The organism is Streptomyces sp. Je 1-79, from assembly GCF_025195125.1.
Classification (GTDB): domain Bacteria; phylum Actinomycetota; class Actinomycetes; order Streptomycetales; family Streptomycetaceae; genus Streptomyces.
The window spans coordinates 1-113,303 of sequence record NZ_JAMGSL010000016.1 but is presented as its reverse complement, the minus strand read 5'-3'; the positions used below and the strand labels follow the sequence as shown (position 1 = coordinate 113,303).

101 protein-coding genes, 6 pseudogenes and 2 riboswitches (1 of these 109 running past the window's edge) are annotated in these 113,303 nt (G+C 71.8%); of the genes and pseudogenes, 68 read left to right on the top strand and 39 right to left on the bottom strand.

All coding sequences use genetic code 11. The features are described 5' to 3' along the window. Positions 1–851, top strand: partial view of a serine/threonine-protein kinase gene (locus tag M5362_RS28715; protein ID WP_260230716.1) — the 3' portion only. The gene continues 154 nt to the left of window position 1, outside the view; only the last 851 of its 1,005 coding nucleotides appear in the window; the start codon falls outside the window, past its left edge; it ends in the stop codon at positions 849–851. A gap of 30 nt (positions 852–881) precedes the next feature. Here the strand turns inward: M5362_RS28715 and M5362_RS28710 are convergent, their stop codons facing one another. Continuing rightward, complete coding sequence (locus M5362_RS28710) at positions 882–2,222, bottom strand: streptophobe family protein (protein WP_374214541.1); 1,341 nt, start codon at positions 2,220–2,222, stop codon at positions 882–884. Between the two features lie 251 nt (positions 2,223–2,473). Between M5362_RS28710 and M5362_RS28705 the strand changes: the two genes are divergently transcribed. Next, positions 2,474–3,880, top strand: a complete 1,407-nt coding sequence (locus M5362_RS28705) for a DUF6777 domain-containing protein (protein WP_374214540.1) — start codon at positions 2,474–2,476, stop codon at positions 3,878–3,880. A 92-nt stretch (positions 3,881–3,972) separates the two neighbouring features. Beyond that, on the top strand, positions 3,973–4,512 hold the full coding sequence (locus tag M5362_RS28700; protein ID WP_261366570.1) for an FBP domain-containing protein: 540 nt from the start codon (positions 3,973–3,975) through the stop codon (positions 4,510–4,512). A 73-nt stretch (positions 4,513–4,585) separates the two neighbouring features. Here the strand turns inward: M5362_RS28700 and M5362_RS28695 are convergent, their stop codons facing one another. Then, a complete protein-coding gene (locus M5362_RS28695; protein WP_260230713.1) occupies positions 4,586–5,791 on the bottom strand; it encodes an acyl-CoA dehydrogenase family protein in 1,206 nt (401 codons plus the stop codon). A 132-nt stretch (positions 5,792–5,923) separates the two neighbouring features. Between M5362_RS28695 and M5362_RS28690 the strand changes: the two genes are divergently transcribed. From M5362_RS28690 to M5362_RS28665, 6 genes are all read left to right on the top strand, one after another. After that, positions 5,924–7,102 carry a CaiB/BaiF CoA-transferase family protein gene (locus M5362_RS28690; RefSeq protein ID WP_260230712.1) on the top strand — a complete coding sequence of 393 codons (1,179 nt, stop codon included), beginning with the start codon at positions 5,924–5,926 and terminating at the stop codon, positions 7,100–7,102. Between the two features lie 78 nt (positions 7,103–7,180). After that, positions 7,181–7,846: a GntR family transcriptional regulator gene (locus M5362_RS28685; RefSeq protein WP_260230710.1), complete on the top strand. Its 666-nt coding sequence runs from the start codon at positions 7,181–7,183 to the stop codon at positions 7,844–7,846. A gap of 89 nt (positions 7,847–7,935) precedes the next feature. Next, positions 7,936–8,499, top strand: coding sequence for a 3'-5' exonuclease (locus M5362_RS28680; protein ID WP_260230709.1), 564 nt, complete (start codon positions 7,936–7,938; stop codon positions 8,497–8,499). Between the two features lie 109 nt (positions 8,500–8,608). After that, on the top strand, positions 8,609–9,838 hold the full coding sequence (locus M5362_RS28675) for a glycoside hydrolase family 64 protein (RefSeq protein WP_260230708.1): 1,230 nt from the start codon (positions 8,609–8,611) through the stop codon (positions 9,836–9,838). A 117-nt stretch (positions 9,839–9,955) separates the two neighbouring features. Beyond that, a complete protein-coding gene (locus tag M5362_RS28670; protein ID WP_260230707.1) occupies positions 9,956–10,567 on the top strand; it encodes a CBS domain-containing protein in 612 nt (203 codons plus the stop codon). Positions 10,568–10,976: 409 nt separating this feature from the next. Further along, positions 10,977–12,737: an FAD-binding dehydrogenase gene (locus M5362_RS28665; RefSeq protein ID WP_260230705.1), complete on the top strand. Its 1,761-nt coding sequence runs from the start codon at positions 10,977–10,979 to the stop codon at positions 12,735–12,737. Positions 12,738–12,950: 213 nt separating this feature from the next. On the opposite strand, the gene M5362_RS28660 is transcribed toward M5362_RS28665, so the two are convergent. The 3 genes from M5362_RS28660 to M5362_RS28650 all read right to left on the bottom strand — a co-directional run bounded on the left by M5362_RS28660 (position 12,951) and on the right by M5362_RS28650 (position 14,248). Further along, positions 12,951–13,250, bottom strand: a complete 300-nt coding sequence (locus M5362_RS28660) for a DUF1876 domain-containing protein (protein WP_260230704.1) — start codon at positions 13,248–13,250, stop codon at positions 12,951–12,953. Positions 13,251–13,379: 129 nt separating this feature from the next. Further along, positions 13,380–13,838, bottom strand: coding sequence for a MaoC family dehydratase (locus tag M5362_RS28655; protein WP_260230703.1), 459 nt, complete (start codon positions 13,836–13,838; stop codon positions 13,380–13,382). Between the two features lie 203 nt (positions 13,839–14,041). Beyond that, the gene (locus M5362_RS28650; RefSeq protein ID WP_260230778.1) at positions 14,042–14,248 is read right to left on the bottom strand and encodes a hypothetical protein; all 207 of its coding nucleotides are present in this window, start codon (positions 14,246–14,248) and stop codon (positions 14,042–14,044) included. A gap of 120 nt (positions 14,249–14,368) precedes the next feature. Here M5362_RS28650 and M5362_RS28645 point away from each other — a divergent pair, with 120 nt between their 5' ends. The 3 genes from M5362_RS28645 (at position 14,369) to M5362_RS28635 (ending at position 15,531) form a co-directional block, all read left to right on the top strand. Continuing rightward, the gene (locus M5362_RS28645) at positions 14,369–14,947 is read left to right on the top strand and encodes a DUF5994 family protein (protein ID WP_260230702.1); all 579 of its coding nucleotides are present in this window, start codon (positions 14,369–14,371) and stop codon (positions 14,945–14,947) included. 4 nt (positions 14,948–14,951) lie between these two features. Further along, on the top strand, positions 14,952–15,161 hold the full coding sequence (locus M5362_RS28640) for a hypothetical protein (RefSeq protein WP_260230701.1): 210 nt from the start codon (positions 14,952–14,954) through the stop codon (positions 15,159–15,161). 103 nt (positions 15,162–15,264) lie between these two features. Then, entirely contained in the window at positions 15,265–15,531 is a 267-nt protein-coding gene (locus M5362_RS28635; RefSeq protein WP_260230700.1) for a hypothetical protein, read from the top strand. Between the two features lie 49 nt (positions 15,532–15,580). On the opposite strand, the gene M5362_RS28630 is transcribed toward M5362_RS28635, so the two are convergent. Next, on the bottom strand, positions 15,581–16,849 hold the full coding sequence (locus M5362_RS28630) for an ATP-binding protein (protein WP_260230699.1): 1,269 nt from the start codon (positions 16,847–16,849) through the stop codon (positions 15,581–15,583). A gap of 198 nt (positions 16,850–17,047) precedes the next feature. Here M5362_RS28630 and M5362_RS28625 point away from each other — a divergent pair, with 198 nt between their 5' ends. The 4 genes from M5362_RS28625 (at position 17,048) to meaB (ending at position 23,492) form a co-directional block, all read left to right on the top strand. Continuing rightward, a complete protein-coding gene (locus M5362_RS28625; protein ID WP_260230698.1) occupies positions 17,048–18,385 on the top strand; it encodes a nicotinate phosphoribosyltransferase in 1,338 nt (445 codons plus the stop codon). Between the two features lie 135 nt (positions 18,386–18,520). Then, on the top strand, positions 18,521–20,329 hold the full coding sequence (locus M5362_RS28620; RefSeq protein ID WP_260230697.1) for a methylmalonyl-CoA mutase subunit beta: 1,809 nt from the start codon (positions 18,521–18,523) through the stop codon (positions 20,327–20,329). Next, positions 20,329–22,503 (top strand): methylmalonyl-CoA mutase, encoded by a 2,175-nt coding sequence (gene scpA, locus M5362_RS28615; protein ID WP_260230696.1) that lies wholly within the window; start codon positions 20,329–20,331, stop codon positions 22,501–22,503. Before M5362_RS28620 ends, scpA begins: the two co-directional genes overlap by 1 nt. Continuing rightward, positions 22,500–23,492, top strand: coding sequence for a methylmalonyl Co-A mutase-associated GTPase MeaB (meaB, locus tag M5362_RS28610; RefSeq protein WP_260230695.1), 993 nt, complete (start codon positions 22,500–22,502; stop codon positions 23,490–23,492). The genes scpA and meaB overlap by 4 nt, the downstream gene beginning before the upstream one ends. Positions 23,493–23,588: 96 nt before the next feature. On the opposite strand, the gene M5362_RS28605 is transcribed toward meaB, so the two are convergent. Beyond that, on the bottom strand, positions 23,589–25,292 hold the full coding sequence (locus M5362_RS28605) for an Ig-like domain-containing protein (protein ID WP_260230694.1): 1,704 nt from the start codon (positions 25,290–25,292) through the stop codon (positions 23,589–23,591). 491 nt (positions 25,293–25,783) lie between these two features. On the opposite strand from M5362_RS28605, the gene M5362_RS28600 reads away from it, so the two are divergent. Then, positions 25,784–26,602 carry a hypothetical protein gene (locus M5362_RS28600; RefSeq protein WP_260230693.1) on the top strand — a complete coding sequence of 273 codons (819 nt, stop codon included), beginning with the start codon at positions 25,784–25,786 and terminating at the stop codon, positions 26,600–26,602. A gap of 123 nt (positions 26,603–26,725) precedes the next feature. Here M5362_RS28600 and M5362_RS28595 read toward each other — a convergent pair whose 3' ends face one another. Further along, positions 26,726–27,145 (bottom strand): molybdopterin-binding protein, encoded by a 420-nt coding sequence (locus tag M5362_RS28595; protein WP_260230692.1) that lies wholly within the window; start codon positions 27,143–27,145, stop codon positions 26,726–26,728. Positions 27,146–27,481: 336 nt separating this feature from the next. Here M5362_RS28595 and M5362_RS28590 point away from each other — a divergent pair, with 336 nt between their 5' ends. From M5362_RS28590 to M5362_RS28580, 3 genes are all read left to right on the top strand, one after another. Next, positions 27,482–27,952, top strand: coding sequence for a DUF5709 domain-containing protein (locus M5362_RS28590; protein ID WP_260230691.1), 471 nt, complete (start codon positions 27,482–27,484; stop codon positions 27,950–27,952). Between the two features lie 79 nt (positions 27,953–28,031). After that, positions 28,032–28,205 carry a hypothetical protein gene (locus tag M5362_RS28585; protein ID WP_260230690.1) on the top strand — a complete coding sequence of 58 codons (174 nt, stop codon included), beginning with the start codon at positions 28,032–28,034 and terminating at the stop codon, positions 28,203–28,205. Between the two features lie 155 nt (positions 28,206–28,360). Continuing rightward, positions 28,361–28,534, top strand: coding sequence for a CsbD family protein (locus M5362_RS28580; protein ID WP_260230689.1), 174 nt, complete (start codon positions 28,361–28,363; stop codon positions 28,532–28,534). Between the two features lie 61 nt (positions 28,535–28,595). Here the strand turns inward: M5362_RS28580 and M5362_RS28575 are convergent, their stop codons facing one another. Next, the gene (locus M5362_RS28575) at positions 28,596–29,675 is read right to left on the bottom strand and encodes an SRPBCC family protein (RefSeq protein ID WP_260230688.1); all 1,080 of its coding nucleotides are present in this window, start codon (positions 29,673–29,675) and stop codon (positions 28,596–28,598) included. Between the two features lie 3 nt (positions 29,676–29,678). After that, the gene (locus M5362_RS28570; protein WP_260230687.1) at positions 29,679–30,746 is read right to left on the bottom strand and encodes a histone protein; all 1,068 of its coding nucleotides are present in this window, start codon (positions 30,744–30,746) and stop codon (positions 29,679–29,681) included. 199 nt (positions 30,747–30,945) lie between these two features. Here M5362_RS28570 and M5362_RS28565 point away from each other — a divergent pair, with 199 nt between their 5' ends. The 9 genes from M5362_RS28565 (at position 30,946) to M5362_RS28525 (ending at position 35,322) form a co-directional block, all read left to right on the top strand. Next, positions 30,946–31,317, top strand: coding sequence for a gas vesicle protein (locus M5362_RS28565; RefSeq protein WP_260230686.1), 372 nt, complete (start codon positions 30,946–30,948; stop codon positions 31,315–31,317). A 27-nt stretch (positions 31,318–31,344) separates the two neighbouring features. Continuing rightward, on the top strand, positions 31,345–31,812 hold the full coding sequence (locus M5362_RS28560) for a gas vesicle structural protein GvpA (RefSeq protein WP_260230685.1): 468 nt from the start codon (positions 31,345–31,347) through the stop codon (positions 31,810–31,812). A 3-nt stretch (positions 31,813–31,815) separates the two neighbouring features. Then, positions 31,816–32,532 carry a GvpL/GvpF family gas vesicle protein gene (locus M5362_RS28555; protein ID WP_260230684.1) on the top strand — a complete coding sequence of 239 codons (717 nt, stop codon included), beginning with the start codon at positions 31,816–31,818 and terminating at the stop codon, positions 32,530–32,532. A gap of 54 nt (positions 32,533–32,586) precedes the next feature. Then, complete coding sequence (locus tag M5362_RS28550) at positions 32,587–32,835, top strand: gas vesicle protein GvpG (RefSeq protein WP_260230683.1); 249 nt, start codon at positions 32,587–32,589, stop codon at positions 32,833–32,835. A 21-nt stretch (positions 32,836–32,856) separates the two neighbouring features. Then, positions 32,857–33,366, top strand: coding sequence for a gas vesicle protein (locus tag M5362_RS28545; RefSeq protein ID WP_374214539.1), 510 nt, complete (start codon positions 32,857–32,859; stop codon positions 33,364–33,366). Beyond that, positions 33,363–34,247 carry a GvpL/GvpF family gas vesicle protein gene (locus M5362_RS28540; RefSeq protein WP_260230682.1) on the top strand — a complete coding sequence of 295 codons (885 nt, stop codon included), beginning with the start codon at positions 33,363–33,365 and terminating at the stop codon, positions 34,245–34,247. Before M5362_RS28545 ends, M5362_RS28540 begins: the two co-directional genes overlap by 4 nt. Further along, a complete protein-coding gene (locus M5362_RS28535) occupies positions 34,244–34,459 on the top strand; it encodes a gas vesicle protein (protein ID WP_260230681.1) in 216 nt (71 codons plus the stop codon). The genes M5362_RS28540 and M5362_RS28535 overlap by 4 nt, the downstream gene beginning before the upstream one ends. Positions 34,460–34,659: 200 nt before the next feature. Continuing rightward, positions 34,660–35,019, top strand: coding sequence for a gas vesicle protein K (locus tag M5362_RS28530; RefSeq protein WP_260230770.1), 360 nt, complete (start codon positions 34,660–34,662; stop codon positions 35,017–35,019). A gap of 60 nt (positions 35,020–35,079) precedes the next feature. Beyond that, entirely contained in the window at positions 35,080–35,322 is a 243-nt protein-coding gene (locus M5362_RS28525) for a DUF6480 family protein (protein ID WP_260230680.1), read from the top strand. 149 nt (positions 35,323–35,471) lie between these two features. Here M5362_RS28525 and M5362_RS28520 read toward each other — a convergent pair whose 3' ends face one another. Both M5362_RS28520 and M5362_RS28515 read right to left on the bottom strand, forming a co-directional pair. Next, entirely contained in the window at positions 35,472–37,283 is a 1,812-nt protein-coding gene (locus M5362_RS28520) for a thiamine pyrophosphate-requiring protein (RefSeq protein WP_374214543.1), read from the bottom strand. Between the two features lie 117 nt (positions 37,284–37,400). Beyond that, on the bottom strand, positions 37,401–38,357 hold the full coding sequence (locus tag M5362_RS28515) for a TIGR03557 family F420-dependent LLM class oxidoreductase (RefSeq protein ID WP_260230678.1): 957 nt from the start codon (positions 38,355–38,357) through the stop codon (positions 37,401–37,403). A 263-nt stretch (positions 38,358–38,620) separates the two neighbouring features. Continuing rightward, a riboswitch (cobalamin riboswitch) is annotated at positions 38,621–38,776 on the top strand. Between the two features lie 183 nt (positions 38,777–38,959). Between M5362_RS28515 and metE the strand changes: the two genes are divergently transcribed. Continuing rightward, entirely contained in the window at positions 38,960–41,284 is a 2,325-nt protein-coding gene (gene metE / locus M5362_RS28510) for a 5-methyltetrahydropteroyltriglutamate--homocysteine S-methyltransferase (protein ID WP_260230677.1), read from the top strand. Positions 41,285–41,407: 123 nt separating this feature from the next. Here metE and M5362_RS28505 read toward each other — a convergent pair whose 3' ends face one another. Both M5362_RS28505 and M5362_RS28500 read right to left on the bottom strand, forming a co-directional pair. Further along, positions 41,408–42,190, bottom strand: a complete 783-nt coding sequence (locus tag M5362_RS28505) for an enoyl-CoA hydratase (RefSeq protein ID WP_260230676.1) — start codon at positions 42,188–42,190, stop codon at positions 41,408–41,410. After that, positions 42,190–42,776, bottom strand: a pseudogene (locus tag M5362_RS28500) (NAD-binding protein); the annotation flags it as partial. The gene M5362_RS28505 and the pseudogene M5362_RS28500, both read right to left, overlap by 1 nt. On the opposite strand from M5362_RS28500, the gene M5362_RS28495 reads away from it, so the two are divergent. Then, positions 42,774–43,247 carry a diadenosine tetraphosphate hydrolase gene (locus tag M5362_RS28495; protein ID WP_260230675.1) on the top strand — a complete coding sequence of 158 codons (474 nt, stop codon included), beginning with the start codon at positions 42,774–42,776 and terminating at the stop codon, positions 43,245–43,247. The pseudogene M5362_RS28500 and the gene M5362_RS28495 overlap by 3 nt on opposite strands. 323 nt (positions 43,248–43,570) lie before the next feature. Beyond that, positions 43,571–44,626 (top strand): hypothetical protein, encoded by a 1,056-nt coding sequence (locus M5362_RS28490; RefSeq protein WP_260230674.1) that lies wholly within the window; start codon positions 43,571–43,573, stop codon positions 44,624–44,626. 137 nt (positions 44,627–44,763) lie between these two features. Here the strand turns inward: M5362_RS28490 and M5362_RS28485 are convergent, their stop codons facing one another. From M5362_RS28485 to M5362_RS28465, 5 genes are read right to left on the bottom strand one after another with little or no spacing between them, the layout of a single operon-like run. Beyond that, positions 44,764–46,185, bottom strand: a complete 1,422-nt coding sequence (locus M5362_RS28485; RefSeq protein WP_260230673.1) for a cytochrome P450 — start codon at positions 46,183–46,185, stop codon at positions 44,764–44,766. Further along, positions 46,182–46,805 carry an ATP/GTP-binding protein gene (locus M5362_RS28480; RefSeq protein ID WP_260230672.1) on the bottom strand — a complete coding sequence of 208 codons (624 nt, stop codon included), beginning with the start codon at positions 46,803–46,805 and terminating at the stop codon, positions 46,182–46,184. The genes M5362_RS28485 and M5362_RS28480 overlap by 4 nt, the downstream gene beginning before the upstream one ends. Continuing rightward, a complete protein-coding gene (locus tag M5362_RS28475; RefSeq protein ID WP_260230671.1) occupies positions 46,786–47,142 on the bottom strand; it encodes a DUF742 domain-containing protein in 357 nt (118 codons plus the stop codon). The genes M5362_RS28480 and M5362_RS28475 overlap by 20 nt, the downstream gene beginning before the upstream one ends. Continuing rightward, a complete protein-coding gene (locus tag M5362_RS28470) occupies positions 47,139–47,528 on the bottom strand; it encodes a roadblock/LC7 domain-containing protein (protein ID WP_260230769.1) in 390 nt (129 codons plus the stop codon). The genes M5362_RS28475 and M5362_RS28470 overlap by 4 nt, the downstream gene beginning before the upstream one ends. Before the next feature lie 20 nt (positions 47,529–47,548). Further along, entirely contained in the window at positions 47,549–48,964 is a 1,416-nt protein-coding gene (locus M5362_RS28465; RefSeq protein WP_260230670.1) for an ATP-binding protein, read from the bottom strand. A 1,065-nt stretch (positions 48,965–50,029) separates the two neighbouring features. On the opposite strand from M5362_RS28465, the gene M5362_RS28460 reads away from it, so the two are divergent. Continuing rightward, positions 50,030–51,805: a sodium:proton antiporter gene (locus M5362_RS28460; RefSeq protein ID WP_260230669.1), complete on the top strand. Its 1,776-nt coding sequence runs from the start codon at positions 50,030–50,032 to the stop codon at positions 51,803–51,805. Positions 51,806–51,833: 28 nt separating this feature from the next. Here M5362_RS28460 and M5362_RS28455 read toward each other — a convergent pair whose 3' ends face one another. Further along, the gene (locus M5362_RS28455; RefSeq protein WP_260230668.1) at positions 51,834–53,672 is read right to left on the bottom strand and encodes a glycoside hydrolase family 15 protein; all 1,839 of its coding nucleotides are present in this window, start codon (positions 53,670–53,672) and stop codon (positions 51,834–51,836) included. Between the two features lie 246 nt (positions 53,673–53,918). Between M5362_RS28455 and M5362_RS28450 the strand changes: the two genes are divergently transcribed. The 3 genes and pseudogenes from M5362_RS28450 to M5362_RS28440 all read left to right on the top strand — a co-directional run. Further along, positions 53,919–55,205: a DUF2254 domain-containing protein gene (locus M5362_RS28450; RefSeq protein ID WP_260230667.1), complete on the top strand. Its 1,287-nt coding sequence runs from the start codon at positions 53,919–53,921 to the stop codon at positions 55,203–55,205. Positions 55,206–55,440: 235 nt separating this feature from the next. Further along, positions 55,441–56,586, top strand: a complete 1,146-nt coding sequence (locus M5362_RS28445; protein WP_260230666.1) for an SMI1/KNR4 family protein — start codon at positions 55,441–55,443, stop codon at positions 56,584–56,586. A gap of 130 nt (positions 56,587–56,716) precedes the next feature. Next, a pseudogene (locus tag M5362_RS28440) lies at positions 56,717–56,886 on the top strand (IS5/IS1182 family transposase); the annotation flags it as partial. Here the strand turns inward: M5362_RS28440 and M5362_RS28435 are convergent. Next, a pseudogene (locus M5362_RS28435) lies at positions 56,887–57,108 on the bottom strand (transposase family protein); the annotation flags it as partial. A 319-nt stretch (positions 57,109–57,427) separates the two neighbouring features. Between M5362_RS28435 and M5362_RS28430 the strand changes: the two are divergent. Both M5362_RS28430 and M5362_RS28425 read left to right on the top strand, forming a co-directional pair. Then, positions 57,428–58,039 (top strand): hypothetical protein, encoded by a 612-nt coding sequence (locus M5362_RS28430; RefSeq protein WP_260230665.1) that lies wholly within the window; start codon positions 57,428–57,430, stop codon positions 58,037–58,039. Between the two features lie 552 nt (positions 58,040–58,591). After that, entirely contained in the window at positions 58,592–60,280 is a 1,689-nt protein-coding gene (locus tag M5362_RS28425; RefSeq protein ID WP_260230663.1) for a hypothetical protein, read from the top strand. Between the two features lie 84 nt (positions 60,281–60,364). On the opposite strand, the gene M5362_RS28420 is transcribed toward M5362_RS28425, so the two are convergent. The 6 genes and pseudogenes from M5362_RS28420 to M5362_RS28395 form a co-directional block, all read right to left on the bottom strand. Then, on the bottom strand, positions 60,365–61,027 hold the full coding sequence (locus M5362_RS28420; protein ID WP_260230662.1) for a class F sortase: 663 nt from the start codon (positions 61,025–61,027) through the stop codon (positions 60,365–60,367). A 55-nt stretch (positions 61,028–61,082) separates the two neighbouring features. Further along, a complete protein-coding gene (locus tag M5362_RS28415; protein WP_260230661.1) occupies positions 61,083–61,802 on the bottom strand; it encodes a hypothetical protein in 720 nt (239 codons plus the stop codon). A 398-nt stretch (positions 61,803–62,200) separates the two neighbouring features. Further along, positions 62,201–62,392 carry a DHHA1 domain-containing protein gene (locus M5362_RS28410; protein WP_260230660.1) on the bottom strand — a complete coding sequence of 64 codons (192 nt, stop codon included), beginning with the start codon at positions 62,390–62,392 and terminating at the stop codon, positions 62,201–62,203. A 157-nt stretch (positions 62,393–62,549) separates the two neighbouring features. Next, positions 62,550–63,118: pseudogene (locus tag M5362_RS28405) on the bottom strand (tRNA (adenosine(37)-N6)-threonylcarbamoyltransferase complex transferase subunit TsaD); the annotation flags it as partial. Positions 63,119–63,225: 107 nt separating this feature from the next. Next, positions 63,226–64,374, bottom strand: coding sequence for an MFS transporter (locus M5362_RS28400; RefSeq protein ID WP_260230768.1), 1,149 nt, complete (start codon positions 64,372–64,374; stop codon positions 63,226–63,228). A 29-nt stretch (positions 64,375–64,403) separates the two neighbouring features. Continuing rightward, entirely contained in the window at positions 64,404–64,607 is a 204-nt protein-coding gene (locus M5362_RS28395; RefSeq protein ID WP_260230659.1) for a Chromate resistance protein ChrB, read from the bottom strand. An 814-nt stretch (positions 64,608–65,421) separates the two neighbouring features. On the opposite strand from M5362_RS28395, the pseudogene M5362_RS28390 reads away from it, so the two are divergent. The 4 genes and pseudogenes from M5362_RS28390 to M5362_RS28380 all read left to right on the top strand — a co-directional run bounded on the left by M5362_RS28390 (position 65,422) and on the right by M5362_RS28380 (position 69,371). Continuing rightward, positions 65,422–67,351, top strand: a pseudogene (locus M5362_RS28390) (HAD-IC family P-type ATPase). Between the two features lie 262 nt (positions 67,352–67,613). Further along, the gene (locus M5362_RS28385; protein WP_260230658.1) at positions 67,614–68,423 is read left to right on the top strand and encodes an SDR family NAD(P)-dependent oxidoreductase; all 810 of its coding nucleotides are present in this window, start codon (positions 67,614–67,616) and stop codon (positions 68,421–68,423) included. A gap of 9 nt (positions 68,424–68,432) precedes the next feature. Continuing rightward, positions 68,433–68,510, top strand: coding sequence for a 50S ribosomal protein bL37 (locus M5362_RS33355; RefSeq protein WP_374206355.1), 78 nt, complete (start codon positions 68,433–68,435; stop codon positions 68,508–68,510). Between the two features lie 81 nt (positions 68,511–68,591). Continuing rightward, positions 68,592–69,371, top strand: a complete 780-nt coding sequence (locus tag M5362_RS28380; protein ID WP_260230657.1) for a GNAT family N-acetyltransferase — start codon at positions 68,592–68,594, stop codon at positions 69,369–69,371. Between the two features lie 53 nt (positions 69,372–69,424). Here M5362_RS28380 and M5362_RS28375 read toward each other — a convergent pair whose 3' ends face one another. Continuing rightward, on the bottom strand, positions 69,425–71,263 hold the full coding sequence (locus M5362_RS28375) for an APC family permease (protein WP_260230656.1): 1,839 nt from the start codon (positions 71,261–71,263) through the stop codon (positions 69,425–69,427). Between the two features lie 232 nt (positions 71,264–71,495). On the opposite strand from M5362_RS28375, the gene M5362_RS28370 reads away from it, so the two are divergent. Then, complete coding sequence (locus tag M5362_RS28370) at positions 71,496–71,678, top strand: hypothetical protein (RefSeq protein WP_260230655.1); 183 nt, start codon at positions 71,496–71,498, stop codon at positions 71,676–71,678. Between the two features lie 157 nt (positions 71,679–71,835). Further along, on the top strand, positions 71,836–73,791 hold the full coding sequence (locus tag M5362_RS28365) for an amino acid transporter (RefSeq protein WP_260230654.1): 1,956 nt from the start codon (positions 71,836–71,838) through the stop codon (positions 73,789–73,791). Between the two features lie 52 nt (positions 73,792–73,843). Here M5362_RS28365 and M5362_RS28360 read toward each other — a convergent pair whose 3' ends face one another. Then, positions 73,844–74,266 (bottom strand): MarR family winged helix-turn-helix transcriptional regulator, encoded by a 423-nt coding sequence (locus M5362_RS28360; RefSeq protein WP_260230653.1) that lies wholly within the window; start codon positions 74,264–74,266, stop codon positions 73,844–73,846. A 161-nt stretch (positions 74,267–74,427) separates the two neighbouring features. On the opposite strand from M5362_RS28360, the gene eno reads away from it, so the two are divergent. Beyond that, positions 74,428–75,735, top strand: coding sequence for a phosphopyruvate hydratase (eno, locus tag M5362_RS28355; protein ID WP_260230652.1), 1,308 nt, complete (start codon positions 74,428–74,430; stop codon positions 75,733–75,735). 90 nt (positions 75,736–75,825) lie between these two features. Here eno and M5362_RS28350 read toward each other — a convergent pair whose 3' ends face one another. Further along, the gene (locus M5362_RS28350) at positions 75,826–76,218 is read right to left on the bottom strand and encodes a gamma-glutamylcyclotransferase family protein (RefSeq protein ID WP_260230651.1); all 393 of its coding nucleotides are present in this window, start codon (positions 76,216–76,218) and stop codon (positions 75,826–75,828) included. A gap of 186 nt (positions 76,219–76,404) precedes the next feature. On the opposite strand from M5362_RS28350, the gene M5362_RS28345 reads away from it, so the two are divergent. The 12 genes and pseudogenes from M5362_RS28345 to M5362_RS28290 all read left to right on the top strand — a co-directional run bounded on the left by M5362_RS28345 (position 76,405) and on the right by M5362_RS28290 (position 85,885). After that, complete coding sequence (locus M5362_RS28345) at positions 76,405–76,695, top strand: YcaO-like family protein (RefSeq protein WP_260230650.1); 291 nt, start codon at positions 76,405–76,407, stop codon at positions 76,693–76,695. 42 nt (positions 76,696–76,737) lie between these two features. Beyond that, a pseudogene (locus M5362_RS28340) lies at positions 76,738–77,400 on the top strand (LLM class flavin-dependent oxidoreductase). Between the two features lie 19 nt (positions 77,401–77,419). Continuing rightward, positions 77,420–77,968, top strand: coding sequence for an MATE family efflux transporter (locus M5362_RS28335; RefSeq protein WP_260230649.1), 549 nt, complete (start codon positions 77,420–77,422; stop codon positions 77,966–77,968). Positions 77,969–78,074: 106 nt separating this feature from the next. Beyond that, positions 78,075–79,067, top strand: coding sequence for a dihydroxyacetone kinase subunit DhaK (dhaK, locus tag M5362_RS28330; RefSeq protein ID WP_260230648.1), 993 nt, complete (start codon positions 78,075–78,077; stop codon positions 79,065–79,067). A gap of 7 nt (positions 79,068–79,074) precedes the next feature. Further along, on the top strand, positions 79,075–79,689 hold the full coding sequence (gene dhaL / locus M5362_RS28325) for a dihydroxyacetone kinase subunit DhaL (RefSeq protein ID WP_374214538.1): 615 nt from the start codon (positions 79,075–79,077) through the stop codon (positions 79,687–79,689). Next, on the top strand, positions 79,686–80,090 hold the full coding sequence (locus tag M5362_RS28320; protein ID WP_260230646.1) for a PTS-dependent dihydroxyacetone kinase phosphotransferase subunit DhaM: 405 nt from the start codon (positions 79,686–79,688) through the stop codon (positions 80,088–80,090). The genes dhaL and M5362_RS28320 overlap by 4 nt, the downstream gene beginning before the upstream one ends. Positions 80,091–80,224: 134 nt before the next feature. Then, positions 80,225–80,449: riboswitch (cobalamin riboswitch) on the top strand. A 27-nt stretch (positions 80,450–80,476) separates the two neighbouring features. Continuing rightward, positions 80,477–81,175 (top strand): energy-coupling factor ABC transporter permease, encoded by a 699-nt coding sequence (locus M5362_RS28315; RefSeq protein WP_260230645.1) that lies wholly within the window; start codon positions 80,477–80,479, stop codon positions 81,173–81,175. Beyond that, positions 81,175–81,516, top strand: a complete 342-nt coding sequence (locus tag M5362_RS28310) for an energy-coupling factor ABC transporter substrate-binding protein (RefSeq protein ID WP_260230644.1) — start codon at positions 81,175–81,177, stop codon at positions 81,514–81,516. The genes M5362_RS28315 and M5362_RS28310 overlap by 1 nt, the downstream gene beginning before the upstream one ends. A gap of 4 nt (positions 81,517–81,520) precedes the next feature. Then, the gene (gene cbiQ, locus M5362_RS28305) at positions 81,521–82,270 is read left to right on the top strand and encodes a cobalt ECF transporter T component CbiQ (RefSeq protein WP_260230643.1); all 750 of its coding nucleotides are present in this window, start codon (positions 81,521–81,523) and stop codon (positions 82,268–82,270) included. Next, on the top strand, positions 82,267–83,106 hold the full coding sequence (locus tag M5362_RS28300; protein ID WP_260230642.1) for an ATP-binding cassette domain-containing protein: 840 nt from the start codon (positions 82,267–82,269) through the stop codon (positions 83,104–83,106). Before cbiQ ends, M5362_RS28300 begins: the two co-directional genes overlap by 4 nt. A 191-nt stretch (positions 83,107–83,297) precedes the next feature. After that, positions 83,298–85,319, top strand: a complete 2,022-nt coding sequence (locus M5362_RS28295) for an NADPH-dependent 2,4-dienoyl-CoA reductase (protein ID WP_260230641.1) — start codon at positions 83,298–83,300, stop codon at positions 85,317–85,319. Between the two features lie 32 nt (positions 85,320–85,351). Then, positions 85,352–85,885, top strand: coding sequence for a PadR family transcriptional regulator (locus M5362_RS28290; RefSeq protein WP_260230640.1), 534 nt, complete (start codon positions 85,352–85,354; stop codon positions 85,883–85,885). A 47-nt stretch (positions 85,886–85,932) separates the two neighbouring features. On the opposite strand, the gene M5362_RS28285 is transcribed toward M5362_RS28290, so the two are convergent. Then, positions 85,933–87,825, bottom strand: a complete 1,893-nt coding sequence (locus M5362_RS28285; protein ID WP_260230639.1) for a heavy metal translocating P-type ATPase — start codon at positions 87,823–87,825, stop codon at positions 85,933–85,935. Between the two features lie 121 nt (positions 87,826–87,946). On the opposite strand from M5362_RS28285, the gene M5362_RS28280 reads away from it, so the two are divergent. After that, entirely contained in the window at positions 87,947–88,324 is a 378-nt protein-coding gene (locus tag M5362_RS28280) for a metalloregulator ArsR/SmtB family transcription factor (RefSeq protein WP_260230638.1), read from the top strand. A gap of 29 nt (positions 88,325–88,353) precedes the next feature. Then, complete coding sequence (locus M5362_RS28275; RefSeq protein ID WP_260230637.1) at positions 88,354–89,742, top strand: NAD(P)/FAD-dependent oxidoreductase; 1,389 nt, start codon at positions 88,354–88,356, stop codon at positions 89,740–89,742. Between the two features lie 55 nt (positions 89,743–89,797). Here the strand turns inward: M5362_RS28275 and M5362_RS28270 are convergent, their stop codons facing one another. After that, entirely contained in the window at positions 89,798–91,138 is a 1,341-nt protein-coding gene (locus M5362_RS28270; RefSeq protein ID WP_260230636.1) for a DUF2252 domain-containing protein, read from the bottom strand. Between the two features lie 198 nt (positions 91,139–91,336). On the opposite strand from M5362_RS28270, the gene M5362_RS28265 reads away from it, so the two are divergent. Next, positions 91,337–92,089 carry a GntR family transcriptional regulator gene (locus tag M5362_RS28265; protein WP_260230635.1) on the top strand — a complete coding sequence of 251 codons (753 nt, stop codon included), beginning with the start codon at positions 91,337–91,339 and terminating at the stop codon, positions 92,087–92,089. Positions 92,090–92,184: 95 nt separating this feature from the next. Here the strand turns inward: M5362_RS28265 and M5362_RS28260 are convergent, their stop codons facing one another. Together M5362_RS28260 and M5362_RS28255 are read right to left on the bottom strand one after the other, a co-directional pair. Next, complete coding sequence (locus tag M5362_RS28260; RefSeq protein WP_260230634.1) at positions 92,185–93,714, bottom strand: amino acid permease; 1,530 nt, start codon at positions 93,712–93,714, stop codon at positions 92,185–92,187. Positions 93,715–93,789: 75 nt separating this feature from the next. After that, positions 93,790–94,764 carry a hypothetical protein gene (locus M5362_RS28255; protein WP_260230767.1) on the bottom strand — a complete coding sequence of 325 codons (975 nt, stop codon included), beginning with the start codon at positions 94,762–94,764 and terminating at the stop codon, positions 93,790–93,792. A gap of 296 nt (positions 94,765–95,060) precedes the next feature. On the opposite strand from M5362_RS28255, the gene M5362_RS28250 reads away from it, so the two are divergent. The 6 genes from M5362_RS28250 (at position 95,061) to M5362_RS28225 (ending at position 100,868) form a co-directional block, all read left to right on the top strand. After that, entirely contained in the window at positions 95,061–96,512 is a 1,452-nt protein-coding gene (locus M5362_RS28250; protein ID WP_260230633.1) for an FGGY family carbohydrate kinase, read from the top strand. Next, positions 96,509–97,969 carry an FAD-dependent oxidoreductase gene (locus tag M5362_RS28245; RefSeq protein ID WP_260230632.1) on the top strand — a complete coding sequence of 487 codons (1,461 nt, stop codon included), beginning with the start codon at positions 96,509–96,511 and terminating at the stop codon, positions 97,967–97,969. Before M5362_RS28250 ends, M5362_RS28245 begins: the two co-directional genes overlap by 4 nt. Then, entirely contained in the window at positions 97,954–99,192 is a 1,239-nt protein-coding gene (locus tag M5362_RS28240) for an NAD(P)/FAD-dependent oxidoreductase (RefSeq protein WP_260230631.1), read from the top strand. Before M5362_RS28245 ends, M5362_RS28240 begins: the two co-directional genes overlap by 16 nt. 133 nt (positions 99,193–99,325) lie before the next feature. Further along, complete coding sequence (locus tag M5362_RS28235) at positions 99,326–100,060, top strand: D-Ala-D-Ala carboxypeptidase family metallohydrolase (RefSeq protein WP_260230630.1); 735 nt, start codon at positions 99,326–99,328, stop codon at positions 100,058–100,060. Positions 100,061–100,083: 23 nt separating this feature from the next. Then, a complete protein-coding gene (locus M5362_RS28230) occupies positions 100,084–100,560 on the top strand; it encodes an NUDIX domain-containing protein (protein ID WP_260230629.1) in 477 nt (158 codons plus the stop codon). A gap of 62 nt (positions 100,561–100,622) precedes the next feature. After that, the gene (locus M5362_RS28225; RefSeq protein ID WP_260230628.1) at positions 100,623–100,868 is read left to right on the top strand and encodes a hypothetical protein; all 246 of its coding nucleotides are present in this window, start codon (positions 100,623–100,625) and stop codon (positions 100,866–100,868) included. A 4-nt stretch (positions 100,869–100,872) separates the two neighbouring features. Here the strand turns inward: M5362_RS28225 and M5362_RS28220 are convergent, their stop codons facing one another. Together M5362_RS28220 and M5362_RS28215 are read right to left on the bottom strand one after the other, a co-directional pair. Further along, complete coding sequence (locus M5362_RS28220) at positions 100,873–102,150, bottom strand: cytochrome P450 (RefSeq protein ID WP_260230627.1); 1,278 nt, start codon at positions 102,148–102,150, stop codon at positions 100,873–100,875. Between the two features lie 85 nt (positions 102,151–102,235). Beyond that, entirely contained in the window at positions 102,236–104,134 is a 1,899-nt protein-coding gene (locus tag M5362_RS28215; protein ID WP_260230766.1) for an NAD-binding protein, read from the bottom strand. Positions 104,135–104,711: 577 nt separating this feature from the next. Here M5362_RS28215 and M5362_RS28210 point away from each other — a divergent pair. Next, entirely contained in the window at positions 104,712–106,088 is a 1,377-nt protein-coding gene (locus M5362_RS28210) for a serine hydrolase (RefSeq protein ID WP_260230626.1), read from the top strand. A gap of 86 nt (positions 106,089–106,174) precedes the next feature. Here M5362_RS28210 and ligA read toward each other — a convergent pair whose 3' ends face one another. Both ligA and M5362_RS28200 read right to left on the bottom strand, forming a co-directional pair. After that, the gene (gene ligA / locus M5362_RS28205) at positions 106,175–108,292 is read right to left on the bottom strand and encodes an NAD-dependent DNA ligase LigA (protein ID WP_260230625.1); all 2,118 of its coding nucleotides are present in this window, start codon (positions 108,290–108,292) and stop codon (positions 106,175–106,177) included. A gap of 42 nt (positions 108,293–108,334) precedes the next feature. After that, positions 108,335–108,661, bottom strand: coding sequence for a DUF3040 domain-containing protein (locus tag M5362_RS28200; RefSeq protein WP_260230624.1), 327 nt, complete (start codon positions 108,659–108,661; stop codon positions 108,335–108,337). Positions 108,662–108,816: 155 nt separating this feature from the next. On the opposite strand from M5362_RS28200, the gene M5362_RS28195 reads away from it, so the two are divergent. Beyond that, on the top strand, positions 108,817–111,090 hold the full coding sequence (locus M5362_RS28195; RefSeq protein ID WP_260230623.1) for a PP2C family protein-serine/threonine phosphatase: 2,274 nt from the start codon (positions 108,817–108,819) through the stop codon (positions 111,088–111,090). A 110-nt stretch (positions 111,091–111,200) separates the two neighbouring features. Here M5362_RS28195 and M5362_RS28190 read toward each other — a convergent pair. Then, on the bottom strand, positions 111,201–113,303 hold a 2,103-nt coding region (locus M5362_RS28190), incomplete at its 5' end, for an ATP-binding protein (RefSeq protein ID WP_260230622.1).

The following is a 113,303-nucleotide window of genomic DNA, read 5'->3' as shown; positions in this document are numbered from 1 at the left end:
TGGCGCTGAAGCTGCTGGCGCCCGAACTGGCCCGTAACGACACCTTCCGCAAGCGGTTCGCACACGAGTCGCGGGTGGCGGCCGCGATCGACCACCCACACATCGTGCCCGTCTTCGAGGCCGGCGAGACCGAGGGGGTCCTGTACATCGCGATGCGCTACGTCGCCGGGCAGGATCTGCGGGCGCTCCTCGACCGCGAGGGCCCGCTGCCGCCCGTGAAGGCGGGAAGGATCGCCGTACAGGTGGCGTCCGCGCTGGACGCGGCACACGCCCACGACCTGGTGCACCGTGACGTGAAGCCGGGCAACATCCTGGTCGCCGAGGGTACCGACCGCGACCACCCGGAACACGTGTACCTCACGGACTTCGGGCTGACGAAGAAATCCCTCTCCCTGACCGGCCTGACGACGGTCGGGCAGTTCGTGGGAACGCTCGACTACGTGGCGCCCGAACAGATCTCCGGGAAGCCGGTGGACGGCCGCTGCGACGTGTACAGCCTGGCGTGCGTGGTCTACGAGACGCTCACCGGAATGCCGCCGTTCCGCCGCGACGACGACATGGCGCTGCTCTGGGCCCACCAGTACGATCCGCCGCCGCCACCGTCCACGGAGCGGCCGGAGCTGCCGGAGGCGGCGGACGAGGTACTGGCGAAGGCGCTGGCGAAGGTTCCGGAGGAGCGGTACGGAACGTGTCTGGAGTTCGTCGCCGCGCTTCGGGCGGCCCTGGAGGAGGGCGGTCCGGGCCCGGGCCGGCATGAGGGCCCGGACGGACCGGAGCCGCCGACTCCGCCGCCCCCACCGCCGTCCTGGGCAGGCCCGGTGTTCCGGGAACCGCCCGGCTCCTGGGCCTAGGCAGGCCTTGAGCGCTCCCAGGCCCTGGTCTCAGGCCTTGGGTCGTTGCTCCCCTGCGGGGTCCTCAAGAGGGGCGTCCACCTCGCCTCGGCGGCGGACGCGGGAGGCCAGCAGCGCGCCGAGGAAACCCGCGACGAGCCCCCAGAGCAGGGCGAAGCCGGCCGTCTTCCAGATGTGGGGCCGCAGCACCACCCGGCCGCCCAGGGACTCGAGATCGCCGATGCCGAGGATGGAGAGCCCGAAGCGCGCCTCGACGAGCGTGACGGGGGTGACGACCAGCATGGTCAGGGCGAAGGCGATGCCCAGGTGGAGGGCGTGCTGCCAGAGCCGCGTACGGGCCGGGGACCGGACGGCGGCCACGAACGCCACGGCCAGGACCAGAACGGCCGCCACCGGCAGCAGCCACCAGGCCCGGGAGTCGTAGTCGGCCAGGGAGGACAGGTCGACGGTGGAGAGGCCCGCGGTGTCGGTGCGCAGCACAGCGTCGAGGATCGGGGGCATCGGCAGGCCGAAGGGCCCTTCGACCGTGCCCTCCCAGGACCCTCCGATACCGACGCCGAGGGCGAGCCAGCTGACGTTGGGCAGGCCGAGCAGGATCACGGCGAAGGTCTCGGTCGCATGGCCCCTGGTCGCGGCCACGACGATCCCGATGACCAGGCCGAGGAGAACGTACGCCAGGAGCAGGAGCAACATCGCGGAGGCGACCGGCCGTACGGCCTCGTGGTAGCGGACGAGCCGCGGCGGGAGCGGGGTCCCGCGCGAGACCAGCAGGGCCATCAGGAGGACCCCGAGGATCCACAGGAGCCCGAAGAAGAGGGTGGGGCCCAGTTCGGTGCGGAAGCCGACGGTGGGGTCGGCCGCTTCGAGGAGTTCGCCGAAGAGGTCGGACATGACGTCCTGGCTCTCGCCGCCGCCGATCGAGACGGGAAAGTCGTGGCGGGCGAGGGCGGAGAGGCAGGCGAGCCCGGCCAGCCAGAGCAGGACGGTGCGCCCCGCGCGGGCGAGGAGGTCGCGGGTCCGGGCGACGGCGTGGTGGCGGAGTGGGAGCAGGAAGCAGAAGCCGGTGACCAATGCGCCCACCAGGGTGACGGTGAGGGGCATGGCGGTGAGTTCGGCGTTGGTGCCCGCGAGCGCGCCGGCGTCGCCGGAGAGGTCGATCTGGCCGCCCGCGGCCATGACGACGACCGCGGCGACGACGTTCACGAAGCCGCCGGGCAGGTCGGCGGCGCCCGCGGCCCAGAGGCCGAGCGCGGCGACGACCGCCATCGCGACGAACCCGGCGAGGACGGCGGCCAGTGCCTCGCCCCAGTGGCGGGCGAGGTGCGGGGCGTCGTGCGCCGGGCCTGAGTTGGTGGGGAGCCGACTGCTCACGTTCTCCACGCTAGTACCGGTCAATGACCTCCGCAGTACCGATGCGCGCCGTCCGCAGTACCGATGCGCGCCGTCCGCAGCCACAGGTGGGCGCCCTGTGCAGCCACCGATTGCGCGTCGTCCGCAGCGGCGATGGGCGCCGTGCGCAGCCACAGGTGGGCCGCCACCGCGGCACCCATGGGCGTCGTCCGCTTGCGGGCGGGGCCGGTTCCGCGCACACAATGGGCCCGGAACGGAAGAAAGGGAAAAACGTGACTTCCCACCCGCCGTCCGACCGTCCGTCGGTTCCCCCCGCAGGTCCCCCTTCGGGCCCTCTCTCGGGCCCGAGCACCACTCCTGGGGCCGCCGGTCCCCCACCGCCCCCCGGCCCGCCGCACGGCGGTTCGGGGGGCGGCTCGGGCGGTTCCGGCGGCGGAGCCGGTGGCGGGGGCGGTGGCGGGGGCGCCCCGGCCGGCGGTCGAGCCGGTGACGACGGAGGCGGCGGTGGCCCCTGGTGGCGTTCCGTCCCCAAGGTCGCGTCGATCACCGCCATTCTGGTCGCGGCCATCGCCCTGGTGGTCGTCCTCACCCGTCCGGGTGGCGGTGGCGAAGACACCGGCTCGGGCGGTGGCGAGGTGTTCCTGCAGAACGCCTCCGCCACCGGCCCCGACCCCTTCACCAAGTCGACGGCCCGCGCCACCGACGCCTCGCAGTCCCCCACCCCGCTGCCCAGCGCGACCGGGTCCGCGGACGCCAACGCCACCCGCAGCGTGTCGGGTTCGGCGGCGGGCCTGTACGGCGGTACGCAGAACGTGGCGAGCTGTGACATCGAGCAGCAGGTCAGCTATCTGGCCGAGCAGCCGGCCAAGAACGCGGCCTTCGCCTCGGTCCTCGACATCTCGGCCAACGAAGTGCCGGGATATCTGCGCTCCCTGACCCCGCTCCAGCTCCGGGTCGACACCCGGGTGACCAACCACGGGTTCCGGGGCGGTTCCGCGACCTCGTACCAGGCGGTGCTCCAGGCGGGTACGGCCGTGCTCGTCGACGACCGGGGCGTACCCCGGGTGCGCTGCGCCTGCGGCAATCCGCTGACCCCGCCGGTCGCCCAGAAGGCACCGAAGACGACGGGCACCCGGTGGCCCGGCTATCAGCCCTCCCAGGTCGTCGTCGTGACGCCGTCGGTGACGGTGGTGAACGTCTTCGTCGTGTACGACCCCGAGAAGGACGGCTGGTTCGCCCGCGAGCCGGGCGACGCGGGAGACAAGGACAAGCCGACGTCACCGCCGACGGCCCCTCCGTCGCCCTCCGTCTCCGACTCGGGGACCGGTTCGCCCACTTCGGAGTCCCCGTCGGACTCGCCGTCGGGCCCGTCGGACTCCCCGCCCTCGTCCCCGCCGGCTCCCGAGTCACCCGCTTCGCCGAATCAGCCGGATTCCCCGAACCCGCCCGATTCCCCGGCTCCGCCGTCGGACCCGGCGACGGAGGGCCCGGCCACGGGCGGAACATCGGAGGGCGGGACGCCCTCCGACGGCACGACGGACCAGTCGGCCTCGGTGGAGAGCCCGCGGACGGAGGACGGTTCGGAGTCCTCCCCCGGGTCACCCCCGCAGCCCGGGCCGGGCGCCTCTCCGATCATGGCGGCGCACGTGCACGCAGCTGAAGCCCAGCCGGTCGCCTGACGCGATCACCCCGGTGTGGACCCCGTTTCCGGCCCCGGCCGGGACGGGGTCCACGGCGCTCCGGGGCCGCGCTCGGCCCGCCGGAAATCCGGATGCCCGGCCCGTACGATGCGTGTACGGTCCACCGAGTGGAACCTCTCACCGACCGACAGATCCGCTCGTCCTTCGTGAACTGTACGAAGGGCGAGGCAAGCAGACTCAAGCTTCCGCTTGACTACGCGGAACTCCCCTGGCAGGACCTCGACTTCCTCGGCTGGATCGACCCCGGCGCGCCGCTGCGCGCCCACCTCGTGGTGCCCCGTGAGGACGGTCCGCTCGGCATCAGCCTGCGGGTGCCCGCCACGGGCCGCACCAGCGCGGTCAAGTCCAGCCTGTGCCAGGTCTGCCTGACGGGGCACGCCTCGTCAGGGGTGACCCTGCTCGCGGCGCCGCTGGCCGGCAGCCGCGGACGCGAGGGCAACACGGTCGGCATCTACATCTGCGCCGACCTGGCCTGTTCCCTGTACATCCGCGGCAAGCGCCAGCCCAAGCTGCGGGCCGGCCGTCACGAGGAGTCGCTGACGCTCGACGAGCGGATCGAGCGGACGACGGCCAACCTGGACGCGTTCCTCGCCAAGGTGACGGCCGGCTAGGGGGTGTCGTGTGGATCCCGCCGCGAGCCCGGCATGATCCACAAGCCACCCCCTGGGGCCGGCGCCGTGCGGGTCAGCGGAAGGCCTGCTCGCCGGTGAGCGCCTTGCCGATGACCAGGGAGTGGACCTCGCTGGTGCCCTCGTAGGTGAGGACCGACTCCAGGTTGTTGGCGTGGCGCATCACCGGGTACTCCAGGGTGATGCCGTTCGCCCCGAGGATCGTGCGGCACTCGCGGGCGATGGCGATGGCCTCCCGTACGTTGTTCAGCTTGCCCACGCTGACCTGCTCGGGCGTGAGGCGGCCGGCGTCCTTGAGGCGTCCCAGGTGGAGGGCGAGCAGCATGCCCTTGCCGAGCTCCAGGGACATGTCCGCGAGCTTCTGCTGGGTCAGCTGGTAGGAGGCGAGGGACCGTTCGAAGACGATACGGTCACCGGCGTACGCGATCGCGGTCTCCAGGCAGTCGCGGGCGGCGCCGAGGGCGCCGAACACGATCCCGAACCGCGCCTCGTTGAGACAGCCGAGCGGGCCGGACAGTCCGCGCGCCTCCGGCAGCATCGCGTCGGCCGGCAGCCGTACGTCCTCCAGGACGAGTTCGCTGGTCACGCTCGCCCGCAGCGACAGCTTCTGCTTGATCTCCGGGGCGCTGAAGCCGGGGGTGCCGGCGGGCACCAGGAAGCCGCGGACGCCTTCGTCGGTCCGGGCCCAGACGACGGCCACGTCGGCGACCGAGCCGTTGGTGATCCACATCTTGGTGCCGTTGAGCACCCAGTCCTCGCCGTCCCGCCTGGCGCGCGTGCGCATGGCGCCGGGATCGGATCCCGCGTCCGGCTCGGTGAGCCCGAAGCAGCCGATGTACTCGCCGGCCGCCATCCCGGGCAGCCACTGCTGCTTCTGCTCCTCCGAGCCGTACTTCCAGATCGCGTACATGGCGAGGGATCCCTGCACGGAGACCAGGCTGCGCAGGCCGGAGTCGACGGCCTCGAGTTCCAGGCAGGCCAGCCCGTACGCGACGGCGTCGGTGCCCGCGCAGCCGTAACCCTCCAGGTGCATGCCGAGGACGCCGATGCCGCCGAGCTGCCGGGCGAGTTCCCGGGCGGGGACGGCTCCCCGCTCGAACCATTCGGCGACGTGGGGGCGGAGTTCCTTGTCCGCCATGGCGCGCACGGTCCGGCGGATCTCCCGCTCCTCGTCGGTGAGGAGGCCGTCGATCGCCAGCAGATCGAAGGGGTGGACGGGAGTCGACTTCGACGCGTTCGACGACTGCGGCGACGGCTTCACGGACGGCCTCCAGGCTCGTGCGGTACTCGGCGTACCGCAGCGTAGCCGGAGATCGGATTTTGGATCCAGTATTGAATATCGGATCTCCGATGCGTACGTTCCAGCTGGATCCGATCGTCGGCGGAGGAGGGCGTGGTGCACGCAGATCAGCAGGTGACGACCGGACCCGGAGCCCTGTCCGGGATCGTGGTGGCCGACTTCGGACGCGTCCTCGCCGGGCCGTACATGACGATGCTCCTGGCCGACCTGGGCGCCGACGTCATCAAGATCGAGCGGCCGGGATCCGGTGACGACACCCGGGCCTGGGGTCCCCCGTTCGCCGACGGCCAGGCCACGTACTTCCTCGGGGTGAACCGGAACAAGCGTTCCGTCGCCCTGGACCTGACCGATCCGACCGACCTGGCCGCGGCCCGGGCGATCGTCGACCGCGCCGATGTCCTCGTGGAGAACTTCCGGCCGGGCACGATGGAGAAGCTCGGTCTCGGCTACGACGACGTACGCGCGTCCAACCCCGGCCTCGTCTACTGCTCGGTCACCGGCTTCGGCACGGCCGAGGGCGCCCACCTGCCCGGGTACGACCTCCTCGTCCAGGCGATGGGCGGGCTGATGAGCGTGACCGGTGAACCGGGCGGCCAGGGGACGAAGGCGGGCGTCGCGCTCGTCGACGTCATCACCGGCCTCCACGCGGGCCTGGGTGTCCTCGCCGCTCTGCGGCACCGGGAGCGGACCGGGGAGGGTCAGCGGGTCGAGGTCTCCCTGCTCACCTCGCTCCTGTCCGCCCTGACCAATCAGTCGGCCGCCCACCTCGCCGCCGGGGTCGTTCCCCGGGCGATGGGCAATCGGCATCCGAGCATCGCCCCGTACGAGGTGTTCGAGGCGCAGGACCGCCCCCTGGTCCTCGCCGTGGGGAACGATCGTCAGTTCCGTGCGCTCTGTGTACGTCTGGGGCTCCCCGGCCTCGCCGACGACGCCCGCTTCGCCACCAACAGCGCCCGTGTCGCCCACCGCGAGGAGCTGGTCGCGGCGCTGGCCGGTCCGCTCGCCGGACGGACCGCCGACCGCTGGTTCGAGGAGCTGACGGCCGCCGGGGTGCCCTGCGGCCCGATCAACGATCTCGCCGCCGCCTTCGGCCTGGCCGACCGGCTCGGCCTCGCACCCCACGTACCGGACGACGCCGCCGGCCCGGGCCAGGTCGTCAACCCGATCACACTCGGCGTCACCCCGCCCTCCTATCGCGCCGCTCCCCCGCGCCTCGGGGAGCACACGACCTCCCTGCTCACCGAGCTGGGACGGGCGCCCGGCGCTCCGTAGGAAGATATGCGGATCAGGACGGAAATCCGGATCCGCGCGAGTGCGGGCCGGCCAGGAACGACGGAAGGGGCACAGGCGATGAGCAGCGCGGTGCAGAAGCGGCGTCCGCCGACCGCCCAGCAGTTCGTCCTCGAGGAGCTGCGGCGCGCGATCACCACCGGGGAGTTGCGGCCCGGCGGGCAGATCCGCCAGGACGCGCTCGCCGCCCGGCTCGACGTCAGTCGCGTGCCGCTGCGTGAGGCACTGAAGATCCTGGAGGGCGAGGGGCTCGTCGTCCACCACATCCACCGGGGCTATTTCGTCGCGGAACTGTCCCTCGCGGACCTGGAGGAGATCTACCGGATCCGCGGGCTCCTGGAGACCGAGGCGGTCCGCATGGGGATCCGCCGGGGCGAGGACGGGATACTCGCCTCGCTGGAGAAGATCCAGCGGGAGGTGGAACGGGCCGCCGACGCGGGGGACGTGACGGCGATGGCCGCCGCCAACCGCCGTTTCCACTTCGCCCTGATCGAGGCGTCAGGGATGCCCCGCCTGGTCCGGCTCGTCACCACCCTGTGGGACGCCACCGACGCCTACCGCTCGCTGTACTACACGGACGAGCCGAACCGGGAGCTGGCCGTGCGCGAGCACCGGGCGGTCATCTCGGCGGTGCGCAACGGTGACGAGGAGGCGGCGGTGCGGTGGCTCGACGAGCACCGGGCCCACGCGGTGGCGGCCCTGCGGGAGATCCTGGACCTGGAGTAGCCGCACGGCCGGGCGCCACCCGTCCGCTCACCCCGGTCGCACGGAAATCCGGATGCCCGCCGAGGTACCGCCCCTCTAGCCTCGTGACCATGAACCACAGACGCCTGGTCAACATCGTCGATGTCGAGGCCACCTGCTGGGAGCGGGACGGGGAGCGACCGCCGGGTGCCGTGAGCGAGATCATCGAGATCGGTCTCACCGTCGTCGACCTGGAGGCGGGCGAACGCACGGGCCGCCACCGCATCCTGGTCAGGCCCGCCCGCTCCACGGTCAGCGCCTTCTGCACCGAGCTGACCGGCCTCACACAGGCGGAGGTCGACACCGGACTGGACTTCGCCGCGGCCTGCCGACTGCTCGCCTCCGCGTACGCGAGTGGTGCCCGTCCATGGGCCAGTTGGGGCGACTACGACCGCAAGCAGTTCACTCACCAGTGCCGGGTGAGCCGGGTGGAATACCCCTTCGGCCACCGGCACACCAACGCCAAGGCCGTCTTCACCGAGGCGAACGGCCTGCCCAAACGCCCGGGCATGGCCCGTGCGTTGCAGATCGCGGGGCTGCGCCTGGAGGGCCGCCACCACCGGGGCGAGGACGACGCCTGGAACATCGCCGCGCTGGTCCTGAAGTTGAACGACCGCGGCGCCTGGCCCTCGTAGCATCCCGGACGTCCGAAGCATTGACAGGGTCATCACATCCTCACCATCCTGAGAGCGCTCTCAGAGCGCTCTCAGCGCCCTCGAATCCCCCACCCCGAGGAGCCCCCACGTGCCAACCCACCGCCGTCGCCGCAGGCTCACCCTGCTCGCGCCCGTCACCGCCGCCGCCCTCGTCGGCACCGCCGTCACCCTCGTCGGCCCCTCCCCCACGGTCGAGGCCGCCACCGCCCGGGCCGCCGCCGTGCCGGCCACCATTCCGCTCACCTTCAAGAACAACTCCGGTCGAGGCGAGCAGATCTACGTCTACAACCTCGGCACCGAACTCTCCACCGGCCGCCAGGGCTGGGCGGACGCGAACGGCACCTTCCACCCCTGGCCCGCCGGCGGTTCGGTCCCCGTCCCGGCACCCGACGCCGCCATCGCCGGCCCCGCCCAGGGGCAGTCCATGACGATCCGGCTGCCGAAGTTCTCCGGGCGGATCTACTTCAGCTACGGCCAGAAGCTCGTCTTCAAGCTGGCGACCGGCGGCCTCGTGCAGCCCGCCGTCCAGAACCCGAGCGACCCCAACCGGAACATCCTCTTCAACTGGTCCGAGTACACGCTCAACGACTCGGGCCTCTGGATCAACAGCACCCAGGTCGACATGGTCTCGGCGCCGTACGCGGTCGGCGTCAAGCGACCCGACGGGAGCGTCGCCACCACGGGCCGGCTCAAGCCCGGGGGCTACCGCGGCTTCCTCGACGCCCTGCGCGGCCAGCCCGGCGGCTGGGCGAACCTCATCCAGACCCGGTCCGACGGCACCGTCCTGCGCGCCCTCGCGCCCGGTCACGGCATCGAGGCAGGCGCGCTGCCGGCGACCGCGATGAACGACTACATCAACCGCGTCTGGACGAAGTACGCCTCGTCGACGCTGACCGTGACGCCCTTCTCGAACCAGCCGTCGGTGAAGTACTACGGCCGCGTCTCCGGCGACGTCATGAACTTCACCAACGGCAGCGGCGCCGTCGTCACGTCCTTCCAGAAGCCCGACTCCGACAGCGTCTTCGGCTGCTACAAGCGCCTCGACGCGCCGAACGACCAGGTGCGGGGGCCCATCTCCCGTACGCTCTGCGCCGGTTACAACCGGTCCACCCTCCTCACCAACCCCAACCAGCCGGACTCCTCCTCGGCCGGCTTCTACCAGGACGCGGTGACCAACCACTACTCGCGGAAGATCCACGCGCAGATGGCGGACGGCAAGGCCTACGGCTTCGCGTTCGACGACGTCGGCGCCCACGAGTCCCTGGTGCACGACGGGAATCCGCAGGCGGCGTACGTCACGCTCGACCCGTTCGACTAGGACGCCGGCCGCACCTCCCCCCTCCGTCTCTTCAGCTCCTGGTGCACCAGCGACCCCTGGGCCCCCTCCGCGTGAGGGATCATGGACACAGGAGCGGAGAAGGGACGGAACGGGACGATGCGGAACCGTAGTGTCGCCGACCTGATGACGCCGACCGCGGTGGCCGTGCAGCCGGGGACGTCGTTCAAGGAGATCGCGCGGTTGCTCGACGAGTACGGCATCACCGCCGTACCGGTGGTCGACGAGGCCAACCGGCCGATCGGCGTGGTGTCCGAGGCGGACCTGCTGCGCCGCCACGGCACCAAGGACGGCCCCAGCACCGCCGGAGCGATGATGTCCAGCCCGGTGGTGGTGGCCCGTCCGTCCTGGACGGCGGTGGAGGCGGCACGGCTGATGGAGCGGCACCGCGTGAAGCGGCTGCCGGTGGTGGACGCGGGCGGTCAGCTCATCGGGGTGCTCAGCCGCAGCGATCTGCTGCAGCTGTTCCTGCGCCGCGACCGCGCGATCCAGGAGGAGATCCTGGAGGACGTGGTCATCCGCATCCTCGGGCTCTCCCCGGCCTCGGTCCACGTCGACGTCGACGAGGGCCGGGTGACGCTCAGCGGGACGCTGGAACGGCGGAACCTCGCACCGGCCTTCGTACGGCTCTGCGAGAGCGTCGACGGCGTCGTGGAGGTCGTGGACCGGCTGTCGTACGACGACGACGGCGAAGCGGAGGACGCCGGGTAGGGCCCGGGGCGCGGTCCGGTGGACGAAGGTCCGGCGTGATGCATCCGGACGGCGCCCGAGGAGCGAAGGGCGGTACGGAGCTCCCACCTCCTGCACGTCGGCGGAGGTGGGAGCTCGCCCTGCGGGCCGCCCCGGCAATGCACCGGACGTGGCGTCACATCGCCCTGGAACGCCTGTGGTTGAGGAGGTTCGGCGCGTCCTCCGGGCTGTCGTGGACCGGGTGGTGCAGGAGTCTGGTAGCCGGACAGCCGTTGGGCTACCGTCGGTAATACCGGTCGGTAATGTCATGCCTTCCGGCCTTCGCCGTTCACACCCCCCACCCACGCCCCCGGGATGAAAGGCATCCATGGTGAATTCCGGAGACACGTCCGCGGCACGTCACGGGGACTCCAGCGAGGAAGCGTCCGGCATGTCGCGCCGCCGGGCCCTCACCGTCACCGGCGGGGCGCTCGCCGGGGCCACCCTGGCCGGCCACGCGTTCCCGGCCTTCGCCGCGGAGTCGTACCACGCCGACGCGATCGTCGTCGGGCACGGTCTCGCCGGTCTGGTCGCGACCGCCGAGCTCGCCGCCGCGGGCCGCAAGGTGCTGCTCCTGGACCAGGAGCCGGAGGCGAGCCTGGGCGGGCAGGCGTTCTGGTCCTTCGGCGGACTCTTCTTCGCCGACTCCCACGAACAGCGCCTCATGGGCATCAAGGACTCGCACGAACTGGCCTGGCAGGACTGGCTCGGCACGGCCGGCTTCGACCGCGGTGTCGACGACCCGGCGGGCCAGGACCACTGGGCGTACAAGTGGGCCGAGGCGTACGTGGATTTCGCGTCCGGGGAGAAGCGGTCCTGGCTCGGCGGTCTCGGCATGCAGTGGTTCCCGATCGTCGGCTGGGCGGAGCGCGGCGGCGGTCTCGCCGACGGTCACGGCAACTCGGTGCCACGTTTCCACGTCACCTGGGGCACGGGCCCGGCGGTCGTCGAGCCGTTCGAGAAGAAGGTGCGGGGCGCCGTCGCCGACAAGAAGGTGACCTTCAGGTTCCGCCACCGCGTGGACGAGCTGGTCACGACGGCCGGGGCCGTCACCGGTGTCCGCGGGGCGATCCTGGAGCCGAGCGGCGCGGCCCGCGGCACGCCCAGCTCGCGCACGGTCGTGGGCGAGTTCGAGCTCCGCGCCCCTGTCGTGGTCGTCACCTCGGGCGGCATCGGCGCCAACCACGATCTGGTCCGCCGGAACTGGCCCGCGAGGCTCGGCACCCCGCCGGCCTCCATGGTCACCGGCGTGCCCGCGCACGTGGACGGTCGCATGCTCGCCATCACGGAGCGGGCGGGCGGCCGCATCGTCAACCCCGACCGCATGTGGCACTACACCGAAGGGCTCCGCAACTACGCCCCGATCTGGCCCGGTCACGGCATCCGCATCCTGCCGGGCCCGTCGTCGATGTGGTTCGACGCGAAGGGCCGGCGCTTCGGCAGCCCGGACATCCCCGGCTACGACACCCTGCACACCCTGAAGTCGATCAGGGAGTCCGGCTACGACTACTCCTGGTTCGTGACCACGCAGAAGATCCTCGCCAAGGAGTTCGCGCTCTCCGGCTCCGAGCAGAACCCGGACCTCACCAACAAGGACGTCTGGAAACTGCTCTCGCGGATCTGGCAGAGCCCGGAGCCGATCGAGAAGTTCAAGAAGAACGGCGCCGACTTCGTGGTCGCCACCGCCCTGCCCGACCTCGTCGCCGGTATGAACAGGCTGACCGGGGAGAACCTGATCGACCTGGCCGACCTCAAGCGGCAGATCGAGGCACGGGACCGCGAGATCGACAACCCCTACACCAAGGACGTGCAGGTCATGGGCATCCGTAACGCCCTCGCCTATGCCGGGGATTCCATCAGCCGCACGGCGTCCGCACATCGGATATTGGATCCATCAGCCGGTCCGCTGATCGCCGTACGGCTCAACATCCTCACCCGCAAGACCCTGGGCGGTCTCCAGACCGACCTCTCGGGCCGCGTCCTGGACGCCTCCGGCGCCCCGGTGCCCGGCCTGTACGCGGCCGGAGAGGTCGCCGGCTTCGGCGGCGGCGGAGTGCACGGCTACCGGTCTCTGGAGGGCACGTTCCTCGGTGGCTGCATCTTCTCCGGCCGAGAGGCGGGACGCGCGGCCGCGGCGGCCACCGCGGTCTGACACGACACGGATCCAGGCACCGATCCCGGCGCCGATCCAGCCGGCAGATCGCCGATCCCGGCGCCGATCCAGCCGGCAGATCGCCGATCCCGGCGCCGCAGATCACAGATCCCGGCGCTGGGCTCTCATGGAAAGCGCTTTCGGGAGCCTTGTGACGGGAGCGCCGGGCCCGTCGGCGGGATGCCGGCGGGCCCGGTGCGCGAGGCGGTCACATCACTGGACCGCCTCCGGCCACCCGTAGCCGGGGCCGGTGTGCTGGGGCACCGTCCCCGCGCCCACCGCCTCCATGTCCCGGTTGGCCTCGCGCATCAACTGGCCTGCCAGGTCCCTCATGGCCCGGCTGGCGGCGAGTTCGTCGCCGATCGCCGGAACGTCCACGTCCGTCGGGTTGCACCGTGCGCTCCCGTGGCCGGTGAGGGTCGACGTGCCGGTGTTGAGATGCGCCTCGGCCTTGGTCCTGCCGTCCTCTTCGACCAGTTCCAGGCCGACCGTCCACTCAAGAGTCCGTGTCATGGTCTGCCTCCTCGCACCGTCGGGACGCGCAGGGCCACCGCACGTCCCTTGCTACTCCCATGGTCCGTCCACGCGCGCGTGAGCGCGCGGCGGCGGGGACGACGAGAGGGCGGACTCCGCACGCGCCGGTCAGGCGTAGTGGCGGTAGACGGCCTGGGCGACGCAGGCCGGCTTGTCGCCGCCGTCGACCTCGACGGTGAACGTCAGCGGCATCTGGACGCCGTTGCCCTTGACCTCCTCCACCGTGCCGACGACACCGTGGAGGCGGATCTTCGCGCCGACGGGGACGGGACTGGGGAACCGGACCTTCTCCAGGCCGTAGTTGACGCTCATCCTGGTGCCGGTGATGGTGAGCAGCTGCCCGAAGAGCGGGATGACGAGGGAGAGGGTGAGGTAGCCGTGGGCGATGGGGCCGCCGAAGGGACCGTCCTTCGCCTTCTCCGGGTCGGTGTGGATCCACTGGTGGTCGTCGGTGGCGTCGGCGAAGGTGTTCACCCGGTCCTGGGCGATCTCGATCCATTCGGTGCGGCCGAGGTCGGCTCCGCTGAGGGACTTGAGTCCGTCGAGGCCGTTGGCGGTGGTGGGCATGGAGGTTCCTTTCGATGGCGTGAGCAACGTTGAGCGCGGCCCATGAACGGACGCCGCGTGGGCCTCTGTTACGGGCGGGGACGATCGGTGCGACCAGGCGCATACGTGTCCCGTACGACGGGCTTGACGATCTTCCCGGAGGCCGTGCGGGGCAGCGCTTCGGTCACGACGAGGGACTACGTCTCCACCGTGGAAGAGCCCGCCTACTGGACGCAGGAGCGCGCAAGCCGCGTCGCCAGAGCCGTCGTGGACGCCCTCATGGACGCCTGAGGCGAGGCGCCCTTGGTGACGATCATGTCCGCGACCAGAGCGGCGAGTCTGCGCAGCAGTCGTCGGTCGTCGTCGTCGACGCTGTCCAGGGTGACGGCCATCGCCCCGATCTGGTCACTGAGAAGCGTCCGTCCGGCCACCGGGCGGAGTAGGCTGAAGGTACCGGGAGTAACCCGAACACCCGCTCCCACGCGGACGTCGTTTCCGGCGATCAAGACACTGGGCCGCCCTGCAGGGCGGCCCGGAGACGGGTCCGCATCATGACCACGACCGTCGAACGCGGTGTGGCACGGGCGCTCGTTCGTCCCCTCCCGACGCGCTTCTCCCTGACTCCGAAGACCACCCTCGCCGGCCAGTTGGACGGTGCCTGGTGGCCGTACTCGCGCGACCTCGCAGCCGAACTTCCTCCCCTGGTCGACGCCATGGAGAGCCACACAGGACGCATCACCCGCGTCATGGTGAACCCCACACGCTGGCCCGTCGTCCCGCACAAGGTTCCCGTCACCGGGCACACCACACACGTGGGCTGGTTCACCGAACAGGATCCCGACAAGGTGATCCTGCTCTCCTACACCGTCGGCCGCTGCGACCTGCTGGTGATCCCGCCCGACACCGAACCCGCCACAGCCGCCCGGCTCATGACCGCCGCCACCGTCCCCGGCAGCGTCCTCACCGCCGGTGTCCTGATGTCCGACGAGGCCGCGACCGGCCGCCGTACGGAGGACGTCCGAAGCAGCGAGGACGCCTGGGAGACCGACGGTGGAGCCGCGCCGCCACCCGTACGGCACCCGGTCGTCGGAGCACGGATGATCCCCCTGCCGGGACGCATGGGGAGATGACGTCATGGAGACCCTGATCGCCCTCGTGGCAGGCGCCCTCCTGATCGTGCTCGGTACGCGCCTGATCCACCGGCTCAACGGCCAGCACGACGCACGCATCGCGGCCTACCACTTCAGCGCCCCCTACCCGTCCACCGCCCGTCCACCGGGCCACAGCCCCCGCAGTTCGTCGGGGCAGGCCCCCAGCCGCGGGCGTACGGGCACCTGGCCCTGACCTCGGACCACTCCTCCGGCCGAAGGCCGCGGGTGGGGCACCCGACACCCGGGACAACCCACCCGCCGGCCTCTCGCCTTCCCCACCGAAGGGACCACGCACCTTGTACGCCGTCGAGAACGAGACCCTGCCCCCGGCCGGGCACGCCGAGATCCGTATCGTCGCCGCCACCCCCGAAGTCGCGCGCGCGGTCGCCGAAGCGATCCGCCGCTCCTTCGCCGGAACGGAACAGCGCAGCTACCCGGTCCCCGAAGGCGGCACCCGGCTCCACCTCACCGTCGACACCGAATCCGCCGCGGAACCCGTCCGCTCCTGGCTCACCACCAGCAGACCTTCCCTGCGCACCGCCGCCCACGTCGACGAGGTCTGAACAGCGGTCGACGAAGTCTGAACAGCATCGGACCCGGACCGGCCCGTCGTCAGATGCGGGCGAACTCCTCGGTCTGGTGGGCGAACTCCCGGCTCATGGCGGAGCTGACCGTGGGCCTGGTGCCGCTGATGGTGCCCAGGTAGTCCTCGGTCGTGGGGCGGGTCCGGGTTCCCGTGTCGACGGTGCGCTCGAACTGGACCTGGGAGACGGTACGCGCCACATGGGCGATGTCGGCGGGCGTGAACCCCTCGCTGGCGGAGGCCAGCGCCGCGCTGTCGGCCTCCGCACCCGCGCGGGCCAGGTAGCTCTCCCACAGGGCGGTCCTCGCGCGGTGGTCGGGAGGACCGATCGGCAGCACGTAGTCGAAACGGCCGTGCCGCAGGAACGCGGAGTCGAGGGTGGTCACGTCGTTCGTGGCGCAGACGAGCAGCCGCCCGTCCTGGCCGCGGAACCGGACGATCGCCTTGAGCAGTTCGTTGACGACACCGACCGCGGTCGCGTCCGCACCGCTCCGTGCCCCCGCGATCTCCTCGACCTCGTCGATGAAGACCAGGACGTGGTCGAGCCCGGCGATCTCGTCGAATCGTCGGTTCAGCCCGCTCGCCAGCCCGTACTCGGCGGCCAGGCGGGCGGGGAACAGTTCGAGGAACGGCCATCCCAGGCGACTGGCGATCGCGTGCGCGAACGTGCTCTTCCCCGTCCCGGGCGGACCGAACAGCATCACCGCCCGCGGCAGCTCCACTCCGTGCTGCGCGGCCAGTTCCGGCTGGGCCAGCGGCAGGACCAGACGTCGCTCGATGAGCTGCTTCTCCCTCTGCATGCCCGCGACCCGCCGCCACAGTCCGCCGGGCGGCAGTTCCGCTCCCAGCGAGGAGAGCATGCCGACCTCCTGCGGAGTCACCGGCCCGCGCTTCTCGAAGAAGACCAGGCCCGAGCGGGCGTCGAAGCCGCAGTTGTGCAGGGCGGCCGCGCCCGTCCCGCCCTCGGGCAGGACCGCGTGCACCGACCGGACCCCACCGGCGAAGAGCCGGTGCTCCAGGGCCGTGACCAGGTCGCTGCCCAGGCCCTGGTGCCGCCAGGCAGGCGCCAGGCAGAGGCGCAGGATCCACGCCCTGTCGCCCTCCACCCTGCTCACCGCGGCGCCGACCGCCACCTCGTCCGCCGTCGCCACCACGGCCGGGTGAAGGGCCTGGAGGGCCGCCACGGCCTCCGAGAGAGGGAAGAGAGGCGGTTCCTCGCTCGTACCGCTCTCCGCATCGAGTCGGATCACCGCTTCGAGATCGTCCTGGGTGTAGTCCCTGACACGCCAACCCGTCATGATCAGCTCCGCGTGTTCGGCCGTACTCCCATCATCGGCCGAGGTGCGCCGGACGCGCGCGGCAGTGGCCACGCGATCGGTCCTGCGCCACCGACGAGTCTGTCGAAGCAGCAGTGGCGGCTGGTCGGCGTCCACCGCCGCCGGCGCGAAGGCGAGCGCCCTCGTGCGGGGCGCCGGCCGGCCGCGCATGCTCGAAGCATGCAGGTGACCACCACCGACCTGTACGAGGTCACGACGGCGCTCTCGTACCTGCGGGAGGACATGCGGGCGCCGGCCACGTTCAGCCTCTTCGTCCGCGACCTCCCGCCGGGCCGCGGCTTCCTCGTCGCCGCCGGGCTCGAACCGGCCCTCGACCACCTCGCCCGCTTCCGGATCGGCCGGGCCGACGTGCGGGAGTTCGCGGAGGCCCTGGGGTGGCCCGTCGAGGCGCTCGAACCGCTGCACGGCCTGTCCTTCGACGGCCAGGTCCGCGCCGTGCCGGAGGGGCGGCTCGTCTTCGCCGGCGAGCCTCTCCTGGAGGTCACCGCGCCGCTGCCGCAGGCGCAGCTGGTGGAGACATACCTGCTGTCCCTGCTCGGCCATCAGACGACGGTCGCCTCCAAGGCCGCGCGGTGCGTGCTCGCGGCCGGTGGACGGCCCCTGGTGGACTTCTCGCTGCGCGGGAGCCACGGGCCCGAGGCCGGGGTACGGGCGGCGCGGCTCTGCGCGCTCGTCGGCTTCGCCGGTACGAGCAACGTGGCCGCCGCCATCCGGTACGACATCCCGGCCTCGGGCACCATGTCCCACGCGTACGTCCAGGCCTTCCCGACCGAGGAGGACGCCTTCCGGGCGTTCGCCCGCCGCCACCCCGGGCCGGTCACCTTCGTCGTCGACACGTACGACACGGACCGCGGGGTCGCGACGTCGGCGCGGGTCCTGGGCGAACTGGCGCGCGGCCCGGGGTGCGCCGTCCGGCTCGACAGCGGCGACCTGGGCGTCCTCGCCCACCGGGCCCGCGCCACGCTGGACGCGGCGGGGCTGCGGGACGTCGGGATCATCGCGAGCGGCGGTCTCGACGAGTACGCCGTGGCCGCGCTCGTACGGGACGGGGCGCCGATCGACGTCTTCGCCGTCGGGACGCGGGTCGGCGTGGCGGCGGACGCACCGTATCTGGACGCGGCGTACAAGCTGGTCGAGTACGACGGGACGCCGGTGATGAAGCTGTCGCCGGGGAAGGCGACGGCGCCGGGACCGAAGCAGGTGTTCCGGGGGCCGGGTCTGCGGGATGTCGTCGGTCTGGCGAACGAGGAGCCGCCGGAGGGCATGGAGCCGTTGCTGCGTACGGTGATGCGCGGCGGGCTGCGGACGGAGCCGCCGGACACCCTGGCCGCCGCGCGGGCCCGCTTCGAGGCCGACCTCGCGCTGCTCCCCGAGCCGGCGCGGCGGATCGAGGGCCCGGTGGCGCCCGTCCCGGCCGTCTCCACCCGTCTGTCGGTGCTGACGACGATCGTCCGGCACCGGATCGGGTCGCGCTCGGGGCCCACCGGGGAGGGGTGACGAACCGGCCGTGCTCCGCGCGCTCGGCGAACGGCGTGTCGTTCCGTAGAACGGATTCGGCCCCGGCTGCAAGGAGGGCAAGGTCACAGCCGTGTGGGCTGCTGCTCCTTTGTTCGTCTGACCTAACATCCGAGCATGACAGTCCTTCCCGACGACGGGCTTACCCTCGCCGCCGAATTCCCCGACGCGACCCGTGAGCAGTGGCAGCGCCTTGTGTCAGGCGTGCTGAGCAAGTCGGGCAAGGATGTCGAGGGCACGGCCGCCGAGGACGCCCTCACCACGACGCTGGAGGACGGACTGCGCGTCCGTCCCCTGTACGCGGCCGGCGACTCCGTCTCCGATCCCGGCCTTCCCGGCTTCGCCCCCTTCGTGCGGGCCGGACGCCCCGAGGGGAACACCCTCGGCGGCTGGGACGTACGGCAGCGCCACACGACCGCCGAGGCCGGGGCGGTGCTGTCGGACCTGGAGAACGGTGTCACCTCGCTCTGGCTGGTCGTCGGCGAGGGTGGCATCCCCGTGTCGTCACTCGGTCAGGTCCTCGACGGCGTGTACCTCGACCTCGCGCCCGTCGTCCTCGACGCGGGACACGAGGTCGAGGGCGCGGCGCGGGAGTTGCTGCGGCTGTACGGGGAGCGCGGCGTCGCGAAGGAGGCGGCGCGCGGCAGCCTGGGAGCCGATCCGCTCGGCTTCGAGGCCCGTACGGGCCGCTCGTTCGACTTCGCGCCCGTGGCCGGGCTCGCGCGGCGGTGTGCCGAGGAGTACCCGGGCCTGCGGGCGCTGACCGTCGACGCGCTGCCGTACCACGAGGCCGGTGGTTCGGCCGCGCAGGAGCTGGGCGCCTCGCTGGCGACGGGCGTCGCGTATCTGCGGCAGCTCACCGAGGCGGGGCTCACCGTCGAACAGGCCTGCGGGCAGATCGAGTTCCGGTACGCGGCCACGGCCGACCAGTTCCTCACGATCGCCAAGCTGCGGGCCGCGCGCAGGCTGTGGGCCCGGGTGGCCGAGGTGTGCGGGGCGGCCGGTGCGGGCGCGCAGACGCAGCACGCGGTGACCTCGCCGGTGATGATGACCCGTCGTGACCCCTGGGTGAACATGCTGCGCGCGACCGTCGCCACGCTGGCCGCCGGTGTGGGTGGCGCCGACTCTGTCACCGTGCTGCCGTTCGACCACGCGCTCGGTCTGCCGGACGCGTTCGCGCGCCGCATCGCCCGCAACACCTCGACGATCCTCATCGAGGAGTCGCACCTGTCCCGGGTGATCGACCCTGCGGGCGGATCCTGGTACGTGGAGCGCCTGACGGACGAACTGGCCCAGGCGGGCTGGGAGTTCTTCCAGACGATCGAGCGGACCGGCGGCCAGGCGGAGGCCCTGCGCTCGGGCCGGCTCGGTCAGGACCTGGCCAACACGTGGGAGGCGCGCAGCGCGAAGCTGGCCAAGCGACGCGAACCCATCACGGGCGTCAGCGAGTTCCCGAACCTCACCGAGAAGCCCGTCGTGCGCGAGCCGGTGCCCGAGCGGCCGGCCGGGGGTCTGCCGCGCGTACGCCGCGACGACGCGTTCGAGACGCTGCGGGCCCGCTCCGACGCCCATCTCGCCGCGACCGGCGCCCGGCCCCGGATCTTCCTGGCCACCCTCGGCCCGGCAGCCGCGCACACCGCGCGGGCCACGTTCGCCGCCAACCTCTTCCAGGCGGGCGGCATCGAGTCCGTCACCGAGGGCACCTTCGAGGAGAGCGGGGCGGGCGAGGCCTGCCTCTGCTCCAGCGACGCGCTCTACGAGGAGCAGGCCGAGGCCCGGGCCGAGGAGCTCAGGTCCGCGGGCGCCGCGCAGGTGTTCCTCGCCGGGCGGCCCGGGCAGTACGCGGGTGTCGACACCTATGTCTTCGCCGGCTGTGACGCGGTCGCCGTGCTCACCGCCACCCTTGACCGGATGGGAGTGTCCTGATGTCCGTCCCCGACTTCTCCGGGATCGAGCTGGGCTCCCCGCCCGCCGACGGCAGCGCCGACGAATGGCGTACGGCCGTCAAGAAGGCGGCCGGCGGTGACGACCTGCTCTGGGAGACCCCGGAGGGCATCGCGGTCAAGCCGCTGTACACCGGGCAGGACCTGGAGGGCCTGGACTTCCTGGAGACCTACCCGGGCATGGCGCCGTACCTGCGCGGCCCGTACCCGACGATGTACGTCAACCAGCCCTGGACGATCCGTCAGTACGCGGGCTTCTCCACCGCCGAGGAGTCCAACGCGTTCTACCGGCGCAACCTGGCGGCCGGTCAGAAGGGTCTCTCGGTCGCCTTCGACCTGCCGACCCACCGCGGCTACGACAGCGACCACCCGCGCGTGACCGGCGACGTCGGCATGGCGGGCGTGGCGATCGACTCGATCTACGACATGCGGCAGCTCTTCGACGGCATCCCGCTGGACAAGATGACCGTGTCGATGACGATGAACGGCGCCGTGCTGCCGGTGCTCGCGCTGTACATCGTGGCCGCCGAGGAACAGGGCGTACCCCCCGAGAAGTTGGCCGGGACCATCCAGAACGACATCCTCAAGGAGTTCATGGTCCGCAACACGTACATCTATCCGCCGAAGCCGTCGATGCGGATCATCTCCGACATCTTCGCCTTCACCTCGCAGCGGATGCCGCGCTACAACTCGATCTCCATCTCGGGCTATCACATCCAGGAAGCCGGTGCCACGGCCGACCTGGAGCTGGCCTACACGCTCGCCGACGGTGTGGAGTACATCCGGGCCGGGCGCGAGGCCGGCCTCGACGTGGACGCGTTCGCGCCCCGGCTGTCCTTCTTCTGGGCGATCGGCATGAACTTCTTCATGGAGATCGCCAAGATGCGCGCGGCCCGGCTGCTGTGGGCCAAGCTGGTCAAGCAGTTCGACCCGCAGAACGCCAAGTCCCTTTCCCTGCGCACCCATTCGCAGACCTCGGGCTGGTCGCTCACCGCTCAGGACGTCTTCAACAACGTGACGCGTACGTGCGTGGAGGCGATGGCGGCCACCCAGGGCCACACCCAGTCGCTGCACACGAACGCCCTGGACGAGGCGCTCGCCCTGCCCACCGACTTCTCGGCGCGGATCGCCCGCAACACGCAGCTGCTCATCCAGCAGGAGTCGGGCACCACGCGGGTGATCGACCCCTGGGGCGGCAGCGCCTACGTGGAGAAGCTGACGTACGACCTGGCGCGCCGTGCCTGGGGGCACATCCAGGAGGTCGAGGCGGCCGGCGGTATGGCGCAGGCCATCGACGCGGGCATCCCCAAGCTGCGCATCGAGGAGGCCTCGGCACGCACACAGGCCCGCATCGACTCGGGGCGCCAGCCGGTGATCGGTGTCAACAAGTACCGGGTGGAGACCGACGAGCAGATCGACGTGCTCAAGGTCGACAACTCCTCCGTGCGCGCCCAGCAGATCGCGAAGCTGCGGCGGCTGCGCGAGGAGCGGGACGAGACGGCGTGCCGGGACGCGCTCGACGCGCTCACCCGAGCGGCGGGCGGCGAAGGCAACCTGCTGGAGCTCGCGGTGCGCGCGGCCCGCGCCAAGGCGACGGTCGGTGAGATCTCGGACGCCCTGGAGAAGGTGTACGGGCGGCACGCGAGCCAGATCCGTACGATCTCCGGCGTGTACCGCAACGAAGCCGGCGAGTCCCCGTCCGTAGAGCGCACCCGCACCCTCGTGGACGCCTTCGCCGAGGCCGAGGGCCGTCGTCCCCGCATCCTGGTCGCCAAGATGGGCCAGGACGGCCACGACCGCGGCCAGAAGGTGATCGCCACCGCCTTCGCCGACCTCGGCTTCGACGTGGACGTCGGCCCGCTGTTCCAGACGCCCGCCGAGGTCGCGCGCCAGGCCGTCGAGGCGGACGTGCACATCGTGGGGGTGTCGTCGCTGGCGGCCGGGCATCTCACCCTCGTACCGGCGCTGAGGGAGGAACTCGCGGCGGAGGGCCGCGAGGACATCATGATCGTCGTCGGCGGTGTCATCCCGCCGCAGGACGTGCCGACCCTCCTGGAGATGGGCGCCGCGGCCGTCTTCCCGCCCGGGACGGTGATCCCGGACGCGGCGTACGACCTGGTGAAGCGGCTCGCGGACGGTCTCGGGCACCAGCTGTGATCGACCTCGACGCGTATGTGAAGGGTGTACTCGACGGGAAGCGGGCGATCGTGGCCCGTGCCATCACGCTCGTCGAGTCCACCCGCCCCCAGCACCGGTCGCTCGCGCAGCAGTTGCTGACCGAGCTGCTGCCGCACAGCGGGAGGGCACGGCGCATCGGGATCAGCGGCGTGCCGGGGGTCGGGAAGTCGACGTTCATCGACGCGTTCGGGACCATGCTGACCGGCCTCGGCCACCGGGTCGCGGTGCTCGCCGTCGACCCGTCGTCGAGCCGGACGGGCGGCTCGATCCTGGGCGACAAGACGCGGATGGAGCGTCTCGCGGTGGACCCGGCGGCCTTCGTACGGCCGTCGCCGACGGCCGGGACGCTCGGCGGGGTCGCGAAGGCGACACGTGAGTCGATCATCGTGATGGAGGCCGCGGGGTACGACGCGGTCCTCGTCGAGACCGTCGGGGTGGGCCAGTCCGAGACCGCCGTGGCCAACATGGTCGACTCCTTCCTGCTGCTCACGCTCGCGCGGACGGGGGACCAGCTGCAGGGCATCAAGAAGGGTGTCCTGGAGCTGGCGGACGTCGTCGCCGTCAACAAGGCGGACGGACCGCACGAGCGCGACGCGCGCGCGGCGGCCCGGGAGCTGTCGGGCGCGCTGCGGCTCATGCACGGCGCGGACGCCGCCTGGACCCCGCCCGTCCTGCACTGCAGCGCCCGTGAGTCGACCGGTCTCGACACCGTCTGGGACCGCCTCGAACAGCACCGCAAGCTGCTCGACTCGACCGGCCGCCTGGCGGCGCGCCGCCGCGACCAGCAGGTCGACTGGACCTGGACCATGGTCCGGGAGGAGCTGCTGGGCCGCCTGCACGCGCACCCCGCGGTACGCGCCCTGACTCCCTCTCTCGAACAGCAGGTCAGGGACGGTGAGTTGACGGCCACGGTGGCGGCGGAACGCCTTCTCGGGGCCTTCGAGCAGCCGGGCGGAACGGGCCCGTGAGGTACGTGAGGTACGTGGCGTAGCAGAGGGGCCGACGCGGGCCGGGGAGTACGTCCCCGGCCCGCGTCGGCGTTCACCGCGCCCGGCCCGTCTTCGTCAGCGGCACTGGCCGAAGCGGGGGCCGTGCACGGTGGTGGCCGTCACGTCGGGGGCAGGGGTGTTGCCCTCGCACCGCAAGGGGCCGGTGACGGTGGTGCCGCTGACCGTGGAGCCGCCCGTGTTGGACGCCAGGGTGACCGGACCGGTGACCGACGCGCCGTCGCACAGGACGACCGGGCCGGTGGTCCCGCGCACGGTGAGCGGGCCGATGACACGCACGGCGCACAGCGACAGGGCGAGCCCGCCGTCGGCGGAGAACGGTCCGGTGACGACGGCGTCCGACGCCGCCAGTGCGCCACCGGGGTCGATCCGCACGGGGCCGGTCTGCCGGGCCCCCGCCGCGAGACAGAGTGACTCGCCCGCACGCACCGTCAGCGGCCCCACGTGGCGGCCGGTGAGGCACGGACGGCTGAACCCGACGGTGACGGCGACCGGTTCAGGACCGCTGCTCGCGCTGTGCAGCGGGTCGCCCTCGTATCGGGCGCTGATCGCGTGGCCGCCGGGTCGCAGGGCTGCCGTGCGCAGCACTGCCCTCCCGTCGGCCAGGGGGACGGTTGCGAGGAGTGTGTCGCCGTCGAGGAAGACGACGTCACCGGCCGGGGTGGAGCCGGAAGGGGACGTGACAGCGGCGGTGACGGTCGTGGAGTGCCCGTACAGCGGGGTGGTGGTGTCCGCGGCGAGGGCGAGGACGGGGTCGTACCGCCAGGTGAGGGCGGCCCGGCCGTTGCCCCGGTTGACCCCGGGGGTCAGGCTCGCTCCGGTGGCGGTGGGGCCCGCGTGTCCGCTGCCGCCGCCTCCTCCGGCGCCCGGCAGGTTGTCGGGGTTGCCGCCCCCGGAACCGCCGCCGCCTCCGAACCAGCCGCCTCCCCCGCCTCCGCCGCCGTTGCCGCCGCGTCCACCGTTGCCGCCGGCGCCGCCGCTGCCCGGATTGGGGAGGCCGGTGTTGGGGTCGGTGTCACCGCCGGGGGCACCGGGGCCGCCCAGAAGGGAGTTGGGGCTTCCGGTGCCGTGAGCGGTCTGGGTCGCACCGCCGCCGGCGATTCCGGATCCCTCCGGTCCGGCTGCCTGGCCGCCGCGCTCGCCCGACGGACCGCCGCCGTCGCCGCCGTGCAGCTGGGGACCGCCGTTTCCGGCGCCGCCGCCCCCGCCGGCGACCAGGATCCGCTCGGCCGGGCCGAACGCTCCGGTCCGGAGGTCGGAGGCCCCGCCGCCGGAGCCCCCTCCTCCGTGCGCACCGCCGCCGCCCGAGCCGTGGCCGTACCCTCCGGGCCGGGCGTACTCCCCCCGTCGGGAGCTGCCGGGTATGCCGGCGGCGCCCACGGTGAGCCGGAGGAGCTGGCCGGGGGTCACGGCAAGGGTGGCCCGGGTGTGGCCGCCGAGGCCGCCGGAGGCACCGGTGGCGACCGGGTTGGGGGTGACGTAACCGGCGGCGCTGCCGCCTTCGGCGCCGTACAGGTCCACGGTCACGGAGCTGACGCCGGCCGGGACGGTGAACGTGTCGGTGCCGGGCGCGGTCCAGGCGCATCCGGCTCCGGAACCGGTGGCGGGAGCGCCTGCCGCGCCGCAGACGGGTGCGGCGGCGGGAGCCTCGGCGGCCGTCGCGGTGGGCGTCGTGGTGAGTGGGTGGAGGGTGCCGGCGGCGAGCACGGCTGCGCCGGCGAGGGCCAGCACGGCGGTCCGCGCGGGGCGGGATGTGTTCATGTGTCAGTTCTTCTGCCGAGTCGGGGGGAATGGGGCCGTACGGAATGCCGTACGCGACCGGAGGCGCCTGCGGGTTCGGTGGCGCGTACGGGTTCGGTGGCGCGTACGGGGTCAGATGCCGTCGTCGGCTCAGAGTGCCCATGTGTCGGTGTAGGTGTTCGGGGAGCTGCCGCCTCCGGTGTGGGCGTCGGCGGTCCAGTGCGCGGCCGTGGTCGTACCGTCGCCGACGGGGCTGCCGCCCGAGGTGCTGGGGTAGCTGCCGTTGAGGTGGTCGCCGACCGAGCCGGGGCCGGTGAAGGCGGTGGTCGTGAGGCTGCCGCCGCTGATCGCCGCGCCGCCGCTGACCAGCGGTGCCGTCGTTCTCGCCGCAGCCGGCGGTCGCGGTCTGTCCGCTGGTGGCGGCGGTGGGGCCGCTCACCGATGCGTGCCGGACGGTGACCGTGACCCCGCCGACGTCGATGCCGCCGCCGCTGCAGACGGCGTAGGCGTAGGTGGTGTTGTTGCTGTTGCCGCCCCCGCCGTTCCAGCCGACGGCGGACCAGGAATCGGGGTCGGTCTCGCCGTTGGCGGCGGCCTTCTGCCCGACGGCGTGCGCGGAGTCGTTGAACGTGGGGAACGACGCGATGGGCTTGAGGCTGCCGACGCTCGCGGGGGTGATGCGGGCGCCGCCGCCGAGCAGTCGGGTGTTCGCGGGGCAGGTGGCGGTGACGAGGCCGACCGTACCGCTGCCGGTGGGCCCGGCGAGCTTGTTCATCACCACCTGGGTGTGGTCGACGAGACCGCTGCTGAAGCACATGGCGTACGGGGTGCTGGAGAAGGAGGCGTTGACCGCTCCTCCGCTGCCACCGATGCCGAGCCAGTGGGTGACATCGGTACCGACGACGCCGGTGGAGCCGAGGTACTCGGTGGTGCCGTCGGGGCTGGGCACGGTGCCGTTGATCTTGTTGCCGTTGGAGGAGGTGCCGGTGCCGATCGTCTGGCTGACACCGCCGCCGGAGATCAGACCGCTGGAGCATCCTGCGTCGGTGGTGATCTCGGCGAACGTGGACGCGGGGCCGGCGGTGGCCCCCGGAGTGCGGACGGTGACACCGACGGAATTGGCGTACGCGGCGAACGGGACGGTCACGGCGAGGGCCGCTCCTGCCGCGAGGGCGCCGGCTCTGACCATGAGTCGTGGGCGGCAGAGGAATGCAGAAGGCATGGGATCCATCTCCTGGGATCTCCGCAGGGATGCAGCCCAGTGCGGTGGGCGACAGCTGCGTACCGTAGCAGTCATCGTTATCCGCACCTACGAGGTGTTTGAGGAGTGAGACCTGCCATATGCCAAGCCTTCGCGCAGGCTTCCCTGACATATGAGAGATACCGGAGTCACCGGGCACAGCGATGCCCCGCACGCGACGCGCTTGCGGGGCATCGGCCGGCCACGGAACCGGTCAGGCGCCGGCGAGGGAGATCTCGGTGGACTTGATCAGCGCGACGACCGAGGTACCGGCGTTCAGGCCGAGGTCCTCGACGGCGTCCTTGGTGATCGCGGCAGTCAGCTCGCCGCCTTCGACGGAGACCTTCACCGAACTCATGGCGCCGCCCGTCGACACCTCGGTGACGGTGCCCGTGATCTGGTTGCGGATGGAGATGCCGGAGACCCCGGCGGTCGCGAGCGCGACCTCGGTGGACTTCACCAGCGCCTTGACCGCCGCCCCCTCGGCCAGGCCCAGGTCCCTGACGGCGTCGGCGGTGATCGCGGCGGTGATGTCCTGGCCACCGGCCAGGCGCACCTTCACCGACGCCATGGCCTCACCGGTGGTGACGGCCGTGACGGTGCCGGGGAACTGGTTACGGATGGACAGGGTCATGGAAACACGCCTCACCAGCACGGAAACGGAACAGGAATCACGTGTGTGACCTGCTTCACTCGCGACGCTACCGGAAGGGAAAAGGCGTCCGGCGACGCGCGTCGCATTCACCAACCGAAAGGACGCAAGGTGCCTGCTCCTGCGGAACTACGGGCCGCTCACCCCGGGTGATCTTCCGGGTGCGCGCCCCCGCCCCGGTCGCCCGGGTCGGCGTACGAGGCGGGACTGCCGGACCTCGGGGTGGGTAGTCGCAGCAGGGGTGCCACCCGTCGGTACGGTCGTCGGTCCACGGCGCGGCAGGTGGCCCGCGCCGCACCACCGAGAGGAGATCGGACCATGTCCGAGAACCAGCCCGCCGCCCGCGGAGACGACGTCTACCAGCCGGATCCCACGGACGCGGACACGGCCGACCGTGCGAACGGTGAGCTCGACCCGGACAACACGCTCGGCACACCGGTCACGGAAGACATGGGCGAGCCCGGCTACTCCCCACCCGATCACCTCCGGGGCGTGACCCGGCACGGTACGACGCTGCGGGAGCAGCGCGAAGGGGAGTCCCTCGACGAACGTCTCTCCCAGGAGCGCCCGGATGTCGTCGTCGCCGGAGGCGACGGGATCGGCGACCTGGAGGACGGCGAGGGTGAGCCCGTGGACACGGAATCGGGCGCGTCCCTCGCCGGGCGCCTCATGGCGCCCTCCGGAGGCAGTACGACGACGGTGGTGGCCGAGGACGTCGGCCCGGACGACGGGGTGTCGTCGGCGGAGGAGGCCGCGGTCCACGAAGAGACCGGCATCGACGGCGCATGACCGGCCGTGTGCGCGGCACCCCGGGTTCCGCATCCGGGACGGGGGTAGGCGCGTGAGAAGAAGCGAGGAAAGGACCGACATGAGCGCCAAGGAGAAGGCCAAGGCCAAGGCCGAGCAGCTGGCCGGCAAGGCCGTGAAGAAGGGCGCCCAGGCAACGGGCGACAGGAAGACCGCCGCGAAGGGCTCCGCGCTGGAGTCACGCGGCAAGGCCCGGGAGGCCAAGGAGAAGGGCAAGGACGCCTTCAAGCGCTGATCCCCCGGGGCCGCGCTCTCCGCGGGCCCAGTCGTGCCGCCTATCGGTATAAATATATGCAAATAGGGCATGCCGAGCAGGGCTCGGGGGTACGGAGCACAGGGACACCCGCCACCCGGCGGGCGTGTCACGAGCGAGTCGGAAGGGTGAATGACATGGCCGGAGGCAAGAAGGCCAAGAACGTCGCTAAGACCGCCAAGGGCAAGGTCAAGGAGACCACGGGCAAGGCGGTCGGCAACGAGAGCCTGGAGATGAAGGGCCGGGCCGAGCAGATGGAAGGTGACGCGAAGCAGACGGCCCAGAAAGCCAAGGACACGCTGAAGCACTGAACGGACTCGGTGCCCATGGCAGAGGAGCGGCCTTCACGAGGCCGCTCCTCTGCCATGCGCATCAGCGTCGGCCCCGACGGCCGGACGTCTCGTACTCGGCCTCTTCACCCTCCTCGTCCGCGTCGTCGTCTGCCGCTTCCTCGTCCGCGTACCCCTCCTCGTCCTCGTCGTACTCCTCCTCCGGCTCGCCTTCCTCCTCCGGCTCGCCTTCCTCCTCGTCGTAGCCGTCGTCCTCGTCCTCGTACTCCTCCTCAGGCTCCTGGCCTTCCTCGTCGTCGCCTTCCTCCTCGTCGGGTTCGCCTTCCTCTCCTTCCGCTTCCTCCTCTTCCACGGCTTCTTCGTGCGTGCGGACCACTTCGCCGTCGCGGATCTCCCCGCGCCAGCCTTCGGGCTCGTCGTCGGTGAGGGTGACGAAGCGGCGGAAGTGCTTCACGTCGAGCCGAAGACGTCGGCCCTGGGCGCGCCAGAGGTTGCCCGTCTTCTCGAAGAGCCCCGAGGGGTAGTACTCGACGGTGATGAGGATCCGGGTGAGGGACGGGGTCACCTCGTGGAAGCTGACGCAGCCTCGCGTCGAGCCCTTGGCCCCCTCGGAGGTCCAGATGATGTGATCGTCGGGGACCTGCTCCTGGACGGTCGCCTTCCAACTGCGGGTCGACGGACCCACCTTGACCTTCCAGTCACTGGTGGTCTCGTCGGCCTGCGACACGTGCCGAACGCCCTTGGTGAACCCGCTGAAGTCCTCGTACTGGGTCCAGTGGTCGTACACCCGGCGGAGCGGAGCGCCCACATCGACCGTCTCGACGATGCTGGTCATCTTCTGGCTGCCGCTCTTGCGCTTGCCCTTGCCCCCGCCGAACAGGTTCGACGCGGCATCGGTGACTTTGTCCTTCACCTCGCCGACCTTCTGACCCAGCATGGCTTTGACCGGCGAGTCCCCCTTGAGCATGCGCCCCCCGATGTCCGTGAGCTTGCCGCCGTTCTCCGCCACATCGGTCAGCTGGTCGGTGACGTCGCCGAGTTTGTCCGTGGCCTTGTCGGCCAGTTGGCCGGCCTGGGCCGAGAGGAAGTCGCTCAGTTCGCCGAGCAGTCGGTCCATCCCAGAGCCGGACTCCTTCTCGTGGCTGCGGTCTTCCGATGCCATGACCTACCTCCGCGTCGACGGCTTGCGCGATGCCGTCTTCTTCGCTGCCGACTTGCGTGCCGGGCTCTTGCTCGCCGCGGTCTTCTTCGCCGCGGTCTTCTTGGCGGGCGACTTCTTGGCAGCCGTCTTCTTCGCCGTCGTCTTGCGCGCTGCCGTCTTCTTCGCCGGCCCGGATGTGGAGGCCTTCTTCGCGGGAGCGGTCTTCTTGGCAGAAGCGGTCTTCTTCGCCGGAGCCGTCTTCTTGGCGGAAGTGGCCTTCTTCGCGGGAGTGCTCTTCTTGGCGGGAGCGGCCTTCTTGGCGGGCGCCTTGCTCCCGGCCGACCGACTCCCCTGCGTGGCCTTCTTCGGTGCCGCCTTCTTCGCCGCCGTCTTCCTCGCGGGAGCAGCCGACTTGGCCGTACCGCCTCCCTGGGACGCCCTACCCGACCGGGACGACGAACGCGGAGATCGGCGTGACCGTGGCTTCTCGGGCTCAGGCTCCTCCTCGGGCTCCTCTTCCTCCTCTGGCTCTTCCTCCTCCGGCTCCTCTTCCTCCTCCTCGGGTTCTTCTTCCTCCTCGGGCTCCTCTTCCTCCTCGGGCTCTTGCTCCTCCTCGGGCTCCTCCTCCCACTCCCCCTCGTCCTCCTCCTCTTCTTCTTCCTCCTCGGGCCCTTCCTCACGGCCCGCCAACTCGTCGTCCTCGTCCTCGTACTCCTCCTCTTCCTCCCCCTCTCCCTCCCCCTCTTCCTCGTCGTCGTAGCGCCCTTCGCCGTCGTCACCGCTACTGATCGCCAACGTGCGCTCGTGGAGCGAGTCGGCGATGTCGGCGAGCTTGCGGTTGGCCGCTGCACTGAGCGCCTGGCGGCCGGCGTCCAAGGCCTCACCCCGCAGCTGTTCGCCCAGATCCGCGAACTGCGGCATGTCCTTGAGCTTGGTCAGCCCCTGTGTCATGAGCTGCTTCGGATCGAGTCCGAAGCGACGCCCCGCCAGATAGGTCGCCACCGTGAAGGCGAGGCGAGCCTTCTTCGTTCGTCCCAGTACATAGCCCCCGGCCACCGCAGTCGCCAGGGCGATCTTGGTCGTGTCCTCCATGACCTGTCCCTTTCACCGGGCGCCTGCGGCCTCACTGTCCCCACGCACGGGACTCCCCGACCCGGGCCGCGCATCCGCACCGTCGCCCGCAAAGGCCGCCCGCTCGGGCGGTAGGGAGCCTGCGCTCCCGGACATGACATTTACCCCTATACCATGAAAGTCTAGCCTTTACTGGCGATACGTTCTCTGGAAGTGACCTATGGCTGCTGCAGATCCGGCTCGCTCACGACGCGCCTCCTCACGCGGCGCCGACGACGAACGGCAGGAGCGGCCTGCGGCACGGCGGCGATCCGCGCCGAAGCGGGCGAAATCCGTCGATGCGGCCAGCGCGATGAGTTCGGCTGCCGGCCAACTCGCGAAGCTGCTCGGCAGACCGCCGGAATCCGTCTCCTCGCTCAGGCCCACCGACTCGGGGTGGGAAGCGCAGGTGGAGGTGCTGGAACTCGAACGCATCCCCGACACGACCAGCGTGTTGGCCAGTTACAAGGTCGCGCTGGACGAGGAAGGCGCGTTGATCTCCTTCGAGCGAACGCGTCGCTACACACGCGGAATGATCGATCGGCCGATCTGAGACCGGTTGGCCGTGAAGGGAGGCGCCATGACCATGGTGCCGCAGAGCGGCGGTGCCGTCGCCAGGGGCGGCGGGGGCTCCACAGGCAGTCTCTACGACGTCCTCGAGCTCATTCTGGACCGCGGTCTGGTGATCGACGTGTTCGTACGCGTCTCACTGGTCGGGATCGAGATCATCAAGATCGACGCCCGGATCGTCGTGGCCAGCGTGGACACATATCTGCGCTTCGCCGAAGCATGCAACCGACTCGATCTCGAAGCGGGCCGCAAGGCTCCGGCCCAGCTCCCCGAGGTGGTCGGAAACATGGTGGAGGGCGGGGCCCACGGCAAGTCCAAGGGCGCGCTCAGCGGGGCGGTCGACGCGGTGACCGATTCCCTGACGGGCAAGTCCCGTGACGACGAGGAGCCCGATGAGCAGGAGGAGGAAGCGGAGGAGGAGCCCGCGCCCCGCCGGAAGCGACCGGCCCGACGGCCGACGCGTCGGGAGAAGGAGTGACCGATGGCCCTCTACGTATACGCGATCACCGCCCAGAGCCACCCGCTCGACCTGAAGGGAGTGACCGGCGTCGGGGCCGAGCCCTTCCCCGTGCGCGCCCTCGCCTCCGGACCGCTGTCCGCCGTGGTCAGCGACATCTCCGAGGAGATCCGGCCCAAGCGCCGCGACCTGCTGGCGCACCAGGAGGTGCAGGAGCGGCTCATGCGGGACGGCGCCGTGCTGCCCCTGCAGTTCGGATACACCGCCGCCGACGACGCGACGGTGCAGGCGGTGCTCCGCAAGGACGCGGACATCTACCTCGCGACGCTCGAACGGCTCGACGGATGTGCCGAGTACCACCTGAGGGCCTCCCAGGAGGAGGAAGAGCTCCTGAGGGACATCCTGCTGGACACGCCCGAAGCCCGAGAGCTCAACGAGCGGATCCGGTCCGGTGACCAGGACCCCCAGCTGCCGGTGGCACTGGGCCAGCTGGTCGCGGCGCAGGTGCAGCAGCGGCAGGAGGCCCTGGCGGCCGGACTGGTCGAAGCGCTCCTCCCGTTCGCCCGTGAGCACAACGTCCGCCCGGCGTCCGGGAACGACTTCCTCAACCTCTCGCTGCTGGTCCCCGACGACCGCAGGGAGGACTTCCTGACGGCTCAGGCGAACCTCGCCCGCGAGATGGACGGTGGTGTCGAGTGCCGGCTCACCGGCCCTCTGCCGCCGTACAGCTTCGTCCAGTGACGGCTCCGCGATGCCGCAGGTGACGCGAGACCCAAGCTGAAAGGAGAGCAACGGATGGGACTGCTGAGCCAGCTGCTCACCCTCCCGCTCGCCCCGGTGCGTGGCGTCGTCTGGGTCGCCGAGCGCGTGACGGAGAAGGCGGAGGAGGAGTACTACGACCCCGCTCCCATCTGGCGGGAGCTCGCCGAGCTCGAGGGCCGCCTTGTGCGGGGTGAAATCGATCAGGAGGCCTTCGACGAGCGGGAGGACGAGCTGATCGACCGGCTGACGGAGATCACCGCCTATCGGCAGCGGATGCCATGACGGGGAATCGAGGACGGTGTCGTGTCTGAACCCCTGCCCGACCGGTTCGGGTCCGTTCCCTCCCGCGCGGCTCCCGTGCCGTACGGGCCGCCGAGTTCGTCCGCGAATCTCGCGGACATCCTCGAACGCGTCCTCGACAAGGGGATCGTGATCGCCGGGGACATCCGCATCAACCTGCTGGACATCGAACTGCTGACGATCAAACTGCGGATCCTGGTCGCTTCGGTGGACAAGGCGAAGGAGATGGGCATCGACTGGTGGGAGCACGACCCGTCGCTCTCCTCGAAGCACACGGGCGGTCCGTTGGCCGAGGAGAACCGGCGCCTCCGCGCGGAGTTGGAGGCGCTGCGACGCGAGCCGCTCGACGCCGGTCGCGCGCCGCCCGAGTCCGCCGAATTCTGGGCCGAGGACACGGGGACGGACGCGGAGACCGAGGCTCTTGAGGAGGCGGACGCGGAGGAGGACGCGGGCGCGGAGTCCGCACAGAAGCCGGGGCCCCGCCGCCGGGCGCCGCGAAAGCGTGAGCCATGAACGACCACGCCGGCCTCACGTACGTCTACGCCGTGGCTCCGGACACGCGGGCGCTGCGCGACTCCCTCGCCGGTGTCCGCGGCATCTCCGGCGCCCCCGTGTTCCTGCTCGGCGAGAACGAGGAGAGCCCCTACGCCGCCGCGGATCCGGGCAGTCCCGACGCCGTCGCGTTCGTCGCCGGCCGGGTCTCACGGCAGGAGTTCGACGAACCGACCCTGAAGCGGCGTTTCGAGGACCTGGAATGGCTGGAAGGCGTCGCCCGCGCCCATCACGAGGTCGTCCAGACGGTCGCCGGCCACGACACCGTCCTTCCGCTGCGCATGGCGACCGTGTACCAGAACGACGACCGCGCCCGCCAGGCCCTCGCCGCCCAGCGGAGCGCCTTCGTCGAGCGGCTCTCCCTGCTGCGCGGCCGGAGCGAGCTGGGCGTCAAGTTGTACGTCAGTCCCGCCCCGCCCTCGACGGGCGGCGAGGCGCCCGCCGACTCCGCCGACGCCGCGCCGCTCAGCCCCGGGAAGGCGTATCTCAAGAGCCGCCGGGCCCAGCACAGCGAGCGGGAGACCCGCTACCAGCGGGCCGAGCGCGTCGCCGAGCGGGTCGAGGACGTGGCCGCCCGCTTCACCCGGCACCGGGTGCGCCACCCCGCCCAGCGAGGTGAGCTGGCGGGCGGCCCCGAGGAGAACGTCCTCAACGACGCCTACCTCGTCCCCGCCGACCAGACCGACGCGTTCCGGGCGGCGCTCACCGGGGCCGTCGAGGACACCGAGGGCGTGCGCATCGAGGTGACCGGGCCGTGGGCCCCGTACTCCTTCGCGATGCCACCACCGCCGCCGTCGGCGCCCGCCCCGCAGCCTTCCGGTGAGGCCGGGCGAGCGCCATGACCGTCTCCCGGCCCGCCGAGTCCCTGCCCGGCCGCCAGGTCGCCCTCGTCGACCTGCTCGACAGGCTGCTCAGCGGGGGCGTGGTGCTCTCCGGCGACATCGTCCTGTCGATCGCCGACATCGACCTCGTCCGCATCTCGCTGCGGGCGCTGATCGTGTCCGTCGACTCCGAGTCGGACCCGTTCACGACGACGGGGCGGGGGCAGGTGTGACGGACGAGAGCGAGGCGCGGAACGACCGGGAGACCTCCCGGTCCTCGCGCCCAGCCGCACGACCGAACGCGCCCCCGTCACGCCACCCGGACGCTCCGGTCCCACCCCGGCCGAAGACTCCGACGCCACCCCGCCCGGACGCTCCGGCGCCGCCCCGGCCGGGCAGTCCCTCGCCACCCCGGCCGAACGCTCCGGCGCCCCTGCGCAACGTCGGCGCCACCCTGAGCGACGCCTTCCGCCTCGTGCAGGCGCCGCCCGCGCGAGCCGGCGAACCTCCGCGCCCCGCCCGCCGGATCCGTGCCGACCGCGAGTCGGTGGAGGAGGACCTTCTGAAACTGGTCCTCACTCTGGTCGAGCTCCTGCGCCAGCTCATCGAGCGGCAGGCGCTGCGCCGTGTCGACGCCGGCGACCTCAGCGACGACCAGGAGGAGGAGCTGGGCGCCACGCTGATGGCTCTCCACGACGCCCTGGCCGACCTCTGCGCGGAGCACGGCTACACGCTCGAGGACCTCAACCTCGACCTCGGCCCGCTCGGCCCCCTGCTGCCGCGGGGGGACTGAGGCCGCGAACACGTGGCCGTCGTCGGGCATGGTCCGGCCCAGGACGGGGAATCGCCCGATATGACCGAAAAGCAAGGGGAAAGCAACCCGGACCCGGACCCCCGTACGACGCCAGGACTCGAACCGGGCGGCGGCGTGCCGCCGGGCGAGACGCCACCCGCCGAGTCGGGCACCGGCACGGCAGCCGGGCCCCATCGGCAGCCCAAGCCCGGCTGGGCCCGTGGCCCGCTCGCGCTGATCGTGGCGCTGGCCGTGCTCGTCGCCCTGTTCTTCCTCGTCTACGCCATCGTGCTCGCGCTCTGACCCGGCGGGACCGGAAGGCCCCGCCGGGCGCACCAGGGCGGCCGCCCGGCTTTCCGCGAGCGGCGCCCGGTTGTCAGTGCGCGATCTTCAGGGCGCGGTCGGTCTTCCGTGCGCGGTATTCAGTGTGCCGCGCCTTCAATGCGCGGTTTTCAGTGCGAGGCACCAGGCGAGTCGTCGCGGTGTCGTCGGCCGGGCAGCATCTCCTGGACCTTGGCCTTAAGCCCCTGCCTGATCATGCCGGCGCGATCGCTGTCGCCCTTGAGGACCGCCGTGGCCGCCGCCTCCATCTGCTCCAGGCTCGCGTGCGGAGGGATCGGCGGAACCGCCGGATCCGTACGGAAGTCGATGACGAAGGGCCGGTCGGCCCCCAGGGCCTCCTGCCAGGCCGATTCCACCTCCTCCGGCTTCTCCACTCGGAGCCCGCCCAGGCCGACCGAGCGGGCGAAGTCCGCGTACGGCACGTCGGGGAGCTCCTGTGAGGGCAGGAACTGGGGCGCTCCGGTGAGCGCACGCATCTCCCAGGTCACCTGGTTGAGGTCCTGGTTGTTCAGCACCGCCACGATCAGCCTCTGGTCCTGCCACAGGGGCCGGTACTTGGCCGCCGTGACGAGTTCCGCCATCCCGTTCATCTGCATCGCGCCGTCCCCCACGATCGCGATGGCGGGCCGGTCGGGATGGGCGAACTTGGCCCCGATCGCGTAGGGCACCGCGGAGCCCATGGTGGCGAGGGTTCCGGACAGCGAGCCGCGCATCGATTCACGTATCCGCAGGTGGCGGGCGTACCAGTTGGCCGAGGAGCCGGAGTCGGCAGCCAGGATCGCGTTGTCCGGCAGCAGGGCGTCGAGGGTGTGGACCACGTACTCGGGGTTGATGGGTTCGGCGTCCACGGCGGCCCTGCGCTCCATGACGTCCCACCAGCGCGCGGTGTCCTTCTCGATCTTCTTGCGCCATGCCCCGTGCTTCCTCCGCTTCAGCCGGGGCAGGAGGGCCTGGAGGGTCGTCCTCGCGTCTCCGACCAGGTTCACCTCGAACGGGTAGCGCAGCCCGATCATGAAGGGGTCGATGTCGATCTGCACGGCACGGGCCTGGTCGAGTTCGGGCAGGAACTGCGTGTACGGGAAGCTGGATCCCACCACGAGAAGCGTGTCGCAGTCCCGCATCATCTCGTAGGAGGGCCGGGTGCCGAGGAGCCCGATCGAACCGGTCACGAAGGGCAGGTCGTCCGGGAGCGCGTCCTTGCCGAGCAGCGCCTTGGCGACGCCCGCCCCCAGTACGTTCGCGACCTCCTCGATCTCGGCCCGCGCGCCCCGGGCGCCCTGCCCGATGAGGATGGCGGGCTTCTCGCCCGCCTCCAGCACCTCGGCCGCGCGCGCGATCTCCTGCTCGGCCGGAATCGGGGCGTACGCCGCCGCGCCGAGGCTGGAGGGGACCATCTTGAAGGCGTGCGTCGGCGGAGAGTAGTCGAGTTCCTGGACGTCGGCGGGGACGATGACCGCGGTGACGGTCCGCATCGCGTACGCCGTGCGGATGGCCCGGTCGATGACGTTCGGCAGCTGCTCCGGGACGGTCACCATCTCGCAGAACTGCGACGCGACGTCCTTGTACAGACTCAGCAGGTCGACCTCCTGCTGGTAGGAGCCTCCCATGGCGCTGCGGTTGGTCTGGCCCACGATGGCCACCACCGGAACATGGTCGAGTTTGGCGTCGTAGAGCCCGTTGAGGAGGTGGATCGCTCCCGGGCCCGAGGTCGCCGCGCAGACCCCGACCTTGCCCGAGAACTTGGCGTACCCGACGGCTTCGAGTGCGGACATCTCCTCGTGCCGCGACTGGACGAACCGGGGCTTGTCGTCGGCGCGGCCCCAGGCGGCGAGCAGGCCGTTGATGCCGTCGCCGGGGTAGGCGAAGACGTGGTCGACGTCCCACTCGCGCAGCCTCTGGAGGATGAAGTCGGACACCTTGATCGACACGGAAGGTTCCTTTCGGTTCTGTCCGGATGGCTCAGGTCTGCGGCCCGGTCCCGGAGAGCGCCGGAGAGCGACGGAGGGCGGCGCGCGGGGCCCGGGCCGACGGGGCTCGCGTCACGCGGCGAGGGCCGGCAGGACGGCCTTGCGGTAGTTGTCGAAGAAGTCCTGCCGGGCGGGGCCGATCTGTCCGACGTAGACCTCGTCGAAGCCCGCGTCCACGTAGGCGCGGATCGCTCCGACGTGGTCGTCCGGGTCGTTCCCGCACGGGACGCTCTCCGCGACCTGGTCGCGGGTGACGAGCTGGGCTGCCTGCTCGAAGTGCGTGGGGGTCGGCAGGATCTGGCCGAGTTCACCGGGGAGCAGCTCGCTGGGCCAGAGCCGGTGGACGGTGTCGACGGCCCGTTCGCGGTCGCTGTCCCAGCACACCTTGAGACCGCCGACGACCGGCTTGCCCGCCCCGCCGGACCGGCGGAAGACGTCGATCAGCTCCCGCTCGGGTCCCATGAGGACGAAGCCGTCCCCGATGCGTCCGGCCAGCTCGGCGGCGTTCGGTCCGAACGCGGAGACGTAGACGGGGGGCGGGACGCGGGGGACGGTGTAGAGGCGGGCGTTGTCGACGGTGTAGTGGCGGCCCTGGTGGCTGACGACGTCGCCGGTGAACAGCCGGCGCATGACCTCGACGGCCTCCTCCAGCATGTCCGCCCGTTCCGCGTGGCGGGGCCAGCGGTCGCCCAGCACGTGTTCGTTGAGCGCTTCGCCGGTGCCCACCCCGAGTGTGAAGTTCCCGTCGAGCAGCACGCTGGAGGTGGCCGCGGCCTGTGCGGTGACGGCGGGGTGCAGACGGACGGTGGGACAGGTGACGAGGGTGGTGACCGGCAGCTCGACGGTCTGTGACAGGGCTCCGATCACCGACCACACGAAGGGACTGTTGCCCTGGGCGTCGTTCCACGGGTGGAAGTGGTCGGAGATCGCGAGCCGCGTGAAGCCCGCGTCCGCCGCCCTTTTCGCCTGGTCCAGCAATTCGTCGGGGGTGAATTCCTCGCAGGCGAGGAAGTAGCCGAACTGCGTCACGGTCCGCTCCTCTCTCGGTGTACAGGCCCGGCCATGCCGCCCTCGTCCGGACGGTCCGCGCCGACGTGCCCGTGCTGGCGCGCCTGCCCGCTGAGGAACGCGGAAAACGGTCGCCCCCGGCTGACCGCTCCTTCCCGGCAGCCGGCGCGCGGCGAGGGCGTGCGGCACGGTCCGGAATACGGGCAAGGGTGTGCGGTCACCGTCCGTCCGCCTAAGGTGGGCCCTGCAGCTGGTTCGCCCCGTCCGCCAGGCGGGATGCGTCGTAAGAGGGAACCCGGTGGGAATCCGGGACTGCCCCGCAGCGGTGAGCGGGAACGACCGCCGTCATACGCACTGGACCCGGTACGGGTCTGGGAAGCGACGGCCAGTAGGTGTCCGCCGGTTCGATCCGGTGGGCGTGCCCGCGAGTCCGAAGACCTGCCCGTTGCCCGCACGCGGACGATTCCGCGCGCGGTGATCCCGGCGACCTCGTGGGCGGGTCGGCGTACATATCGAGCGGCGCGTGCGGCATGTCCGTGACGTGGTCCGCCCGGTCGTCCGTTCCTTCGCGTCCACGTCCCGTCTCCGGGGCGTTCAGGACACATCTCGCGAAGGAGAGTTCCGTGACACCGAAGCCCACAGCCGCGGCCGCACGAGCGACCGTGCACGGCTACCCCCGCCAGGGGCAGAACCGCGAACTGAAGAAGGCCGTCGAGGGCTACTGGAAGGGCCGCGTCACCGCCGACGCCCTCCGGGAGACCGCGGCCGGCCTTCGCCGTTCGAACTGGCGGCAGCTCGCCGACGCCGGCATCCACGAGGTGCCGTCCGGTGACTTCTCGTACTACGACCACGTCCTGGACACCAGTGTAATGGTCGGCGCCGTCCCCGAGCGGCACCGTGCGGCGGTGGCGGCCGACGCGCTGGACGGCTACTTCGCGATGGCCAGGGGCACCCAGGACGTCGCGCCGCTGGAGATGACCAAGTGGTTCGACACGAACTACCACTACCTGGTGCCGGAGTTGGGTCCTGACACCGTCTTCACGGCCGACTCGGCCAAGCAGGTCGCCGAGTTGAAGGAGGCCCTGGCGCTGGGTCACGCCGCCCGCCCGGTCCTCGTCGGCCCCGTCACCTACCTGCTGCTCGCCAAGCCCGCTCCCGGCGTGGCCGCCGACTTCGAGCCGCTGACGCTCCTCGACCGGCTGCTGCCGGTGTACGCCCAGGTGCTCGCCGGGCTCCGGGAGGCCGGTGCCGAGTGGGTGCAGCTCGACGAGCCCGCCCTGGTCCAGGACCGCACCCCGGCCGAGCTGAACGCCGCGGCGCGGGCCTACCGCGACCTGGGTGGCGCCACGGACCGGCCGAAGCTGCTGGTCGCCTCCTACTTCGGCCGGCTCGGTGACGCGCTGGGCGTCCTGGCCAAGGCTCCGGTCGAAGGACTGGCCCTCGACTTCACCGAGTCGGGCGTCGCCAACCTCGAAGACCTCGCCGCCGTCGGCGGTCTGCCCGGCAAGCGCCTGGTGGCGGGCGTCGTCAACGGCCGCAACATCTGGATCAACGACTACAAGAAGTCACTGGCCACCCTCGGCACGCTCCTGGGCCTCGCCGACCGGGTGGACGTGGCCGCCTCCTGCTCCCTGCTACACGTGCCGCTCGACGCGACGGCCGAGCGCGACATCGATCCGCAGATCGCCCGCTGGCTCGCCTTCGCCCGGCAGAAGACGGCGGAGATCGCCGTACTGGCGCGCGGGCTCGCCCGGGGCACGGGCGCCATCGCGGCCGAACTCGCCGCGAACCGGGCCGACCTGGCCTCCCGCGCCGGCTCCGCCCTGACCAGCGATCCCGCCGTGCGCGCCCGCACCGCCGCCATCACCGACGCGGACGGCCGTCGCTCCCAGCCGTACGCGGAGCGGTCCGCTGCCCAGCGCGCGCACCTGGGCCTTCCGCTGCTGCCGACGACGACCATCGGTTCGTTCCCGCAGACCGGCGAACTGCGGACCGCGCGGGCCGATCTGCGGGCCGGCCGGATCGACGCCGCCGGGTACGAGGAGCGGATCAAGGACGAGATCCGCGAGGTCCTCTCCTTCCAGGAGAAGGCCGGGATCGACGTCCTGGTCCACGGCGAGCCCGAGCGCAACGACATGGTGCAGTACTTCGCCGAGCAGCTGACCGGCTACCTCGCCACCCAGCACGGCTGGGTGCAGTCCTACGGCACCCGCTACGTCCGGCCCCCGGTGCTGGCCGGGGACATCTCCCGCCCCCAGGCGATGACGGTGCGCTGGACGACGTACGCCCAGTCGCAGACCTCCAAGCCGGTCAAGGGCATGCTGACCGGTCCGGTCACCATGCTGGCCTGGTCCTTCGTACGGGACGACCAGCCGCTGGGCGAGACCGCACGGCAGGTGGCGCTCGCCCTGCGCGACGAGGTGAACGACCTGGAGGCGGCGGGCACGTCGGTGATCCAGGTCGACGAGCCGGCGCTTCGCGAGGCCCTGCCGCTGCGCGCCGCCGACCACGCCGCCTACCTGGCCTGGGCGACCGAGTCGTTCCGGCTCACCACGAGCGGCGTGCGGCCGGACACCCAGATCCACACGCACATGTGCTACGCGGAGTTCGGCGACATCGTCCAGGCCATCGACGACCTCGACGCCGACGTCATCAGCCTGGAGGCCGCCCGCTCCCACATGCAGGTCGCCGGTGAACTGGCGGCGCACGGATATCCCCGCGAGGCCGGGCCCGGCGTCTGGGACATCCACTCCCCGCGCGTCCCCAGCACCGAGGAGGCGGCTTCCCTGCTGCGCAAGGGACTTGAGGCGATCCCCGCCGAGCGTCTCTGGGTCAACCCCGACTGCGGTCTGAAGACCCGTGGCTGGCCCGAGACCCGCGCGTCGCTGGAGAACCTCGTCGCGGCCGCCCGCGAGGTCCGCGCCGGGCTGGGGTCCGAGACGTCCTGATCCCGTGGGGAGCCGGGGGGCATCCTGATCCCGTAGGGCCGGGTCCGGTTGCCCGGACGGGGGCCCTGGCCGGTCTCTTCGCCTGTGAGGGGCGAAGGGACGGGCCGGGGCGGGGGCGGGGGGTCAGCGGTGGGTGAAGTCCGGGGCCCGCTTGTCCACGAAGGCGGACATGCCCTCCTTCTGGTCCGCCGTGGCGAACACGGCGTGGAACAGGCGGCGTTCGAAGCGCACGCCCTCCGCCAGGGTGGTTTCGAAAGCGCGGTTCACGGCCTCCTTGGCCATCATCGCGACCGGCTTCGACATCCCGGCGACGCTCTCCGCGACCGCGAGGGCCTCGGACAGCAGGTCGTCGGCCGGGACGACACGGGAGACCAGGCCGGCCCGTTCGGCCTCGACGGCGTCCATGGTCCGTCCGGTCAGACAGAGTTCCATGGCCTTCGCCTTGCCGACGGCCCGGGTGAGCCGCTGGGATCCGCCGATGCCCGGGATGACACCCAGCTTGATCTCGGGCTGTCCGAAGACGGCGGTGTCGGCGGCCAGCAGGATGTCGCAGAGCATCGCGAGTTCGCAGCCGCCGCCCAGGGCGTAGCCGGAGACGGCGGCGACCGTGGGGGTGCGCAGGTCGCCGAGCCGGTCCCAGGCGGTGAACCAGTCGGTGAGGTACATGTCCATGTACCCCTGCGGCTGCATCTCCTTGATGTCCGCGCCGGCCGCGAAGGCCTTCGGGGAGCCGGTGAGGACGATGCAGCCGATGTCCGGGGCGCGGTCGAGGGCCTCGGCGGCGCTCACGACCTCGTTCATGACCTGGAGGTTGAGGGCGTTGAGCGCCTTCGGCCGGTTGAGGGTGAGGAGGGCGGTGCGGCCCTTGCGTTCGACGAGGATCGTCTCGTAGTCGGTCTCGGTCATCAGGTCGTTCCCTTCGGTGCTCCGGCGGCCGTGCCGCGCAGGACGTGGACGATGCCGGAGAAGCTTGCGCGGCTCCGGCCCCTTCGGCGAAGGCGGCGAACATCTCCGCCGCGCGCAGTCCGAGCCCTGCGTCGATGCCGCCCGCGCGCAGGGCGTCGGCGGCGAGGCCCAGGTCCTCGGCCATGAGCGGGGCCGCGAAACCGGGGCGGTACTCCCGGTTGGCCGGGCTCGCCGGTACGGGTCCGGGGACGGGGCAGTTGGTGGTGAGCGCCCAGCACTGGCCGGAGGCGGTGGAGGCCACGTCGTACAGCGCCTGGTGGGACAGGCCGAGGCTCTCGCCGAGGACGAACGCCTCGCTGACGGCGATCATCGAGATGCCGAGGATCATGTTGTTGCAGATCTTGGCGGCCTGTCCGGCGCCGGCGCCTCCGCAGTGCACGGCCTTCCTGCCCATGGCCCCACCCCCGGCGCGGGCGCGTGAAAAGAATCGGGCCAGCGCCGAGCGGCCGGCCACAGCAAGGAACTGGCCTGCTCCGGATTCCGGGCGGTCCGCCGTGATCATGGCCGGGTAAGGTCGGCCGGCATGACGGACGACTGGCGGGCGGACCGCATCGGGAGCGCGCTCCGAGGAGAGAACCCTTCGGTGCTCAGGAGACTCGACGCCGGATTCGCGGTCATCGGGGACGTCCAGTTCCTCCCCGGATACTCCGTGCTCCTGACGGACGATCCCGCGGTGCAGCGACTCTCCGAGCTGCCGAGGGGCAGACGTCTGAGCTTCCTGTCCGACATGGACCGCCTGGGCGAGGCCGTCGAGCGAGCCTGCCGACGTCTGGACCCCGCCTTCCGCCGCGTCAACCTGGAGATTCTCGGAAACACCGACGGTTTTCTGCACGCGCACGTCTGGCCCCGGTTCGAGTGGGAGCCCGCCGGCCTCGTGGGCCTGCCGGTGTGGCTGTACCCACGGGAGATGTGGAGTGAGGAGCAGTACGCGCTCGGCCCGCGCCATGACGTGGTGCGGGCGGCGGTCGGTGGTGAGCTGGACCGGCTCATGGAATGAGGGCGATGCCCCGCGCGCGCCCCCAGGCGGGATTTGGCCGATCATGGCCTGCTTTGGGATCGAATTTGAGCCAAACCCGACCAGAGGGATCGTTTCCTTCTGCACAATCCTGCTCTGATCGTGGCCGAAGACAACCGCACGGGGTTGCCGCTCGGACGCCGTGGGAAGGTCTGGTGCGCCATATGGCGGAAACTGCTCGATGTCCGTCGCGAGGGGAATAGCGGACCGTCATACTCCGGCACCGAGCCGGCCACCCCGGCCATTCTCGAATGTGCAGCGCGTTCACGTCCTCGCTTGTGCGCCGACAGGGAGGTAGGGATCCCATGACCGTGCAGGACATCGAACTTCCCATACTGCGGATGCCGTTCCCGGTGCGGCTGAATCCGTACCTGCCGGCCCTGCGCGAGGAGGCCGAGACGTGGGCGCGCGCGATGGGCATGCTGGCCGTCGACGGAGGACCGGCGGCCCGGCCGATCTGGACCCGGTCGCAGTTCCACGCCATGGCCGTCGACCAGCTGACCGCGTGGACCCTCCCCGACGCCTCGCTCGCCGGCCTCCGGCTCAACCACCGGTTCAACCTCTGGGCTCTCGCCTGGGACGACTACTTCGCCTCCGCCTTCAAACGCACGGGCGACCTCGCGGGCGCGCAGGCCTTCACCGCCCGCCTCCATGCCTTCCTGCCGCTGGAGCCCGGCGCCCGGCTGCCGGAGCCGGCCAACCCCGTCGAGAGGGGAATGGCCGACCTCCAGCAGCACCTCTTCCCGCCGAGGCTCGCGCACTGGCGGCAGGGGCTCAACCGTGCGCTCGCGCGGTACATCGACGCGGGCGTCCAGGAACTGGTCAACAGCCGCACCGGCCGCGTCCCGGACCTCATCGAGTACGCCCAGTTCCGCCGCGAGAGCTTCGCCGCGTACACCGCCCCGTACTCCGTCGAACTCTCCACCGGCGCACGGATCCCCGAGCAGATCCGCCACAGCAGGACCGTCTGCGCCCTGCTCGACGCCTTCATGGACTACATGGGACTGGCGAACGACATCGCCTCCTACCAGCGGGAAGTCCACGACGAGTACGACGTCAACAACCTCGTCGTCGTCCTCGAGACCTCCCTGGACATCACCGTCCAGGAGGCGATGCACGCCGCCGCGGATCTGGTGACCGCCCGCCTGCGCCACTTCGAGCACCTGATCCAGAGCGAACTCCCCCCGCTCGTCCAGCGGGCCGGGCTGGACCAGGACCGACGGATCGAGCTGGAGGCGTGGCTCCGCGGAGCCCGGGGTTTCCTGTCCGGCCTCCACGCCTGGTACACCGGGGCGCCCCGCTACGCGCCCGTGAGCGGTTCCGTGCCGGTGCAGCGGACGGCCTCCGGGTCCGCCCGCTAGGCCCTGTCGTGAGGCTCCGGGCCGCGGAGCCGGGACGGCCCTAGAAGCCGCGGAGCCGGGACCGCCCGAGGGGCCGCCGGCCATGGTGTCCGGCGGCCCCTCGGCCGTACGCGCGGCCCCGACAGGCCCTCCCAGCACTATCGGATGCGCAGGAACCGCCTCAGCCTCGCCCGCCACGAGACGCGCGGCGGGGACTCGGGCAGTCGCGGTGCCGTGGGCATCCCTGTGGTGGGCGGGGGCGGTACCGGCAGGGGCGCCGGCAGATCACGGCCCTCCGGCGCGCGGGGGGCGAACTTCACCGGCAGCGCCGTCAGATGCCGGGCCCACGTGGAGGAACGCCAGGTGAGTTCGGACTCGGGGACGGCCAGGCTGATGTCGGGCAGCCGGGTGAGCAGGATGTCGATGCCGGTGTCGGCGATGACACGTCCGATGTCCTGGCCGGGGCACTCGTGGGCGCCCGCGCTGAAGGACAGGTGCGCGCGGTTGTGGTGCACGCGGGTCGAGGGGTCCTGGCGGACCGACTGGTCGACGTTGCCCGCGGCCAGGCCGAGGAGCAGCATGTCTCCCGCCTTGATCTCCTGCCCTCCGAGCGTGGTGTCGCCGGTGGCCCAGCGGCCCGGGCACACCATCAACGGAGGCTCGTCCCAGAGCACCTGCTCCACCGCTTCGGGCAGGGTCATCTGTCCGCCGGCCAACGAGCCGCGGAACCGCGGGTCGGTGACCGACATCCGCAGCACGTTGGCCATGAGGTTGGCGGTGGTCTCGTAGCCCGCGAGCAGGATGAGGCGCAGGTGGTGCTGCACCTCCTCGTCGGTGAGACCGGCCGGGTGGGCCATCAGGACGGACGCGATGTCCGGCCCGGGCAGGACGCGCTTGGCGGCGACGAGCTCCTTGAGGGTCTCCAGCACATACGCGTTGCTGGCGAGCGACGTCTCGGTGGCCTTGAAGAGGTCCCGGGCGGCCTGGACGAGCTTGGGAGCGTCCTCGTCCGGCATGCCGAGCAGGTGTGTCAGGACGAGCATGGGCAGGGGCTCGGCGAACTCACCGACCAGCTCCGTCCTGCCGCTCTCGCTGAACTCGTCGATCAACTGGTGTGCGAAGCGGGTGATGTGACGGCGGATCCCGCGCTGGTCGAACTGGTCGAGACCGGCCGTGACGGCGCCACGCAGACGCTGGTGCTCCTCGCCGTCCGCGCACACGCAGTCGGGACGCCACCCGATCATCGGCACGAGGGGCGAGGTCTCGGGGTCGATCTCGCCGCTCCTCCAGCCGTGCCAGGTGCGGGGGTCACGGGAGAACTGGGTGGAGCGGGTGGCCACGTCACGGTTCTCGAGGTACCCCAGGACGAGCCAGGCGCGTACGTCCCCTTCGAGCAGGACGGGAGCCACCGGACCGTGTTCGGCGCGCAGCTTCTCGTACAGGCCCATGGGGTCGGTCTCGGCAGCGGCGCCATGGAGCCGGGTGACTCCCCCGGCGCCCGTGGCGGTGTGGGCCGGGCAGCCCGGGGGCGGGACCAGCCCGGGCTCTGTGGTGGTGCGGTCGGCGGGCGGGACAGTCATGCGGACTCCTGGGCGACGGCGAGGGTGCGCAGATAGCCCATCAGCGAGAGCAGGGCGTCGCGGCAGGACGACCGGTCGCGCGCGTCACAGGTGACGATGGGCACGGATTCGTTGAGGTCCAGAGCACTCCGCAGAGCCGCTATCGGGTGCTGCGGGGCCTCGGGGAAGGAGTTGACGGCCACGACGAAGGGGACGCGGCGGTCCTCCAGGCGGGTGATGATCTCGAAGCAGACCTCGATCCTGCGCGTGTCGACGAGGACCACGGCGCCCAGCGCGCCTTCGAAGATGCCGTTCCACAGGAACCAGAAGCGCTCCTGCCCCGGCGTCCCGAAGAGATAGAGGATCAGCTCCTCGTTGATGCTGATGCGGCCGAAGTCCATGGCGACGGTGGTGGTGTTCTTGCCCGCGGCACCGGGGTTGTGGTCGATCCCGACACCGGCCTGCGTCATGGTCTCTTCGGTGGTCAGGGGCGAGATCTCGCTCACCGCACCGACCATCGTCGTCTTGCCGACCCCGAAGCCGCCGACAATCACGACCTTGACTCCCCTGGCGCCGTGCGGCAGCAGCACGTCGGTGCCGAGGGGGCCGGCGGCGGGTGCGTCAGAGATTACGTAGTCCATGGATCACCGCCTCCAGAAGGCCGAGTTCGGGGACCGCAGCGACAGGAACCGGGGCGATGGCCTCGACCCGCCCGTCCTCGACGAGCTGGGAGAGCAGCGCCGTGAGGACGCTGAACGGCAGAGTGAGATACGCGGATATCTCGGCCACCGACAGCGGGTACTCGCACATGGCGAGGATCGCCGCCTGCTCGGGCTGCATCGCGGGTTCGGGTGCGGACCTCGATGTGATGAGAGTGACCAGGTCGAAGGCCTTGGCCGAGGAACCGGGGCCACCTGAGATGACATACAGCGGAACAGGATTGCCTTCGTCCCATGCGGGCTGGTGCTCTGACGTCACATCGCCTGCCCGACGTCATCACGAGGGGGGCTGGTCATGTGCTGGCCGATCCTGAGCACGAGCGTCCGCATCCGATCGCCCAGCAGCCCCGCGTCCACCTCCTCGTCGGCCAGCACCGCCAGGTAGGCTCCCGGTCCGGCCGCCATCAGGGAGAAGTAACCGCCGTCGACCTCGATCCCGACCATGCGCGTCGACCCGTCTCCGTGCGGGAACTTCTGCGCGATGGCCTTCGCCAGGCTCTGCATGCCCGAGCAGGCGGCGGCGATCGCGTCAGCGGTGTCGGTCTCCGTGTTCGCTTGACCGATGCACAGACCGTCCGACGACAGCACGACCACGTGTCGCACGTAAGGGACGCTGGCCGCGAGCTCCTTGAGCATCCAGTCCATGTTGGGCAGTGGCGTCACGGTTACTCATCCTCATCTGATGGCTCGCTGGTCTGGACGGAAGGGTCGGTACCCGATCTCTTCTCGCCGCTGAACGCCTCCCACATCAGGCCCGGTTGGCGGGCGGCGCCGCCCGTGCCGGGAGAGGCGGTCGGGGCAGCGGGGGGCTGGGGGGTCGTCCGGACGACCGGAGTCGGGACGGGCGACTCCCGTCGCCGCTGCGGCAGCCCGTTCGTGGTCTGCCTGACCTCGACGGAATCCCCTGCGGTCTCGCGCGTCATCGTCGGCCTCGGCACGATCGGTGCGCCCGTGCGCTTCGGCGCGAACTGTTGGATTTTCCTGGGCGGTTGGTCGACGGTGGTGATCAGGCGTCGCGGTACCAGCACCACGGCACGTACCCCTCCGTAGGCGGAGGGGCGCAGATCGACGTCGAGGCCGTTCTCACGGGCCAGCCGGCTGACGACGGGCAGGCCGAGCTGCGTGGCCTCGCCCAGGTCGGCCAGGTCCAGGGTGGAGGCCGCCTGTGCCATGACGCGGTCGATGCGGTGCCGGACCTCTTCGGTGAGCCCGACCCCGCGGTCCTCGATCTCGATCGCGATGCCGGACGGCACCTCGCTCGCGCTCACCTCGACCGGGGTGTGCGGCGGCGAGAAGGTCGTGGCGTTGTCGAGCAGCTCGGCGAGCAGGTGGATCAGGGGCTCGGCCCCCGGGCCGATCACCGCGACCTCCGTCACCGACTGGAGCTTCACGCGGGGGTAGTCCACGATGCGTGACATGGCCCCCCGGATGACGTCGTAGAGCGGGATCGCCTTCGACCACTGACGGCCGGGCCGGGCGTCGCCCAGGACCGCGACGCTGGCCGCGAGACGCCCGATCAGGGCGTTGCGGTGGTCGATGGCCTGCAGCCCGTGGGAGACCACGAGATCCGTACCGTGCAGGATCTGCATGTCGTGGAGGTCCTTGGCGAGCTGATGCACGATCGCCTGGACACGGCGCGCGATCGCCACCAGGGCCCGCTGGGAGGAGTCCCGTGTCTGCTCCTCGGCCTCCACCGCTTCCAGGAGCGTCCGCAGCGCCGCCCGCAGCGCATCGGCGAACTCGCTGTCGAGATGCTCCCCGAACCTGACGGCCTGCAGGATCTCCGACGCGGGGTCGCCCTTCTGCATACGGGCAACGGCCGCGGGGAGAAGCTCCTCGGCGAGCCAGACCGTGGTGGCCCGCTGGTCGGACAGGCGCGCGAGCAGCGCCGCTTCACGCTGTGCGTAGTGCTGCTGTACGTCGGCGGTCATCCGCGCGTGCCGGGCCTGCTCCGCCGAGCGCGCCCGGCGCGCCGTCTCGGCCGAGGTGATGGCCGTCAGGACGACCGCGACGAGCCCGCACCAGGCGACCGGTGTACGTATCTGCGCGGGGACGAAGATCAGCGCTATGCCGCAGGCCACGGCCAGAAGGCCGGGAGGGACGAGCCGTGCCGGAGCCGTTGCACGTGGCAGGCCTCCAGGGGATGAGCCGGTACGAACCATCGAGGGGTCCCTAAACAGTCTGGAATGAGTGGACTGGGGGTGGTGCGGTGCGGCGGCGGGAGCGGTCGGGACGTCGCCCGGCCGAGGATGTGTGCTGTCATGGGTGCCCCCGACGGGTCGGTTCGAGATCGCATCGGTGGTCACGCCTCCCTGCGGCCAGGCCTCCATCCACGCGCGACACAGCGTTCGGTTACTCGCTGTGAGTGCAGCGCAACACGCAGGGGAGAATAGTCAGTTCGGGTACGCCATGTGACCTTGCTGGAACGGGAACCTCCGCCCTGACCGACCTGGGCCGACAATTGATCGATCCCTGTCATTCCGTGGGCCGTAAACGCACGAACTCGACCGCATCCGGCAGCCTGTCGGCCGCGGCTCCCCATCCTGTGAGCCCGCCGCCGCTTCTCCTGGGCGCCCGCGCCGGGGGCCCGCCTCCCCGGGGGCCGATCCGGAGCATGTGCTCTCGTCATCGGCCGGTTCGAGAGGGAGCGCACCACGACCAGGAGGCGTCGGCCGTACGGTGCGACACGACGGCCGCCCGTCGCGGCACGGACCGCGAGCCGTACGGCGGCGGTCAACGAGCGACCACCGTGACTCCCCCGTTCCAGCGACGACCGCGAATCCCGTTGACGTACGGCTCCGTCGACGCCGGCGGTCCGGTCGGCGACGACCCACCGCCCGTGGCGGTCCGTGACCGGTTGCGCCCGTGGTCCCGCGTGCCCGCCGCGCTGCTCCGCCGACAACCGATCGGACGACGATGCTCGGCCCAACGGCCCAACGGCGGTTCTCCCCGCATGCCGCCCGCCGCCGCCGGTGATTGCCTGACCTCGGCGCGCCGGCTCCGGCTGCAACCAGGCCGCGCGGCCGCGCAGCGAGGAGGCAGGGCGTCATGGATTCCACCGTGGGAGCACAGCGGGGTGTGATCCCCCGGCACGTCCGCCCCGGGAGCGTGACTCACCGACGCCGAGCTGCCAAGAGGACGCCGCTGTGACCGACGACGAGATCCTTCTCGGCCTCGCCTTGACGGTGGTCCTCGCCACCGGCTCGCAGATCCTGGCGAGCAAGCTGCGTCTCCCGGCCCTCATCATCCTGCTGCCCGTCGGCTTCGCCGCAGGCGCGATGACGGATGTCATTCATCCGGACAGGCTGATGGGGCCGACGTTCTCCGCCCTGGTGTCGCTGTCCGTCGCGGTGATCCTCTACGACGCCGGTCTGGGGCTCAACCTGCGCAAGCTCACCGGCCGCACCCGCGGCATCGTGGGACGCCTGCTGGTGTACGGAGTGCTGCTGACGTTCCTGGTCACCGCGTCGGTGGCACCCGCGATGTTCGACATGCCCCTCAGGGTGGGCGCGATGCTCGGCGTGATCCTCGTCGTCTCGGGCCCCACCGTCGTGGGGCCGCTGCTCGACTTCGTACGGCCCAGCGACAAGGTGCGGCGCATCCTGATCTGGGAGGGGACGCTGACCGACCCGATCGGCGGCATCCTCGGCGCGCTCACCTTCCACGCCATCGCCTCGACGCACCAGGTCGACATCGGCCGGGGGTACCAGCTCGGCCAGTTCGGCATCAGTCTGGCCGTCGGGCTGGCCGGCGGGGCCGTGGGAACCGCGCTGCTCTGGTTCACCCTGCGGACCCTCCGCCTCGGCGAGACACTCGGCACCCTGGCCCAGCTCGCGACCGTGATCGCCGTGTCGGCGGGCTGCGACGTCGTGCGGGACGACACCGGGCTCATCGCCGCCATCGTCGTGGGACTGGCCGTCGCCAACATCCGCGGGTTCGACATGCCCGCTCGGCGTCCCTTCTTCGAGACGCTGATCCAGCTGATCATCGGACTGCTGTTCGTCTCCATCTCCTCCACCGTCACCCCGTCGTCCCTGGTGCCGGTCCTCCTGCCCGCGCTCGCCCTCATCGCGATCCTCGTCCTGGTGGTCCGGCCGCTGGTGGCCTTCGCCGCGACGGCGCGCTCGGGACTGACCCAGGGGGAGCGGGCCTTCATCGCGTGGATGGACCCACGGGGCATCGTGGCCGCGGCGACGGCATCGGCGTTCTCCGCCAGCCTGGTCGACCGCGGGGTGAGCGGGGCCGCGAGGATCCTTCCCGTCACCTTCCTGGTGATCGTGGGAACCGTGCTGCTCTACTCGCTGACGGCGGCGCCCGTTGCCCGACGGCTGGGTGTCGTCAAACCGACGGGTACCCGCATCCTCCTTGTGGGCGGCGAGCCCTGGGTCATCGACCTGGGGCAGGCCCTGCGGTCAGCGGGACTGGACGTCGTCATGTGGGCGGGACTCGACGAGGAGCGGGCGCTGATCAAGGCTGCCGGGATCGACCTGGCCAAGGGCGATCTGCTGGCCACCGCCATCAACCCCGGGGCACGGCTGGAGGGAGTGACGGCGGTGTTCCTGGCCACCGACGACGACGACTTCAACGCCCTCGCCTCGGTCGTGATGCAGGACAACGTCGAGGGGCCCGTCTACCGGGTCGGGCCGCCGCACGACAGCCATGGTGTGGTCGCGCCCTACACCGGCGGGGACATCCTCTTCGGCCACGCCCTCGTCCGTCACGTCCTGGCGGAGCGCTACGAGCGGGGCGCACGCTTCCTGGTGCAGCCCGCCTCCACCGCGCTGCCGGCGGAGTACGACACCTTGTTCGTGGTGCGGGCCGACCAGAGGCTGGATCCGGTCACCGAGCGGCGGAAGACCGTCCCGCAGGAGGGTGACACCGTCGTGCTCTTCGGTTCGGTGCCGACGACGCCCGGACCGTGACCGGGGTCGTACGCCTATCTACGTGCGCCTATCTGCGTACGCCGTTGAGTCTCGCGTCCAGCGTGATCGCCGCGTCGATCAGGGCCAGGTGGGTGAAGGCCTGCGGGAAGTTGCCCAGTTGCTGACCGGTGAGGCCGATCTCCTCGGAGTACAGCCCCAGGTGGTTGGCGTAGGTGAGCATCTTCTCCAGCACCAGCCTGGCCTGATCGGTGCGTCCGGCCCGCGCGAGGGCGTCGACGTACATGAACGTGCACAGGGAGAAGGTGCCCTCGGAGCCGCGCAGCCCGTCGGGTGAGGCCTCGGGGTTGTAGCGGTAGACCAGGCTGTCGCTGACCAGCTCGCGCTCCATGGCGTCCAGGGTGGACTTCCACATCGGGTCGTCCGGCATGATGAAGCCGACCGTCGGCATGCGCAGCAGCGACGAGTCGAGCACGTCGTCCCCGTAGTGCTGCACGAAGGCCTGCTTCCGGCCGTCCCACCCCCGGCTGAGCACCTGTGCGTAGATCTCGTCCCGGGCGTCCGTCCAGCGGCCGTGGGCGGCGGGACGGCCGTCGTCGTAGGCGATCCGCAGGGCGCGGTCGAAGGCCACCCAGGACATCACACGGCCGTAGGTGAAGTCCTTGCGGCCGCCACGGGTCTCCCACAGTCCTTCGCCGGCCTGGTCCCAGTGGTCGACCAGCCAGTCGAGGAGCGTGTGCAGCGCGGTCCAGCCTCCGTGGTCGAGGTGCATGCCGTGCTGGTGCGCGAAGTAGATGCTGTCGAGTGCCTCGCCGTAGATGTCCAGTTGCAGCTGGCTCGCCGCTCCGTTGCCGATGCGGACCGGGGCGGAGCCGCGGTACCCCTCCCAGTGGTCGAGGGTCTCCTCGACCAGGTCGGAGGAGCCGTCGACGCGGTACATGATGTTCAGCGGGCCGGTGCCGGCGCCCTGTTCGGCGTCCTCCTTCACGCGGGCGTGCAGCCAGTCGATGAACGCCCTCGCCTCCTCCCTGAAGCCCAGGCCCAGCAGGGCGTAGACCGAGAAGGAGGCGTCACGGATCCAGGTGAACCGGTAGTCCCAGTTGCGCTCTCCGCCGAGCTGCTCGGGCAGAGCCGTCGTGGGGGCGGCGACCAGGGCGCCGGTCGGTGCGTAGGTCATCAGCTTCAGCGTCACGGCGGAGCGTTCCACGGCCTCCCGCCACCGTCCCGTGTACGTCGACTGGCCGAGCCAGGAACGCCAGAAGTGGACGGTCTCGCCGAAGAGCTGCTCGAACTCCTCCACCCGGACCACGTGCGGCGGTCCGCCGGGGGACGACTCGATGATCATGCCGCGCTGCTGCCCCGCCCGCAGGGTCAGGGTGAAGCGCAGGTCGTTGTCGCCCGAGAGGACGGTCAGCAGCCGCTCGTCCTCCGGTTCTCGGACGGCGTGGACGGCGAGGTCCATGTGGTCGGAGGTGAACAGGGCCCCCTGCTCCGTGATGTGCAGCTCGTGCGGTGCACGCCCGTAGTCGAAGCGCGGTGCGATCTCGCCTTCGAACGTCATGGTGCCCCGGACGCAGCGCAGCATGCGGACCAGACGGTGCCGGTCCGTCGCCGTCGCGCCGGTCACCGGCATGAAGTCGACCACTTCGCCTGCCCCGGCCTCGGTCATGAAACGCGTCACCAGAACGGCGGTGTCCGGATGGTAGAGCTGCTTGGTGGTGAAGGTCTCCGCGGCGGGCCCGACGGTGAAGTGGCCGCCCTTCCGCCGGTCGAGGAGAGCGCCGAAGACGCTGGGGGAATCGAAGCGCGGACAGCAGAACCAGTCGATCGTCGCGTCGGTGGTCACGAGGGCCGCGGTCTGCAGATCACCGATCAGGCCGTGGTTCTCGATCAAGGGGTAGTCGTCCATCTTGAGCCCCTTTCGGCCCCGGTAGACAACGATCGGGCACCGTCACGCGACGCCCGAGGTGATCCGGCGCCGTCTGGCCAGCTTAGGCCGACGGTGTCGTCCCGTCCTGGCGAGCGGGCCGCACCGGGCACCGACGGGCTGCGCGGCTCCGGGAACGGCTCTACCGTGAGGTGGCAGTGCTCCCCCTGAGGGACCGCTGTCTCGTGTGCATGAGCACCGGAGTCCGCCGGGTGAAGGGGGCGTGACGTGGGTGCCCCGACGTCCTGGGCGGCCCGGTTCAGGCTGCGGCAATACGTCAAGGCGAGCCTGTGGATCGTGCCGATGTTCGGTCTCGTCCTCGGCGCCCTTCTCGCCGAGCTCGCCGTCACCGCCGACAGCGTGGACTGGCCGCCGAGCGGCTGGCGCTACTCCGCGACGACAGCGAGCGGTGTGCTCTCCGCCATCGTGGGGGCGATGGTGGCGCTGCTCGGGTTCGTCGTCACCATCGGCGTCCTCGTCGTGCAGCAGGCGACGGGAACCCTCTCCCCTCGCTACATGCGCCTGTGGTACCGGGACCGGCTGCAGAAGGCGGTGCTGGCGACCTTCACCGGGACGTTCGCGTTCGCCTTCTCCCTGCTGCGCAGTGTCGAGACCGACTCCGTCCCCGACCTCGGGGTCACCCTGGCCGGCGTGGCGGTGGCCGTCAGCCTCGTGCTCCTGCTCATCTACCTCAACCGGTTCACCCACAGTCTCAGACCGGTGGCCATCGCCGAGCTGGTCACCCGTATGGGCGAGGCCGTGTTCACGAGCGGGACCGCGGCGATCCGGGACGCGGCTCCGCGCGGCGGGGCAACCGTGCCGTCCGACGGTCCGGTGCTGCGCGTACGTACCGCACGCGGCGGAGCCATCCAGGCGTTCGACGTGGCCGGTCTGGTCGCGGAGGCGGCGCGCCACGACTGCGTCTTCGTCGTGACCCGGCTGATCGGCGACTTCGCACCGCCCGGCACCGTCCTCGTCGAGGTCCACGGAGGCAGGTCGAGACCGGACCCGGACCGGGTGACCGGTCTCGTCGCCCTCGGGGCCGAGCGCACCATCGAACAGGACCCCGCCTTCGCCCTGAGGGTCCTCGTCGACATCGCCATCAGGGCCCTCTCCCCGGCGGTGAACGACCCGACGACCGCGGTGCAGGTGGTCAATTACATCGAGTCCTTCCTGCACACGGTCGGCGGTACGCCGCTCCCCGGTCGTTACGTCCTGGCCGATCGCCAGGAGCGCGCCCGGCTCGTGCTCCCGGGGCGCGACTGGGAGAGCTTCCTTCAGCTCGCCGTCTGCGAGATCCGCGACTACGGAGCGTCGTCCGTGCAGGTCTGCCGACGGCTGCGCGCCATGCTCGACGGGCTGCTCGACACCCTGCCGTCTTCTCAACACGCAGCGGTGCGCGCGGAGATCAGCCTGCTGGAGGAGTCGATCGAGCGGGAGTTCACCGACCCGGCCCGCCGGGCCATCGCGCGACAGCCCGACCACCAGGGCATCGGCGGTCGGAAACCCGAGTAGTGAGCTTCTTCGAGTTGGCCACCGATCGGGTGAACGCGACTGAGCGCTTCAGTGTCGAGTGGGCGGCTGCAGCGTCCGGTGCCAGCAGCTTGGTGAGCCGGGACAAGGGTCCACTCGAGCTTGGCGAGCCGGGACAAGCGTCCACTCGAGCTTGCCGGCCTGAACGCCAAGCCGACGGCAAGGCCGGTGAGCGACGATCAAGCTGTTGTCAGCCGCTGACTCTAAGGTCGGCCCTATGACATCAGACCTGGTCCAGGACTCATGGACTCGCATCGACGCGTGGCTGCGCGAGCACGCGCCCCGCACTCTTGCCACGCTTCGGCCGCCCGCAGGAGACGAGGAGATCACAGCAGCGCAACAGGAACTGGGGGTCACCTTTCCTCCGGACCTGGTCGCTTCACTCCTCCGGCACAATGGGGCGCTGGAGGGACCTGAGGCTTTCCGGTTCAGTACGGGCGACCGGCTGCTCGGAGTGAGCGGAATCCTCCGGGACACCGGGTTCGTGCGCGGCATCGACCAGGGCCTCGACGGGGAGACCGAGGGCTATTGGCTTCACGACTACGTGAAGTTCGGTTCTTACGACGTGACGTCGGACGGTCTTCTGATGGATTGCCGTACTGAGCGGCACTCCTTCGGTGCGATCGGACGGTTCTTCGACGAGACCGGCACCAGATTCGGGCAGGCCGACTCGCTGGGTGGGTATCTCGCCGAACTGGCCGACACGCTTGAGCGCGGCCAGGAGGCTGGTGTCGTCACCTTCAACGGCCGACTGTTCTGGGAGGCGCCTCTGCCTGCCAGGCCGGAGTGCAGTGCCGACGAGCCCCTTCCCGCACCGGATGCGCAGCTGCCAGAGCTGGACCTGTCCCACAGTCCCACCGACCTCCTCCACGTGAGCCACCTGGACGGACATGAGGAACTCGGTGCACTGATCGCAATCCTGCCGTATGAGCAGGTGGTTGAGGCCGCGCGGAAGCAGTTGCGCAGACTGGCGGTCGAAACGGGGCTGAACAACTACCCGGAGGTCAAGGCAGTCCTGGACGCGTGGGAGCGTGGTGTGGCCCTACCGCGGCCGGACCAAACCGGCCCGCTCGCCTTGCGACTCCGCGCGGTGCTCGCACAGGCCGACACCGGCCGAGACGTCACTCGCAGGTGGGCCGCGGAGAAGATAGCCCTCGGGCTCTGGGGGTCCCCCTACAGATCCGTGTGCGAGAGCGCGGAGACCCGGAGTCATTTCACTCTCGACTGGCGTGCGGATCTGCATGCGGACTTGGGCAATCCGCCACTGCCACCGATACCTGACGACCGATTTTGGGGGGCGCTGCGCAACCCCGCCATCGACTCCAGTTGGTACGCGGCTCAGTACACCCAAGATCAGGACTGACCCCAGGGGTTTCGGTTCCGCGTGAGCGCTCCATGCGGCGGCTATCGCCAGACGAAGCGCTCACTGAGTTTCTTCAGCGCTGCCGCTCCAACGTGAGGATGGCCTTGACGATTGACGTCATGCGGTTGGGGCTGCCCTCGCCTACCAAGGTGGCGGACCGTGGCTGACGACCGGCATCAAACGCAAGCCACTCCAGGAACTCACTCCCACCGAAAAGACCCTCAACCGGGCGCTGGCCGCAGCACGAGCGCCCGTTGAACGCGGTGTCGCCTGAAGTCCTGGCGGATCTTCCGCAAGTCGGGAGTAGTCGGCCCGGCCGTCGCCGACCCGGTCGCACTCGGCGAGGGTGCCGTCGAGCAGCATGAAGTCGGGATCGTGCTCGCGCAGCGTCTAGAGCAGACCCGGTGCTCGTTCGGCAAGCAGGTCGACGATCGCGCGGGTGTAGGCGTGGGCGGTGGACTCGCTGATGCCGAACCCGGCGGCGATCTTCGCCAGAGTGGTGTGCTCTCGTAGGTACACCAGTCACCCGATCGGTGGCCAACTCGAAGAAGCTCAGTCAGGCGGAACAGGACAGCAATCTGCCGATAGTCGCATGTTTGTCGCGCCCTCAAGAGTAGGCTCGGGCTCTCTGCAGGTAACGACAGACCACGCCGGACTCCGGGCAGGACAGGGAGCGCCAGTGCCGTTATTCGGCAAGAGAAACGCAAGGTCCGTTCCGAGCCAACCACCACCGCCCCAGCGGCTTCAGGAGACAACTCCTTCGCCGATCATGAATGTCCTCGGGCGCGAACTCAACAGCGTACTTCCGCAAGAAATGATCACGGAAGTACGCTCTGCGTTGGTGAACAGCGCGCCGCCGACGGCGGACCACGAGAGGCTGCGCGCCTGTATGGCGCTCGACTGGTTCGTGAGGACCTGGGTGCCCCGCTGGTCGTTGCTCGTACCGGACGCCGGCGAGCAGTTGGCCTCGGCCCTGGCCGGCCTTCCCCCGATCCGTGACCTCCGGACAGCGGAGTCGGCAGGCAATCTGATCATGGCCCTGTCCAGCGGCCCCGATCAGACGGAGAGATTCGTCGCGGCCAACTACGAGAGGGACAACTTCTACGACACGGCCGCCGTGAAGGCTGCCCGCCAGGCCTCGGCGACGGCCGTCGCCGGCTCGGCCGGAACCGCTGTCGCCGACGCGGCCGCGTCCGTCATTCTCGACGAGAGCCTGGCGGCGCGAACCGACATCGCCCTGAAGGGCGTGGCAGCGCTCACCCTCTCGCACAGCCTCGACAGCGTGTGGCCCTACATCCAGACCTGGGCGAGCGGCCCGGGCGACTTCGACGCCAAGCGGATATCCATCGGCAACCTCGCCCCGATCGCGGCACAGCGGGCGCTCGACCCGACGATAGAGGAGCTCCGACAAGAGGTGTGCGGTCTCTATATCGAACTGGGCCGACTGGGCTGACTGGGCTGACCGCAGGGCAATTGCTCACCCATCAGCAGTGGCCGCGCCGAGGAATCCACGATGCCAAGAACTCAAGCCGGAGATGCCGACCTGCCATTCGACGCGTCCGGAGACGGTTCCAGCCCGCGATGGGTGAATGAGGCCAGGGAGAATCCCCACGGGCTTGCCGCACTTATCGCCGGACAGAACCTGGAACTGCACCGCCGAATCGCTGAGGCGCACGACCGACTCACGTATCTGAACGGCGTGGACGCGGCAGTCCGCGCGGATCTGAGCCGAGGGACCCTGGGCTCGTCGTCCGCGGCCGCACTCCGCGCGGCGCAGGTGCCCTTGACGGTCCTCAACACGGCCATTCAGCAGGGGATCAGAGAGGGCACGTGGAGTCTGGGACGATCGGGCTCCTCCGGGACACGCCCACCGGAGATCGACCGGGCGTTCAACGAGACGGCCGCGGACTGGCAGAGGGCACTGGGGGTCGCCAACTCCTCGTTCGAGGAGTTGGCTCGCCAAGCGCGAACAGCCCTTGACGGTTACGAGCCCTACGCCGATCGCATGCGGCCGGGCGAGGACTCCTGTCTGGCGCCGTTCGCGTTCCCACAGGACACCTACATCGGAGACAGGCTGGCCGCGGACCCGGCCCACTCCTCCAGGGAACGCGCGTTCCCCCGGTCGCTCATGCGGCGCAAGGTGCTGCCGCACCGCCCGTGGGCCGACCTCCCCTGGCTCGACCTGTGCGACACGAACCTGGTCTTCATGCCGGACGGCCCGAGCCTCTCCTATGCGGAGGCGATGGCGGCGGCGCAGGGGGTCGTCACCGACCAGATGTCGAAGTCCGCGCCGAACCGTCTCAAGATCACATGGATCGACGCGCTCCACAGCGGCCGGAGCGCCGGGGCGTTTCTTCATCTGGCCGAGAGCAACTCCCTCATCATCGACGGCCAGGTGTGGACCGATCCCGGCGGTATCGAGTCCGCTCTGCTCCGTGTGGCCGACCGGATGGCCGTCATCGAACGCACCTGTCTGAAGAACGAGTTCACGCATCTGGACGCCTACAACGCCCAGCCCGGGGTTGCCCCGGAGGCTCACCAGGTCGTGGTGGTGGCGGGATATCCGGCCGGGTTCCGAGAGACCTCGGCCCAACTGCTGCGGCAGATCGCCCAGAACGGCGTCCGGGCCGGGATCTGCCTGATCGTCGTCATGGACACGTCCATGGCCCCCATCCTCGGGACGACCGACGCGATCGCGCCGTCGTACGCACAGCTCACCGACGGGCCAGGTCCGGTCAACGCACCCGATTGGTGGTCGCCGGCCGTCCTGCCGCTCGGCGAGTTCGTCCTGGGCCACTCGGGCCGACCGTACGCGCGAGTGATCACCGCTCCGCAGGGAGAGGCCGTCTGGGTACCCTGCGAGCTGCGCTCGACCCCCGAGGCGGTCCAGACCGCGATCATCAGCGGCTACGCCCGGGCGTCGCGCCGACTGGCCGAGTCGGGCCTGAGCCCCCGTGAGCTGGACATCAAGCGGATCGATCCCACTGCTCGGACGGTGTCCCTGCGCAGTGCGATGATCGGCTGGCTGCACGAGCAGGACGCGGCGAACCGGTTCCCGCCGGGCTGGGACGACTTCGTCCGGTCCGACGCGATGCAACGTACCGGCATCACCTACACCTTCGCCGAGATCGCGAAACAGGCCGCGTATCTCTGCGAGCAGGGCTACCTCGTCGCCGGATCGGACTCACCGGACACGACCGGCTTGTCGTTCCCCCGCCTCACCTCGAAGGGTGGAGACATGGCGATGTCGGGCAGCGCCAGTGCCGACGACTTCGCGGCGAACTCCGGCAGGAGCGGTGGCGGTACGACCAACAACTACGCACCCGTCTTCCACGGCGACGTGAACGACACGCAGATCGCCTGGAACAACCACCATGTGACCCAGACCCAGGAAACCGTGGAGCAGGTTACCCCCGGATTCGAGGAGTTGGCGCAAGCAGTGGCGCGAACGCTCGCACGGCTGCCTCGGTTCGGCCTGTCCGCTGAAGACGCCGAGGACGCCTCCACGAGCGCCGACACCATCCTCGTCGAGGTGGCGTCGCCTTCCCCGGACCGGGGCAGGATCCGCCGCTCTCTCGCAGCCCTGCGAGGGATTCTGCTGCCGGTCGCCGCCCAGGCAGGGCCGGGAGCCGGTGGGGGTTCTCACGACCTCGCGAAGGCAGCCCTCGACGATCTGCGAAGGGTCGACTACTGAGGCGCGGGCCGGTCGAGAAGACCGGCCCGCGCCGAAGGCCATGGCCACCGGGGGCCGGTCTGGCGAGTCGGCCGTCGGGGGCGCTCAGGCTGCGCGCTTCTTCATCGAGGTCAGGTGGGCGAAGACGACGACGTTGGCCGAATAGCCGCTCTTCTTGTCGAACCGCCCACCACACGTCATGAGCCTGAGCTCCGGACGGCCGGTGGCCCCGTACACCTTGTCGTCGGGGAACTTGTCCTTCGTGTACGTCTTCACCTCGTCGACGGTGAAGACCGCGACACGCCGGTCGGCCCGGGTGACCTTCACCGTGTCGCCTCGGTGCAGTGATTTGAGGTTGAGGAAGATCGCGGGCCCGGTGCTGGTGTCACGGTGCCCGACGAGCACGGCGGTGCCCGCTTCTCCGGGGGACGGGCCGCGTCGGTGCCAGCCCACCGCCATCGGCCTGCTCAGCGGCGGGGCGCCGAGCCGCCCCGCCTTGTCGAGGCCGAGAGGTTCGATCGGAGCCTCGATGAAGATGGCGGGGACGGCTACCCTGACCGGCCGCGAGCGCACCAGAGGGGCGTGCGTGGTACGCACCAGGGGTGCGTGCGTGGCCTGTTGCGTCCTTGCCTGTTGCGCCGGCGGGGTGCCGCCGCCCGCAGCATCATCTGCGCGGACGGCGGCGACCGACGGACCGGTTTCCTCGGACGGGCCCGAGCAAGCGGACACGATGCCGGTCAGGAGCGCGAACGTCACCGACAGCGTCATCGTGAGACGGCACGCGCGACTCGGTCCCCGCCGACGTGGCCGTCGGCGTGGCGAGCTATGCCTCGTTGCGGGCACGGCGCCGCATGGTCCGGCGAACCATGACCAGAGCCGCGATCCCGGCCGCACCGGCGGTCAGGGCTGCGGCGGTGCCCATGCCCGTCTCGCTCTCGGCGGCGCTGAGGTTCTCCAGGTCCGGAACGCCGCCGGCGCCCGCGGGCACCGCACCGACCGGCTGGCGGCTGTCCGAGCCGGGACCGATCTCCTCCGCCGGGGCGGCGGCGCTCGGGCGGTCGGCCGACGGGCGCTCGGCCGACGGGCGCTCGCCCGACGGGCGGTTCGGGCCCTGGTCCGCGGCGCGGGTGGCGCAGTCGACCTTGAAGGTCCTGTTCTTCGGGCCCGCCGGGACCGTCCACACCAGCTGGTAGGTGCCCTCCGGGAGCAGGTACCTGTCGCTGATCGCCGAGCCGTTGACCAGCGGCAGCGTGCTGGCCAGGGTGTCGCCGGGGGGAGAGGTCGGCGGCTGCGCGGTGATCGTCCATGGGACGGCCCGGTACGACTCGAAGTTGGTGGCGACGAGCTTGAAGGCGCAGACCTCGACCCCGTCCTCGCCTCGCGAGTGCCAGCCGGCCGAGCGGACGTTGAGGTCGCCGCTGTCCCCAGGAGCGGCGTGGGCGGCCGGCGCGCCGACCATGGTGGCCCCTACGGCGGCGACCGCGGCGGCCACCATGGTGCCCGTGCGGATGCCGCGCAGACGGAGGGAAGTGGACAGGAACATGCTGTACTCCTTCGAGCCGGGATGATTGTCATACTTATCGGCCGCCGCCCATCAGATGTCACGGATCTTCAAAAGCGCGTGAGGCGACACCGCGACACGTGAGCAAACCACCTGACTGGCCGACACCGGCCACGTCGTTCCGCCCCGACACGCCGCGACGATTTCGACCTGCCGCGCCGTGCGGGCACCCGCCATCGGCTGGGAGAGGAAGGCGCCCCACCGACGGCTCGGTGGCCCGCCGCTCTCCTGCCGGTACGTCGCCAAGTCACCGGTCGAGGAGCCTCAGTTGGCGTTCTCACCACGGCGCTTCCGTGACGAGGTCACGGGCCTGCCACCGACAGGGAAGCCGTCGGCGTCGTACGCCGTCGGGTGCGGGCGGCGCCCGACCCGACGGTGGGTCAACCGACCGTGACGCGCCGAGGCAGGTCGGCCAGGAGCGCGGTCAGATCGGCGGCCGGGATGCCGCCGCCCTGGGCGATCTCCGCCGAGCCGCCTCCCCGCCCGCCGAGGAGTTCCTTGACGAGCGTGGCGGCGTCGTGGCCGGCTTCGCGGGCCGGCGCGTTGACGGCCAGGACGAGTCTCGTGGTCACCGTGACCGTCGACGGCGTGGCCGACGAGGCCCGCGGCCTCGCCCTCGCGGTCCGCGACTGGCTCCCGCAGGGCGTCCCGTAACCACCTCGTCGGGTGGACGTGTCCCCCACGTCGACCGCCTGCCCGACCAGGCCGGCGGCGCGGGCTACCGTGGCCGTACGGGTCGTCCCCGGGGCGCGTCAGGGGGCGCGGGAAGTCCACCGCACGCGGGTCGCCGTCCCGTGCCGCCCTGTCGATGGCGGGCCCGCCCGGGTAGGGCAGGCCGAGGATGCGGGCGACCTTGTCGGAGCACTCGCCGGCGGCGTCGTCGAGGGTGTCGCCGAGGTGCAGGATCGGCTCGCGGACCAGGTCCCGTACGAGAGCAGGGAGGTGTGCACCCCGGAGACGATCAGCACGACGCACGGGGTGGGCAGCGGCCCGTGTTCGAGGGTGTCGGCCGCGACGTGCCCGGCGAGGTGGTGCACACCGTACAGCGGCACTCCCGCCGCGTACGCCAACGCCTTCGCCCCGGCAAGCCCCACCTGAAGGGCGCCCGAGAGGCCGGGGCCCGTGGTGACGGCGACCGCGTCGATCCGGTCCAGCCGCACCCCGGCCTGGTCCAGGGCCTGCCGCACGACCGGGTTGAAGGACTGCAGGTGGGCGCGGGCGGCGATCTCCGGCACCACGCCGCCGAATCGGGCGTGCTCGTCCATGCTCGACGCCACGACGTGCGCGGACAGCTTCCCCCGCCACGGCCGCTCGGCGTCGGCGTCGGCGTCGGCGTCGGCGTCGGCGTCGGCGTCGGCGTCGGCGTCGGCGTCGGTCGTCAGGATTCGGGTGGAGACACCCGGCTCTACTCCGCCGCTTGCTCCGCCGCACGCGGGCGAAGTGCCAGAGCGAGCAGCGGGCCGGTGGCCAGCAGGGCGGCGAGGGCCGCGTACCCGGTGGTGAGGGTCGCGACGGTGGCGACGCCGGCGACGAGGAGGGGGCCGCCGGCGTCGCCGAGTTCGCGCCCGAGTTCGGCGGAGCCCATGGTCTGGCCCATCCGCTCCTCCGGTGTGGAGGCCGCGAGGGCGGCGAATCCGAGCGGGGTGATCAGCCCGGTGCCGGTGCCGATGAGGGCGGCGGCCAGGAGGACGCCCGTCAGGCCGGGGAGCATCGCGGCGGCGAGTCCCGCGGCGGTGACGAGCAGGCCGGTGAGCAGTCCGGTGCGGGTGGTCAGGCGTCCGGCGTCCAGGGCGCGGCCGGCCTGGGGCTGGACGACGGCGGCGGTGGCGGCGAGGACGGAGACGGCGGCACCGGTGGCCACGGTGCCGAGCCCGGCCGCCGCTCCCGAGACGGGCAGGAAGCCGACGCCGACGGAGAGCGCGGCGGTGGCGGCGGCGAGCGCCGCGGTCGGGGCGAGGAAGGACCGGTCGGCCAGGCGGCGGGCGAGGTCGGCGACCGTCTGCCGCTTGCGGGGCAACGGCGGCACGACGGGCACGGCGAGCGCCGCCCACACCGCTACGGCGGCCGCGCACAGGGCCATCACCGTGAACAGCAGGCGCAGGCCGCCCGCCCAGACGAGGACACCGCCGAGGAGCGGGCCGAGGGTGTAGCCGATGGACTTGTGGAAGCCGTAACTGCCGAACGCGCGGCCCCGCTTGGCCGCCGGGTTGAGGCGGGCGACGAGCGCGGAGGCCGAGGGGGAGAACGCGGACGCGGCGGCGCCCTGACCGAGGCGGGCGGCCCAGAGCCAGCCGGGGCTGTCGGCGATCGCGTACAGCGCGGAGGCGGCGGCGAAGGCGACCAGGCCGCCGAGCAGGACCGGCTTGCCGCCGATGCGGTCGGCGAGCGAGCCGAAGACGGGCTTGAGCAGGACCTCGGCGCCGTCGTACAGGGCGAGCAGGCCACCGAGGACGAGGAGCGAGGTGACGGCGTCCTCGGAGAACCCGCCGAGGTTGGCGGCGATGCCGTGGGCGCCGAAGGCGGTGGTGAACCCGGCGGCGTACAGCGGCCACATGGCCCGCTTCGGGGCTATGGCGGTGGCGGTCACGGGGTGGGCTCCTCGTCGCTCGTGTGGAGCGCGGTGAAGACGCGCTCGGCGTAGTCCTCGCAGACGGCCGTGCACTGTTTGAGCCGTACCCCTGCCTCGGCGGCCTCCGGGGCACCGAAGACGTCCCGCGCCGTCAGGTCGCGGTGCCAGCGCCGGAGCCTCTCCAGGCGCGTCACGCCCTGGCCGCCTGCACTCGTCACGGCGGCGAATGTAGCAGCCGTCACATGTGTAGCCCAGACGCCACTGGTCGCGCCTCCGGGCATCGGCTCCACCCAGCGCGGTCGCGGACCAGGGCCCTCTGTCGGGGTACCGGCGCATGCTGACGGCGTCTTGGCGGGTCCCTTGCGCGGAGCCGCTCGGCCGGCGGAACGCTTGTGCGCGCAGCCGCTCGGCCTCTCGGTCAGCGGAACCGGCCGCCGGAGGGGCCGCGCCGGGCCACGGCACCCTCGTGCCGCGGACCGGCCCGGCCCGCCGGTCGTGCAACCGTCGTGGAGGTGACGGTGCGGATCCGGGCCGTCGTTCCCGGACCCCGCGCGCCGCCGACGGGCGTACGCGCCCCTCTCACACCTCACGTCTCGGACGGCTGTCCGAATCCCCCTCGGCAGGGACTCTGCCGTGCGTCACCGCGTCCGTCCGACCACGTTGACACGGCCCTGACGCTCCTTCGCCCCAGCTTGACGGGACCTTGACGACGCTCGGCCAACGCCCGTCAGGGAGGCGTCAATTCGGGCGTTCCGGTGCCACTTCCGTGGCGTCGCGGGGCTAGCTTTCTCCTCGGCCGCTCACCGGGCCGTGGACGTCAGTGGCCTGATCGTCCCCGACCGCGGGGGCCCGGCAGCCCTCCCATCCGGATGCCGGGCCCCCGCTCCCCCGAGCGGCGCTGTCCGTCCGCAGCCGTCCCGTGGGGTCCGAGAAGACTCCCGCGCACCCACGGGACGCGGACGAGGACGGCCCAGCCGTGTCCCCCGGCCTGCGCCGATCCGGCGGCCGGGCTTCATCAGAAGGTCTTCCGCGATGCGTTCCCGCGCGCCCCAGCAGGCGCCCTCCGCTCCCCCGACTCCGTCCGCTCCGCCCAGTCGCCCCGGTCCGAGACCGAGACGGCAGCGTTCCGCGCGGAGCGGACTGCTCGATCCCGTACAGCTGGTGACGTGCTTTCCGGAGGCGGTGCGCAAGCTGCACCCGAGGACTCTCGTACGCAGCCCGGTGCTGTTCGTCGTCGGGGTCGGCTCGGTGCTGACGACGCTGTCGGCGGTCTTCGACCCGTCCGTGTTCGCCTGGGTGATCAGCGTCTGGCTGTGGCTGACGGTGATCTTCGCGAACCTCGCGGAGGCCGTGGCGGAGGGGCGCGGCAAGGCGCAGGCCGAGTCGCTGGGCAGGGCGCGTACGGACACGGTGGCGCTGCGGCTTCGTCACTGGCGCTACGGGACGGACCTCGACCGGGGCAAGACGGAGGCCGTGGCCGCCACCGAACTCCAGATGTTCGACTTCGTCCTCGTCGAGGCCGGTGAACTGATCCCGGCCGACGGTGACGTCGTCGACGGGGTCGCCGCGGTCGACGAGTCCGCCGTCACCGGCGAGTCGGCCCCGGTCATCCGCGAGTCGGGCGGCGACCGTTCGGGCGTGACGGGCGGTACGACGGTGCCGTCGGACCGGATCGCCGTACGGGTCACCTCGCGCCCCGGCCACTCCTTCCTGGACCGCATGATCGCGCTCGTCGAAGGTGCGTCGCGGCAGAAGACGCCGAACGAGATCGCGCTGAACATCCTGCTCGCCGCGCTGACCGTCATGTTCGTCCTGGTGGTCGTGGCGATCCAGCCGATGGCCTCGTACGCGGGCGCCGTCCCGTCCACCACCGTGCTCGTCGCCCTGCTCGTGACCCTGATCCCGACGACCATCGGCGCGCTGCTGTCGGCGATCGGCATCGCGGGCATGGACCGACTGGTGCGGCGCAACGTGCTGGCGATGTCGGGGCGTGCTGTCGAGGCGGCGGGAGACATCACCACCCTGCTCCTCGACAAGACGGGGACGATCACCCTGGGGAACAGGGAGGCCGCCGACTTCGTGCCGCTTCCGGGGGTCGAGGAGGCGCAGCTCGCGAACGCCGCGCAGCTCGCCTCGCTCGCCGACGAGACTCCCGAGGGCCGGTCCGTGGTCGTCCTCGCCAAGGTGCGGTTCGGCCTGCGGGCCCCGGCCGAGGGCGAGTTGGCGAACGCCAGGTTCGTCGGGTTCAGCGCGCAGACCCGGATGAGCGGTATCGACCTGCGCTGGGACAACGGCGCCGCCTGCCACATCCGCAAGGGTGCGACGGCCCAGGTCATCGCCTGGGCCGAGAGGTACGGCGGGAAGGTGCCGGGCGAGGCGCGTGCCTGGAGCGACCAGATCTCGACGGCCGGCGGCACCCCGCTCCTCCTGGCCGTCAACGACTGGGACGGGCCGCGGGTCCTCGGGATCGTCCAGCGACGCGCCCGCACTCGCCCAGGCCGACGTCGGCGTGGCGATGAACACGGGCACGTCGGCCGCGAAGGAGGCCGGCAACATGGTCGACCTCGACTCCAACCCGACCAAGCTCATCGAGATCGTCGAGATCGGCAAGCAACTCCTCATCACGCGAGGAGCGTTGACGACGTTCTCGATCACCAACGACGTGGCGACGTACTTCGCGATCATTCCCGCCATGTTCACCGGCGCCCATCCGGGGCTCGAAGCGCTGAACGTCATGGGGCTGCACAGCCCGAAGTCCGCGATCACCTCGGCCATCATCTTCAACGCCCTGATCATCGTGGCCCTGATCCCACTCGCGCTCCGGGGCGTCCGCTACCGGCCCGCCTCCGCGCACGACCTGTTGCGCCGCAATCTCACGGTGTACGGACTCGGCGGGCTCGTCCTCTTCGTCGGCATCAAGGTCATCGATCTCCTCGTCTCCACCCTCCCTGGCCTCGGATGATGTCTCATCAGGGAGGCGTCAGGGAAAGCCCGTAGGCCTTGTCCCTCCCCCACGGCTCGGGTTCCATGGGGAGCATGAACAGCGCGTGGCTCCTGCTCGACCGGCCGCCCCATCGGGCGTCCCGTCGTGAGCCCCGCTGTCCGGAGACCGCAGCCCGCCGCTGACCGTATCCGGCTCTGCCACGGGGCGTCGTGACATCACCTGTCCGGCGCACCTGCTCCGTACCCGTACACACCTTTCACCCCTGAGGGACTGACCAGTCATGTCCGTATCCGACCTTTCCTCCCGTACCGTCCTGGTGACCGGTGCCACCTCCGGCATCGGCTACCAGACCGCACGGCTCCTCGCCGAACGCGGTGCGACGGTCCTCGTCCACGGCCGCACGGCCGAGGAAGCGCACGCCGCCACCGACCGGCTCGTCACCCTCGCCGAGGTCGACGGGTCCCGACTGTGCGCTTTCGGTGCGGACTTCACCCGCCTGGAGGAGGTCGAACAGCTCGCCGCCCGGGTGCTCGCCGAGCACCCGCAGCTCGACGTCCTCGTCAACAACGCGGGAATGGCCGCGCCCGAACGGCACACCGTCACGGCCGACGGCAACGAGATCGCGTTCCAGGTCAACTTCCTCGCCCACTACCTGCTGACGCACCTCCTGGAGCCCGCGCTGACGAGCGACCCGGGCGGCCGGGTCGTGAACGTCTCGTCTTCCCTGCACCGCACCGGCTCCATCCAGTGGAACGACCCCAACAGGGTCCGCCGCTACTCGCGCCTCGCCGCGTACGCCCAGTCGCAGCTCGCCCTGACCGTCTTCGCCGCCGACCCTCGTGTCGCCGCCGTCTCCGTGCACCCGGGCATCTGCACCACCAGCCTCCTTCCCCTGTACGCCCAGGAGGGCGTCGCACCGGCCGAGGGCGCCGCCCATGTCGTACGGCTCTGCGACCCGGCCGTCGAGATCGTCAACGGGGCCTACTACGACCGCGACCACCGCGTCGACCCCGCGCCCGCCGCCTCCGAGGCCCGCACCGTCAAGCGCCTCACCAAGCTCGCCGACCTCCTCGTCGGCCAGAACGCCTGAAAGGACACCATGTCGAAGCGCTCCCGCAAGAAGAAGGACCGCCGCAAGAAGAAGGCGAACCACGGCCGGAAGGCCGGACAGCGCTGACCCACCGGGGCGGCCCGAGCCCGGGCCGCCCCTTCCCCTTCCCCTTCCCCTTCCCCTTTCCCGCCCCGTTCAGGAGGCTCTGTGATCCCTCACCCGCCCCACCGACCGCCTTCAGCGGCACGGACGTTCCCCTCGGCCGCACCCGGCACCGCCGCGCTCGCCGAGCACGTCGTCGCGGCCGGCCACGGCCGGTGGTGGACCGACCGGGCCGACCGCCCGCGCGTGGTGGCGGTCTCCTGCGGCGGCCACGTCCTTCTGGCGGGCGATCCGACCGCGGTGACGTCGGCGGAGCTGGCTCCGTTCGCCGGGCACTGCGTCGAGACGCCCGACCGGTTCCTGCCCGCCCTCGGCGGCGCCTTCGAGCAGCTCGTCCCGTGGGAGCGGATGCTCTACGTCCACCGGGCAGAGCCCGTCCCACCCCACGTGCCCCGTGGCGTGACCGTACGCAGGCTGACCCCCGAGGACGCCCCGGCACTCGCCGCGCGCGACGCCTCCTTGGCCTGGATCCACGGCAGTTGGGGTGGCCCCACCGGGCTCGCCGCGTCCGGCGTGGCCTGGGCCGCCTTCCGCCGCGGCAGGGTTCTCGCCGTCGCCTGCACCCGTTTTCTCGGCAGCCGCTACGAGGACGTGGCGTCCGCCACCGCACCCGACGAGCGCCGCCGGCACCTTGCCCTGGCCTGCGTCGCCGGCCTGACCGCGGACATCGCGGCTCGCGGCCACCGCGCGAGCTGGGGCTGCTCCCGGGACAACCGCCCGAGCCGTCTCCTCGCCTGGACCGCGGGCTTCCGGCTGGCGCACGAGTACGTCCACCACGTCGCCGGACCCGTCAGCCGCGCGTCACGGTCGGCCGAGGCGGCATAGGCACCTCGTCGACACGGACGGGCGGCCGCCCAGCCGGCCGTGGTTTCCGCGGCTCAGCAGCGGAAGCGGAGCCGGCACACGACGGCGTTCGTGTCCCGACGGACGGCGTGGGCGACGACCGCGCCCCGCTGGTTCTGGAGCAGCCGCTGCCACAGGTGCTCGGGTTCCGCCTCCGGGATGAGTACGGTGACGCGCGTGCCGGCTCGGGTCAGCTCCAGGTCGCGGACGTACGTGGTGATCGGGCGACCGAGTGCGCGGCGCTCGGAAGGGAGCCTGACGAGGGGGACGCCGGGGTTCCACAGGGCCCAGTCGCGTTCCAGGGCCTCGGTGGCCTCCCGGTCCTCGGTGTCCGGGTGGCAGACCGTGACCGCGCGGACCTCGTCGCCGAGGGAGACGGCGGCGGTGAGTGCCTCGCTGGTGAGGCGGGTCAGGGAGGAGACGGGGACCAGGACGAGCGAGCGCTCCCGATGCGGGGGCTCGGGGATCCGGCCGACGCCGAGGCGCTCGCCGATCCTCCCGTACGCACGGTGCACGGCCTCGAACGCGAGGACGAGGACCGGCAGGGCGATCACGATCAGCCAGGCCCCGTCATGGAACTTGGTGGCGGTCACGACGATCGCGGAGACACCGGTGAGGACGGCCCCGAGACCGTTGAGGAGGGCCTTGGCGGCCCACTTGGGCCCGCGCTCACGGCGCCAGTGCAGGACCATGCCGGTCTGGGCGATGGTGAAGCCGACGAAGACTCCGATCGCGAAGAGCGGGACGAGGGTGTTGGTGTCGCCGCCGGAGAACACCAGCAGAACGGCGGAGACGACGGCGAGCCAGACGACGCCGTGCCGGTGGACCTGGCGGTCGGCCTTGAGGCCGAAGACGTGCGGCAGGTAGTTGTCGCGGGCGAGCAGCTTCAGAAGAACCGGAAGCCCGCCGAAGGACGTGTTCGCGGAGAGCGCGAGCAGCACCATGGTGGCGAACTGGACGACGTAGAAGGCCCAGTTGTGGCCGAGAGAGGCGTCGGCGAGCTGGGCGAGGACGGTGACGCCCTCGACCGGCTGGAGGCCGAAGCGGGAGATCAGGGCCGAGAGCCCGATCAGCATCACGCCGAGCAGCGCGCCGAGCGCGACCTCCGCCCGCATCGCCCGGCGGGCGGCCGGAGCGCGGAAGGACGGCACGGCGTTGGCGATGGCCTCCACGCCGGTGAGGGCGGAGCAGCCGGAGGCGAACGCCTTGAGGAGGAGGAGCGCGCCGACGGTGGTGGCGTTGTCGGCGAGCACGGAGGCGTGACCGGCGGAGGCCTCGGCGGAGACGGGTGCGTCACGGAAGAGGCCGACGACGATCAGCGTCAGGATCGCGCCGATGAAGACGCAGGTCGGGACGGTGAACGCACGCGCCGAGTCGACGATGCCCCGCAGGTTGATGCCCGTGATCAGGACCAGGACAGCCAGGCATATTCCCAGCCGATCGCCGTACAGCTCGGGGAAGGCCGAGGTCAGGGCGGCGACACCGGCGGTGACCGCGACGGCCACGTTCAGGACGTAGTCGAGGACGAGCGAAGCGGCGGCGACCAGGCTGGTGCGACGCCCGAGGTGCTCCTTGGCGACGGCGTACGAGCCTCCGCCGTCCGGGAACGCGGCGATGACCTGCCGGTACGACGCCACGAGGACGGCCAGAAGACCGGCGATGCCCAGGGTGACCGGCAGCGTGAAACCCAGCCCGTACCCGCCGGCCGCTGCGAGGATCAGGACGATGGCCTCGGGGCCGTACGCGACGGAGGCCATCGCGTCCAGGGACAGCGCGGCGAGGCCCGTGACGGCCGTCAGCTTGTGGCGCGCTCCGGCGTCCGGGGGCTCCTCGGCGGTGGGCGTGGCCCCGTTCTCGGTGGTCAGAGCGGACATGGGGGCGAACTCCTTCGTACTCGGGTCCGCTCAGGGTGTGCCCCGGCCCGCGTGCGCCCTCTCGTTCCTGGCGGGTTCTTGGCGCCCGGAGACCCTCTCTTCACACCTCCTTGACGCGGCTTGCCCGTGGCGTCGCTCGTCGACGTCGGCCCGGCGCTCCACGGCGTCAGTAACGCGTGAAGAAGACGGCGGCGGAGACCCGGCGAGTGGCGTACCGGCCTACAGTCGGGCCATGAGCCGGAACACCGAGCGTTCACGCGCCGACACCCGCATGCGTCGCACGTCGCTGTCGCTCGCTGTCGCGGTTGTTCCCGTCGTCGCGCTCGGAGCCGCCTACGACAGCATGTGGCTGCTGGGGATCGGGGCCTGGCTGCTCATCCCGGCGGTCCTGATCGAGCTCGTCTACCGCCCCTGAGGTAGGCGCGGGCTGTACGCCCAGAGCCGTGCGGGTCCATCTTGACGCTTTCCTGACGCGCCCGCCCCGATGAGGCCTTCACGCGTTGCTTACGCTGGCCCGGCCGACCGATTCATGGCCGGAAACCCCCACCCAGCAGCAGCTCAGGAGCACCTCCATGTCCACGACGAACGACTCGCGCAACGGCCGACTGCGCGCGTGGATGCTGGAGGGCCTGTCCGACATGGGCAAGGGCAGACCGTCCCGGCCCGTGGAGTCGTCCCCGGAGGCCGGCCACAAGGGGCAGCGGTGGTGGCGGGTGATGTGCCTGACCGGTGTCGACTACTTCTCCACGCTCGGCTACCAGCCCGGCATCGCCGCGCTCGCGGCCGGGCTGCTGTCTCCCGTCGCCACCGTCGTGCTGGTGATCGTCACCCTCTGCGGCGCGCTGCCCGTCTACCGGCGGGTGGCGGAGGAGAGCCCGCACGGCGAGGGTTCGATCGCCATGCTGTCGCGGCTGCTGTCCTTCTGGAAGGGCAAACTGTTCGTCCTCACCCTCCTCGGCTTCGCCGCAACCGACTTCCTCATCACCATCACACTCTCGGCGGCGGACGCCTCCACCCACCTGGTGGAGAACCCGCACCTGTCCGAGGCCCTGCACGACAAGCAGGTCCTGATCACGATGGTTCTCATCGCGCTGCTCGGCGCCGTGTTCCTCAAGGGGTTCCTGGAGGCGATCGGCGTCGCGGTCGCCCTCGTCGGCGCCTATCTGGCGCTCAACGCGGTCGTCGTGGTCACCGGCCTGTGGCACGTGGCCACCGAGGGCCATGTCGTCACCGACTGGTCCACCGCCCTGACGGCCGAGCACGGCAACGTCTTCATGATGATCGGCGTCGCGCTGATCGTCTTCCCCAAGCTCGCGCTCGGTCTGTCCGGCTTCGAGACCGGTGTGGCGGTCATGCCGCACGTGGAGGGTGACCCCGGCGACACCAGGGAGCGGCCCGCCGGACGCATCCGGGGCACGAAGAAGCTCCTGACCACCGCCGCGCTGATCATGAGCGTCTTCCTGATCACCACGAGCTTCATCACCACCGTCCTCATCCCGCACGAGGAGTTCGAGTCCGGCGGCGAGGCCAACGGCCGCGCCCTCGCCTACCTCGCGCACGAGTACCTGGGCAACGCCTTCGGCACGGTCTACGACGTCTCGACCATCCTCATCCTGTGGTTCGCGGGTGCCTCCGCCATGGCCGGGCTGCTCAACCTGATGCCCCGCTACCTGCCCAAGTACGGCATGGCCCCGCACTGGGCGCGTGCCGTACGCCCGATGGTCATCGTCTTCACGCTGGTTGCGTTCCTGGTGACCTGGATCTTCGACGCCGACGTCGACGCCCAGGGCGGTGCGTACGCGACCGGTGTCCTCGTCCTGATCTGCTCCGCCGCCATCGCGGTGACGATCGCCGCCCGAAAGGCGGGCCAGCGCGGCTGGACCGTCGGCTTCGCCGTCATCTCGGCCGTGTTCCTCTACACCACCGTCGTCAACGTCATCGAACGCCCGGACGGTGTGAAGATCGGTGCCTGCTTCATCGCCGGCATCATCCTCATCTCCCTGCTGTCCCGCCTCGGCCGCGCCTTCGAACTGCGCGTCACGCACATCGAGCTGGACGAGATGGCGAAACGGTTCATCCAGGACATCTCCCGGCGCACGCCCCGGTTCATCGCCAACGAGCCCGACAACCGTGACGTCGTCGAGTACCGCGACAAGATCGAGCAGATCCGCGCCGACAACGACCTCCCCACCTCAGAGGACTTCGTCTTCGTCGAGGTCACCATCACCGACCCCTCGGAGTTCGAGGCCAGCCTGACCGTCCGGGGAGAGGTCCTCCACGACCGCTACCGCGTCCTCACCGTCGAGTCGTCCTCGGTCCCCAACGCGCTGGCGGCCCTCCTCCTCCACGCCCGCGACTCCACCGGCGCCCGTCCTCACATCTATTTCGAATGGACCGAGGGCAACCCCTTCGCCAACTTCCTCCGCTTCTTCCTCCTCGGCCAGGGCGAGGTCGCCCCCGTCACCCGCGAGGTGCTGCGCGAGGCCGAACCGGACCGTTCCCGCCGGCCCCGCGTCCACGTCGGCTGAGCGGCCGGCTACACCGACGGTTCGCGAGCCCGGCAAGATCCACAAGGCACCCTTAGCGCGTGGCGAGCCGCTCCAGCAGGGCGGTGCTCCGTGCCAGCAACGCCCGCTCCTCGTCGGTGAGTTCGGCCTCGATGGCCTGCGCGAGCCAGCCGGCCCTGCGGCCGCGCTCCGCTTCCAGCGCGGCCCGGCCCGCGTCCGACAGTTCGACCAGCGACTTGCGGCCGTCCGTGGGGTGCGCCCGGCGCGTGATCAGGTTCTGTTCCATGAGGAGCCCCACCGACCGGGCCATCGACTGGGGGCGTACGCGCTGATCGGCGGCGAGGTCGCTGGTGGTCATGGCGCCGTTGCGGTCGAGCGCACCGAGCACGGCGGCCTGGCCCAGCGGGATGCGGTCCTCGTGCTTGACGCGTCGGGTGAGCTTGCCCATCGCGGTGCGCAGTTCGGCGGCGATGGCGGCGGCTTCCGAGGTGGGCATAGGGCACTTTACCCCGCTGGTCAGCGAGGTGTGCACCTGACCTGCACAGCAATGCTGTACAGCAAAACTGAACAGCATTGCTGTATGGTTTGGGAGGTCGGGCCCAGCGCCAGCGCTGTCGCAGCCGGGGCCGCGGCACACGACAACGGGAAGGAACTCCCATGTCCGCACAGGCAGTCGGAACAATCGACGCCACCATCGAGACCGTCACCGCCCGCCGGATCATCGACAGCCGGGGCAACCCCACGGTCGAGGTCGACGTCGTCCTGACGGACGGGTCGCTGGGGCGCGCGGCTGTCCCCTCCGGCGCCTCCACCGGCGCCCGGGAGGCCGTGGAACTGCGCGACGGTGACTCCGCGCGCTGGCACGGCAAGGGCGTCGACCGCGCGGTGGCCCACGTCAACGGGGAGATCGCGGCGTCCGCGCGCGGCCGGGACGCGGCGGACCAGGCGGGTCTCGACGCCGCACTGGTCGCCCTCGACGGCACCGCCACGAAGTCCCGGCTCGGCGCCAACGCGATCCTCGGCGTCTCCCTCGCCGCCGCCAAGGCCGCCGCGACGGCCCACCGCCAGCCCCTCTACCGCTACCTCGGCGGCGCCGACGCCCACCTCCTGCCGCTGCCGATGATGAACATCGTGAACGGCGGCGCCCACGCCGACAACCCGCTGGATTTCCAGGAGTTCATGATCGCGCCCGTGGGCGCGGACACCTTCGCCGAGGCCGTCCGCATGGGCAGCGAGGTCTTCCACACCCTGCGCCGCGATCTCCTGGCCGCCGGGCACTCCACGGGCGTCGGCGACGAGGGCGGCTTCGCGCCCGCGCTGCGCACCGCCGAGGAGGCGCTCGACTTCGTGATGAGCGCCATCGAGCGCACCGGCTACCGCCCGGGCACGGACATCGGCATCGTCATGGACCCGGCGTCGTCGGAGTTCTTCCGGGACGGGGTGTACGACTACGCGGGCGAGGGCGTGCGCCGCACCCCCTCCGAGAACGCCGACTACCTGACCAAGCTCATCGACACCTACCCGGTCGTCTCCATCGAGGACCCGATGGCGGAGAACGACCTGGACGGCTGGCGCGAGCTGACCGCCCGCGTCGGCGACCGCTGCCAGCTCACCGGCGACGACGTGTTCTGCACCAACGAGGCACTGCTGCGCGAGGGCATCCGCACCGGCGTCGGCAACTCGGTCCTGGTCAAGGTCAATCAGATCGGGACCCTGACCGAGGCCCTGGCCGCGGTCGCCATGGCCCACCAGGCGGGCTGGACGGCTGTGATGTCGCACCGCTCGGGCGAGACCGAGGACACCACCATCGCGGACCTGGCGGTGGCGACCGGCTGCGGCCAGATCAAGACCGGCTCGCTCTCCCGCTCCGACCGCACGGCGAAGTACAACCAACTGATCCGCATCGAAGAGGAGTTGGGCGACGCGGCGCGCTTCGCGGGCCGCTCGGCACTGCGTCGGGCGTGAACAGCGGACGGACGTAGAGACCACCGCGGGGCCCCGATCACGGTCGGGGCCGGGCGCGGGTCCGCGTGCGTGCGGGGGCCTTTCGCCTGATCAGGAGGCCGCGGTGGCCGATTCGTGGTCGGGACGCGCTACCCCCTTCGCGTCGAGGTACGCCCACGCCCTCGTGCCCGAGCGCAGCGTCACCTGGATCCTGGCGTAGTCGTCGACCTCGTAGTCGTCCGCGGCGGCGAGTTCAGCGTCCGTGATCGAGAAGACGGTGCCCTCGACATGGTCGCTCCGGTCCGCGGAGGCGACGACCAGGGGGTGCCGGTCGGTACCGCTGGCCGCGATCACGTCGGGGTCCGTGATCTCGATGTAGGTCATGCGGTAGCCGGGTAGCGCGTCGGGGGTGCCGTCGAGCAGCCGGCCGAACTGCGAGAGTTGGACCTGACCGGTCTGCAACGTTCCGTACGAGAACAACAGCTGGACGGCGGAGCCGGGCATGCGGAGACCTCCTGAGGGCTGTCACTGGAGTGACCGTCTCAACCTACCGTCGCCATCAACTCAGCCGCGGACGGCAGTGATCGCGCCAGTCCTCGGTCGCGGCAACGGCGCCGCCGGGCTCCTCGACAGTCTCGTCGCCGGGTCCTCGCCTCCCCCGGGGTCGCGGCGCGACTCCTCACGACCCCTGTGCGCCCCCGCAAGACCTCCTCAACCCGACTCGGCTCATTGCGAGTTGTTCGCAGTTGCCTCAAGATTGCTCGCCCGGTCAGTACGCAGCGGGGCTTCCCGTTCGTCGCCATGACCCGTGACCTGCCGATCACCTGGACGGCCGGCCAGGACCTTCGGACCGGCCGTGAGACCTGGGTTCCGGCCTCCCTCAGCTACGTCAACTACTACCCGGAACCGGCCGCCCGCGGGTGGGTCCCCCGGCCGCCCGTCGAGAGCGCGCTGGTCCTCGACCCGCTCCCGTTCTCCTGACACCGCCCCCGGACACCAGCACCCGACCCAAGGAGTCAGCGCATGCGTCTCGGGCTCGCCCTGGGCTACGGCGGAGAACCCGTCGAAGAGATCCTTCCCGTCGTCCAGCACGCCGACCGCATCGGCATCGACTCCGTATGGAGCGTGGAGGAGTACGGCCCCGGCGTCGTGAGCGTCCTCGGCTACCTCGCCACGACCACCGAGCACGTCAAGCTCGGCACCGCGATCATGCAGATCCCGGCCCGCACCCCGGCCGCCACAGCGATGACCGCCATGACCCTCGACATCCTCTCCCGCGGCCGCTTCCAGCTGGGCCTGGGCCTGTCCGTCCCGTGGATCGTCGAAGGCTGGCACGGCCTGCCGTACTCCCAGCCCCTGCGGCGCACCCGCGAGTACGTCGAGATCGTGCGCAAGGCCATCGCGCACACCGAACGCGTCGAACGCGACGGCGAGATCTATCCGTTGCCCTAGCGCGGCCCAGGCTCCAGCGGAACCGCTCGCCCCGTGAAGGCCGACATCCGGCCGCTGCGCCCGGCCCTCCCCCTCTACCTGGGGACGATCGGACCGCGCAACGTCGAGCTGACCGGCGAGATCGCCGACGGCTGGCTCGCCGGCCTGTACGCGCCCGAACACGAGGCCGCCCTGACCCGCCCCCTGGACGAGGGCCTGCGCCGCCGGCTTCGCCGCCCGCATCGGCGTCCATGACCTCTCCGCCTACCGGATCGTGGACTACCTGACCCTCATCGTCTTCACCTTCCTCGGCTCGGCTGCCACCGCGATCACGATCCTTGCCGGTCAGGAACTCGGCAGGGGCAGCCGTCAGGGCGCCGGGGCCTGGCACCGGACGGGTGCGAGGCTGCTCCTGCTGATGCTCGCCGTGCCGTCGGCGGCGGCGCTCGTCCTCGGCCCCGTCCTGCTCGGGTGGATCACCTCGGACGCCGTGGTCGCGGAGCGCGCCTGGGGCGCGGCTCCCCTGGCCCTGCTCAGCATGGCGCCCCTGGCAGCCGCCATGTCGTACGCCGCCCTGCTCCGCGCCGCCGGAGACACCCGGGCCGTCCTCATCACCTCCGTGACCAGCGACTACCTGCTGCTCATCCCCCTCGGCTGGCTCCTCGGCGTCCACGCCGGGCTCGGCCTGCCGGGCCTGCACCTGGCGTGGACCGCGTTCGGCACCCTCTACTGCGCACTGCTGCTCCCGCCGTACCGCGGGCGGTTCACGCGCGACCGGGTAGGGGAGAACCTGCCGAAGGCCCCGCAGGCGGACCTCACCTGAGGTCGCGTCAGCGTGCTCGGCAGCCTGCGGCCGCCTCAAAGCTGACATATCATCAGGAAAGTCGGCGTCGAGTCGGCATCAGTACCGATCTCATCAGGAGATGCCCATGAGGATGCTGATCAACGTTCCGGAGACCGTCGTCGACGACGCGCTGCGGGGCATGGCCGCCGCGCATCCCGAGCTCACCGTCGACGTCGAGCACCGGGTCGTCCTGCGGCGGGACGCGCCCGTCGCCGGGAAGGTCGCGCTCGTCTCCGGGGGCGGGTCGGGGCACGAGCCCCTGCACGGGGGGTTCGTGGGGCCCGGGATGCTCGCGGCCGCGTGTCCCGGAGAGGTCTTCACCTCACCCGTGCCCGATCAGATGGTGCGTGCCGCCGCCGCGGTCGACAGCGGGGCCGGGGTGCTCTTCGTCGTCAAGAACTACACCGGTGACGTGCTCAACTTCGAGATGGCCGCCGAACTCGCGGAGGACGAGGGCATCCAGATCGCCAAGGTGCTCGTCGACGACGACGTGGCGGTGCGGGACAGTCTGTACACCGCCGGGCGGCGCGGGACCGGGGCGACGCTCTTCGTGGAGAAGATCGCCGGAGCCTCGGCCGAGGAAGGTGCGCCGCTGGAGCGGGTGGAGGCCGTCGCGCGCCGGGTGAACGAGCGGTCGCGGAGCTTCGGCGTGGCGCTGAGCGCCTGCACCACGCCCGCGAAGGGCAGTCCAACCTTCGAACTACCCTCCGGTGAACTGGAGTTGGGTATCGGCATCCATGGGGAGCCGGGACGTGAACGGCGGCCCATGATGACCTCCCGTGAGATCGCGGACTTCGCCGTCGATGCCGTACTGGAGGACCTGCGGCCGTCCGGGCCGGTCCTCGCCCTGGTGAACGGGATGGGCGCCACGCCGCTGCTCGAACTGTACGGGTTCAACGCCGAGGTGCAGCGGGTGCTGGCCGAGCGCGGGATTCCGGTCGCCCGCACGCTGGTCGGCAACTACGTGACTTCACTCGACATGGCCGGATGCTCGGTGACACTCTGCGAGGCTGACGAGGAGCTGCTGCGGCTCTGGGACGCGCCCGTGCAGACGCCCGCGCTGCGCTGGGGCCGGTGAGAGGGAGATGCCAGAAGTGAACGAGTTCGACGCCGCGTTCTTCCGTCGTTGGCTGGCCACCGTCGCATCCGCCGTCGACCGTGAGGCCGAGCGCCTCACCGAGCTCGACTCGGCGATCGGCGACGCCGACCACGGGGCCAACCTGAAGCGGGGGTTCGCCGCCGTGACGGACGTCCTGGAGAAGGAGACCCTCGATACTCCGGGAGCCGTACTCGTCGCCGCGGGGCGGCAGTTGATCTCCACCGTCGGGGGCGCGTCCGGACCGCTGTACGGGACGCTGCTGCGCCGTACCGGCAAGGAGCTCGGCGACGCCCCCACCGTCACGCGCCAGGACCTGGCCGCGGCGCTCACCGAGGCGGTCGCCGCCGTCGGACAGCTCGGCGGGGCCCAGGTCGGGGACAAGACGATGCTGGACGCGCTCGTCCCGGCGGCCGAGGGGCTCGGCGACTCCTTCTCCGCCGCCCGGGACGCGGCCGAGCACGGCGCTGTCGCGACCGTGCCCCTCCAGGCGCGCAAGGGCAGGGCGAGCTATCTGGGCGAGCGCTCCATCGGGCATCAGGACCCGGGGGCGACCTCGTCGGCCCTGCTGATCGCCGCCCTGGCGGAGGTGGCTGCCGCGTGACCGGTCTGGTGGGCATCGTGCTCGTCTCGCACAGCGCCGCCGTCGCGGACGCCGTCGCCGCCCTGGCGCAGGGGCTCGCGGGCGGCGGCGCCATCGCTCCCGTCGCCGCCGCCGGGGGGACCTCCGACGGGGGTCTCGGCACCAGTTCCGAGCGGATCGTCGAGGCGGCGAAGACGGTCGACGGGGGCGCGGGGGTCGCCCTTCTGGTCGACCTCGGCAGCGCCGTCCTGACCGTGAAGGCGCTCCTCGCCGAGGGGGACGAGCTGCCGGCGGGGTCGCGGCTCGTGGACGCCCCGTTCGTCGAGGGCGCCGTCGCCGCCCTCGTCATGGCGAGCGCCGGCGGCGACCTCGACGCGGTGGTGGCGGCGGCCGCGGACGCGTACACGTACCGGAAGGGCTGAGCGGAGGGCCCGGCAGGGGGCGCGCCGGGCCCGGACGTAACGGAACGAGGGCCCGGAGGCGCAAGGGGTGAGCGGGGGCCGGAAGGGGTGCGGGGGCGCGCGCGAGATCCGTCACACACCGTCCGCAGGGGGCTCTGTGTTGTGATGTACCTGGTCAACCCACTAATGTCACAGCGCCTTGGTGTACGGGAAACCGGTGCGGTACCGGTGCGGCCCTCGCCACTGTGATCGGGAAGTCCGGCTCCATCCCTCCGGGGAAGCCACTGGACCGCCGCGGGAGACCGCGGTGGTGTGGGAAGGCGGAGCCGCGGCGGCATGACCCGTCAGCCAGGAGACCGGCCGAGGTGCGTTGTCCATCCACGAGGTGCTGGAGAGGTCTCCCAACCATGCATATAGCCGAGGGGTATCTGCCCCCTGTGCACGCGGCCGCCTGGGGCGTCGCGTCCGCTCCCTTTGTCGTCCACGGTGTCCGCGCGCTGACCCGTGAGGTCAAGGCCAATCCCGAGTCCACCCTGCTGCTCGGTGCGTCCGGTGCGTTCACCTTCGTCCTGTCCGCGCTCAAGATTCCGTCGGTGACGGGCAGTTGCTCGCACCCGACCGGTACGGGGCTGGGCGCGATCCTGTTCCGGCCGCCGGTGATGGCGGTCCTGGGCACGATCACCCTGCTGTTCCAGGCGCTGCTGCTCGCCCACGGCGGGCTCACCACGCTCGGCGCCAACGTCTTCTCGATGGCGATCGTCGGCCCGTGGGCCGGTTTCGGTACGTACTGGCTGCTGCGCCGCTTCGACGTGCCGCTCATGGTGAGTGTGTTCTTCGGTGCGTTCGTCGCCGACCTGTCGACGTACTGCGTGACCAGCGTGCAGCTCGCGCTGGCCTTCCCGGACCCGGGCAGCGGTGTGCTCGGGGCGCTGGCGAAGTTCGGCGGGATCTTCGCCGTCACGCAGCTTCCGCTCGCGGTCAGCGAGGGTCTGCTGACGGTGCTCGTGATGCGCCTGCTCACGCAGTCCAGCAAGGGCGACCTGACCCGGCTCGGGGTCCTGCTCCCGTCCCGGAAGAAGAACGAGAACGCGGAGGCGAGCGCCTGATGAGCCGGAACGCGAAGATCAACACGCTGCTGCTGCTCGTCGTCGCGGCGCTGGCGGTGCTCCCGCTGGTGCTGGGACTCGGCGACCACAAGGAGGAGCCGTTCGCCGGGGCCGACGCCGAGGCCGAGACGGCGATCACGGAGATCGCTCCCGACTACGAGCCCTGGTTCAGCCCGCTCTACGAGCCGGCCTCCGGAGAGATCGAGTCGGCGCTCTTCGCCCTGCAGGCCGCGCTCGGCGCGGGTGTCCTCGCCTACTACTTCGGCCTGCGCAAGGGCCGTAGGCAGGGTGAGGTCCGGGCCGGGGAGAAGACGCCGGTGGCAGCGTCCGGCAACGAGTAGCCCGGTGCTGCCGATCGACGCGGCGGCGCACAGCAGTCGCTGGCGCCGCCGTCACCCGTGCGAGAAAGCGGTGCTCGGATTCGGTCTGACGGTCTGCGCGGTGTGTCTGCCGCCGTGGCCGGGTGCCGTTCTGGTCGCGGCCGCCACCCTGACCGTCCTGCTCGGGCCGGCGGGGGTGCCGGGGCGCCAGTTGTGGCGCGCGTTCCGCATCCCGCTGGGCTTCTGTGTGACGGGGGCGATCCCGCTGCTCTTCGAGGTGGGCGGTGACCGCGGGCTCGTCGTGTTCGCGCACAACGGTCCTGTCCACGCGGGTGAGCTGCTGCTGAGGACCTCGTCCGCGTCCCTGGGCGTACTGCTGTTCGCCCTCACCACGCCCGTCTCCGACGTGCTGCCGCGGCTCGTACGGGCCGGGGTGCCGGCGCCTGTGGTGGACGTGGCCCTGGTGATGTACCGGATCAGCTTTCTGCTTCTGGATGCGATATCCAAAATCCGACAGGCGCAGGCGGCCCGGTTGGGGCTGACCACGCGGGCGGCGACCTGGCGCTCACTCGCCGGGCTCGGCGCGACGGCGTTCGTACGCGCCTTCGACCGGGCGCAGCGCCTGCAGACGGGCCTCGCCGGCCGGGGTTACGACGGGACGCTGCGGGTCCTGGTGCCCGAGGCCGCGGTCTCGGGCCGGTTCCTCGCCTCGACGGCCGGCCTGCTCACCGGTCTCGTCGCCCTCACTCTCGTACTGGAAAGGTCCCTGCCGTGAGTCCTGCGCCACCTGTCGTGGAACTGGTGAAGGCCACGTTCGCCTACGAGGACGGGCCGGTCGTCCTCGACGGCATCGACTTCGCCGTGCCGGAAGGCCGGGCGATGGCCCTGCTCGGCCGTAACGGCGGCGGCAAGACGACGATGCTGCGGCTGCTGAGCGGCGGCCTGCGCTGCGGCAGCGGCGCGCTCCGGCTGGACGGCGAGGACGTGTCGTACGACCGGAAGGGGCTGACCCGGCTGCGCACCACCGTGCAGCTGGTCGTCCAGGATCCGGACGACCAGCTCTTCGCCGCGTCGGTCGGACAGGACGTGTCGTTCGGGCCCATGAATCTGGGGCTTCCGGAGGAGGAGGTACGGCTCCGGGTGCGCGAGGCGCTGGAGGCGCTGGACATCGTCGCGCTGGAGGACCGGCCGACGCACCTGCTCTCCTACGGCCAGCGGAAGCGGGCCGCGATCGCGGGCGCCGTGGCGATGCGCCCCCGGGTCCTCATCATGGACGAGCCGACGGCCGGGCTCGATCCGCACGGGCAGGAGCGACTGCTTGAGGTGCTCGGCCGGCTGCGGGATTCGGGTACGACGGTGGTCATGGCGACCCACGACGTCGACCTGGCGCTGCGCTGGGCCGACGAGGCGGCCGTCCTGTCGCCGCAGGGTCTGCGGACCGGCCCGATCGAGGAGCTGCTCGCGGACGACGCGCTGCTCGCCGCGGCCCGGCTGCGACGCCCGTGGGGCATGGCCGTGACCCGGCTGCTTCGCGCGCAGGGCCTGCTCGGCCCGGACGGTGAGGGCCCGCGCACGGCGGAGGACCTGGACAGCTGGGTACCGACGACCTGAGGCGCCCACCCCCGCGCCTCCCCCGCACCACCTCCACCCCACCTGAGGCCCCCGGCGGAACCCCGCCCGGGGGTCTTGTCGTGTCGCCACGTCGCGCAGATCACGCCCCCACCGTTATGCAACTTGTTGCACAAGCGGCCTCGGCTCGTCTACAACAGTCCTGACGACACTGCGCGAGGAGGCGCCCCCTCATGACCTCGACCCCGTACCCGCACCTGCTGAGCCCGCTCGACCTCGGCTTCACCACCCTGCCCAACCGGGTGCTCATGGGTTCCATGCACGTCGGCCTCGAAGAGACCGAGAACGGCTTCGAGCGCATGGCCGCCTTCTACGCCGAGCGCGCCCGCGGCGGTGTCGGACTCATCGTGACCGGCGGCATCGCGCCCAACGAGGCGGGCCGTCCCTGGGACGGCGGCGCCAAGCTGACCACCGAGGAGGAGGTCGCCGAGCACCGGCTCATCACCGACGCCGTGCACGGCGAGGGCGGGCGGATCGCGATGCAGATCCTGCATTTCGGCCGGTACGCCTACCACCCGGCCCTCGTCGCCCCCAGTGCGATCCAGGCGCCGATCAGCCCCTTCGTACCCAACGAGCTCTCCGACGCCGAGGTCGAGCAGACCGTCGAGGACTACGCCCGCTGCGCCGAGCTCGCCAAGGCCGCCGGGTACGACGGCGTCGAGGTCATGGGCTCCGAGGGCTACCTCATCAACGAGTTCATCGCGGCCGCCACCAACCACCGCACCGACCGCTGGGGCGGCAGCTACGAGAACCGGGTCCGCTTCCCCCTGGAGATCGTCCGCCGGATCCGCGAGCGGGTGGGCGAGGACTTCATCGTCGTCTACCGCCTCTCGATGCTGGACCTCGTCCCGGGCGGTTCGACGCTGGAGGAGGTCGTCTCCCTCGCCAAGGAGATCGAGGCCGCCGGCGCGACGATCATCAACACCGGCATCGGCTGGCACGAGGCGCGTATCCCCACGATCGCGACCTCGGTCCCGCGCGGCGCGTACACCTGGGTCACCAAGAAGCTGATGGGCGCGGTGGGCATCCCGCTCGTCACCAGCAACCGCATCAACACCCCCGAGGTCGCCGAGGAGATCCTCGCCGAGGGACGCGCCGACATCGTCTCCATGGCCCGGCCCTTCCTCGCCGACCCCGACTTCGTGGCCAAGGCCGCCGCGGACCGCGCCGACACCATCAACACCTGCATCGGCTGCAACCAGGCCTGCCTCGACCACACCTTCAGCCTGAAGATCACCTCCTGCCTGGTGAACCCGCGCGCCTGCCACGAGACCGAGCTGGTCCTCTCCCCCACCCGGCTCACCAAGCGCATCGCCGTCGTCGGCGCGGGCCCGGCCGGGCTCGCCTTCTCCGTCTCCGCCGCCGAACGCGGCCACTCCGTCACCCTGTTCGACGCCGCCGGAGAGATCGGCGGCCAGCTGAACATCGCCAAGCGGGTGCCGGGCAAGGAGGAGTTCGACGAGACGCTGCGCTACTTCCGTACCCAGCTCGACGAGCGCGGGGTCGAGGTCCGGCTGAACACCCCGGTCGCGGCCGGGGACCTGGACGGTTACGACGAGGTCGTCGTCGCCACCGGAGTCACCCCGCGCACCCCGGAGATCGAGGGCGTCGACCACCCGAGCGTCGTCAGCTACCTGGACGTCCTGCGCGACGGCGCACCGGTCGGCGAGCGCGTCGCGATCCTCGGCGCGGGCGGCATCGGCTTCGACGTCGCCGAGTTCCTCACCGACGGCGGCGAGGGCGCGAGCCAGGACCCCGAGACGTACTTCAAGCAGTGGGGTGTCGACACCTCGTACGAGACCCGCGGCGGGCTGCGCGCCCCCGAGCGCCCCCGGCCCCCGCGTCAGGTGCACCTGCTCCAGCGCAAGACGACCAAGGTCGGCGCGGGCCTCGGCAAGACCACCGGCTGGATCCACCGCGCCGAGATGAAGCACCGCGGCGTCACCATGGTCGCGGGCGCCACGTACGAGCGGATCGACGACGACGGCCTGCACATCACGATCGGCGGCGAGCCGCAGACGGTCGCCGTCGACACCGTCGTCCTCTGCACGGGCCAGGAGCCGCGCCGCGGTCTGTACGAGGAGCTGATCGCGGCGGGCCGCACGGCGCACCTCATCGGCGGCGCCGACGTGGCCGCGGAGCTGGACGCCAAGCGCGCCATCTACCAGGGCACGCGGCTGGCGGCCACCCTGTGATCGTCCCGGTGCGCCGAACCTAGGATGCGTGCATGTCCCTCCCGCACGCGATCCTCACGGCGCTGCTCGAGAAGCCGTCCTCCGGCCTTGAGCTGACGCGGCGCTTCGACCGGTCGATCGGCTACTTCTGGTCGTCCACGCACCAGCAGATCTATCGCGAGCTGGGCAAGCTGGAGCAGGCGGGGCAGATCCGCGCCCTGCCCGCTCCGGTACCGGCGCGCGGCCAGAAGAAGGAGTACGAGGTGCTGCCCGCGGGCCGCGCCGAGCTGGCCGACTGGGTCGGGCGGACCGAGGATCCCAAGCCGATGCGCTCCGCCCTCCTGCTGCGGATGCGGGCCGCGGCGGTCGTCGGCGCGCCCGGGATGCGGGACGAGTTGCGTCGCCATCTCGACCTGCACCAGCAGCAGTTGGAGGAGTACCTCGCGATCGAGGTACGGGACTTCCCGCCGGCGCGCCGGGAGAGCGAGCCGGACCGGTTGCGCCATCTCGTCCTGCGGGGCGGGATCGACCTGGAGCGCTTCTGGGTGGAGTGGCTGAGCCACGCGCTCGCCGAGCTGGAGGGATAGCCCGGCGGCCGGGGCGCGCGACGCGGGACCTGGTCACGGCGGGAGGGCTACTCCCCCGCGGCGGCCTTCCGCCAGGCCGCGTCGCGCAGCAGGCGCAGGCCGTTGAGCCCCACCAGAACGGTCGAGCCCTCGTGGCCCGCCACGCCCAGCGGCAGCGGAAGGTAGCCCGCGAGGTCCCAGATCGCCAGGGCCCCGATGCAGGTGCCCGCGATCACCAGGTTCTGGATCACGAGGCGGCGGGCGCGGCGCGAGAGGGCCACGACCGCGGGGACCGTGGCCAGTTCGTCGCGTACGACGACGGCGTCGGCGGTCTCCAGGGCCAGATCGGAGCCTGCCCGGCCCATCGCGATGCCGCTGTGGGCGGCGGCCAGGGCGGGGGCGTCGTTGACGCCGTCACCGACCACCAGGACCCGGGAGCCGGCCCGTTCCCACTCCCGTACCGCCGCGACCTTGTCCTGGGGCAGGAGCCCGGCCCGTACGTCGGTGATGCCGGTCCGCTCCGCGATCCGGCCGGCCGCGCCCGCGTTGTCGCCGGTCAGCAGGGTGGGTGTGGTGCCGGTGAGGCGGGCCAGGGCTGCGACCGCTTCGGGGGCGCCGTCCCGGAGCCGGTCGGTGAGCGTGAGGACGGCGACGCGGTCGCCGTCGACGACGACTTCGACGGCGGTGTCGTCGTGCCCGCCATCGGCCCGGCGCACGCGCACCTCGCGGCCGTCGACCGTCGCCCGTACGCCCTCGCCCGGCACCGAGGTGAAGTCGCGAGCCTCGGCGACGCGCAGTCCGCGGTCCCGCGCGGCGGCCACCACGGCACGGGCGAGCGGGTGTTCGCTGGGGAGTTCGGCCGCGGCGGCGAGGGCGAGCGCCTCCGGGTCGCCCTCGACGGCGGTGACGCGCGGCGCGCCCTCGGTGAGGGTGCCGGTCTTGTCGAGCGCGACCCGGTCGACCGTGCCCAGGCGTTCCATCACCACGGCGGATTTGACGAGCACGCCGTGGCGGCCGGCGGTGGCGATCGCGGAGAGCAGCGGCGGCATGGTGGCGAGGACGACCGCGCAGGGCGAGGCCACGATCATGAAGGTCATGGCGCGGAGCAGCACACTGGCGAAGTCGCCGCCGAGGGCGAGGGGGACGGCGAAGAGCGCGAGGGTGGCGACGACCACGCCGACCGAGTAGCGCTGTTCGATCTTCTCGATGAAGAGCTGGGTGGGCGCCTTGGTGGCACTGGCCTCCTCGACGAGCGCGACGATCCGGGCGATGACGGAGCCGGCCGCGTCCTTGTCCACCCGTACGCGCAGGGCGCCCGTTCCGTTGAGGGTCCCTGCGTAGACCTCGGCGCCGGGCGTCTTGGCCGTGGGCAGCGACTCCCCGGTGATGGTGGCCTGGTCGACGTCGCTCGCGCCGTCGAGCACGGTCCCGTCGGCGGGCAGCCGCTCCCCCGGCCGTACGAGAACGGTGTCGCCGATCCTCAGGTCGGTGACGTCCACCGACTCCTCGGCGCCGGCACTCGTGAGGCGTACCGCTCGCGCGGGGGCGAGGTCGAGGAGTCCGCGCACGGAGTCGGCGGTGCGGCGGGTGGCGAGCGCCTCCAGAGCGCCGGAGACGGCGAAGATGACGATGAGCAGACCGCCGTCGAGGTACTGGCCGATGGCGGCGGCGCCTACGGCCGCGACCACCATGAGGAGGTCGACGTCGAGGGACTTCTCGCGCAGCGCCTTGAGGCCCTCCCAGCCGGGTTCCCAGCCGCCGGCGACGTAGCAGACCGCGTAGAGGGGGCCCCAGGCCCAGGCGGGGGCGCCGGCCAGGTCCAGCGGCAGGGCGAGCAGGAAGGCGACGGCGGACAGGGCCGCCCAGCGGACCTCAGGCAGGTCGGACACGCGGGTGCGGCGGGAGAGCGGGGCCTTGTCCGCGAGGGCCGCGGTCCGGGCGTCGAGCACCGGGGAAGCCATGGGTGGACACCTCTTCGATCGGGGACGGCGGTGCGCCATGGAGGGCGGGGCGACACCACCATAGCGGAATACATGAAGAGGTCTTCATTCATAAGTTTATCGACGCGGTTACGATGAGCGCATGGGACACGGAGCGAACGGCGGGACGACCCCGGCAACCCACCTGGACGCGGAGTCCGCGGCCACGATCGCCGCCACGCTCCAGGCCCTCGCGACGCCCTCCCGGCTGATGATCCTCACCAAGCTGCGCCAGGGGCCGTGCGGAGTGACCGAACTGGCCTCCGCCGTCGAGATGGAGCAGTCCGCCGTCTCCCACCAGCTGCGCCTGCTGCGCGCGCTGGGCCTGGTGACCGGGGTGCGGCAGGGCCGCCGGATCGAGTACAGCCTCTACGACAACCACGTCGCCCAACTCCTCGACGAGGCCGTCTACCACATCGAGCACCTCCGTCTCGGCACCCGCGACGTGCCCGGGGAGACGGTGGATACTGGGACCTCGTAGACCGACCTCATTACGGGGAAAGGGCGGGGATGACGGACGAGTTGGACCACCGCGGGACACGTCACGCGGTGGTCGTCGGGGGAAGTCTCGCGGGCCTGCTGGCGGCGCGCGTACTCAGCGAACACGCCGAGAGGGTCACGGTCGTCGAGCGCGACCGCTTCCCGGAAGGACCGGACGCCCGGCCGGGCGTACCGCAGTCCCGGCACGTACACGTACTGCTCGACGCCGGACAGCAGGCGCTCGACGAACTGCTCCCCGGATTCACGGGAGAACTCCGCGAACTCGGCGCTCCCCGCGTGGGGATGCCCGAGGACATGGTCCAGTGGCAGAACGGGCGTTGGTTCAGCCGCCTTCCGGCCACCACACACCTCTACACCGGGCCACGGGCCCAGTTGGAGTGGCTGGTGCGCCGTCGGGTCCTCGCCGATCCCCGGATCGAGACGGTGCAGGGCACCGAGACCGTCGGGCTGATCGGTGACGCCTCGCGGGTGCGCGGCGTCCTGCTGCGCGAGCGCGGATCGGGGAACCCGAGGGAGAGCCGCACCCTGAAGGCCGATCTGGTGGTCGACGCCTCGGGCCGTGGCACGCACGCCCCGGACTGGCTCGCCGCGATCGGCGCGGAGGCCCCGCACGAGGAGACGATCGACACGGGCCTGTCGTACGCGACCCGGATGTACCGCGCCGGCGCGGACCCGGACATGGACGCGCTCGGCTTCAACGTCGTCCCCAACCCCGAGCAGGTGTACGGCGGCGTGGTGCTGCCCATCGGGGACGGGCGCCATCTGGTCACCCTGTCCGGGCTCCGGGACGACCGGCCGCCGACCGACGACGACGGGTTCGAGGCGTTCGCGGCGAAGCTCCCTCACCCCGTCCTGAGCGAGTGGCTGGCGAAGGCCACGCCGGAGTCCCCGGTCCACGGCTTCCGGCAGACCGCCAACATCCGCCGCCGGTACGACCGTCCGGGCCGGCGGCCCGCCGGGTTCCTCGCCACCGGCGACGCGCTGTGCGCCTTCAACCCGATCTACGGACAGGGCATGACCGTCGCCGCCCTGAACGCGGTCGCCCTGCGCAAGGCCCTGTCCGACCCCCGGAACACGCCGACCACGCGGACCGTGCAGAAGTCGCTGCTCGACTCCTCGAAGCAGGCCTGGGACATCTCCGCGGGCGCGGACAAGAACATGCCGGGCGCCACGGGCAACGCGATCACCGCGCGGGCGGTGGACAAGCCGGTGGGCTGGTATTTGGGCCGGCTGCAGCAGCGGTACGGCGGCGATCCGGTGGTGGGCGCCGCGTTCCGCTCGGTGCTGACTCTGACCGCCCCGATGACCACGCTCTTCGCCCCGGCGGTGGCCCGCGCCGTGCTCTTCGGCCCGGTGCCACGGACACCCACGGAGCCGCCGCTGCGGCGCGCGGGGTAGGCGACGTTCGGCGGGCCGGACGGCGGCGCGAGGTAGGCGGTGGCGCGGGCGGGCGTCAGACGCCCGGTGCCGCCGTGATGACGCCGGCGGCGATCGCCGCGCTCAGGGCCGTGTGGTCGTCGGCGTTCTGGTTCACGTAACGCATCGCGAAGTCGGCGACGGCACGGTCGAAGACGTCCGAGGAGCCGAGGTACGCGGCGATCGCGATGCGGTCGCCGGAGCGGGCGTGGGCGCGGGCCAGAGCGCGGCCGCAGAGACCGGCGTACGCGCGGAGCGTGGCCGGGGACATCGTCTCCACCTCGGCCGAGCCCTTCATGTCGCGCAGCTGCCGCCAGTAGAAGTGGCGCTTCTCGGGGCCGGTCATCCAGCCGAGGAAGATGTCGCTGGCGGCCTGCATGAGCCGCTGCCCGTGCACGACCCGCTCGCCCTGGTGCGTGTACGGGCTCGGCGGCAGGTACGGCTCCAGGACCGAGCGGCCGGCCTCCTTGATCTGGAGCATCAACGGGTCACCGTCGTCCCGTCCTTCCAGCAGCAGGATGAAGCAGCGCGTGCCGACACTGCCGACTCCGACGACCTTGCGGGCGGCGTCGACGTAGTGGAAGCGGTCCAGGAGCACACGGCGTTCCGCGGAGAGCGAGCTTCGGTAGTCGCTGAAGATCTTGCCGAGGTTGACCCGGTCGATGTCGGCGGCCCGTTCGAGCAGGGGCGGGTCGTCGACGATGTGCCGGGCGCCGGTCTCGTCCACGGCGGTGAGCTTGCCGAAGGCCTGGAGGCTGGTGCGGCGGCGGGCGTGGGCGAGGCGGTCCTCGAACCTGGCGCGCCGGTCGGCGCGGACCAGCGGCGCCAGGTCGTCGGCGTCGATCCGCTCGTACCAGACGGTGAGCTCACGGAGGCCCGAGAGGCGGCGCATGGCGGTGCGGTACGCCTCGACGGCGACCAGGGCGGCCCGGTGGGCCTTGGCCTTCGTGGTGCCGTTCTGGAGGGCGGCGACGGCCACGCTGGCGGCGAGCCGCTTGACGTCCCACTCGAAGGGGCCCGGCAGCGTCTCGTCGAAATCGTTGACGTCGAAGAGAAGCGCCCGTTCGGGTGAGGCGTAGACGCCGAAGTTGAGCAGGTGGGCGTCGCCGCAGAGCTGCACGGTGAGGCCCGTGTGCCGTTGCGCGGAGAGGTCGGCGGCCATGACGGCGGCGGCTCCGCGCAGGAACGCGAACGGTGAGACGACCATCCTGCCGTACCGGATCGGGACCAGCTCGGGCACCCGGTCCACCGACTGCCGTTGCAGGACGGTCAGCGGGTCGGGGCGCTGCGAGGAGGGTATCCAGCGGCCGTGCGAGGACCGCGGCACGATCTTGCGGGCCTTCTTGCCCAGTTCGGCCCGCGCTGCCGGTGATGTCATCCGGCCTCACCCGCCTCTTTCGCAGCTGCATGCGGTTGAGACTCATTACAAGGTCAGACCGGTCTGCGCGCACCCCGGGGCGGTCCCGGATTCAGCCACTCCCGTCGCCACCTCTTCCTTAATGGTTTAGACCAATGATAGGAATTGATCACCCCGGCGAATCAGACTGTCACGCTGAGCAAAGAGAGGGGTTGGAACATGGCTGAGCCCGAACCCGAGCAGGATGCTGCGGTCCCGCTCTATCTGAAGGTCGCCGCCGCCCTGCGTGGCGACCTCGCCGAGCGGCGCATCGATCCCGGCAGCCGGCTCCCGTCCGAGCGCTGCCTCGCGCACCGCTACCACGTCAACCGGCAGACCGTACGCAGCGCACTCCAGCTGCTGCGCGAGGAACGACTCGTCGTGACCGACCGACGCGGCACCTTCGCGGCGGGTACCGGACACGAGCCGCGCGAACCGGTCCTGACGGTCCGTCGGCAGACGTTCCCCGGTGGCGCGGAGGCCGCGGGCGCGCTCGTGCGCTCCGCGCTCACCTGGGAGGCGCCGCCGGCCGGACTGGTGGGGCGGCTGGGGCTCGTACCCGGCGAGCCGACACTCGTCCACCGGCATGTCGTCCTGTCCCCCGGCGGGAACCCGATGCAGCGTTCGGTGTCCTGGTTCTCCCGGGCCGCGCTGAACGAGATCCCGCAACTCGCGAGGTACCGGCGGACCAGAGGCTCCGCCCTCCAGCCGGACCTGCGGCTGCTCTACCACTGGATGCACCAGGCCGGGCTCCGGCTCACCCGGCGTGAGTCGATCGGCGTGCCGCCGGCCGCCCCGGCGGGGGTCGGAAGGGGCGCGCCCCGGCTGGTCGTCCACCGGACGGTGTGCGACCAGCACGGGCACGCGCTGGAGATCACGGACATCGACTGCGCGGCCCAGGGGGTCTCCTGGACCTACGAGTTCAGCGGCTGAGGCGCGGGATCGGATCCAATATCCTGGATCCGGCATCCGATGTCCGGTATCCAATATCTGGTATCCAAGATCCGTGATCCGGTATCCAGGATCCGCTACACGATCCCCTCCGCTATCTCCGCCTCCTCGCGGGCCGATCCGTATGCCGACGGAGTGCCGTACGAGCGCCGGGCCACGTACCACCACACGCTCGACAGCACGAGAACGACGGCTAGTGCGATGACCGCGTAGTTCATGGAGTCGATCGTCACCGGCGACTTCTGCGGCAGGCAGAAGAGCACGGTGACGATGCCGACCCAGATCACCGCGGTCCAGCCGATCGGGCGGCTCCAGCGGCCCAGGTTCCAGGGGCCCGGGGTGAACCGCTTGCCCGCGCGCAGGCGAAGGTAGATCGGAATCGCGTAGGCGGGGGTGATGCCGATGACGTTGATCGCGGTGACGGCGCCGTACGCGGTGGCGGAGTACAGCGACGGCACCGCGAGGAGCGCGGCGACACCCACCGCGAGCCAGACCGCCGGAACCGGGGTCTGCGTACGGCTGCTGACCTTGCGCCAGAGCGCGGACCCCGGAAGGGCGTTGTCGCGGCTGAAGGCGAAGACCATGCGGCTGGCGGCCGCCACCTCGGCGTTGCCGCAGAAGAGCTGGGCCACGATCACGACGAGCAGCAGCGCGGTGGCGCCCCCCGAGCCGAGCGCGTCGAGGAGGATCTGCGCCGGCGGGACGCCCGTGGCGCTGTTCTGCGTGCCCGCGTAGTCCTGGATCGCGAAGGTCAGACCGGCGAGCAGGGCGAACCCGGCGAGCCATGAGACCCAGATGGCGCGCACGATGCCCTTGGCGGCGCTGACCGAGGCGTTGGAGGTCTCCTCCGAGAGGTGGGCGGAGGCGTCGTAGCCCGAGAAGGTGTACTGGGCGAGCAGCAGACCGACGGCGGCGACGTAGAAGGGGTTGGCCCAGCCGGTGTCGTTGACGAACTCGGTGAAGACGAACTCGGCGGACTGGTGGCGGTCGGGGATGAACGCGAGGGCGCCGACGATCACGGCCACACCTGTGAGGTGCCACCACACGCTGATGGAGTTCAGGACGCTGACCAGCCGTACGCCGAAGAGGTTGAGCACGGCGTGCAGCAGCAGGATCGCGAGGAAGATCAGGAAGGTGGAGCCGGCGGTGGGCACGATGCCCCACTGGAGGTTGAGGAAGGCTCCGGTGAACAGGGCGGCGCCGTAGTCGATGCCGGCGATGGCACCGAGGAGACCAAGGAGGTTCAGCCAGCCGGTGTACCAGCCCCAGCGGCGGCCGCCCAGCCGGTCGGCCATGTAGTACAGCGCGCCGGAGGTCGGATAGGCGCTGGTGACCTCGGCGAGCGCGAGACCGACACAGAGCACGAACAGGCCGACGCCCGCCCAGCCCCACATCATCACGGCGGGTCCGCCGGTGCCGAGGCCGAAACCGTAGAGCGTCATGCAGCCGGAGAGGATGGAGATGACGGAGAAGCTGATGGCGAAGTTGCCGAAGCCGCCCATCCGGCGGGCGAGGACGGGCTGGTAGCCGAGCTCTCTCAGCCGCGCCTCGTCGTCCTGGCCTCCGGTGGGGGGCTTGCGTATCTCGTCGGGGACGGTGCGGGACATGCCGGTACCTCCGAGGTAGGGGGTGAGCGGGGGCTGTGGGGGCCTGCGGGACGCGGGGACGGGGCGCGTCGGGGGTCAGGGGTCGAGACAACGGGCGCGGGCGCGTACGAAGAAGTCCGCGGCGAGCTCCCGGTCGTCGGGGCGGGCGGTGCGGTAGGCCCACGGGAGCGCCGTGTAGTACGGCCCGAGTGCTTCGAAGACGCGGGCGGCTTCCGTGAAGTCCTGGGCGCCGAAGAGGGCGTGGGCGAGGTGGTTGAGGTCGAGGAGGGAGGCCTCGGCGGTCGCGCAGAAGAGGAACCAGTCGTGCAGGGCGCGCTGGGCGTCGCGCAGGGCGTCCTCTGCGACCCAGTGCAGGTCGAGGGCGTGCTCGTGACCGCGGTCCCGCCGGTAGCGTTCGACCCGCACGTACAGCGGCAGTGCGTGCACCGCGGAGCCGATCGGGGCCGAGACGGACGCCCACTGGGCGTAGTTGACGGCCTCGGAGAGCGAGCCCGAGCTGCGGGTGTAGAAGAACTGCAGCATCCGGTGGTGGGCCTCGCGGTTCTGCGGGTCGCGTCTCTCGGCCTCGGCCAGGAGCCCCCAGGGGCCGGAGGGGAGGAGGGGCGCGGGCGGCGGAAGCCGGTGTTCCGCCATCCGCTGCCGGTCGTCGAGGGCGGCGAGGGCGAGGAGGCAGATCCAGGGGACAGGATCGGCGGGTGCCTGTTCGGCGGCGTCGCGGCACGCGGTCCAGGCGTCCTGCCACAGTTCGCGGGTGCGGGGGTGGCCGCCGCGGTGGGCACGTACGGCCCGTTCGACGGCGACCCGGGCGTGCATCACCATCGCGGAGACGCTGTCCGGCTGCTCGGTCCGCCAGGTCTGGACGACGTCGCCGCCCGCCGCGACGGCGCCGAGCACCTGGGTGCGCCGTGTCCAGTCGGCCCAGCCGGATGTCTCGTCGAGTAATCGGGCCGTGGACACCCAACGGCCGGTCCGCAGGTCCTGCACGGCGTGGCGCAGGGCGTGGTCGTGGCCCGCCGGGTGGTAGACGGGCCGGAAGCCGTGTCCGGCCATCACGGAGTGGGGCGTGCGGTGGGTGACATGGGTCCTCGGTGGGTGAAGGGGGTGGTCAGTCCCCCGATGGGCATCCCGGCCGTTGATCGGCGATCACTATAGAGTCCGTTGGACGATCGGGATCCACTTTCGAATCCGACCGTAACTATCCGGCCACGGACCGAATATGAGCATCTGTCATCTCTTCAAGCGGAGCCGACGGATACGGCGCGACCCGCTTGACGGGAGGGGGCGCGTGCACCAGTGTTTCCGGTTCCGCGATCAAGGCCGCTGACTCTTCGAGGACGGAGTACGTAATGACGGGCCCGGTACTCGCCGTCGACCAGGGAACGTCGGGGACCAAGGCGCTCGTCGTCTGCCCCGAGCGCGGCGTCATCGGGACCGGGTCGGCGCCCGTACGGCCCCGCCACCTGCCCGGTGGGCTCGTCGAGGTCGATCCGGCGGAGCTGTACGACTCCGTCGTCGCCGCCGGCCGCGCCGCGCTCGCCGAGGCGGACACCCCGGTGGCGGCCGTGGGCCTGGCCAACCAGGGGGAGACTGTCCTCGCCTGGGACCCGACGACGGGCACGCCGCTCACCGACGCGCTCGTCTGGCAGGACCGGAGAGCCGCGGAGCTCTGCTCCGAACTCTCCTCCCATGAGGACGAGTTGAGGCAGCGGACGGGGCTGCCGCTCGATCCCTACTTCGCCGCTCCCAAGATGGCCTGGATCCGCCGCCATCTCACGGGAGCGGGCGTGGTCACCACGAGCGACGCCTGGCTGGTGCACCGCCTCACGGGAGAGTTCGTCACCGATGCGGCGACGGCGGGCCGGACGGGGCTGCTCGATCTGGACACGGTGTCCTGGTCCGCCCCCGCCCTGGACGTCTTCGGTCTGGGCGGCGAACAACTCCCCCGCGTGGTCGACGCGGACACCCGTGTGGGCACCACGACGGCGTTCGGCCCGGCGATCCCGCTGACCGGGCTCCTCGTGGACCAGCAGGCGGCTCTCCTCGCGCAGAGCGGCACCTCCCCCGGCGCGGCCAAGTGCACCTACGGAACAGGTGCGTTCCTGCTCGCGCAGACCGGGACGACACCGCGCCGGGGCGACTCCGGGCTCGTGAGCTGCGTGGCCTGGCGGCTCTCCGGCAGGACGAGTTACTGCCTGGACGGCCAGGTGTACACGGCCGCTTCCGCCGTGCGCTGGCTCACCGACCTCGGGGTGATCCCGGGCGCCGGAGAGCTCGACGCGGTCGGCCGGACGGTGCCGGACACCGGCGGGGTCACGTTCGTCCCGGCCCTCGCGGGCCTCGCCGCGCCCTGGTGGCGCGGCGACGTCCGCGGATCCCTGCACGGCCTGGGCCTGGACACGACCGGCGGACACCTGGTCCGGGCGCTCTGCGAGGGAATCGCCGCGCAGGTCGTGGAGCTGGTCTCCGCCGCCGCTTCCGACCTCGGCCGGCCGCTCACCTCCCTGCGTGTGGACGGCGGGCTCACCCGTTCCGCGCTGCTGATGCAGACCCAGGCCGATCTGCTCCAACTTCCCGTCGAGGTCTCGGCGTTGCCCGATGCGACGGCGCTCGGGGTAGGCGCGGTGGCCCGGCTCGGCCTCGACCCCGGCCTCGCCGTCCACGAGGCCGTGCCGGAGTGGAAGCCGTCGGCGGTCTACGAGCCCGCCGCGACCGGCGCCGAGGCGGCCGAGCGCCTGGAACGGTTCCGTACCGCCGTGACGGCGCTCCTCGGCGACGCCGACGCCTCGTCGCCCGTATGACGGCCGACCGGCGGCCCGGGACCGTCACCCGCGCGGGGGCGCTGCCGGACACCTCTGTGCCCGGTGCGGAGTACGACGTCGTCGTGGTCGGCGCCGGGGTCGTCGGCTGCGCCGTCGCCCGCGAGCTGGCCCGCCGGCCGCTGCGGGTCGCCCTGGTCGAGGCGTCCGGTGACGTCGGGGACGGCACCTCCAAGGCCAACACCGCGATTCTGCACACGGGTTTCGACGCGGTGCCCGGCTCGCTGGAAGCGCGGCTGGTACGCGAGGGCCGGCGGCTGCTCGCCGACTACGCGCGGCAGACGGGCATCCCCGTCGAGCCGCTCGGCGCGCTGCTCGTCGCCTGGGACGAGGAACAGCTGGCCGCGCTCCCCCGCCTCGCGGACAAGGCCGTACGCAACGGCCATCGCACCACCCGGATCATCGGCGCCGAGGAACTGCGGCGCCGGGAGCCCCACCTGGGGCCGGGCGCGCTCGGGGCGCTGGAGGTGCCGGGCGAGTCGATCATCTGTCCGTGGACGACGACGCTCGCGTACGCCACCCAGGCCGTACGATCCGGAGCCGACCTCCACCTCAACTGCCGGGCGGAGAAGGCCGATCCAGGGCTCACGGCGAGCGCACCTCATCGGCTGGTGACGCCGCGCGGAGTGCTGCGTGCCCGCTACGTCGTCAACGCCTGCGGGCTCTACGCGGACCGCTTCGACGCACTGTTCGGCCGACAGGACTTCACGGTGACGCCGAGACGCGGCCAGTTGATCGTCTTCGACTCGTTCGCCCGCCCGCTCGTCCGGCACATCCTCCTGCCCGTGCCCGGAGCGCTCGGCAAGGGAGTGCTGGTGGCGCCGACGGTGTACGGGAAGGTGCTGCTCGGCCCGACGGCGGAGAACCTCGACGACCGCACGGCCACCGGAACGACGGCGGAGGGAGTGGAGTCGCTGCGCGCCCAGGGGCGCCGCATCCTGCCCGCACTCCTCGACGAGGAGGTCACCGCGGTCTACGCGGGGCTGAGGGCGGCGACGGAGCACGACGACTACAAGTGCGCTGCTCACCCCCGCCTTCGGTACGTGACGGCGGGCGGGATCCGGTCCACCGGACTGACGGCCTCCCTGGCGATCGCGGCCCACATGGTGGAGCTGCTCGTGGAGAGCGGGCTCGCCCTCGGGCAGGAACGTCCGCTCGCACCGGTCCGGATGCCGAACCTCGGCGAGGCGTTCCCCCGCCCGTACCGGGACGCCGAACTCGTCTCCCGTGCACCGGAGTACGGGTCCGTCGTCTGCCACTGCGAACGGGTGACCCGCGGCGAGATCCGTGACGCGCTCGCCTCGACGATCCCCCCGGGGTCGCTGGACGGACTGAGGCGCAGGACCCGGGCGCGCGGCGGCCGGTGCCAGGGGTTCGCCTGCGGGGCGGCGGTCCGGTCGATGTTCGAGGAGGCGGGGGCCCCGTGGTCGGACCGGTGAACCGCGTCGTGGACGTGCTCGTGGTCGGTGCGGGCCCCGCGGGTCTCGCGGCGGCGGCACGGCTCGCCGCCACCGGTGGCGGGCGGTACCGGATCGAGGTCCTGGAGCGTGAGCCGGAAGCGGGCGGGGTGCCGCGTCACTGCGCCCACGGAGGCTTCGGCCTGGCCGACCTCCGCCGGCCCCTGGACGGGCCGGGGTACGCGCGCCGACTGGTCCGGGCGGCGCACGGGGCGGGCGCCTCGGTCCGTACGGGCGTCTCGGCCACCGGCTGGGCGGGGCCGCTCACCCTGGATGTCACGGCCCCGACCGGTCTGGAGCGGATCACCGCGCGGGCGGTGGTCCTGGCGACGGGGGCGCGCGAACGGCCGCGCAGCGCACGGCTGGTGCCCGGGACGCGGCCGGCCGGGGTACTGACCACCGGCGAGCTCCAGCAGTCCGTGGATACGTACGGGGTGCGGCGGGAGCGGCTCGGGCGGCGGGCGGTCCTGATCGGCGCCGAGCCTGTGGCCCACCACGCGGCGCGCGTGCTCCGCCGGGCCCAGGTGGACGTGGTCGCGATGGTGACCGAGCAGCCGCGCGGGCCTCGGCGGTTCGGAGACCCGGCGCCTCCGCCGCTGCTCGCGGGGGCGACCGTGACCGAGCTGCTGGGCCGGGGCCGGCTCGCGGGGATCCGGGTGCGCCACGCCGACGGGCGGTCAAGCACAATCCGCTGCGACACGGTCGTCTTCACCGGCGACTGGATCCCGGACCACGAACTGGCCCGGGCCGGCGGGGTACCGCTGGACGCCGGCACGCGCGGTCCCGCGGTCGACGGCTCCTTCCGTACCGCCTCGGCGGGGATCTTCGCGGCGGGCAACGTGCTGCGCGGCATCGAGTCGGCGGGCGCGGCCGCCGCCGAGGGGCGCGGGGCGGCCGATGCCGTACTGCGATACCTGTCGGGGGAGCACTGGCCGGTGTCCGCGGTGCCTCTGACGGCGGAGGAGCCCGTGGCGTGGGTGGCGCCGAACCGTGTCGCCGACGCGGCCGACGCGCGCTCGTTCCTGCTGCGGGTCCGCGAGCCGCTGACGCGTCCGCTCGTGGAGGTCTCCCAGGACGGCAGGCTCCTGCATCGTGGCAGGCTCCTGGGCACGGCCTGGCCGCACCGCTCGGTGCGGCTGTCCGGCGGCTGGGCGCGCGAGGTCGATCCGGCGGGCGGGCCGGTGGAGGTCCGGGCGACGGTGTGAACTGCCAGTGGCCTGGGCCACTGGCAGATGCCCCGCACCGTTGACCGCCGCGTCACCCCGCCCCATCCTCGTGGTCATGTTCATGACCGATCATTCGGGCGGAGATCCCGCCCTCTTCCGACACGGAGGTGTCATGGCCCGGCGCATGGTCAGATCCCTGCTCGCCACGCTCATGGTGGTGGTCGCCGCCCTCGCGGGCACGGTCGCCACATCCGGTACCGCCCACGCCGACGAGTGCTACACCTGGGGCCGCACCCTGTCCTCGGGCATGTCCGGTGCCGACGTGACACAGCTCCAGATACGCGTCGCCGGCTATCCCGGCTACGGCGGCGTCCTCGGCGTCGACGGCGACTACGGCCCCGCCACCAAGGCGGCCGTGACCCGCTTCCAGCAGGCGTACGGGCTCGCCGCGGACGGTGTCGCCGGTCCCGCGACCTTCGCGAAGCTGTACGCCCTGCAGGACGCGGACTGCACGCCCGTCCACTTCACCTACGCCGAGCTCAACAAGTGCAACGGCGACTTCTCCGGCGGCGCGGTCAGCGCGGCCACCGCCAAGTCCAACGCCCTGCGCGCGATGTGGAAGCTGGAGGCGCTGCGCCACGCCCTGGGCGACGTACCGATCTCGGTGAGCAGCGGCTTCCGCTCGCGTGCCTGCAACTCGGCCGTCGGAGGTGCCTCCGACAGCCGTCATCTGTACGGCGACGGCATCGACCTGACGGGCTCGCCGTCGCTGTGCACGCTGGCCAAGCAGGCCCGCAACCACGGCTTCAACGGGATCCTCGGCCCCGGCTACCCGGGCCACGGGGACCACGCCCACGTAGACACCCGCTCGGCGCGCTTCTGGTCGGCGAGCAGCTGCGGAATCTGATCCGCTCGGCGACACTGGGCGCTATGCCGGACAAGCGCAGTGCTGGGCTCCTTCTCTTCCGCGGAACGGCCGACGGCGGCTTCGAGGTGCTCATCGGCCATATGGGCGGGCCCTTCTGGTCGTCCAAGGACGTGGCGGCCTGGTCGATCCCGAAGGGCGAGTACGGCCCCGAGGAGACACCGGAGGCCGCCGCCCGCCGCGAGTTCGAGGAGGAGCTCGGCCTGCCGGCGCCGGACGGCGAACGGATCGACCTCGGCGAGGCGAGGCAGGCGAACGGAAAGACCGTCACGATCTGGGCGGTCGAGGCGGATCTCGACCCGACCCGGATCGTGCCGGGGACGTTCACCATGGAGTGGCCGCGTGGTTCGGGCGCCGAGCAGGAGTTCCCGGAGATCGACCGGGTCGGGTGGTTCGCCCCGGAGGCGGCTGCTCCGCTCCTCGTGGCGGGCCAGCGGGTCTTCCTCGAACGGCTCGCCGCATGGCGTGACGGGCGGCGCTGACCCCGATTGTCAGACCCGTACGAGAGGGTGGAGGCCGCCAACCTGTCGAGAGGGAGCCCGACATGACCACGATCACCGTCCGTGAGCGCGCAGCCGCCCAGGCGTACCTTCGTCTGCTCGAGTCCACACAGGCCGTGTTGACCGACCCGCACCTCGTGCCCTACGCGGCGGCGATGCTCACCCACCCCATGGCCGAGGCCGACGAGGCGCTGCGCGCGGCGGGGCTCTCCGGGAACGAGGCGCATCTGCTGCGCCTGGTCTCGGCCCTGCGCGCCTCCCCCGCGGGCGACCTCGGCCGGACGGGGTGAGGGACTACCGCAGGCGTACGGGGAGGGTGCGGACGCTGTTGCCGACGAAGCTCGCGTGCCGGACCAGCTCCCCCTCGGGGACGGCGAGGTCCAGGTCGGGGAAGCGGGTGAAGAGCGCTTCCAGGGCGATCGTCGCCTCCATGCGGGCGAGCGGCGCACCCAGGCAGTAGTGGGCGCCGTGGCCGAGGGAGAGGTGCTTGGCCGCGACACGTGTGATGTCGAAGCGCTCGGCGTCCGGGCCGTGGGCCTTCGTGTCCCGCCCGGCCGCCGAGTAGGCGGCCAGGACCGGTGTGCCCTTGGGGATGAGTGTGCCGTCGACGGTCAGGTCGCGGGTGGGGTAGCGGAACGGGAAGTAGCTGACCGGGCTGTCCCAGCGCAGGGTCTCCTCCACCACGGCCGACCAGTCGGCGCGCCCGGCGGCGAGGTGGGCGAGCTGGTCGCGGTGGGCGCACAGGGCGCGTACGGCGTTGGTGATCAGGTTCAGGGTGGTCTCGTGGCCGGCGATGATCATCAGGACCAGGGTCCCGATGAGCTCCGACTGGCTGAGCCGGTCACCGCCCTCGTCGCGGGCGGCGATCAACGCGCTGGTGAGGTCGTCGCCGGGCCGGCGGGACCGGTCGGCGACGATGGCGGTGAGGACCTCCAGGAGCTCCCGGTTGGCGGCCATGGCCTGTTCGGGGCCGATGTCGGTGGCGACGACCTGGTTGGAGAGGTGGTGCAGTCGGTCCTGGTACTCCTCGTCCACGCCGAGCAGTTCGCAGATGACGCCGAGCGGCAGCGGCAGGGCGAAGTGACGGCGGAGGTCGACCACGCCGACGCCGCCCCCGTCGACCACGGCGCCGTCGCGGGCGCCGTCGCGGGCGGGCTCGCGGGCGCTGTCGCGGGCGGCCTCGTCGAGCCGGTCCAGGAGCGCGGCGGTGAGCGTCTCGATCCGGGGCCTCAGCGCCTCGACCCGGCGGGCGGTGAAGGCCCTGCTGACGAGGGAGCGCAACCGGCGGTGGTCGGCGTCGTCGGATGTGGTCATGCCCTGGACGGTGGCGAAGGTGCGCAGGGGCCAGCCGTCGGGTATGCGGCCCTCGGCGAGCGCCGTGAAGTGCTGGGCGCCCTTGGCGACTTCGGGATGGGCGAGGAAGTCGCGCAGCGCGTCGTGACCGAGCACGGCCATGCCCTCGACCTCCCCGGGCAGCAGCACAGGGGTCACGGCTCCTTGAGCGAGGAGCCGTGCGTTGGCCGAGTGGGGGCAGCCGCCGGCGGGGTCGAGGCGGTACGGCGTGGCATTCATCGGGACACTCCTGGAGACGAGGACGGACCGAGGCAGCGCCTGAGCGGTCAGATCCTACGGCGCGGGGCGGCGGGCGTCGCGGGTGTCAACTCGCCCAGTGGCGGACGGAGTCGGGGCTCCCCTGGCGCGGCGGCCGGGGGTGACGGCCGAGGATCTCGGCGAGCCCCCGGCGCGTGGCGGCGAGGAGGACGCGGTCGCCGGCGCCCAGGACGCGGTCCGGGTCCAGCTCCCAGACGAGCCCCGCCGCGTACCTGCCGAGGGGCGCCGAACCGGTCGCGAGGGCGATGACCCGCCAGGCCCCGGGACGGAAGGTCTCGGCTACCTTCCAGCCCTCAAGGAACGGATTGCCCGCCGCCTCCACGGCCGCGAAGAGCAGCACCCGGCGCTCCACAGGGATGGCGCCCAGGATCTGGCGGCCCATCATGGCACCCGCGAAGGCGGGCGCGGCCAGGTGCGAGACGCTGCGGCTGCGGGTGAGGGCCTCGGGGTGGGCGGTACGCAGCGTGCGGTAGACGGCGGTGGCGAAGTCGTCGTCGTACAGCCGCAGCGCGACCCGTAGATCGGGCTTGACGGAGCGGGCGGAGAGCGCGGCCTCCAGGTTGGTGATGTCGATGCTCGTCAGCGCGAGCAGCGCGTGGGCCCGGTGGATCCGGGCGGCCTCCAGCACCCCCTCTTCGGTGACGTCCCCGATGACGGTGGGTACGCGCAGCCGGCGGGCCAGGGCGATGCCGCGCGCCTCGGGGTCGGACTCGACGCAGACCACGGGAATGTTCAGCCGGAGCAGTCGCGCGAGGACGCGCGTGCCGACCTTGCCGAGGCCGAGGAGCACCACGTGTCCGGAGAGTCCCCGGGGCGGGCGGCGCAGCGACGTCGCCGTGCGGAAGGTTCCGAGGGCCTCCAGGATGCCCGCCATGAGGACGGGCATCAGAAGGAGCCCGACGAATCCGGCGAGGATCTGCAGCACCTGCCGGCCGGTCGTGTCGTCGACGGCCGGGTCCCCGATGGCGAAGATGTCGAGGAGGGTGAGGTAGGCGGAGTGCAGGGGGTGTTCGCCCGTGACGAGTGAGGACGCGAGGGCGATGGCGCCGACGGCGGCGGCCACGCCCGCGAGCGACCAGCGCAGACGGCGGGAGAAGAGCGAGCCGACCGGCAGCACGGAGGCCCCGAACCGCTTGGCCGACAGCGTGGGGCCCGCGTAGGTGATCGCTTCGAGGGCGACCGTGCCCCGGCCGGGGGCCGCCGCGACGGCCTCGTCGTCGGGGAGCAGCAGCGGCCCCTGCGCGCCGCTGCGCTCCGAGCCCTCGACGCCGGCCGGGTCGTTCGTGGTCGCGGAGAGCAGGGCCAGCGTGCACAGACCGGGGTCGGCGACCTCGCCACGGGCGGCCGGGCTCCGCTCGACGGCGTGCAGGAGCAGTCCACCCGCCTGGACGACCTTGCTGGTGCCGGCGACGGCGGTGGCCGCGAGGGCGGGCGCCGCGGTGTCCGCGTCGGAGAGCACGGTCGTGGCGGCGTCCAGCTTCCCCGGGTCGAGACCGGGCTCGGCGACGGCCGCGGCCTGGTCGAGGAGCGTCTCCAGGTGCTGGCCGAGCTTGCGGTTGTAGAGCCGGATGACCAGGCGCACTCTCGGGTTGAGCCGGCGGGCGGCGAGCGCGCCCCGGATGTTCGTCTCGTCGTCGTCGTGGACGAGGGCGAGCGCGGCGGCTCGCTCCACTCCCGCGTCGAGCAGCACCGCGTCGTCGACCTCGGCCGTCTCCACCACCCGGACGGAGCGGCCCTCGTGCGCTCCCCGCTGCTCTCCCGGGGTCGTACGCGTCATGACGGCCGTCACTCTGCCGAAGAGCGAGGCGGCGCGCCCCCGGCGGCCGGAAGGCTGCTGCGGGGCGTCGCTCCGCACGGGGACGAGCAGGGTGACGCGCTCCCCGTAGACGTCGTGGAGCTCGCTGGCGAGCCGGTGGGCGAGCACGTCGTCACCGCAGACGATCATGTGGCCGACGGGGGCGGGTTGCGGCTGCCGGTCGGCCCGGGACCCGGGCGCGCCCGAGGGCGCGTTCGGGGACGCGTCCGGGGGATCGACGGCGGGCGGCCGTTCCGCGGGTTCCGGCGGAACGGGCGTGCTCTGGTACGGAAGTGAGGACACGTCACCAGCATGCCCTGTGCCTCCGACAGTCCGGCCGCCGCTCACCACGGCCGGGTACGGAGCCGGGCCGGGAGCGGGTGCGGGGCCGTACGGAGCACGTGGGCACTCTGCCTGAGAGCCCGTACGGAGCAGGTCGGCACCCTGCTCTTCAAGCCCGTAGGCAGCGCGCTGGCACCCCTGCCTGATAACCCGTCCGACAGCCGCCTGAAGGCCCGTCCGAAGGCTGTGCGAAGGCCGTGCGAAGGCCGTCCGAAAGCTGCCCGAAGGCTTGCCGAAGATCGCGTCGGCGCGTCCGCGTCCGGGCCGGCTGCCGAACGCCCCTGCCTCACCGATCTTCCCCCGACACCGCCCGTACGCCACTCTCCGTACGCCGGTCGGCGCACTCCGATCTGCGAGCGCCGCCCCTCCTTCCTACGGTGGCTGAATGATCGTCATGTCAGCCGTCCGTCATGCTGCCGCCGGTGCCGCTGCGCTGCTGCTCGTGCTGCCCGCGCCGGTGGCCACGGCATCCACCGTCTCCGAACCCACGCCCCCCACCGAACGCTTCATCGATCCCGCCCGGCTGTACCGCTCGGGCACCCAGGTCCAGCGGACGGCGAACGCGCCGGAGGCGCCGTCCGACGTCTCCGCGCTGTCCTGGGTGGTGGCGGACGCCTCCACGGGCGAGGTTCTCGCAGCGCGCAACGCACATCGGCGGCTGCCTCCGGCCAGCACGCTCAAGACGCTCTTCGCCGTGACCGCGCTCCCCCGCATGGATCAGGAGGAGCGGCACACGGTCACCGAGTCCGAGCTGGAGGGGATCGGAAGCGGCAGCAGCCTGGTCGGGGTCCAGGCCGGGTTCACGTACAAGGTGTCCGACCTGTGGAACGGTGTCTTCCTCAGCTCCGGGAACGACGCGGTCCGGGTGCTCGCGGCGATGAACGGCGGCTGGGAGTCCATGACCCGTCAGATGCAGGAGAAGGCCCGCGCGCTGGGGGCGCGCGACACCCGGGTCGTGTCCCCGGACGGGTACGACGCGCCGGGCCAGGTGTCCTCGGCCTACGACCTGGCGATCTTCGGGCGGGCCGGGCTGCAGGATCCGGCGTTCATCCGGTACTGCTCGACGCGGTACGCGGACTTCCCCTCGGGGGACTGGTCGTACGGCATCCGCAACACCAATCGGCTGCTGACCGGCCAGGACGGGGTGGGCCGCTACCCGGGGCTGATCGGAGTGAAGAACGGCTACACCAGCGGGGCCGGCAACACCCTGATCGCGGCGGCGCGGCGGGGCTCGCGGACGCTGGTGGTGTCGGTGATGAACCCCCAGTCGGGCGGCGGGCGTGCGGTGTACGAAGAGGCCCGGACGCTGCTCGACTGGGGCTTCGACGCGGCGGGACGGGTCCAGCCGGTGGGTTCCCTGGCCCCCGTACCGGCCCGGGACGGGGCGCAGGAACAGCCGGTGACGAAGCCCGTGAAGAAGTCCGCCGAGAAGCCCGAGGCGGAGGCGGAGTCGCCCGCGGCACAGGCGGAGAAGGCTGCGGGGAACGCCGAGAAGCCCGCCGGTGAGGCGGAGGAGACCGTGCCCCAGGCGGGCCCCGAGGCCGGCGGGGCGTCCGCCTCGGGCGAGCGGACGGGACCGGCGGCGGTGTCCGAGGACATGGCCGCGCTCACCGCTCACGGGAAGGCCGTCCCCCGCGAGGACGTGCCCTCCCGCCCCTGGGCGGGCATGCCGCTGGCCCTGGTGGGAGCCTCCCTCGGCGCCGCGCTCTCCCTCTGGGTCTGGCGCCGCAGGTCGGCCGGCGGGGGCGACGGGCGGCTGTGACGGCGGCCGGGGTGACGTTCACCGGGGTGTCCCGCCACAGACCCCCGGTGAACGCCGCTCGACCGGCGCACCACCCGCCCGGTGTGTCAGGCCGGCAGGAAGTCGCCGAGCAGGACGGCGAACTCCTCCGGGTCCACCAGACGGATGCCCAGCTCCTCGGCCTTGGCCCGCTTGGAGCCGGCCTTCTCGCCCGCGACGACGAGACCGGTGCGCTTGGACACGCTGGAGGAGGCCCTGCCCCCGGCTCGCCCGATGAGCTCGTTCATCTGATTGCGGCTCAGGGCTTCGAGCGGGCCGCTCATGGCTCCGGTGACGACCACCGCCAGGCCCGCGAGCGGGCCCGCGCCGGAGACGGCCTCGGCGCCCTCGGCCGAGCCCGCCCCGGAGGCGTCCGTGTCCGAGGCCGAACCGGGCGGAGGCGGCGGGGTCGCCCCGGGCTCGGTCATGTTCACCCCGGCGGCGATCAGTTTGTCGACGACCGCGGCCAGCTCGGCCAGCTCGGCGATGATGACCGGCGCCTTCTCCGCACCGATGCCCTCGACGCCCCGCATCGCCTCCGCGTCGGCCGCCCGGACTGCGTCCATGGTGGCGAAGTGTCGGGCTATCCGGCGCGACATGGAGCGGCCCGTGCCCCGGATGCCCAGCGCGCAGAGCACGCGGGCGAGCGGCCGGGTGCGCGCGCCCGCGATAGCGGCGAGCAGATTGTCCGCACTGGTCTCGCCCATGCGCTCCAGGCCGAGCAGCTGCTCGCGGGTCAGGGTGAAGAGATCGGCCACGTCGGCGACGAGACCGGCCTCGACGAGCTGGACGATCCGGCTCCCGCCCAGCCCCTCGATGTCGAGCTGGTCGCGGCCGACCGCGTACGAGAGGGAGGCCACGAGGTGGCAGTTCCGCCCGCGTGCGCACCGCCAGCGCTGCTCGCTGCGGTCGATCTCCGAGCCGCACTGGGGACAGGCCTCGGGGAACTCGACGGGCTGCTCCTCGCCGGTCCGCAGATGGGCGACGGGCGCCTCGACCCTCGGGATGATGTCGCCCGCCTTGTAGACCATCACCTGGTCACCGAGGCGGAGGTCGCGGCGCGTGATGTCGGAGGGATTGTGCAGCGTGGCGTAGGTGACGGTGCTGCCGTCGATCTCGACCGGCTCCAGGACGGCGCGGGGCGCGATGATGCCCGTACGGCCGACGTTCCACTCGACGGCGAGGAGCCGGGTGACCTTCTCCACGGCCGGGAGCTTGTACGCGATCGCCCAGCGCGGCGCGCGGGAGCCTTCGCCCGCCTCGCGGCGGTCGGCGGCCAGGTCGGCCTTGACGACGATGCCGTCGATCCCGAACGGCAGCTCCGCCCGCAGGGCCGCTATCTCCTCGACCCGGGCGAGGACCTCCGTCACACCGGTCACCATCCGGCCGGGCACGGCGGTGGCGCCCGAGGTGTGGAGTCCGAGGGCGACGGCCCGGGCGAGCAGCTCGCTGTGGGCCGACCCGTCGAGCCCGACGGTGCTCTCGCCCTCCTGGCCCGCCTCGTCCAAGGGCAGCATGTCGTACGCGAAGAAGGTCATCTCGACCCTGTACGGACGGTCCTTGGCGCGCAGGGTGCCCGCCGCCGCGTTGCGGGGGTTGGCGAACGGCTCGCCGCCGTGGGCGACGCGGACCGGGTTGGCGGCCTCGAACTGCTCGGTGGTCATCAGCACTTCGCCGCGTACCTCGACCGTGACGGGCTCGGTGAGCCGCTCCGGCAGCCCGACGATCGTCCCGATGGCGTGCGACACGTCCTCCCCGGCCGTGCCGTCGCCCCGGGTGACGAGCCGCGCCAGCCGCCCTCGTTCGTACCGCGCGGCGATCGCGAGTCCGTCGAGCTTGGGCTCGACGCTCCACCGCTCGACGGGGCGGCCGATCCTGCGCTCCAGGGACGCGGTCCAGGCGGTGAACTGCTCGGCCGAGAAGACGTTGTCGAGGGAGAGCATCGGCCTCGTGTGCGGCACGTCTCCGGTGGCCGCGCCGCCGGCGACCTTGCCGGTCGGGGAATCGCTCCGGACCTGGTCGGGGTGGTCTGCCTCCCAGGCCGCTATCGCGCGGGCGAGGCGGTCGTACGCGTCGTCGTCGAGCGCGGAGGTGCCGCCCGCGTAGTAGGCGGCAGCGGCTTGCTGGGCGTCCTCGACCGCACGCGCGTACGCGGCGGCATCGGCGAGAACCGGAGTCGTCGTCATGTGTCCATCGTGCCGGGCACCACTGACAACGGGCCCTCGCCGTCACAGGGGCCAGGACTGCGGCTTCAGCTGTCGGGACCAGCGGACGACCAGGCGCAGCAGGCAGGACAGGGTGATCACCCAGACGGTCGCGAAGGCCCAGATCAAGGCGGGCTCGCCGGTCACGACCGCGAGGGTGAGCAGGGCGAGGGACAGGATGCCCAGCAGGACGCCGGCCACGACCGCCGAACGGCGCGGCGGACCCTGCGCGTGGGCGCCCTTCCGGCGCGGGTCGCGAAGTCCACGTTCCAGCGCCACGTCCGCGCTCAGTGCCTGCTCGATCTCGGCCAGCGCGCGCAGCTCGCGCCGTGAGAGTCGGACCTCGTCCATCGCCGGACACCTCCCACACGGACGCCGAATCCTTCCGCCTTACGGGTACCCGCACAGAGTGATCGGACACGCCCCGACCCAGGCGTGGAACGGTAGAATCCTGAGCGAATGCGATCATTCCGCGCAACCACCTGGTGGAGGGGACGGCAGGAGTCGTGACGACGTCTGCGGCGGGGTCCGAGGACCCCGGCACCACCGGCCTCTCGGCCGAGAACAGGCGGCTGCGCGCGGAGCTCACCCGCCGCCATCTGGTCGATCTGGCCACCGGCGTTCTCGCCGCCCAGCTCGGCGCCTCCCCCGCCGACGCCGCGGAGCATCTGACCGCCCTCTCCCACGCGACGGGCCTCGGTGTCGAGGACCTCTCCGCCGACATCGTCAACGGGGTCGCGGGACCGTCCGGCGCCGGACCGGCCGCTCCCGCGCGAGCGGAGCCCGCGCCGGCGGCCCCCGTCGTTTTCAGCACCCCCGACGAGCGCCGGGCGCGGCGGGCGGCCGCGGCGGCCGAGACGCTGGACACGGTCGGCGAGGCGGCACACGCCCTGCTCGAAGGTGGGCTCGCCCCGCTCGGCGCGGAGAGCCTGTGGCTCTGGCGCGGCGACGCGTGGGGCTGTCTGCGCCTGGCCGGGCACGCCGGCGTCGGGGCGGCGGAGGCGGCGGCCTGGCAGTGGATCCCGCCCGCGGCCCCGCCGGCCTTCCGGTCGGTCCTCTCCGACGGCGAGCCCGTCTGGCTGGACGCCGGCCCCGAGGCCGGGGAGGTGCTGCCGGGCCCCGCGCCCCACGCGGCGCGGGCCGTCCTGCCGTTGCGGCTGCGCGGCGCGACGGTCGGCCTCGCCCTGGTCGCCTGGGCGGGGCCCACGCCCCTCGACGAGTCCCTGCGCAGGGCCCTGGTGGGCCTGACCGAGGTGGCGGGCACCGTCCTCGACGCCGCCGACTCCTCCTCGTCGTCCGCTCCTGCCCTCGTGGACCTCCTGGACGCGCTCACCCATCCGGCGATGCTGCTGCGGGTGGACGTCACGTCGTCGCCGACGGTCGAGCATCTCAACGAGTACGCCGTGGCGGCGCTCGGCGGAGGGCCCGCTGCGGAGGGCCGTTCCCTGCCGCTCGCGCTCCCCCGGGTCCACGCGGACATCGCCCATCTGGTGCGGCGCGCCCACCGGACGGCCCGCACCCAGCGTGTGGCCCGGCTCCCGGCGTCGGCGCCCTCGGGGCACGAGGACACCGCGCCGCTCCTCGACGTACGGGTCCTGCCGGCCGGGGACGAGCGCGTGGTCGTGCTGTGGCACGCGGCCACCGACGCGGGGCTCGCGTCGGAACGCGCGGTCTCCCGGCTCCAGAGCGTGGCGCTGTTCCAGGACAGCCTGACCGGCGGCGCGACGGTCTGGTCGGAGCAGGCGTACGCCCTCTTCGGCCGGGACCGTGACGAGCCCCCCGTACCCCTGCTCGGGCTTCGCGGTCTGGTGCACCCGGAGGACGGGGAAGCGCTGACGGAGCTGCTCACGGCGCTGATGGAGCGGCGCACCGGGGCACAGGCGGTGCTGCGGATCGTGCTCGGTGACCGGGCCGTCCGCCATGTCCGGGTGGCGGCGGAGCCGATCCTCGACGCGGGCTCGGTCACGGGGTTCGCCGGGGTGTACCAGGACGTGTCCGCGAGCCGCCGCACCGAGGCGGCGCTGACCGCGACCTTCGACCAGCTGACGGCCGTACAGACCCGGGCCGAGCTGCGGCACCAGATGGCGCAGCAGTTGCAGCAGGCGATCGTGCCCGAGGTCCCGGATCTGCAGGAGTTCCCGGGCCTCGTGGTGGCGGCGCGGTACCGGCCCGCGGCCGAGGAGTACCGGGTGGGCGGTGACTGGTACGACGTCCAGCCGCTGCCCAGCGGGAAGGTCCTTGTGGCGGTCGGGGACGTCGCCGGGCACGGCATCGACTCGGTGACCGGCATGGTGGCGCTGCACAACGCCCAGCGGGGGCTCGCGTGCACGGGCGAATCGCCGCGGCGCCTGATGGAGTGGCTCAACGAGGTGACGCTGCGCACCAGCGGGCACCCGACGGCGACGGCGGTGTGCGCGCTCTACGACCCGGCGGACCGGGTGCTGGTCTGGTCGAACGCGGGCCACCTGCCGATCGTGCTCGTTCGCGACGGTGCGGCGCGGCTGATCGAGCCGCCACAGGACGTCCTGCTGGGCGCGGTGCCCTCGTACGCGTACGAGGAGCGGCGCGTCTCGCTGCGGCCGGGCGACACGCTGCTGCTCTACACGGACGGGCTGATCGAGCGCCGCCACGACGGCCTGGACGACGGGCTCGCACGGCTCGCCGCGCAGGCGGAGCTGGTCAGCGGCTACGCACCGGACGAGCAGGTGGAGCGGCTGCTCGCGGGCGCCGGTGGCGACACGGACGACGACACGAGCATCGTCGCGGTGCTCGTACGGTGACGGCGGCCCGGTCTCGGGTCCGGGCGCGGGGCCAGGCCACGGACGACGACACGAGACGGCGGCCGGGTCTCGGGTCCGGCCCCGTCACAGGTCGCGCCCACGGAGCAGGTTCATGAGGCGGTGGCGGCCAGCCACTGGCGGACCTTGACCATCAGCTCGTCCGCGTCGACGGGCTTCGCGACGTAGTCGCTCGCGCCGGCGGCGAGGGCCCGCGCCCGGTCGCCCGGCATGGCCTTGGCGGTGACGGCGATGACGGGGAGCCGTCCGCGGCCGGGAAGGGCGCGGATCGCCTCGGTCGTGGCGTAGCCGTCCATGCCCGCCATCATCACGTCCATGAGGACGAGTTCCACCTCGTCGTGCCTCTCCAGGAGGGCGAGGCCCGCACCGCCGCTGTCGGCCTGGAGCACCTGGACGCCGTGGCGTTCCAGCACTTCGGTGAGCGCGTAGACGTTGCGTACGTCGTCGTCGACGACGAGGACGGTGCGTCCGGCCGTCCGGGGGTCGTGACGGCCGGCGGGGTGGGCTCCGGAGGCTCCGTCGGCCGTGTCCCGGCCGGTGCCGGTCCGGGACGACGCCCCCGGCTCCGTGGCGCGCGCTCCCGCCGGGGCGGGCTGCGGTGCGGGCAGGTAGAAGGTGAACCGGCTGCCGCTTCCGGGCGTGGAGTGGACATCGATCGCGCCGCCGAGCAGCCCGGCCACCTCGCGGCTGATGGAGAGTCCGAGTCCGGTACCGCCGTAGCGGCGGGCGGTGGTTCCGTCACCCTGCTGGAACGCGCCGAAGATGCCGTCGAGCCGCTCGGCGGGGATGCCGACACCGGTGTCGCTGACGCGGAAGGCGAGCACGGGCCCGGCCCCGCCCAGCGCGGCGGGCGCTTCGCCGTCGTCCGCGTACTCGATGCTCAGCTCCACCGCGCCCTCGTCGGTGAACTTCAGGGCGTTGGAGAGCAGGTTGCGCAGGATCTGCCGCAGTCGCGACTCGTCGGTGGTCAGTTCCTCGGGTACGTCGGAGGAGACGGTGACGGAGAAGGTCAGCCCGCGTTCGTCGGCCACCGGTCCGAAGGTCGCCTCCAGATACTCCAGGAGCTGGTGGAGCGCGAACCGTTCGGGCCGGATGTCCATCTTCCCGGCCTCCACCTTGGACAGGTCGAGGATGTCGTTGATCAGCTGGAGCAGGTCGGAGCCGGCGGAGTGGATGACCTCGGCGTAGTCGACCTGCTTGTCCGTCAGGTTCTGCTCCGGGTTCTGGGCGAGCAACCGGGCGAGGATCAGCAGGCTGTTGAGCGGGGTGCGGAGCTCGTGGCTCATGTTGGCGAGGAACTCGGACTTGTACATGGAGGTCCGGGAGAGCTGGTGGGCGCGCGCCTCCAGTTCCTGGCGGGCCTGTTCGATGACGAGGTTCTTGGACTCGATGTCCTTGTTGCGTTCGGCGAGGAGCGCCGCCTTCTCCTTCAGTTCGGCGTTGGAGCGCTGGAGTTCCTGCTGCCGGGCCTGCAACTCCTGGGAGCTGGACCGTAGTTCGTCGGTCAGTCGCTGGGACTGGCCGAGGAGTTCGTCGGTGCGGAGGTTGGCGACGAGCGAGCTGACGACGGCACCCGCGGTGTCGACGAACTGTTCGAGGAAGTCGCGGTGGATGTCCGTGAAGGGCCGGAGCGAGGCGAGTTCGACGGCGCCGAGCACCTGGTCCTCGACGACGATCGGCAGGATGACGAGCATGGCGGGGTCGCCGGAGCCGGCGGCGGAGGCGATGGTGGCGTATCCGGCGGGCACCCCTTCCACCACGAGGGTGCGCCGGTCGCGGGCGGCCTGGCCGACGAGTGACTGGCCGAGGCGGAAGCGACGGGGCGGGTCGTCGGGGTCGTCGGACGCGCCGTAGGAGGCGGTCACGACGAGTTCGGTGCCGCGTTCGTCGTGCCGGGCGAGGAAGAAGGCGCCGTACTGCGCGGAGACCAGGGGCGGCACCTCGGTCATGATCAGTTCGGCGACGTCGGGAAGGCTGCGGGTGCCCTGCATCAGGCCGGCGATCCGGGCGATGTTGGTCTTCAGCCAGTCCTGTTCCTCGTTGGCGCGGGTGGTGGCGCGCAGGGACTCGACCATCGCGTTGATGTTGTCCTTGAGGTCGCCGACCTCGCCGGGGGCCTCGACGGTGATGGAGCGGGTGAGGTCGCCCTCGGCGACGGCGCTGGTGACCTCGGCGATGGCGCGGACCTGCCGGGT

Excerpts from the sequence above, each read along its gene's own strand:
- M5362_RS28700 (WP_261366570.1), top strand. The coding sequence starts at position 3,973 with ATGCCCGGCCCGTACGATGCGTGTACGGTCCACCGAGTGGAACCTCTC.
- M5362_RS28685 (WP_260230710.1), top strand. The coding sequence starts at position 7,181 with ATGAGCAGCGCGGTGCAGAAGCGGCGTCCGCCGACCGCCCAGCAGTTC.
- M5362_RS28680 (WP_260230709.1), top strand. The coding sequence starts at position 7,936 with ATGAACCACAGACGCCTGGTCAACATCGTCGATGTCGAGGCCACCTGC.
- M5362_RS28670 (WP_260230707.1), top strand. The coding sequence starts at position 9,956 with ATGCGGAACCGTAGTGTCGCCGACCTGATGACGCCGACCGCGGTGGCC.
- M5362_RS28665 (WP_260230705.1), top strand. The coding sequence starts at position 10,977 with ATGTCGCGCCGCCGGGCCCTCACCGTCACCGGCGGGGCGCTCGCCGGG.
- M5362_RS28660 (WP_260230704.1), bottom strand. The coding sequence starts at position 13,250 with ATGACACGGACTCTTGAGTGGACGGTCGGCCTGGAACTGGTCGAAGAG.
- M5362_RS28655 (WP_260230703.1), bottom strand. The coding sequence starts at position 13,838 with ATGCCCACCACCGCCAACGGCCTCGACGGACTCAAGTCCCTCAGCGGA.
- M5362_RS28645 (WP_260230702.1), top strand. The coding sequence starts at position 14,369 with ATGACCACGACCGTCGAACGCGGTGTGGCACGGGCGCTCGTTCGTCCC.
- M5362_RS28640 (WP_260230701.1), top strand. The coding sequence starts at position 14,952 with ATGGAGACCCTGATCGCCCTCGTGGCAGGCGCCCTCCTGATCGTGCTC.
- M5362_RS28630 (WP_260230699.1), bottom strand. The coding sequence starts at position 16,849 with ATGACGGGTTGGCGTGTCAGGGACTACACCCAGGACGATCTCGAAGCG.
- M5362_RS28625 (WP_260230698.1), top strand. The coding sequence starts at position 17,048 with ATGCAGGTGACCACCACCGACCTGTACGAGGTCACGACGGCGCTCTCG.
- M5362_RS28620 (WP_260230697.1), top strand. The coding sequence starts at position 18,521 with ATGACAGTCCTTCCCGACGACGGGCTTACCCTCGCCGCCGAATTCCCC.
- scpA (WP_260230696.1), top strand. The coding sequence starts at position 20,329 with ATGTCCGTCCCCGACTTCTCCGGGATCGAGCTGGGCTCCCCGCCCGCC.
- M5362_RS28605 (WP_260230694.1), bottom strand. The coding sequence starts at position 25,292 with ATGAACACATCCCGCCCCGCGCGGACCGCCGTGCTGGCCCTCGCCGGC.
- M5362_RS28595 (WP_260230692.1), bottom strand. The coding sequence starts at position 27,145 with ATGACCCTGTCCATCCGTAACCAGTTCCCCGGCACCGTCACGGCCGTC.
- M5362_RS28590 (WP_260230691.1), top strand. The coding sequence starts at position 27,482 with ATGTCCGAGAACCAGCCCGCCGCCCGCGGAGACGACGTCTACCAGCCG.
- M5362_RS28585 (WP_260230690.1), top strand. The coding sequence starts at position 28,032 with ATGAGCGCCAAGGAGAAGGCCAAGGCCAAGGCCGAGCAGCTGGCCGGC.
- M5362_RS28580 (WP_260230689.1), top strand. The coding sequence starts at position 28,361 with ATGGCCGGAGGCAAGAAGGCCAAGAACGTCGCTAAGACCGCCAAGGGC.
- M5362_RS28575 (WP_260230688.1), bottom strand. The coding sequence starts at position 29,675 with ATGGCATCGGAAGACCGCAGCCACGAGAAGGAGTCCGGCTCTGGGATG.
- M5362_RS28570 (WP_260230687.1), bottom strand. The coding sequence starts at position 30,746 with ATGGAGGACACGACCAAGATCGCCCTGGCGACTGCGGTGGCCGGGGGC.
- M5362_RS28565 (WP_260230686.1), top strand. The coding sequence starts at position 30,946 with ATGGCTGCTGCAGATCCGGCTCGCTCACGACGCGCCTCCTCACGCGGC.
- M5362_RS28560 (WP_260230685.1), top strand. The coding sequence starts at position 31,345 with ATGACCATGGTGCCGCAGAGCGGCGGTGCCGTCGCCAGGGGCGGCGGG.
- M5362_RS28555 (WP_260230684.1), top strand. The coding sequence starts at position 31,816 with ATGGCCCTCTACGTATACGCGATCACCGCCCAGAGCCACCCGCTCGAC.
- M5362_RS28550 (WP_260230683.1), top strand. The coding sequence starts at position 32,587 with ATGGGACTGCTGAGCCAGCTGCTCACCCTCCCGCTCGCCCCGGTGCGT.
- M5362_RS28540 (WP_260230682.1), top strand. The coding sequence starts at position 33,363 with ATGAACGACCACGCCGGCCTCACGTACGTCTACGCCGTGGCTCCGGAC.
- M5362_RS28535 (WP_260230681.1), top strand. The coding sequence starts at position 34,244 with ATGACCGTCTCCCGGCCCGCCGAGTCCCTGCCCGGCCGCCAGGTCGCC.
- M5362_RS28525 (WP_260230680.1), top strand. The coding sequence starts at position 35,080 with ATGACCGAAAAGCAAGGGGAAAGCAACCCGGACCCGGACCCCCGTACG.
- M5362_RS28505 (WP_260230676.1), bottom strand. The coding sequence starts at position 42,190 with ATGACCGAGACCGACTACGAGACGATCCTCGTCGAACGCAAGGGCCGC.
- M5362_RS28495 (WP_260230675.1), top strand. The coding sequence starts at position 42,774 with ATGACGGACGACTGGCGGGCGGACCGCATCGGGAGCGCGCTCCGAGGA.
- M5362_RS28490 (WP_260230674.1), top strand. The coding sequence starts at position 43,571 with ATGACCGTGCAGGACATCGAACTTCCCATACTGCGGATGCCGTTCCCG.
- M5362_RS28485 (WP_260230673.1), bottom strand. The coding sequence starts at position 46,185 with ATGACTGTCCCGCCCGCCGACCGCACCACCACAGAGCCCGGGCTGGTC.
- M5362_RS28480 (WP_260230672.1), bottom strand. The coding sequence starts at position 46,805 with ATGGACTACGTAATCTCTGACGCACCCGCCGCCGGCCCCCTCGGCACC.
- M5362_RS28470 (WP_260230769.1), bottom strand. The coding sequence starts at position 47,528 with ATGGACTGGATGCTCAAGGAGCTCGCGGCCAGCGTCCCTTACGTGCGA.
- M5362_RS28455 (WP_260230668.1), bottom strand. The coding sequence starts at position 53,672 with ATGGACGACTACCCCTTGATCGAGAACCACGGCCTGATCGGTGATCTG.
- M5362_RS28445 (WP_260230666.1), top strand. The coding sequence starts at position 55,441 with ATGACATCAGACCTGGTCCAGGACTCATGGACTCGCATCGACGCGTGG.
- M5362_RS28425 (WP_260230663.1), top strand. The coding sequence starts at position 58,592 with ATGCGGCCGGGCGAGGACTCCTGTCTGGCGCCGTTCGCGTTCCCACAG.
- M5362_RS28420 (WP_260230662.1), bottom strand. The coding sequence starts at position 61,027 with ATGACGCTGTCGGTGACGTTCGCGCTCCTGACCGGCATCGTGTCCGCT.
- M5362_RS28415 (WP_260230661.1), bottom strand. The coding sequence starts at position 61,802 with ATGTTCCTGTCCACTTCCCTCCGTCTGCGCGGCATCCGCACGGGCACC.
- M5362_RS28400 (WP_260230768.1), bottom strand. The coding sequence starts at position 64,374 with ATGTGGCCGCTGTACGCCGCCGGGTTCACCACCGCCTTCGGCGCCCAC.
- M5362_RS28385 (WP_260230658.1), top strand. The coding sequence starts at position 67,614 with ATGTCCGTATCCGACCTTTCCTCCCGTACCGTCCTGGTGACCGGTGCC.
- M5362_RS33355 (WP_374206355.1), top strand. The coding sequence starts at position 68,433 with ATGTCGAAGCGCTCCCGCAAGAAGAAGGACCGCCGCAAGAAGAAGGCG.
- M5362_RS28375 (WP_260230656.1), bottom strand. The coding sequence starts at position 71,263 with ATGTCCGCTCTGACCACCGAGAACGGGGCCACGCCCACCGCCGAGGAG.
- M5362_RS28370 (WP_260230655.1), top strand. The coding sequence starts at position 71,496 with ATGAGCCGGAACACCGAGCGTTCACGCGCCGACACCCGCATGCGTCGC.
- M5362_RS28365 (WP_260230654.1), top strand. The coding sequence starts at position 71,836 with ATGTCCACGACGAACGACTCGCGCAACGGCCGACTGCGCGCGTGGATG.
- M5362_RS28360 (WP_260230653.1), bottom strand. The coding sequence starts at position 74,266 with ATGCCCACCTCGGAAGCCGCCGCCATCGCCGCCGAACTGCGCACCGCG.
- eno (WP_260230652.1), top strand. The coding sequence starts at position 74,428 with ATGTCCGCACAGGCAGTCGGAACAATCGACGCCACCATCGAGACCGTC.
- M5362_RS28350 (WP_260230651.1), bottom strand. The coding sequence starts at position 76,218 with ATGCCCGGCTCCGCCGTCCAGCTGTTGTTCTCGTACGGAACGTTGCAG.
- dhaK (WP_260230648.1), top strand. The coding sequence starts at position 78,075 with ATGAGGATGCTGATCAACGTTCCGGAGACCGTCGTCGACGACGCGCTG.
- dhaL (WP_374214538.1), top strand. The coding sequence starts at position 79,075 with ATGCCAGAAGTGAACGAGTTCGACGCCGCGTTCTTCCGTCGTTGGCTG.
- M5362_RS28315 (WP_260230645.1), top strand. The coding sequence starts at position 80,477 with ATGCATATAGCCGAGGGGTATCTGCCCCCTGTGCACGCGGCCGCCTGG.
- M5362_RS28310 (WP_260230644.1), top strand. The coding sequence starts at position 81,175 with ATGAGCCGGAACGCGAAGATCAACACGCTGCTGCTGCTCGTCGTCGCG.
- M5362_RS28295 (WP_260230641.1), top strand. The coding sequence starts at position 83,298 with ATGACCTCGACCCCGTACCCGCACCTGCTGAGCCCGCTCGACCTCGGC.
- M5362_RS28290 (WP_260230640.1), top strand. The coding sequence starts at position 85,352 with ATGTCCCTCCCGCACGCGATCCTCACGGCGCTGCTCGAGAAGCCGTCC.
- M5362_RS28285 (WP_260230639.1), bottom strand. The coding sequence starts at position 87,825 with ATGGCTTCCCCGGTGCTCGACGCCCGGACCGCGGCCCTCGCGGACAAG.
- M5362_RS28280 (WP_260230638.1), top strand. The coding sequence starts at position 87,947 with ATGGGACACGGAGCGAACGGCGGGACGACCCCGGCAACCCACCTGGAC.
- M5362_RS28275 (WP_260230637.1), top strand. The coding sequence starts at position 88,354 with ATGACGGACGAGTTGGACCACCGCGGGACACGTCACGCGGTGGTCGTC.
- M5362_RS28270 (WP_260230636.1), bottom strand. The coding sequence starts at position 91,138 with ATGACATCACCGGCAGCGCGGGCCGAACTGGGCAAGAAGGCCCGCAAG.
- M5362_RS28265 (WP_260230635.1), top strand. The coding sequence starts at position 91,337 with ATGGCTGAGCCCGAACCCGAGCAGGATGCTGCGGTCCCGCTCTATCTG.
- M5362_RS28260 (WP_260230634.1), bottom strand. The coding sequence starts at position 93,714 with ATGTCCCGCACCGTCCCCGACGAGATACGCAAGCCCCCCACCGGAGGC.
- M5362_RS28255 (WP_260230767.1), bottom strand. The coding sequence starts at position 94,764 with ATGGCCGGACACGGCTTCCGGCCCGTCTACCACCCGGCGGGCCACGAC.
- M5362_RS28250 (WP_260230633.1), top strand. The coding sequence starts at position 95,061 with ATGACGGGCCCGGTACTCGCCGTCGACCAGGGAACGTCGGGGACCAAG.
- M5362_RS28245 (WP_260230632.1), top strand. The coding sequence starts at position 96,509 with ATGACGGCCGACCGGCGGCCCGGGACCGTCACCCGCGCGGGGGCGCTG.
- M5362_RS28235 (WP_260230630.1), top strand. The coding sequence starts at position 99,326 with ATGGCCCGGCGCATGGTCAGATCCCTGCTCGCCACGCTCATGGTGGTG.
- M5362_RS28230 (WP_260230629.1), top strand. The coding sequence starts at position 100,084 with ATGCCGGACAAGCGCAGTGCTGGGCTCCTTCTCTTCCGCGGAACGGCC.
- M5362_RS28225 (WP_260230628.1), top strand. The coding sequence starts at position 100,623 with ATGACCACGATCACCGTCCGTGAGCGCGCAGCCGCCCAGGCGTACCTT.
- M5362_RS28220 (WP_260230627.1), bottom strand. The coding sequence starts at position 102,150 with ATGAATGCCACGCCGTACCGCCTCGACCCCGCCGGCGGCTGCCCCCAC.
- M5362_RS28215 (WP_260230766.1), bottom strand. The coding sequence starts at position 104,134 with ATGATCGTCTGCGGTGACGACGTGCTCGCCCACCGGCTCGCCAGCGAG.
- M5362_RS28210 (WP_260230626.1), top strand. The coding sequence starts at position 104,712 with ATGATCGTCATGTCAGCCGTCCGTCATGCTGCCGCCGGTGCCGCTGCG.
- ligA (WP_260230625.1), bottom strand. The coding sequence starts at position 108,292 with ATGACGACGACTCCGGTTCTCGCCGATGCCGCCGCGTACGCGCGTGCG.
- M5362_RS28200 (WP_260230624.1), bottom strand. The coding sequence starts at position 108,661 with ATGGACGAGGTCCGACTCTCACGGCGCGAGCTGCGCGCGCTGGCCGAG.